This window comes from Streptomyces sp. NPDC101152, from assembly GCF_044768275.1.
GTDB lineage: Bacteria > Actinomycetota > Actinomycetes > Streptomycetales > Streptomycetaceae > Streptomyces.
This window is the reverse complement of the sequence record NZ_JBIWPO010000003.1, coordinates 293,662-399,336: the sequence shown is the minus strand read 5'-3', so window position 1 is coordinate 399,336 and position 105,675 is coordinate 293,662. Positions and strand designations below refer to the sequence as shown.

Sequence of the window (105,675 nt, the reverse complement as noted above, 5' to 3'; positions counted from 1 at the left end):
CAGGCCAGCGCGATCAGCCTCGCCTCGACCTCGCCGGTCACCAAGGAGGGCACCGGCGGCAGTGCGCGTTGCTTCCGGCCGACCGTGGCCCACACATCGCCGCCGGTCTCCGCGTACCGCTTCGAGATCAGGCGGACCGAATCACACGAGACCCCGATCCGCTCCGCGATCACCGCCCGCGGAGCGACCTCGCCGGCCGAGGTGTCCAACGCGAGCAGCACCCGCGCCCGCCTGATCATCGACGCGCTGCGCACCCCCGTCGTCGTCACACGCTCCAACGCCCGACGGTCTTCGGCACTCAAGACAACCGGATACTTCTTCTGCGAGGACACGGCACCCCTGCCCGGCCGAACGCAAGCATCATACGAAGCCTGCCCGACCCCAACTCCACCAACCAGAAAGACACTTAGTCGCGACAGTCTACTAGTGCCGCGGCAGGCAGCGTTTGCCCGGTCAGGAGCGGCGTCGTGGGGGCCCCTCCCGCTCGAGCGAAGTCGAGAGTGGGGGAGCGTCCTCTCGGCGTGCCGGACGGAATGCCCCGTTGATGGACCGGACGTACTGGGGGTTTCGGCCGGTGCGGCGATGGGGGTGCCCCCTCTGGGGGAGCGTGCCGGGCGTCGCGACGGGGCGAACGTCGCCTGCCGCGGCACTAGAACCTCAGGAGGCGTCCCGCTCCCCGGTGTCGCGGCCGGTCGTCTGCAGGTCCGCGTCGAGCGCCGAGAGGTCCGCGTTCAGCGCCGCCATCAGCTCCTCCATCCGCTGCAGCAGCCCTTTGGGCTGACCGATGGAGCCCCCTGGCACCACGGATTCTTCGGACATGACGGCCTCCTCGGGCGCGGGTGCCGGGCGGTCCGGCTCCGCAGCGGCCAACGATCACCCGGGGCCCCGGTCACTGGCCCGAAGGGATTGACCGCGTCGGGGCGTGCAGGATGGATGCATGGATCTCCGTATCTTCACCGAGCCCCAGCAAGGGGCCACCTACGACACCCTGCTCACCGTGGCGAAGGCCACCGAGGACCTCGGTTTTGACGCCTTCTTCCGCTCCGACCACTATCTCCGCATGGGCGACGTGGACGGCCTCCCCGGCCCTACCGACGCCTGGATCACCCTCGCCGGGCTCGCCCGCGAGACCAGCCGGATCCGCCTGGGCACCCTGATGACGGCCGGTACCTTCCGCCTGCCCGGCGTCCTCGCCATCCAGGTCGCCCAGGTGGACCAGATGTCCGGCGGCCGTGTCGAACTCGGTCTCGGCGCGGGCTGGTTCGAGGAGGAGCACAAGGCGTACGGCATCCCCTTCCCGCAGGAGAAGTTCGCCCGCCTGGAGGAGCAGCTCGAGATCGTCACCGGCCTGTGGCAGACGAAGCTCGGCGACACCTATGACTTCCACGGCACGTACTACGACCTCACCGACTCGCCCGCTCTGCCCAAGCCGGCCCAGGACAGGATCCCCGTCCTGATCGGCGGCCACGGCCCTACCCGCACCCCACGCCTCGCCGCCCGCTTCGCCGACGAGTTCAACCTGCCCTTCGGCTCCGTCGAGGACAGCGAGCGCCAGTTCGCCCGCGTCCGCGCCGCCGCCGAGGAGGCCGGTCGTGAGGCCGGTTCCATCATCCTGTCCAACGCCCTGGTGGTCTGCGTCGGCAAGGACGACCAGGAGGTCGCCCGCCGCGCCGCCGCCATCGGCCGCGAGGCCGACGAGCTCAGGGCGAACGGCCTGGCGGGCACCCCCGCCGAGGTCGTCGAGAAGATCGGCCGCTACACCGAGGCCGGCTCCCAGCGCCTCTACCTCCAGATCCTCGACCTCCACGACCTGGACCACCTGGAGCTGATCGCCGCCCAGGTGCAGTCCCAGCTGTCGTAAGGACATCGACCCGCCCGGATGAACCGACAACCCGAGCCCCCGGGGTCACCGACCCTGGGGGCTCGGTAATCCAGTACCGGAGTCGGCCCGCCCCCACCCATACTCGGTCACGTGTTCCTGACGATCTCGACCACTGGCGACGAGCAGAACCCGGCCACCGACCTGGGTTTTCTCCTCCACAAGCATCCTGACAACCCGTTCTCGACCCGGCTGTCCCACGGCACGGCGCACGTCGTCTACCCCGAGGCGGACCTCCGGCGCTGCACGGCGGCGCTGCTGCTGGAGGTCGATGCCGTGGCCCTGGTCAGGAAGGGCAAGGGGAAGGGGCGCGGCGGCGCCCCCGACGCGGCGCTCGCGCAGTACGTCAACGACCGCCCCTACGCGGCCTCGTCGCTGCTCGCGGTGGCGCTGAGCGGTGTGTTCTCCACCGCGATGAAGGGCGTGTGCAAGGCCCGGCCGGAACGTGCCGGCCGACGGCTGCCGCTGCGCGTCGAGGTGCCCGCGCTGCCCGCTCGCGGCGGCCCGGCCCTCGTACGACGGCTCTTCGAGCCGCTGGGGTGGGCGGTGACCGCCGAACCGGTGGCGCTGGACGCCGAGTTCCCGCAGTGGGGCGACTCCCGGTACGTGCGGCTCGTCCTGGAGTCCGACGCGCTGACCCTCGCCGAGGCGCTGCGCCACCTCTATGTTCTGCTGCCCGTGCTCGACGACGCAAAGCACTACTGGGTGTCGTCGGACGAGGTGGACAAGCTGCTGCGGGCCGGTGAGGGCTGGCTGCCCGAGCACCCCGAGCAGAAGCTGATCACCAGCCGTTACCTCTCCCGCCGCTGGTCGCTGACCCGGCAGGCGATGGAGCGACTGGAGCTGGTGCGGCTCGCCGAGGCGGACGACAGCGAGGTCGAGGACATCGACAACGCCGTCGCGGCGGAGACCGAGACGGAGGAGAAGCCGACCCCGCTCGCCGTGCAGCGACGGGACGCGATCATCGCCGCGCTGCACGCGTCCGGCGCCGCCCGCGTGCTCGACCTCGGGTGCGGACAGGGCCAGTTGGTGCAGGCCCTCCTCAAGGACGCGCGGTTCACGGAGATCGTCGGTGTCGACGTCTCGATGCGCGCCCTGACCATCGCCTCCCGGCGGCTGAAGCTGGACCGGATGGGCGAGCGGCAGGCCGCGCGCGTCAGGCTCGTCCAGGGCTCCCTCGCCTACACCGACAAGCGGCTCAAGGGGTACGACGCCGCCGTGCTCAGCGAGGTCGTCGAGCACCTCGACCCGCCCCGGCTGCCGGCCCTCGAGTACGCGGTGTTCGGCTCGGCCCGCCCCCGCACGGTCCTGGTGACCACCCCGAACGTCGAGTACAACGTCCGCTGGGAGTCCCTCCCGGCCGGCCACGTCCGGCACGGCGACCACCGGTTCGAGTGGACCCGTCAGGAGTTCCGCGCCTGGGCGGCCACGGTGGCCGAACGGCACGGCTACGACGTGGAGTTCGTGCCCGTGGGACCGGACGACCCGGAGGTCGGGCCGCCCACCCAGATGGCCGTGTTCAGGATGATGACCCAGAAGGAGGCGAAGGCGGCATGAGCGGGACAGCACAGCACCAGGGTCGGGTCCTGCCCGTCACCGACCTCTCCCTCGTCGTGCTCGTCGGCGCCTCCGGCTCCGGCAAGTCGACCTTCGCCCGCCGGCACTTCAAGCCGACCGAGGTGATCTCCTCCGACTTCTGCCGAGGCCTGGTCGGCGACGACGAGAACGACCAGAGCGCGACCCGCGACGCCTTCGACGTCCTGCACTACGTCGCGGGCAAGCGCCTGGCGGCCGGCCGCCGTACGGTCGTCGACGCCACCAGCGTGCAGCAGGACGCACGGCGGCAGCTGATCGACCTGGCCAGGCAGCACGACGTGCTGCCCATCGCCATCGTCCTCGACGTCCCGGAGGAGGTGTGCGCCGAGCGCAACGCGGCCCGCACCGACCGGGCCGACATGCCGCGCCGGGTCATCCAGCGGCACATCCGCGAACTGCGCCGTTCGGTACGGCACTTGGAGCGTGAGGGCTTCCGCAAGGTGCACGTTCTGCGGGGCGTGGAGGACGTCGAGCACGCCACCGTCGTCACCGAGAAGCGGTTCAACGACCTGACCCACCTCGCCGGCCCCTTCGACATCATCGGCGACATTCACGGCTGCTCCTTCGAACTGGAGGGGCTGCTGGGCAAGTTGGGCTACACCGACGGCGTCCACCCGGACGGCCGTACGGCCGTCTTCGTCGGCGACCTCGTCGACCGCGGTCCCGACAGCCCGGGAGTGCTGCGCCGGGTGATGGCGATGGTGAAGTCGGGCAACGCCCTGTGCGTGCCGGGCAACCACGAGAACAAGTACGGCCGTCACCTCAAGGGCCGCCAGGTCCAGCACACCCACGGACTGGCCGAGACCGTCGAGCAGATGGCGGCCCAGAGCGAGGAGTTCGTCGCCGAGGTACGGGAGTTCATCGACGGGCTGGTCAGCCACTACGTCCTCGACGGCGGCCGGCTGGTGGTCTGCCACGCCGGTCTGCCGGAGAAGTACCACGGCCGCACCTCAGGGCGGGTCCGCTCGCACGCCCTGTACGGCGAGACGACCGGCGAGACCGACGAGTTCGGGCTGCCGGTGCGCTACCCGTGGGCGGAGGACTACCGGGGCCGTGCGGCCGTGGTCTACGGCCACACCCCGGTCCCGGAGGCCACCTGGCTCAACAACACCATCTGCCTGGACACCGGCGCCGTCTTCGGCGGCAAGCTGACCGCGCTGCGCTGGCCGGAGCGGGAACTGGTCGACGTACCGGCCGAGCGGGTCTGGTACGAGCCGACGCGGCCGCTGCGGCCCGAGGCGCCCGGCGGGCAGGACGGCCGGCCGCTCGACCTGAACGACGTGCACGGCCGGCGGGTGGTGGAGACCCGGCACGCGGGCCGGGTGTCGGTCCGTGAGGAGAACGCGGCCGCGGCCCTGGAGGTCATGAGCCGGTTCGCCGTCGACCCGCGTCTGCTGCCGTACCTGCCGCCGACCATGGCACCCACGGCGACCTCGCACGTCGAGGGGTACTTGGAGCATCCGGCCGAGGCGTTCGCGCAGTACGCGGCGGACGGGGTGGAGCGGGTAGTGTGCGAGGAGAAGCACATGGGCTCGCGGGCGGTGGCGCTGGTGTGCCGGGACGCCGAGGCCGCGAGCAGGCGGTTCGGTGTCGACGGGCCCACGGGGTCGCTGTACACCCGTACCGGACGGCCCTTCTTCGACGACGAGTCGGTGACCGAGGAGATTCTCGGCCGTGTCCGCGCGGCGGTCACCGAGGCCGGTCTGTGGAGCGAACTCGACACGGACTGGCTCCTGTTGGACGCCGAGCTGCTGCCCTGGTCGCTGAAGGCCGCCGGGCTGCTGCGCTCGCAGTACGCGGCCGTCGGCGCCGCCTCCGGCGCGGTGTTCCCGGCGGTGCTCGCCGCGCTGGAGGGTGCCGCCGCGCGGGGCTGTGACGTGGCCGACCTGCTGGCCCGCCAGCGTGAGCGCGCCTCGGACGCGGCGGCGTTCACGGCGGCGTACCGGCGGTACTGCTGGACCACGGACGGCCTGGACGGCGTACGCCTGGCGCCGTTCCAGATCCTGGCCGTGCAGGGCCGCAGCCTCGCCGCGCTCGCGCACGACGAGCAACTGGCGCTGCTGGACCGGCTGGTGGAGCACGACGGCAGCGGCCTGCTGCAGACCACCCGACGGCTGTACGTCGACACCGGTGACCCGGAGTCGGTGCAGGCGGGTGTCGACTGGTGGCTGGAGATGACCGGCCGCGGCGGTGAGGGCATGGTCGTCAAGCCGCTGGGCGCGCTGGTGCGCGGCAGTGAGGGCCGGCTGATGCAGCCCGGGATCAAGTGCCGGGGCCGCGAGTACCTGCGGATCATCTACGGTCCGGAGTACACGCGCCCCGACAACCTGGCCCGGCTGCAGAGCCGGTTCCTCAACCACAAGCGGTCACTGGCGATCCGCGAGTACGCCCTGGGTCTGGAGGCCCTGGACCGGCTGGCGGAGGGCGAGCCGCTGTGGCGGGTGCACGAGGCCGTGTTCGGGGTGCTGGCCCTGGAGTCGGAGCCGGTGGACCCACGGCTGTGAGCCCCGCCTGAGCCCTGCTCAGCCGAGCAGCCGCAGTGAGGTGTCCGCAATCCCGATCCGTACGGACTGCCCCCACGTCAGCTCCAGCGCGTCCGCCTCCATGCCGTCCCCGAAGGCGACCAGCCGTTCGGACTCGACGGTTACGTGGAGGCGGGCCGTGGTGGAGAGCGCGCCGGCCACCAGGGACGTGCCGGTGGCGGGGGAGGGCCAGGCCTCGCGGACGAACCACAGCAGGCGGCCCTCGGTGGGGCGGGGAAGTTCCAGCGTGGCGCCCCGCTCCTGCCACACCGACCGGAGCCAGCCCGTCGCCCCGGTTCCCGTCCCCACCAGCACCCCGGACGAGGCCTGGGCCTCGACGACACCCCCGTCGTCCTCGAGGCCCAGGCGGTACCTGGCCGTCTGGTGTCCCACGGCGCCCAGGTAGATCTCGTTCAGCGCGACCAGGCGCTGCGTGTCGTCGGCGACGGCCTCGACCATCGTCAGCTCCTCCGCGCCGGTGCCTGCCGCCTGTGCCGCGGGCAGCAGGGTCGCCGCGTCGGTGGGCCGGTGCCGTACCAGCACGCCCGGGTTGCGCCCGGGGTCCGTGTCGATGCCGATCACCGGCTGCCCGGCGAGGTACTTGGCGACGTTCGCGACCAGTCCGTCCTGTCCGACGACCACCACGACGTCCTCGGGTGCGAACAGGAAACGGTCCAGGTCCGCTCGCTCCACCCGGCTCTGCCGCCAGGTCAGCGGGATCGCCGCGGTCACCTCGGCCAGCGCCCGCCGGGTCAGCCGGTGCCGCTCGGCGACCTCCGCGATGTCCCGGCCCCGGGAGGAGAGGAAGAAGGCGGCCTGTCCGTGCGTACCGTGGTGGGCGACCAACTCCTCGTACTCCGTGGTGCGGTGGACGAGGACGACCCGGGGCGCGAGGCTCACGCCGGGTCCCCGTGGCCCAGCTTCGCCAGCAGCCCGTTCAGCACGTCCGGCGAGATCGTCACGCTGTCGATGCGGGGCAGGTTCTCGGCGAGCCGGCTCCCGGTGAGGGCGTGCAGGGTCGCCACGTCGACGTTCGCGTGCACCTGGAGCCAGGCGGCCTGCGCCTGCGCCCGGGCCTCACCCACCTCGCGTGCCCCGTCGGCCTCCGCGCGCGCCAGCCGTACCGACCGCTGCGCCTCGGCCTCGGCCAGCTTCACCGTCCGCGCCGCCTCCGCGTCCGCCCGCACGGCGTCCGCCGCCGCGTGCTCCTGTGCCTCGCGGCGCGCGTTCGTGCCCCGCTGCTCCACCAACTGCTCCTCGCGGCGGGCCAGTTCGATCTGGCTGGCCAGTTCGTTCTCGGCGATGGCGCGCTCCCGCTCGACGGCCACGGCCCGCCGTTCGTAGGTGGCCCGGTCGGCCTCCTGCTGGATCTGCTCGCGGGCGGGGGTGCGCAGGGCCCGCTCCACCTCCGGCTCCGGGCGCAGCGCGACCACGCGCACCGCGACCACCTCGATGCCGGTCGCCGGCAGGCGCGGCTCCTCGGCGAGCCCGGCCGCGACCCGCTCCCGTACCGCCGCCACCCCGTCCACGAGGGCCGAGGCCAACGACGTGCGGGCCAGGACGTCCAGTGCGTGCTGCTGGGCCGTCTCGGTCAGCAGGGTGCCGAGCTGCTCCAGCGGGGCGCCCCGCCACACGCCCGTGTCCGGGTCGATCGAGAAGTCCAGCCGGGCCGCGGCGAGCGCCGGGTCGCTGATCCGGTAGGTCACCGTCGCCTGCACCGCCACGTCCTGGAAGTCGGACGTACGGGCGTGGAAGGTCATCGCCAGCTCCCGGTCGTCGACCGGTACTTCGGACAGTGCCGCGGTCAGCGCGCGGAACCAGAAGCTGAGCCCCGGCCCGTCGTGCAGCAGCCTGCCGCCCCGGTGGTGCCGGATGTGCGCCGTGGGCGCGCCCCGCAGGTGGCGCCAGCCCAGGCGCCGGGTGATGTCGGCCATCGGACCCCCTCGTTCTCGTCTGTCAGACGATAAACGCCGTGGCCGGTTATCGTCAAGGGGACGAGAACAAGAAGTCGAAGAAACCGCCGAGCCGAGGGTCAAGGCGCCACCCGATGGTCAGGATGGAGGCATGGGATTCCACGTCGACTCCGAGGCCGGGCGGCTGCGCCGCGTCATCCTGCACCGGCCGGATCTCGAGCTCAAAAGGCTCACCCCCAGCAACAAGGACACCCTCCTCTTCGACGACGTGCTGTGGGTGCGCCGGGCGCGCGCCGAGCACGACGGCTTCGCCGACGTCCTGCGCGACCGCGGGGTCACCGTCCACCTCTTCGGCGATCTGCTCACCGAGGCCCTGGACATCCCGGCGGCCCGCACCCTCGTCCTGGACCGGGTCTTCGACGAGAAGGAGTACGGCGTCCTCGCCACCGACCACCTCAGAGCCGCCTTCGAGACCCTCCCCGCACCCGAACTCGCGGAGGCGCTGGTCGGTGGCATGACCAAACGCGAGTTCCTGGACGCGCACCCGGAGCCGACCTCGGTCCGCTTCCATGTCATGGACCTCGACGAGTTCCTGCTGGCACCGCTGCCCAACCACCTCTTCACCCGCGACACCTCCGCCTGGATCTACGACGGCGTCGCCGTCAACGCCATGCGCTGGCCGGCCCGGCAGCGCGAGACGGTCCACTTCGAGGCGATCTACCGCCACCACCCCCTCTTCCGCGACGAGACCTTCCGGGTCTGGTCCGAGGGGCAGGCCGACTACCCGTCCACCATCGAGGGCGGGGACGTGCTGGTCATCGGCAACGGCGCCGTCCTCATCGGCATGAGCGAACGGACCACCCCGCAGGCCGTGGAGATGCTCGCGCACAAGCTGTTCGCGGCCGGCTCCGCGCAGACGATCGTCGCGCTCGACATGCCGAAACGGCGCGCCTTCATGCACCTCGACACCGTGATGACCATGGTCGACGGCGACACCTTCACCCAGTACGCGGGCCTCGGCATGCTCCGCTCATACACCATCGAACCGGGCGTCGGGGACAAGGAACTCAAGGTCACCGACCATCCGCCGGAGCACATGCACCGGGCGATCGCCGCCGCCCTCGGCCTCAGCGAGATCCGCGTCCTGACCGCCACCCAGGACGTGCACGCCGCCGAGCGCGAGCAGTGGGACGACGGCTGCAACGTGCTCGCCGTCGAGCCCGGTGTCGTCGTCGCCTACGAGCGCAACGCCACCACCAACACCCACCTGCGCAAACAGGGCATCGAAGTGATCGAGATCCCGGGCAGCGAACTCGGCCGGGGCCGGGGCGGACCGCGCTGCATGAGCTGTCCGGTCGAACGGGCCGCCGTATAGTCGTACCCGCGTGTGCATATAAATGCTAAAGTTCGTATAGACTTCCAGGGTCCCGCTGTTCTTCGCATCTCTGGAGCGCCCCATGGCGACAGTCCCGACCGCCCTCGCCGGCCGCCCCTTCCTCAAGGAGCTCGACTTCACCGGGGAGGAGTTCCTCGGCCTGATCGAGCTGGCCGCCGAGCTGAAGGCCGCGAAGAAGGCCGGGACCGAGACCCCTTACCTGCGCGGGAAGAACATCGCCCTGATCTTCGAGAAGACCTCGACGCGCACCCGCTGCGCGTTCGAGGTCGCCGCCGCCGACCAGGGCGCCTCGACGACCTACCTCGACCCGTCGGGCTCGCAGATCGGCCACAAGGAGTCGGTCAAGGACACCGCGCGCGTGCTCGGCCGGATGTACGACGGGATCGAGTACCGCGGCGACAGCCAGCAGAAGGTCGAGGAGCTCGCCGTCCACGCCGGCGTCCCCGTCTACAACGGTCTGACCGACGACTGGCACCCCACCCAGATGCTCGCCGACGTGCTGACGATGACCGAGCACACCGCCAAGCCGGTGCCGGAGATCGCCTTCGCCTACCTCGGCGACGCCCGCTTCAACATGGGCAACTCCTACCTGGTCACCGGTGCCCTGCTCGGCATGGACGTCCGCATCGTCGCCCCGAAGTCGTACTGGCCCGCGCAGGAGATCGTCGACCGCGCCGGGGAGCTCGCCGAGACCAGTGGCGCCCGCATCACGCTCACCGAGACGGTCTCCGAGGGCGTGCTGGGCGCCGACTTCGTCGCCACCGACGTCTGGGTCTCCATGGGCGAGCCCAAGGACGTCTGGGACGAGCGGATCACCGCCCTCGCCCCCTACGCGGTGACCATGGACGTCCTGCGCGCCACCGGCAACCCGGACGTCCGGTTCCTGCACTGCCTGCCGGCCTTCCACGACCTCGGCACCCAGGTCGGCCGGGACATCCACGCCAGCCACGGCCTGGACTCGCTCGAGGTGACCGACGAGGTCTTCGAGTCCTCCTACTCGGTCGTCTTCGACGAGGCGGAGAACCGTCTGCACACGATCAAGGCGATCCTGGTGGCGACGCTGGCCTGACAGCGCTCACAAGGGACGCCGCTGCGGCGGCACCGACGGCAGCCGGAACCAGACGGCCTTCCCGCCGTCCGTCGGCCGGTGCCCGCAGGACGAGCTGAGCGCGCGGATCAGCAGGAGCCCGCGCCCGTGCTCCTGCCAGGGGTCGGGCACGAGGGTGGCCGGTGTCGTCAGATCACCCGGCGGCGCGGGGTCCGGGTCGTGCACCTCGACCTGGCAGCCGCCGGGCAGCAACTCGACCACGAGCTCTATGGGAGAGTCCCCGGCGGTGTGCTCCACCGCGTTCGCCACCAGCTCCGCCGTGAGCAGCTCCGCGGTGTCGCTGTCGGCCCCGTGTTCCAGCTCGGCCAGCGCCGTGCGCACCAGGGCGCGGGCCACGGGCACGGCCGCGGCGGAGTGCGGCAGCGCGATGCGCCAGGAGGCGGCGGAGGCCGAGGGGGGTTCGTACAAGGCGGGTCCGTTCATGAGCAGGCTGTCCTGCTTTCAACCTGATGAATGGTACGGCGCCGCCGTCCGGGACGACCGTCGGCTCCGTGCGGGACCCTCGGCCCCACTGACGGGCGGCTTACCCGTAGCAACGGCTTGCCTCGCGCGCCCGATCGCGCTGTTACCGATCTATCGAGGAGCGGTGACAGGACTATATTGCGTCCGTGACGACAGTCACGGATCGGTGATAACTTCGAGTTGTGTCCGCGCCACCGTCCGAGGAGGCCGCACCTCATGAGTCCCTTCACCGGCTCCGCCGCCCGCACCTCCGACTGGCGGCACCTGCGCCTGGAGCTCAGCGACGGCGTCGCCACCGTCACCCTGGCCCGCCCCGAGAAACTCAACGCGCTCACCTTCGGCGCCTACGCCGACCTGCGCGACCTGCTCGCCGAGCTGTCCCGCGAGCGGTCCGTGCGCGCCCTGGTCCTGGCCGGCGAGGGCCACGGCTTCTGCTCGGGCGGCGACGTCGACGACATCATCGGCGCCACCCTGTCCATGGACACCGCCCGGCTCCTGGACTTCAACCGCATGACGGGCCAGGTCGTCAGGGCGGTACGGGAATGCCCCTTCCCGGTGATCGCGGCGCTGCACGGGGTCGCGGCCGGTGCGGGCGCGGTCCTGGCCCTGGCGGCGGACTTCCGGGTGGCCGACCCGACGACGCGCTTCGCCTTCCTCTTCACCCGAGTGGGCCTGTCCGGCGGCGACATGGGCGCGGCGTACCTGCTCCCGAGGGTGGTCGGCCTGGGCCACGCCACCCGCCTGCTGATGCTCGGCGACCAGGTAAGGGCCCCGGAGGCCGAGCGCATCGGCCTGATCAGCGAACTGACCGAGGAGGGCGCGGCCGACGAGGCGGCCGAGGCCCTGGCACGCCGCCTGGCCGACGGCCCGGCCCTGGCGTACGCCCAGACGAAAGCGTTGCTGACAGCCGAACTGGACATGCCCCTGGCGGCCTCGGTCGAACTGGACGCCTCGACCCAGGCCCTCCTGATGAACGGCGAGGACTACGCGGAGTTCCACCGGGCTTTCACGGAGAAGCGGCCGCCGAAATGGCAGGGGAGGTGAGGTCGCGATGCGCGTCGCGATCATCGGTGGCGGCCCCGGCGGGCTCTACGCCGCCGCCCTGCTGAAACGGCTCGACCCGTCCCGCCAGGTGACCGTCTGGGAACGCAACGCCCCCGACGACACCTTCGGCTTCGGAGTCGTCCTCTCCGACGAGACCCTCGGTGGCATCGAGCACGCCGACCTCCAGGTCTACGAGGCACTCCGACAACACTTCATCCGCTGGGACGACATAGACATCGTCCACGGCGACACCCGCCACACCTCCTCAGGACACGGGTTCGCCGCCCTCGGCCGGAAACGTCTCCTGGAGATCCTTCACACCCGCTGCCGGAACCTCGGCGTGGACCTCCGCTTCCGCTCCGAGGCCCCCTACCCCGACTGGCTGGCCGGTACCCACGACCTGGTCATCGCCGCCGACGGAGTGGGCAGCGCCACCCGTGAGGCCTACGCCCATGTGTTCCGCCCCCATGTGACCGCCCACCACTGCCGCTACATCTGGCTGGCCACCGACTTCCCCTTCGGCGCCTTCCGCTTCGAGATCGCCGAGACCGAACACGGCGTGATGCAACTGCACGGCTACCCCTTTGCGCCGGACGCCTCCACCGTGATCGTGGAGATGCAAGAGAACGTCTGGCGCGCGGCCGGCTTCGACGAACTCGACACCGGGGAGTCCATCGACCGCTGCGCCAAGATCTTCACCGACGCCCTCCGCGGACGCCCCCTGCGCTCCAACAAGTCGGCCTGGACGACCTTCCGCACGGTCACCAACGAACGCTGGTCCCACGGCAACGTGGTCCTGCTCGGCGACGCCGCCCACACCGCCCACTTCTCCATCGGCTCCGGCACCAAACTCGCCGTCGAGGACGCCCTCGTCCTCGCCGCCTGCGTGGCGGAACAGCCGTCCCTGGACAAGGCGCTCACGGCCTACGAGGAAGAGCGCAAGCCCGTCGTGGCCTCCACCCAGCGCGCGGCCCGCGCCAGCCTGGAGTGGTTCGAGAACCTCGGGCTCTACCTCCACCAGCCGCCCCGCCAGTTCGCCTTCAACCTCCTCACCCGCAGCCGCCGCGTCACCCACGACAACCTCCGGCTGCGCGACGCGCGCTTCACCGGCGCCGTCGAGCGCGAGTTCGGCTGCGCGCCCGGCACCCCGCCGATGTTCACCCCGTTCCGCCTGCGCGGCCTGACCCTGCGCAACCGCGTCGTCGTCTCGCCCATGGACATGTACTCGGCGGTCGACGGCGTCCCCGGCGACTTCCACCTCGTCCACCTCGGCGCCCGCGCCCTCGGCGGCGCCGGACTGGTCATGACCGAGATGGTGTGCGTCAGCGCGGACGGCAGGATCACCCCCGGCTGCACCGGCCTGTACACCGGCAGGCAGGCCGAGTCCTGGCGGCGGATCACCGACTTCGTGCACACGCGGTCGCCGGGCACGGCGATCGGCGTGCAGCTCGGCCACTCCGGCCGCAAGGGCTCGACCAGGCTGATGTGGGAGGGCATGGACGAACCGCTGCCCGACGGCAACTGGCCCCTCGTGGCCGCCTCCCCGCTGCCGTACCGGCCGGGCAGCCAGACGCCGCGCGAGCTGACCCGCGCCCAACTCACCGACATCCGCGAGCAGTTCACGTCCGCCGCCGGGCGGGCCGCACGGGCCGGCTTCGACCTCCTCGAACTGCACTGCGCGCACGGCTACCTGCTCTCCGGCTTCCTCTCCCCCCTCACCAACCACCGCACCGACGCCTACGGCGGCTCACTGGAGAAACGACTCCGCTTCCCGCTGGAGGTCTTCGACGCGATCCGCGCCGTCTGGCCGGAGGAGAGGCCCATGACGGTCCGCATCTCCGCCACCGACTGGGCCGAGGGCGGCAACACCGCCGAGGACGCCGTGGCCGTCGCCCGCGCCTTCGCCGCGCACGGTGCCGATGCCATCGACGTGTCGACCGGGCAGGTCGTGGCCGACGAACACCCGGAGTTCGGGCGCTCGTACCAGACGCCGTACGCCGACCGCATCCGCAACAGCGTCGGCGTCCCGGTGATCGCGGTCGGCGCGATCTCCTCCTGGGACGACGTCAACTCCCTGATCCTGGCCGGCCGTACGGACCTCTGCGCCCTCGCCCGCCCCCACCTCTACGACCCGCACTGGACCCTGCACGCGGCGGCGGAACAGGGGTACGACGGCCCGGGCGTGGTGTGGCCGGCACCGTACCGCGCGGGCAGCCGCCCGCCGCGGACCGGACGCACCGACGGCCCCAAGCCCCGCCTGACCCTGGGGACTTGAGGACGCCCGGTGCCAGAGGTACCTCTGCCGGCCGCTATGTCGACGGTGTCGCGAACGCGGCGCCCGCGTCCCTGAGCCGTGCGTGCAGCTCCCGGAACACCGCGGCCGAGCGGACACCGGGCCAGTCCCCGGGCAGGAGGCGGGCGGGCAGACCCGGGTCGGTGTAGGGGAGGTGGCGCCAGGAGTCGAGGGCGAGGAGATAGTCGCGGTAGGCGGCCTCGGGCGGGGTGTCCCGACGCTCCCGCCACTCGTGCAGCACGGGTGCGTGGCGGTCCAGGAACGCCTCGTGCTCCTTGGCGATGGCGGCCAGGTCCCACCAGCGGGCGACCGCCTCGACGGTCGCGGCGAAGCCGAGGTGCTCACCACGGAACAGGTCGACGTACGGGTCCAGGTGCAGCCGGCGCAGGGTGTGCCGCGTCTCCTCGTACAGCCGGGCCGGGGCGATCCACACGCCCGGCGCCGCCGTGCCGAAGCCGAGCCCGGCCAGCCGTGAGCGCAGCACGTGCCGCTTCTGCCGCTCCGACTCCGGCACCGAGAACACGGCGAGCACCCAGCCCTCGTCCTCGGGCGGCGCGGTCAGGTAGATGCGCCGGTCACCGTCGTCGAGCAACTGCCGCGCGTCCGGCGACAGTTCGTACCCGGCCGCGCCCTCGGAGGTGCGGGCGGGCAGCAGCAGCCCGCGGCGTTTGAGGCGGGACACCGACGAGCGTACGGAGGGGGCGTCCACGCCGACCGCGGCCAGCAGCCGGATCAGCTCCGCGACGGGCACCGGGCCCGGGACGAAGCGGCCGTAGGCGCCGTAGAGCGTGACGATGAGAGACCGTGGTGCATGCTGGTCGGACACGTTGATCATCTTAGGTCTTCGTGATCACTGCTGGTCACCATCGGTGCGCAGCCGGAACCGCTGGAGCTTTCCGGTCGCCGTGCGCGGCAGCGCCTCCAGGAAGACGATCTCGCGCGGGCACTTGTACGGCGCGAGTTCCGCCTTGACGAAGGCGCGCAGGGCCTCGGCGTCCCGTACGGCGCCCTCCTTGAGGACCACATGGGCCACGACCACCTGCCCGCGGGCCTCGTCGGGGCGTCCCACGACCGCCGCCTCCACCACGTCCGGGTGACGCAGCAACGCGTCCTCGACCTCCGGGCCCGCGATGTTGTAACCGGCCGAGATGATCATGTCGTCGGCGCGGGCGACATAGCGGAAGTAGCCGTCCGGGTCCCGGACATAGGTGTCGCCGGTGATGTTCCAGCCGTCGCGGACGTAGTCGTGCTGGCGTGGATCGGCGAGGTAGCGGCAGCCGACCGGTCCCCGCACGGCGAGCAGGCCCGGCTCCCCGTCGGGCACGGGCCGTCCGTTGTCGTCCTGCACGCGCGCGTACCAGCCCGGTACGGGCAGTCCGGTCGTGCCGGGACGGATCGCGTCGTCGGCGGCGGAGATGAAGATGTGCAGCAGCTCGGTCGCGCCTATGCCATTGATGATGCGCAGCCCGGTCCGCTCGTACCAGGCCTGCCAGGTGGCGGCGGGGAGGTTCTCGCCGGCGGAGACACAGCGGCGCAGGGACGAGACGTCGTACGCGTCCAGGTCGCGCAGCATCGCTCGGTAGGCCGTCGGGGCGGTGAACAGGACCGAGACGCGGTGCTCGGCGACGGCGGGCAGCAGCTGCCGGGGGTGGGCCTCTTCCAGCAGCAGCGCGCTCGCGCCGGCCCGCAGCGGGAAGACCACCAGGCCGCCGAGGCCGAAGGTGAAGCCGAGGGGCGGGCTGCCCGTGAAGACGTCGTCCACATAGGGCTTGAGCACATACCTGGAGAAAGTGTCCGCTATCGCTAGCACATCCCGGTGGAAGTGCATGCACCCTTTCGGGCGACCCGTGGTGCCCGAGGTGAACGCGATCAGCGCGACGTCGTCGGCCGCGGTGTCCACGGCGGGGCAGGGCGTGTCGGGCGCCGGACGGCGCAGGAGGTCGTCGGGGGCGTCGCCGCCGTAGGTGGTGATGTGCAGGCCGGGTATCTCGGCCTTGGCGAGGTCGTCGACGGAACGGATGTCGCAGAGCGCGTGCCGGACCCGTGCCATGTCGCATATCACTGACAGCTCGGACGGCCGCTGCTGTGCCAGCACCGTCACCGCCACCGCCCCCACCTTCAGCACCGCCAGCCAGCACGCCGCCAGCCACGGCGTGCTCGGGCCGCGCAGCAGCACCCGATGGCCCGGTACGACGCCGAGCTCGCCGCTGAGCAGATGCGCCAGCCGGTCGACCTGCGCGCGAAGCTCGCCGTAGGTCCATGTGGAGCCGTCCGGCGTGTGGAAGGCCGCACGGCCGTCCGGCGGACCGGCGAGCAGCTCGGCGGCACAGTTCAGCCGATCGGGGTAACGCAGTTCGGGCAGGTCGAAGCGCAGCTCGGGCCACTGGTCGGGGGGCGGGAGGTGGTCGCGCGCGAAGGTGTCGACATGGGCCGAGTCGATCATGGCGGTTCGCCCCCTTGCCTTGTGGGCCGCCGATCTTGGGCGTCGTGGTGGGCTCGCCGAACGAGCGTATCGCGTTGGTGACGACAGTCAACAGAGCGCGATACCGTCGGGGGAGACGCGGCGGAGAGGAGACCGGCGATGCCCGCATTCTCGCTCGAACCGGAGCAGATCGCCTGGTGCGGACAGCTGCGCGCGCTCGCGGCGGAACGCCTGCGCCCGCTCGCCGAGAAGGGGGAGCCCGGGCACGTCAACCGCCCGCTCATCGCCGAACTGGGCCGACTCGGCCTGCTCGCCCGGCTGTTCACCTCCGGCGCCCTCGACCTCTGCCTGATGCGGGAGTCCCTGGCCTACTCCTGCACGGAGGCGGAGACGGCACTCGCCCTCCAGGGCCTGGGCGCGTATCCCGTCCACGCCCACGGCACCCCGGCCCAGCGCGAGCACTGGCTGCCCCGCGTCTCGGACGGCACCGCGGTCGCCGCCTTCGCCCTGAGCGAGCCGGGCGCCGGCTCGGACGCGGCCGCGCTGACCCTACGGGCGGACCCTGAGCCCCAGCCGCTCTCCGCCACCGCCGACGGCACCTCCCGTTGGCGGCTCACCGGGGAGAAGTGCTGGATCTCCAACGCGCCCGAGGCCGACTTCTACACCGTCTTCGCGCGGACCACCCCCGGCGCCGGCGCCCGGGGCGTGACCGCCTTCCTCGTTCCCGCCGACCGTCCCGGTCTCACCGGCAGCGCGCTCGACATGCTCTCGCCGCACCCCATCGGCGCCCTCGACTTCGGCGCCGTGCCCGTGTCGGCGGACGACGTGCTCGGGGAGGTCGATCGGGGCTTCCGGGTGGCGATGGGGACCCTCGACCTCTTCCGGCCCAGTGTCGGTGCCTTCGCCGTCGGCATGGCGCAGGCCGCGCTGGACGCGACCCTGGCACACACCGCCCGACGGGACGCGTTCGGCGGCAAGTTGAGGGATCTGCAGACCGTCGCGCACCAGGTCGCCGAGCTGGCCCTGCGCACCGACGCGGCCCGCCTCATGGTGTACGCGGCGGCGACGGCGTACGACGAAGGCGCCACCGACGTCCCCAAGCGCGCGGCGATGGCGAAGCTGCTCGCCACCGAGACCGCGCAGCAGGTCGTCGACACGGCGGTCCAGTTGCACGGTGCCCGGGCGCTGCGCCGCGGGCACCTGCTGGAGCACCTGTACCGCGAGGTGCGCGCCCCGCGTATCTACGAGGGCGCGAGTGAGGTACAACGCGGCATCATCGCCAGGGAGTTGTACAAGGAGGCGGATGTGCAGGAGCAGTCCCCGGAGGTGGGCCGGTGAGCACCGAACGCGTCAATCCGACCGAACTCTCCCCGCCCGCGGGCTTCTCCCACGCGGTGGTCGCCACCGGCACCCGCGTGGTCTTCCTGGCCGGCCAGACCGCCCTCGACACCGCGGGCAAGGTCACCGGCGACACGCTCCCGGCCCAGTTCGAGAAGGCGCTCACCAATCTGCTGACCGCCCTCGCGGCCACTGGCGGCACCCCCGCCGACCTGGCCCGCGTCACCGTCTACGCCACCGACGTCGCCGCCTACCGTGTGCACGCGGCCGAACTCGGGCGCGTGTGGCGGCGGTTGGCGGGCCGGGACTACCCGGCGATGGCGGTCGTGGAGGTCGTACGCCTGTGGGACGACCAGGCGCTGGTCGAGCTCGACGGTTTCGCCGTACTGCCCTGAGGGCCGCCGGTCAGGCGGCGACGGCGAGGCGGTCTGCCGGTACCCGGTGTGGTGCCACGATCCGGCCGTCGGCGGTCAGCTCACCGCTGTCGTCGAACACGATCGCGCCGTCGCACAGCAGGGCCCAGCCCTGCTCCGGGTGGGCGGCGACGACGTGCGGGGCGTGGTTGTCGGAGGCAGGGCATGAAGGCTGGTGTGAACACACGGCGCACCTCCAGGTCGATCGGACCACCCGGTCGGGGGTCCCTGTGTCCTTGACGATGCTCCCGTCGCGAACACACCGGAACGGGCGGACGAGAAGCGTGACAACACGCGGACAACACCCGGACGGTTCCACGACCGTCGATGTGGACTCGCCACCGAAGGAGTGACGATCACGGCCACGGACGCCCGCGCCCGGTACCAGTGGAAGCCCCACCTTCAGGAGGTTTCCGATGCCCAAGCTCCCCCCGCGCCCCGCCGTGGCCCTCGCGACCCTGGCGGCCGGGCTGCTCCCGCTCGCCGCCACCGCCGTACCGGCGAGCGCGGACCCGTCCGAGACCCTGACGGTCGACCCGACCGGCACCATCGCCCCCGACGGCACCGTCACGCTCTCCGGCACCTACAGCTGTGTCGGCAACACCGGCCCGGTCTTCGTCAGCTCGTCCCTGAGCCAGGGCTCCTCCACCGTCCGTCACGGAATCGGCGGCAGCCGTGCCCTGTGCGACGGCGTCGAGCACCGCTGGGCGAACACCGGCAAGCCCTCCCCGGAGCCGGCCCAGCCGGGTGCTGCCGACATCGAGGCCACGGTCATGGAACTGCACCCCCTGGGCGGCCTGCCCCTGCCCCGCTTCCACGCCGTGCAGCGCCAGACCATCGTCCTGACGCAGAGATGACCGACGCGGAGCCGCCCCGCCACGACCGCACACCCCCAGGACGACCTGCGGGTGCGCGGCGACGGTGCGCGTGACGGCGGTCACCTCCAGGGCAAGCTCGTCCTCACCCTCTGATCCCGCCATGGGCGGGTGGGCATCAGGCGGTGGTGAAGTAGTGGCCGTCCTCGAGGTCGGCGATCAGACCGGGGTGGACCGGCTCCCAGTCCAGCAACCGCCTGGTGTCCGCGTTGGGTATCGTGATGTCCAGCGTCATGAACGGGAAGGACCTGAAGTGGTCCGCGGCCCGCTCGGCCGGGATGCTCACGGCCGGCACGCCGAGACGGCGGCCGATGGTCTCCGCGATCTCCCGCACCGTGATGCCCTCCTCGGTCGCGCCGTACAGCTGCGATCCGGCCGGAGCCTTCTCCAGCGCCAGACGGTAGAGGCGGCCGACGTCCAGGACGTGACCGGCCGGCCAGTGGTTGGCGCCGTCGCCCACGTAGCCTGAGACGCCCGTGTCGCGCGCGATCCTGATCAGCCTCGGGATGAAGCCGGTCCTGTCCCGCGTGCTGTGGGTGACCGGCGGGATCGCGACGAGCACGGTCCGTACGCCGCGCTCGGTGCACGCGGCGATCTCGTGAGCGACGGCGGAGCGCGGGTTGGCGGCGATGGCCGCGTCGCGCGCGGGGTCGCCGGTGGGGGTCAGGCCGATGCCGACGAGGGCCTTGCCCGTGCCGGCCAGCGCCTCGCCGAGAGTCCTGACCACGGCCAGATCGGCGGCCACTGCGGCGGCGAAGGTGCCGGCGGCTATGGCGCTGTGGTCGAACGCGAGGTGGACGGTCGCATCCGTGTCGTCCGCGGCCCTGCGCAGGCCGTCCAGGTCGTCGAGGTCACCGCGGCGCACCTCGGCGCCCAGGGCCTTGACGGCGGCGGCCGAGGCGTCCGACCGGGCGAGACCCAGGACCTCGTGTCCGGCCTGGATCAGTTCGGGCACCACGGCCGACGCGACGTGACCGCTTGCACCGGTGACGAATACACGCATGAGGGGTCTCCAGGAACGGGGGAGCCGCACTCGGGCGACTCCAAGTGATGTGACTAAGTAACATCACCCTAGCCGATGTGACGGTACCAAGTCACATCACTTAGGCTGTGCGCATGGCCCGATGGGAACCCAACGCGCGGGAGCGGCTGGTGCGCGCCGCAGTCGACCTGTTCACCGAACAGGGCTACGACGCGACCACCGTCAACGAGATCGCCGATCGAGCGGGTCTGACCAAGACCACCTTCTTCCGGCACTTCCCCGACAAACGGGAAGTGCTCTTCGCCGGCCAGGACCTGCACGCCCGGCTGCTCGCCGACGCGATCACCGAGGCACCCGAGCCGGCCACGCCCCTCGCGGCGGTCGGTGCGGCCCTCGACGCCCTCGCGGCCACCTTCACGGAGGACCGCCGTGCGTTCGGCGCCAGGCTCCGCCCGGTCATCGCCGGCCACAGCGAGCTGCGGGAGCGCGCCGCCTTCAAGCGCGCCGGGCTCGCGCAGGCCATGGCGGACGCGCTCCACGGGCGCGGTGTGCCGGAGCCGACCGCGAGCCTCGCCGCCGACCTCGGCATCCGCGCCTTCCACCACGCCTTCGAACAGTGGGCCGATCCGACCTGCCGGCAGCCGCTCACCGAACTGGCGCGCCACGCACTCGACGAACTGCGAACCGCGGCAGCCGCACTCGGCTAGTGCCGCGGCAGGCGACGTTCGCCCCGTCGCGGCGTCCGGGGCGCCCTCTCGCCGCACCGGCCGAAACCCCAAGTACGTCCGGTCCATCAACGGGGCATTCCGTCCGGCACGCCGATGGAGGACGCCCCGGACGCCGCTCCTTACCGGGCAGACGTTGCCTGCCGCGGCACTAGGAAACAGCCGGCCGGCGACCTCACCGTCCGCCCGCCACCTCCTTCCGCACCCGCTCCACCACCCATGCCGCGAACACCTTCGCCGCCGGCGGGTCGGGCAGCGGGGCCGGGGTCGCCGCCTTCTTGCCCTTCGCCGGGTGTTCCGCGAACAGGGCCATCGTGACGGAGAGCCGGCTGTCCGCCTCGGTGTGCCAGAGAGTTCGGGTGGTGGCGGGGCCGGAGCCCGCGCCGCCGGTGTAGGTGGTCACGCCGGTGGCCACCGGATGGGCGGTGCCCGCGTGCAGGAGGTCGCGGGTGTCGGGGCGGGCCGTGTACAGGGTGCGGCCCCCGCGGGTGATCTTCGCGACCGTGTACGGCTTCGCGTACTTTCCCTGAGCCGACGCCGTCGCGTACGCCGAGGCCAGCTTGAGCGGGGTCGGGGTCGCCGTCCTGACCAGGGAGGCGGCGACCACGCCCGGTTTGGTGGCCTGGAGCGGAGTGAGGGCGGTGCCCGCCTCCACCGCCCCGGCGAGGGCGTCGTTGAAGGGCTGCCTGGCGTAGTCCGCGCCGCCGTAGAGGACGCGGATCGCGCCGTCGCCGGGGACCATGGCGACGACGACCGTGTGCAGGCGTGTCCCCTTGGCGGCCGGCGGAGCCTGGCCCACCTCCTGCGCGATGGCGTCCTGCGCCTCGATGTCGAACGTCGTACGGACCGTGTACCCGCCCCGCGCCAACTGGTCCTGGGTGATGCCCAGCCGGTCGGCCGCCTCGGCCGCCGCCGCGTCGATGAGGTACTCGCGCTGCCCGTCCGTGCCGCCCGGCGGATAGAAACGGAACGCCGGGAAGAGGGCCGACGCCCGCTCCGCGGCCGTGATCGTGCCCGCGCCGCGCATGCCGTCGAGGACCCACGCCCACCGCTTCTGCAGCGTCGCCGTCACCTTCGGGTCCGCGCCCACCCGTTCGTAGTACGACGGCAGGTTGATGATCGCCGCCAGGGCCGCGCCCTGCGAGAGGCTGAGGTTCTTCGCGTCGACGCCGAAGTAGTTGCGGGCCGCGGACTCGATGCCGGCGGCGCCCCGGCCGAAGTACACGGTGTTCAGGTACCCCTCCAGGATGGTGTCCTTGGAGCGGGTCCGGTCCAGCTTTACGGCGATCAAAGCCTCGCGCGCCTTGCGGGACAGCGACTGCTGGGGGCTGAGCAGCGCGTTCTTCACGTACTGCTGGGTGATCGTCGAACCGCCCTGCCGTTCGGCGCCGCTCAGCGTGGACCAGGCGGCCCGCAGGATCGCGCTCGGCGAGACGCCCGAGTCCGTGCGGAAGGAGCGGTTCTCCGCCGCGATCACCGCGTCCTGCACCTCGCGCGGCACCTGGGACAGGGGCACGTCCTGCCGGTCCACCGGGCCGCGCCGGCCCAGGTACTGGCCGCTCGCGTCCAGGAACACCGCGCTCTGGACGACCGTCTCCGGGTGCGGGGCGGGGATGACGGTCAGCCGGTAGGCGACGAAGACCGCGGTGCACAGGCCCAGGAGGAGGATCAGTACGGCGATGAGCGCGCGGCGTATCCAGCGGGCGCGGCGGCGCCGGGTGCGGACCCGGAAGGGGACCCGGCGACGACGGCGTGCGGGCTTCTCGTCGGTGGCGCGGGGTACCCCGGTCGTACTGCTGCTCACCAGCTCACCCCGCCCTGCGCCAGGACCCCGCCCCGTGCGTCCTGGATCGTGACCCGTGAATCCAGCAACCGCCGGCTGTCCTTGGGGATTTCACCTGTCGCGTACCACGCGCTCCACCCGGTGCTGCCCGCGAGGGCGAGCAGGGTGCCGGTGGTCGTGCCGGACGGCGTGCGCAGGGTCACGCGCGCCGCGGGCACCGGCCCCCGGTAGGTGCCGGTCATCAGATAGCGGTCGCCCATCCCCAGGAACTCCATGTTCACCACGGCCCGGTGGCCGGCCGGCCCCGCGGGCGCCATGACCAGCCCCGGCAGCGCGGAGGAGTGCTCCCCCTCCTTCGTCAGCCACAACTCCACGCCGGGCACAGGGCGTACGTGCTCGCCCGCCGCGACGACCCGTACGGTCGAATCCGAACCGGCGGAGGGCGTCGACGCTCCCGAGGCCGTCCTCGCGGTCACGCGCGGCACGACGACGTAGGCGATCGCCCCGAGCAGCACAGCGACCGCCGCCAGCCGCCGCACCCGCCGCCGCCTTCTCCACGCCCGCCCCTCGCGCTCGATCTCCGCCAGCGGTACCGGCGGTGACACCAGATCACGCACCTCCGCCGCGAACGCCTCGCGCAACTCGTCCCGGCCCAGGTCCACTTGGCGTACCTCGACGCGGTTCACGGGCCGACCTCCGGGAGGGACCCGGTCCTCAGGGCGGCGAGCCCCCGCCGCGCGTACGACGTCACCGCGCCCTGCGAGCAGCCCAGCACGTCGGCGATCTCCGACTCGTCGAGTCCGTCGCCGTGGCGCAGCACGAGCACCACCCGCTGCCGGACCGGCAGCTCCGCGAGCGCCCGCCCGAACGCGGTGAGCCGGCGCGGCCGCCGGGTCGAACGGCGGCGGCCGTGCAGCCGTACCAATGTCCGCCGCACATGGAAGTCGGCGTCGTTGCGCGGCACGCGCCGTCGGCGCGCGTAGGTCTCCGCCAGCGCCGCCCGCGCCAGGTCGGCCGCCGCGTCCGCGTCGCCGGTGAGCAGGCGGGCGGTGCGCAGGAGACGGGGCCAGACTTCGGTGGCGTAGGCCGCGAAGTCCCCACGAGGAGTGGGGGAGTGGGAGGACTTGGCTCTGGTGCTGGTCATCGTGATTCCCCTGCCGTGTGTTTCGATGTGCGACGTACGGGACCTGTACGCATGGCAGGGACCACCGGGTTGCAAGGGACGCAAGAGGAAATGACGGAGGACGAGTTCGACGCGTTCTACGCCGCCGCGTTCCCCCGGCTGACCGGCCAGCTCTACGCGTTCACCGGGGACCACGGGGAGGCGCAGGACGTCGTCCAGGAGGCGTTCGTACGGGCCTGGGACCGGCGCCGGGACTTCCTCGCCGACGGGGCTCCGGAGGCGTGGGTCAGGACCGCGGCGATGCGGCTCGCGGTGAGCCGGTGGCGGCGGGCGCGACGGTGGCTGGAGCTGGTGCGCCGCACGCCGCCGCCCGAGAGCACTCCCGGCCCCGAGTCGCGGCACGCCCATCTCGCCGATCTGGTGGCGGCGTTGCGGCGGTTGCCGGAGGCGCAGCGGAGGGCGGTGGTCCTGCACCACCTGTGCGACCTGAGTGTCGAGCAGGTAGCCTCCGAGACCGGTGCGCCCGTGGGGACGGTCAAGGCCCGGCTGTCCCGTGGCCGGGCCGCGCTGGCGCGGGAGCTGGGCACCGGGGACGGGGAGTTCGGGGAGAGGGAGGACGACCGTGTCCGATGACCTCGACACCGGCCTGCGGGAACTCGCCCGGTCCGCCGAGCGGTTGCCCCCGGTCCCGGGCGCCGGCATCCGCCACCTCGCCGAGCGGCGCAGGCGCAGGCGTCGGCGCGGTGCGATCGCGGCCCTCGGCGGGACGGCCGCGGTGGCGGCCGTGGCTCTGGCGCTGGTGCTGAGCCCCGGCGGGGCGGGCCCCGAACGGCAGCAGGAGGCGCCGGCGGCCCGCCCGACGAGCGCCCGCAGCGCTCAGCCGGCGCCCGACGTCAGGGTGGATCTCTCGACACGGGAGCTGGTGGTCGTGGCCGACGGCCGGGGCATGCCCGTCTCGTCCGGCGGCGCGAACACTCCGACCCCGACCGGACGGTTGACCGTCGTCTCCAGGACTCCCGCCGCCCTGGTGTCCGGGGCGGAGGTCGGCCGGCCGCGCGACCACCGCTACAAGGTGCTCTGGGTGATCCGGCTCCGCGCGGGCGACGGCAGGACGACGGCCCTCTTCGGCATGACCACCGACGAGACGGCGCCCGGCGCCTTCGACGTCACGTCCGGCTGGATCGGCCTGCGGACGGCCGACGCCAAGTGGCTGTACGACCGGTTGCGGACCGGCTCGGTGATCACCGTCCAGGGTCACGCCCCGGCGGCGGCCGTCGGGGGCGGACCCTTCGCCTGAGGACTACCGGGGAGTCATGAGTGCCCCGCCGGGTCAGCGCCGTCCGGCCAGGGCATGGACGAGTCTCGTCGCGTCCACCGTCCCCAGTCCCGTCGCCTGGTCGTACCCCGGCCCCGCCGTGAAGCCGCCCGCGCCCGTGTTGCCGGTCGTGACGTCCACCAGACCGGTGTTCCGGTGGCCGTAGAGGCGGTACAGGAGACGGTCGACCTGGCCCAGCCGGTGGCCGGCGAGCTGGTCGGCGAGGGCCACGACGCCGGCGAAGAGGGGCGACGACTCACTGGTGCCGTTGCCGCCCGCCGTCCAGCCGGTGCGGGTCGGGTCGTAGGACGAGTAGAGCCACAGGGCGCCGTCCGGGGACGCCGCCATGCTGATGTCCGGCGTGCCGCGGTGCGGGCCCACCACCGAGGCGACCGGGTTCTGGTAGGAGGGGCGGGAGAAGACCTTGGAGAGGTCGCCGCCGCTTCCCGACCAGGCCGCGTCCGGCTTCAGGCGGTTGCCCGCGTCGTCCAGGTACAGCTCGGTGCCGCCGATCGCGGTGACGAGGGGGTCGCCGGCCGGCCAGGCCGCGTCCAGCCGGTTGGCGTGGCCGCCGCTGTCGCCGGAGCTGGCGGTGAGGGTGACGCCGTGCCGGGCGGCCGCCTGGAAGCCGTAGCGCAGGGTCGTGAGGCTGGTGTAGTCGCCGAGGTCGAAGCCGGGGAAGCGGGCCTCGCTGGTGGCCCAGCTCATGGAGACGACGTCGCCCTTGCCCTCCTTCGCCAGGTGGTTGATGGCGCTCTGCATCTCGGGGATGCCCACCGGGCCCTCGGTCTCCGACACGCCGGTCTCGACGAGGACGATGCGCGCGCCGGGCGCCACCGCGTGGGCGGCCTCGACGTCGAGGGTGGTCTCGTCGGCCCAGCCGTTCATGTCGGCGTTGGTGTAGTCGAAGGCCGGGACGTCGCCCCACTTCAGCACGTCGACCTGGGTGTCGGGCAGCCCCCACTGCTTGTCGAAGACCTCCAGGTCGTGCTGGATGGTGGGCGAGCCGTAGGAGTCGGTGATGACGATCGTGCGGCCCTTGCCGGTGATGCCTTCGGCGTAAAGGGGCGAGAGGTCGTACGCCTTGTCGTACTGGAGCGGGGAGTAGCAGCCGCGGTTGATCTGCTTGCGGCACGCGCTGGTGCTCACCGGGCTGCTGAACACCGGGTTCAGCGCCTGCTGCCCGAGGACGTCCTGCGGCGACCGTACGGTGCGGGTCGAGGCCGCCGACGCCGCCGGGGTCGTGGCGCCGGGTGCGCCCGAGCCCGGGAGGACCGCGAGGGTCAGGGCCGACAGGGCGGCCGCGGTCGTGGTGAGCAGGGCACGGCGCCGTAACGAGGTGACCATGACAGATCTCATGACGAACCTTTCGACTGGAGGGGCTTGGTCACGCGGCCGACGGGACCGTCCACCGCTGGCCGGCGCTGCCCGCGCAGGCCGCGATCGTCAACTGTGTCTTGTTGGTGGCGCCGTTGCTCGCATCCGTGAGGCAGAGGCCGGAGGCCGGGTTGACGATCTCGCCCGACGCGTCCTTCTGCCACTGCTGGGCCTGGGTGCCGTTGCAGGTGTGCAGCTGGACCTTCGTGCCGGCGGTGGTCGCGCCGTTCGTCACGTCCATGCAGTCGTTCAGCACCTGCAGGGTGCCGTCGGGGACGACCTTCCAGGTCTGCGCGGAGGTGCCGTTGCAGGTGTAGATCTGGATGGCGGTGCCGTTCGAGGTGCCCGCACCTGCGTCGTCCACGCACTTGCCGGTGGCGGTCTCGGTGAGCGGGCCGCTGGGCTGGGCGATCCCCGTGCCCGGGGTGCCGTCGTAGGAGGGAGGCGGACTCGTCGTGGCCCAGGCGGTGTTCGGCGACGAGGAGAGCGTGAAGTCCAGCTCCGCGGAGCCCGTCAGGTATGACGCCGGGACGTACGCCTTGTTCCAGGTGCCGCCGTTGAGGGTGAGCGACTGGACGTAGGGCGAACCGTCGGCCGCCGCGGGGGCGTTGACGGTGAGCGTGTGTCCGCTGCCCGTCGTGACGACCGCCGAGGTGAACATGGGGCTGCCGATGGCCAGGTCGGCGGTGCCCGGGATCTCCGGGTACAGGCCGAGGGCCGACCACACATACCAGGCGCTCATCTCGCCGAGGTCGTCGTTGCCGGGCAGCCCGCCGGCGGCGTTCGTCCAGAGCTGGTCCTGGACGGCCCGTACCGTCGACTGCGTCTTGTACGGCTCGCCGACCCAGTCGTACTCCCAGGGCAGGCCGATGCTCGGCTCGTTGCCCATGTTGGACTGGGTGCCGATGACACTGCCCAGGCCCTGGAACCCGCCGAGCACGCTGTCCAGGTACGACGCCATCGACGCGTTGCCGCCTTCCAGGGACGCCAGCTTGGCGAGGTTGAAGGGGATCATCGGGGTGTAGGTGAACGCGTCGCCCTCGGCGAAGTCGTTGGACGAGGTGCCGGTGATCAGCTTGGCGTTGAAGCCGTCCATCCAGCGGCCGTTGGAGTGCTGGGGCTGGATGTAGCCGGAGGACGCGTTGTAGATGTTCTCCCAGTCCTGCGCCCGGTCCTGGAACCGCTTCTGGGTGGCGCTGTCGCCGAGCGCGCCCGCGAACGCCGACAGCGCGAAGTCGTCGGTGTCGTACTCCAGTTGGGTGGAGACCGTGGCGTATTCGTGGCAGCAGCCGTAGAGCGAGTTGGTGGGCAGGTAGCCGAACGAGTCGAGATACGTCACACCGGGGGTGACGTCGGTGTTCGTGGTCTGTTCCTTGACCATCGCGGACAGGGCGGTCGCCGTGTCGAAGTTCCGGGCGCCGAAGGCGTGGTAGCCGGCGAGCAGCGGTACGGCGGAGTCGCCGACCATGATGTGAGTCTCGGCGGTCTCCATGCCCCACTTGGTGAGGGTGCCGCCCTGCTGGTAGTCGTCGACGACGGACTGCGCCATGTCGGAGGCGGCCGACGGGTCGAGCAGCGCGGTGAGCTGGGCCTGGGAGCGGTAGGTGTCCCAGGTGGAGAAGTCGGCGTACTTCGCCGCGTGGCCGCTGCCGACCGTGTGGACAGCGTTGTCGAAGCCCCGGTAGGAGCCGTCGACGTCACTGATGACGGACGGGAACAGCGAGGCGTGGTAGAGCGCGGTGTAGAAGACGGTGCGCTGGTCCGAGGTACCGCCGGTGACGGCGATCTTCGACAGCGCGGTGCTCCACGCGGACGCCGCCGCGGACTTGACGGCCGCGAAGGTCTTCCCCGTCACTTCGGCGTCCCGGTTGGCCGCGGCCTCGGTGACCGAGGTGTAGGAGATGCCGACCCGGGCCTCGATGGTCCTGCTGTTCGTGGTGTCGAAGGTCAGGTACTCACCGCCGCTGAAGGTGCCGGAGGCGGAGAAGGGATGGTCGAAGGTGATCGCGTAATAGAGCGTGACCGGGGTGGTGTCCTCGCAGAAGCCGGTGCTGGTGATCGACCCGGCCACCGTGTCGCCGCCGCTCAGGGCGAGCGTCGAGGAGGTGTACGGGGTCTGCGTGTTCTGCACCTTGAGGAGCAGGTTCGCCTGGGTGGAGGACGGGAAGGTGAACTGGCCGATCCCGGCGTGCGTGGTGGTCGTCAGCGCCGTGCTCGTGTCGTTGCCCAGGCTGACGGAGTAACTGCCGGGCGAGGCCTGCTCGTCGGAGTGCGAGAAGGACTCCGTCGTGGAGGCGGGGTCCGAGCCGAGCGCGCCGACGACGGGCAGGATCGGCAGGTCCCCGGCCGCATCGCAGCCGACGCCGGAGACATGGGTGAGGCTGAAGCCGGAGATCGCCGAGTCGGCGTAGTCGTAGCCGCCGCCCTTGGGGCGTGACGTGGTGTCGGGGGACCACTGGAGCATGCCGTGCGGCACGTCGGCGCCGGGGAAGGTGTTGCCGGCGCTGAAGTCGCTGTTGGAGCCGGTGCCGATGTAGGGGTCGACCGAGGACGCGGGGTCGGCCGTGGCGGCCACCGACCCTGCCGCGCCGGCCAGTTGGCCGGACACGGCGAGGGCGAGCGCCGCGGCACCCGTGGTCAGGGTCCGCAGGAGCGCGCGGGGGCGCCTGGTCTCAGCCACGGGTCAGCACGTCGCTGAGGACGGCGTTGGCCGGGGCGGTGATCCAGTCGGTGGAGATGTACGAGGCTCCGTCGGCGGCGAGTTGGGCCACCCGGGCCTGGGCGTCGGCGAGCGACGGAGCGGAGGAACTGAGAGCGGGGGAGACGTCGTAGGCGTCGGTGACGACCGTCAGGTAGTGGTTGGTGTTGTACCACTCGGTGTTGCCGTCACCGACCCAGGCGCCGGCGTCCGCGTCGAACACGACGAACCAGGGGCGCAGGGTGGTGTCGCTGTAGCGGGTGCGCGGGTCGACGGCCTGGGCGCCGAGGACGCTCGGGAAGACCGCCGCCTGGCTGATGTTCCCGGCGGCGGCGAGGTCCTTCAGGTGCTGGGCGTAGACCACGTCCGACCACGAGGAGGCGGGGCTGACGGACTGCTCGAAGGTGCCGGGGATGATCTCCACGATCGCACGGCCCGCGAGTGAGCCGTAATCGGCCCAGTTGTCGGCGCGGGCGGCGGTGTCGAGGTCCGCGTACTTCGTGCCGTCGCTCTTGGTGAGCAGGTCGGCGGGGGTGTAGAGGACGCTGCCGAGGTGCGCCTTGACGTAGGAGTCGAACTCGGTCGGGTTCATGCCGAGGGTGTCGTAGAACCCGTTCTTCATCTCGATCTTCACCATGAGCGGGTGGCTCGTGGGGTGGGCCTGGAGCCAGATCCGGATGTCGTCGAGGCAGCTGTCGAGGTTCTGGTTGCGGTCGCCGGTGTAGAGATCGGCGGCCGTGGACGCCTGGACGCAGTTGTTGTTGCTGCCCAGCGGGTTGCTGTGGCTCACGTCCCACTTGCCGTTGAACACGTTGTGCCAGGTGTCGAGTTCGACCAGCGAGGTGCCGGTGTCCAGCGCGTTCGCCAGGTAGGTGTACGTGGATTTGTCGTCGTACGTGTTGTGGATGCCGGTCCCGGACACGCCGGCCAGCGTCCGGCCGCCGACGTCGGCGGCGTGCGCGGTGGGTGACGCCACCGCACCGAGCAGCAGGGCCACGGCCGTCAGGAGCGCGGCGCGGATTCTTCGGCGAATCATGAGCATGCCAGACCCTTTCGTGGTGCCCGGGGGACGGCCGGAGCCTAGAGGTACCGGATGGACATCCGCTACGCCTCGGTAACAATTTGCCGTCCCGAGCCTGAATCCCTAGGGAGAAAAGGGAGTTGGGCGGTTGACATGCCGGCGCCGCTGGTCGTACACGCCGCGTCCGCGAGGTGGCCGCTCACTGAAGTGAGCGGCCACCCAAGGGAGTTGGCGCGGCTACGGAATCGTCGCGCCCTCCGCGCTGAGCGCCGCCGTCACCGGCTGGAAGAACGTCTCGCCGCCCGAGCTGCAGTCGCCGCTGCCGCCCGAGGTGAGGCCGATCGCGGAGGAGCCGTCGAAGAGGGCGCCGCCGCTGTCGCCGGGCTCGGCGCAGACGTTCGTGTCGATCAGGCCGGAGACGGAGCCCTCCGAGTAGTTCACGGTGGCGTCGAGGCCGGTGACCGAGCCGCCGTGCAGACCGCTGGTGCTGCCGCTGCGCTGGACCGACTCGCCGACGTAGGCGTCCGCGGCGCCGGTGATCTGCTGGGTGCTGCCGTTGTACAGGTCGACCTCGCTGGCGGGCGACGAACTGGAGTCGTCGTACTGCACGAGGGCGTAGTCGGTGCCGGGGAACTGGGAGTCGACGGTCTGGCCGACCTCGCTGCCGCCCTGGGAGTCCGACCAGCTCGAGGAGGCGTTGCCGCAGTGTCCTGCGGTGAGGAAGTAGGGGGCACCGTTCACGGTGACGTTGAAGCCGAGGGAGCAGCGCACCGAGCTGCCCCAGATGGCGTCACCGCCGGCCACGAGCGGCTTGAAGGGGGTGGCCGCGTGGCGCAGGACGGCTTTGCCGCCGAGCGCCTTGAGCGCCGCGTTCAGCCGGGTGCGCTTCGCCCCGGTGACGGTGGGGTCGGCGGTGACCACGACCTTGTCCTGCCGGGGATCGATCGACCAGGCGGTGCCGGCGATCCGGGCCTGCTTGGCCAACGTGGCGACAGCGGAGTGCAGTTGGGCCGTGGAGTAGGGCACGAGTCTGGGGACGGCACCGGCGGCCAGCACCTGCCGGGTCGCCGACCGGTCGGTGATGTCGACGACGATCCGCCGGGAGGCGGCGTCGTAGTAGGAGCCGGCGGCGCGGTCGCCGAGCCGGGCGGCGAGGGCGGCCGCGGCCCTCGCCTGGTGGGCCGGTGCGGCGGGTGCGGCGGTGGCCGCGCCGGCGCCCGGCAGCAGTACGGCGGTGGCGGCGAGGGCCGCCGCGGCGGTGCCCGCGAGGGTGATGCGGGCGGTGGGAGTCGGACGGTTCGTCACGAGGGAGCCTCCTGAGGGGGGCGTCCCGCCCGCTGGGCAGGCGGGACCGGAGGGATCGAGGGGGAAGGCATGAAGCCAATTGCTTTGCTGGCGTGACCATGCCAAGAGAAGCGTCGCCGAGTATCGCCATGCACCGCCCACCCCCACAAGGCACCTTTCCAGCCGCACCCTTGAGGCGCCCGGGCGCTCCACCTCCGGAGGGAGACAGGACGGGTCGGCCCACCTGACCAGGCACGGGACACCGCACGACGGCCGTCCCGCACACCAATCCGCCCCCTCGACCCGCGCGCCAGGCTGGCCGGTGGGCAGCGGTCCCGTTCGGTTTCCGGACCGCCTGTTCTGGCACCGGACGCCCCGAGCGCGCAGGTCAGGGCCACTTCGGTCAAACACGCTTCGCGGAAGTGAAAAAACGTGGCAATGCCGGTTCCGGCCCCCCTGCCAGGGGACGACATCACGGCCGATCCGGACGGTCGCCGGGTTTCGTACCCTGGCGCTATGCGCATGCGCCCCACTCTGAGCTGGACCCCCACCGAGGACCTGCCGCCGAGCACGACGGACCTGCGGTCGGTCGTCGACACGCTGGCGGCCGGCCGGGTACTGGTCCTCAGCGGTGCGGGCCTCTCCACCGAGTCCGGCATCCCCGACTACCGGGGCGAGGGCGGCAGCCTGAGCCGGCACACCCCGATGCTCTACCAGGACTTCACCGACAGCGCGCACGCACGGCGGCGGTACTGGGCACGCAGTCACCTCGGCTGGCGGGCCTTCGGCCGGGCGCGGCCGAACGCCGGGCACCGGGCGGTGGCCGCGTTCGGGCGGCGGGGGCTGCTCTCCGGCGTGATCACCCAGAACGTGGACGGGCTGCACCAGGCCGCCGGCAGCGAGGGCGTCGTCGAACTCCACGGCAGCCTCGACCGGGTGGTCTGCCTCGGGTGCGGCGTCCTCGTCGCGCGCAAGGAGCTCGCCCGGCGACTGGAGGAGGCCAACCCCGCCTTCGCGCCGGTCGCCGCCGGTATGAACCCGGACGGTGACGCCGACCTCACCGACGACCAGGTCGGGGACTTCCGGGTCGTGCCCTGCACCCTCTGTGGCGGCGTCCTCAAGCCGGACGTGGTGTTCTTCGGCGAGACGGTGTCGCGCCACCGGGTCGCACAGTGCCGCGACCTCGTGCAGGCGGCGGACTCACTGCTCGTCCTCGGCTCCTCGCTGACGGTGATGTCCGGACTGCGGTTCGTCCGCCAGGCCGCCCAGGCGGGGAAACCCGTACTGATCATCAACCGGGACGTGACCCGGGGCGACCGGCACGCGGTCACCCGGGTCGGCCTGCCGCTCGGGGCGGCCCTCACCACGGTGGCAGGCCGACTGGGCATCGCCGTCGACGACGAGGTGGCGCTCGGGGCCTGAGCCCGCGCCGGGGCCTACAGGCCGGGGAAGGCCGGGAAGGAGCAGGACGGTACGGAGCCGCTGCCGCTCACCGGGCTGGTGGTCACGCCGGTGCCGGACGGGGTGATGTCGCTGTTGTACAGGCCGATGTTCGCGTAGGAGGCCGTGTACGCCGTGGCGTCCAGGCTGACGTTCTCCAGCGTCAGGCCCAGCGGGTAGGTGGAGTTCAGGCCGACGAAGGTCGACGTGGCGCCGGAGACGGAACCGGTGGACCTGACCCCGTTCACCAGGATGTCCGTGAAGTACGGGGTGGAGGAGCCGGTGCCGCTCGAGTAGTGGGTGTCGAAGACCAGCGGGTACTTCACCTTGGTGAGGCAGGTGTTGTCGTAGGTGACCTGCCTGACGGTCCCGCCGTTGGCCGGCGAGGACTTGATGCGGATGCCGTTGCTGCTGCCGCCGGCGTTGCCCGAGCTGTCGGTGCCGGTGAGCGTGTTGTTCTCGAACAGGACGTTGCTGACACCGCTGTTGGTCTCCGAGCCGATGGAGATGCCGTGGGTGCCGTAGAAGTGGCTGTCCTTGACGGTGATGTTCTTGGAGGCCGCGGAGCCGCCCTTGACGGCGATGCCGTCGTCGCCGTCCTGGATGTAGGAGTCGGCGATGGTGACGTTGGTGGCGCCGGCCGGGTCGATGCCGTCGGTGTTGCGGGCGGTCGCCGGGGTCTTGATGCGGACGCCCCAGGCGGTGAAGCCGTTGCCGCTGTAGTAGACGTGGAAGTTGGGCGAGTTGACCAGGTCGATGTCGTACAGCGTGAAGTTGTCGGAGCTGTTGGCCTGGATCATGCGCGGGTTGTTCTGTTTCTCGCCCTTGTTCTTCGCGTCCGTGGCGAGGCTCCACCAGGTGGTCGAGGTGCCGAGGAGGTCGAGATCGCCCCGGCCGTCGATGCGGCCCTGGCCGCCACTGCTCGAACGGACCGCCTCCACACCGGCGTTGGCACCGGCGATGGTGATCAGCGGCTTGCAGCCGCCGGAGTCCGTGGCCACCGTGCCGCACGTCGGCTTGCCGCTGACCTGGTAGGTGGCCGGGTTCAGCGAGCCGTAGAGCGTCACGCCGCTGTCCAGCAGCAGCACCTCGCCCTGGTGCACGGTGAGCGGGCCGGTGAGGAACGCGGTGTGGCCGGCGTCCGCGGCCGACAGCTTGACGGCGACCTGGCCCGAGCCGCTCTGCGCGCACTTGTCCAGGGCGGCCTGGATGCGGGCGGTGTCCGGCGGGTTGGTCTCGTCGGCCGTGCCGGCGGTGCGGCCGGACATCGCCAGCCCGCTGGTGAGCGGCGCGCAGACGGTGGTCGGCACGCTCGGCTGGGAGACCGTGCGGGTGTCGCCGGTGGCCGGCGCCGGTGTCGGGGCGGCGGAGGCGGTGGTGGCGTTCAGGGCCAGCAGGGCCGCGGTCGTGAGGCCGGCGGTGGCGGCGGCCAGCGCGGCCGCGGTGAGCCTGCGCCGGGTGCGCGGCGCGGGAAGGTGCTCCGTTCTGGTCGAGCGGCTCATGTGCGGGTTCCTTCCGGGTGCGACGAGCTGCCCGCCGGTGTGGCGGGCAGACGCTGGGGGAGGTCGTTCCGGTGAGGGTTCCTCAGGACTGGGGCACGTGGTCGACGAGGACGTTCGTCAGCTCCAGGTCCGTCACGTCGGTGGCGATGTTCGCCTTGGTCAGCGCGCTGTCGATGGTGATGTCGCTGAGCCGTACCGTGCCGACGCAGTCGTTCGCGTAGCCCTGGATGTTCCAGCCCTGGATGGCCGAAGTGACGTTCCAGTGGCTGAGGTTGATGTCGGTGACGGTGGGCGGGTAGGTGCCGGTGTCTCCCTCGCCGTAGTGGTAGTCGATCAGCAGGAGGGGGCCGCCGATGGCGGTCACGTTCACCCGGTGGACGTGGGTGCCCTTGATGTAGCCCCCGCGTACCGAGTTGGTCTTGAGGCGGTGCCCGGACTGCAGGCCGGCCGAGGTCATCGTCAGGTCGCGGGCGTAGACGTCGCGTACCCCGCCGGTCATCTCGCTGCCGATGGTGACGCCGCCGTGGCCGGCCGCGAAGGTCGAGTTCTGGATGACGATGTTCTGGCTGGGGGTGTTGACGCGTCGTCCGTCGGCGTTGCGTCCGGCTTTGACGGCGATGCAGTCGTCGCCGGTGTCGAAGGACACCGAGTCGATGAGGACGCCGTCGCAGGACTCGGGGTCGCAGCCGTCGGTGTTGGGGCCGGTCGCGGTCACGGTGACACCGTGCACGGTGACGTCCTGGCACAGCGTGGGGTGCAGGAACCAGAACGGCGAGTTCTTCAGGGTGACGCCCTCGACGAGCACCCGCCGGCAGTTGTACGGCTCCACGAAGGCGGGCCGGAAGTGGTACCGGGTGCCGTCGCGCCGCTCGACCGGCAGTCCCGCGTTGACGGTGGCCTCGAAGGCGCTGAAGTCGGCGTCGCCCAGCGGTTTCCAGGCGTACCAGTCGGCGGTCGACGCCCGGCCGTCGAGGACGCCGCCGCCGGTGACGGCGATGTCGTGCCGGCCGTAGGCGTAGATCAGCGGGGAGTAGTTCATCAGCTCGATGCCCTGCCAGCGGCTGTACACGGTGGGCAGGTAGACGGCCGGGTCGGTGGTGAAGAGCAGGGTGGCGCCCGCCTCGACGTGCAGTTCCACGCGGGAGAGCAGGTGGATCGGGCCAGTGGCCCAGTCGCCGGGCGGTACGACGACCCGGCCACCGCCGGCCCGGTGCGCGGCCCTGACGGCGGCGGCCAGGGCGGCGGTGTTGTCGGTGGTGCCGTCGGCGACCGCGCCGAAGCGGGTCACCGGGAAGTCACGGCGCGGGATCGCGGGGCGCCGTATCCCGGCGACGACGCGGTCGGCCGCACGGTCGGCGTCGGCCGCCCCGCAGGGCGGCGAGGGGGCGCCGAAGGCGGGGCCTGCGAGGACGGGGGAGACGGCGACCGTACCGCCGAGCGCGATGGCGGAACGCAGCAGCTGTCTACGGGTGGGCTCGGTCATCGTTGACGGCCTCTCGGACAGGAAATGAGGAAGGGACTCAGTCGCTGGAACGGGCGACCAGCTGGGTCGGGTTGACGAAGCGCAGGGCGACGAGCAGCAGGACGGCCATGGAGGCGGTGTAGAGCACGGCCATGGCGTCGATCGACTGCGTGGAGCGGATGCCCGCCGAGTTCACGGCCGAGAACAGCGCCACGATCAGCGTCTGGCTGGTGGGTCCCGCGGTGAGGAAGGTCAGCTCGAACATGCCGAAGGTGCGCACCAGCACCAGGATCGCGGCGGCGAGCATGCCGGGCAGCAGCAGCGGCGACAGGATCCGGGTCAGCACGGTCCAGGTCGAGGCGCCGCACATCCGCGCCGCGTGCTCGATCTTGGGGTCGATCTGCTCGATGAACGGCGTCATGGTGAAGACGACGAACGGGATGGACGGCACCAGGTTCGCCAGGATCACGCCGGTCACCGAGCCGGCCAGGTGGAACTTGTAGAGCACGGTCGCCAGCGGGATGCCGTAGGCGATCGGCGGTACCAGGATCGGCAGCACGAACAGGACCGTGACCAGCTTCTTGCCGGGGAAGTTCCGGCGGGCCAGCGCGTAGGAGACCGGCACCGCGAGCACCAGGGAGACCAGCACCACGGCGAGCGAGACCTCGACCGTGGTCCACAGCACCTGGCCGAGCTGGAACTCCTTCCACGCGTCGCTGTACCAGTGGCTGGTCCAGCCGCTGGGCAGCCATGTGTCGAACCAGCGCCCGCCGAAGGAGTTCAGCAGCACGGTGGTGATGACGCCGAGCAGGTTGAGGAAGAAGAAGGCCAACGCCGCCCAGGTGAGCCAGGCCCCGGGCCGCATCACGATGCGGCGCCGCGCGGGGGGCTCCTCGGGCCGTAGGCCGGAGGCGGGGGCCGAGTCGAGTACGGCGATCATCCCTTGCCTCCCGTGGATCCCGTGTACAGCCGGGAGCGCAGCAGCGTGACCGCGCCGATGACGGCGAGCATCAGCACCGTCATGATCATCGCGTCGGCGCAGCCCTGGGCGTAGTCGAAGCGCTGCAGGGCGGACTCGTACGCCTCGATGGAGATGACGTGGGTTTTGCCGTTCGGGTCGCCGACCATCATCGCGGACGGGAAGACGGCGAAGGCCATCACGAAGGTCAGGCAGAACGTGGTCATCAGACCGGGCATCAGCAGCGGGAAGGTGATGTGCCGAAAGCGCTGCCACCAGCCGGCGCCCAGGGTGGAGGCGGCCTTCTCCAGGCTCGGGTGGATGCCCGAGAGGTAGGAGTGGGTGAGCAGGTAGGCGAAGGGGAAGCCGCTGATGACCAGGGAGAGCAGCACTCCGGTGTAGTTCATGGTCAGCTTGACCGGCGAGTCGGCCAGCCCCAGCAGGTGCAGGGTCCGGTTGAACCAGCCGGAGGGGCCGTAGAACTCCAGGATGCCCTCGGCGGTGAGCACCGTGCCCAGCGTGATCGGGACCACCAGCAGGGCCAGCAGCAGCCGCTTGCCCCGGAAGTCGCGGCGCATCCGATAGGCGATGGGAACCGACGCGCCGACGTTGACCAGCGCGGCGGGCACGGCCAACGAGAAGGTGGCCCACACCGACTTGCGGGAGAACGGCTCGGCGAAGAACTGGTGGTACGCGCCGAGCGCGCCGCCCTTGGCGGGCTGGAAGGAGAGCTGGAGGCCGTAGAGGAAGGGGTACAGGAACAGGGCGATCACGGCGAGCGCACCGGGCAGCAGCAGGAGCAGCATGCGGTCCACGCCGCGCTCGGCGAGCCGGTGCCGCAGTGCGGTCCTCGGCGCCGGCGGGGTGGAGGCCACCATGGTGGTCATGGCGTGGCCTCCTCGTCGGGCAGGTCCGGGAGGTCCGCCTCGGGGAAGACCAGGGCGCGTTCCGGGTCGACGGCCACCGGCAGCGTGTCACCCGGGTGGACCTGCCGGTGGGACTTCAGGTGGAGGCGGTCACCGTGCCGGGTGACCGCCTCCACGTGCAGGACGCGGCCGTGGTACTCGACGATCTCGGCCACCGCCTCGGCGACGGTCTGCTCGCCCTCCTCGGCGGGCCGCAGGTCCTCGGGGCGGATCGCGACGATCACGTTCTGCCCCGCCCGCGGCGGCTGTTCACCGACGGGAGTGCCCCGCACGGTGAGCCCCCGGCCCGCGGCGACGACGCCCCCGGTGTCCGCGGAGGCGACCTCCAGCGGCAGCAGGTTGCGGTAGCCCATGAACCCGGCGACATAGGGGTCGGCGGGGTGTTCGTACAGTTCGGCCGGGGTGCCGATCTGGCTGACTGTGCCGTCGTGCAGCACCACCAGGCGGTCGGCGAGCGAGAGCGCCTCCTCCTGGTCGTGGGTGACGTAGAGGGTGGTGAGCCCGAACTCCTGGTGGATACGGCGGATCTCGCTGCGCATCTGCAGCCGCAGGGCGGCGTCCAGGTTGGACAGCGGCTCGTCCATCAGCACCAGCGGCGGCTCCATCACGATCGCGCGGGCGATGGCGACGCGCTGCTGCTGCCCGCCGGAGAGCTGCCCGGGGTGCTTGTGCGCGTGTTCGGTCAGCCGGACCAGGCTCAGCACCTGGTCGACCCTGCGGCGGGTCTCCTCCTTGCCGACGCCGCGCATCTTCAGGCCGAAGGCGACGTTGGCGCGCACGGTCAGGTGCGGGAAGAGGGCGTAGTTCTGGAACACCATGCCGAAGCCCCGCTTCTCCGGCGGCAGGGTGTCCACCCGCTTCCCGTCGAGGACGATCTCCCCGGCGGTCAGCGGGAGCAGACCGGCGAGGCAGTTGAGGGCCGTGGTCTTGCCGCAGCCGGACGGACCGAGGAGGGCGATGAACTCGCCGCCCCTGATGGTCAGGTCGAGCGGCTTGAGCGCGGTGTGCGCGCCGTAGGCCCGGCTGATGCCTCGCAGGTGGAGCTCGCCCAGCTGGGAGCCGGGGCGTTCGGCCGCGGGCGGGGCGGGGGACGCCTTCGTCGTGGTCATCCGGGTCACCGTGCTCACTTGGTCGAGCCGATCTTCTTGTCCCACAGGTCGAAGGCCGTGACCTGGGCGGTGGCGGGCAGTGAGTTCCTGGCCGGACTGGCCGAGATCCAGCTGTCGAAGTCGGGGTCGCCATACTTCTTGATCACGCTCTGCGAGGAGGCCGGCGCCTGGCCGAGGCTCACGCCCGCGACCGCCGGGCCCGGGTAGAAGTAGCCCTTGTCGTAGGTGACCGCCTGCTGCTCCGGGGTCAGGGCGAAGGCCAGCAACTGCATGGCGGCGATGAGCTCGTCGTCGGAGACGCCCTTCGGGACGACGCCGAACTGGGCGTCGGTGACCCAGGTCATGTTGTCGTACTTGGTCACCTTCATTCCCTGGGGCACGGTGCCGAGGGCCCGCGGGTTGATGTACCAGCCCATGGTGCTGGCGATGACGTGGACGCTGCCCTGGGCCAGGTTGGTCATGGTCGCCGATGTCTTGGCCGGGTAGTCCGCGGTGTACTTGTTGAGCTCGGTCAGGAACGCCCACGTCTTGGCCCAGCCGTTGGTCGGGTCGGTCGGGTCCTTGTCGCCGAGCAGGTACGGCAGCCCCATCAGGAAGGTGCGGCCTGGGCCGGAGTTGCGCGGCTGCGCGTACTGGAACTTCCCCTTGTTGGCCTTCGCCCACTCCAGCAGCGTGTCCGGGGTGGTGGGGACGTTGCTCACCTTGGCGGGGTCGTACTCCAGCAACGGGCCGCCCGGGGTGGTGACCAGCTCTATGCCCTGGTCCTGGGCGAGCGTGGCCATGGACGCGGCCGTCTTGCTGTACTGGGACGTCAGGTTCGGGAAGAAGCGCGCGTAGTACGGCTTGAGGTCGTACCACAGGCCTTTCTGGATGCCGGCCGCCAGACCGTCGGTACCGGTCAGCACGAGCTGGATCTGCACGTTCTGGGCCTGCTGCTGGGCCTGCACCTTCGGTGCCAGCTCGGGAGCGGTGCCCGTGGTCGTGGTGACCTTCGAGACGATCTCGGGGTGCTTCGCCCTGAAGGCGTCGATGATCGGCTGGGTGAGCGCCAGGTTGCCCGCGACGTCGAGGATGTTGAGGGTGACCGGCTTGGCCGGCTTGGTGGCCAGGGCGCTGGGCGCCGCCGCCTTGCTGGAGGTGCCGCTGCTGGGGGCGCCGCACGCGGCGAGCACCGGAGCCGCGGCGGCCGAGGCGGCGAGGGTGCCGAGGAGGCGGCGGCGGGAGAGGTTTCTGTCGAATTCGGGCGTGGCGGATGACATGGCGTGTGGCATGGCGGGTTGCGGCCCTTCGTCAGTGACGGTTCGCGAGCTGGGGCTCCGTAGCGGTACCGGCGGTCCTGCGGGTCGTACGTCGAACAAGTGGCACTAGGCGCGGGCGGGCCGGCCGGGCGGGAGTCGGCCCCTCGATGGCGAGGCACTGGCGTCGTTCACAGCCAACCCCCCTCCCGCCACCCGGCCATCAGCCCGGTGATCTGCTCCCTGACCTCCGGTGGCAGGACGCGGGACGGCGGCCGGACCTCCCGTCCGCACAACTCCAGTTGGGCGAGGGCCTCCTTGACCACACTGACGTTGTCCGCCGAGCCGTCCGCGGCGCGCAGCTCCTCGAAGAGCCGGGCCTGCGCCCACACCGTCATGGCCTTGGCGAAGTCACCGCCACGCAGGGCCTGCAGCAGGGCGGCCGACAGACGCGGTACGACGTTGACGAGGCCGGAGGTGAAGCCGGTGGCGCCCACGGCCCAGTAGCCGGGGGCGGACAGTTCGGCGAGGCCGGCGATCCAGGTGAAGCGCTCGAGGCCCGCGTCCCGGGCGACGCAGGCGAAGCGCACGGGGTCGGGGACGGCGTACTTGACGCCGATGACGTTCGGGCTGCGGTCGGCCAGGGCGCGGATCTGCTCCCCGCCGACGCGCGGATCACGGACGTAGAGGACGACGCCCAACTCGGGCACGGAGTCGGCGACGGCGCGGTGGTACTGGATCCAGCCCTCGGCGGAGCGGTACGGGTGGACGGGCTGGTGGACCATCACCGAGTCGGCGCCGGCGCCCTGGGCGTGCCGGGCCGTGGCGCGTGCGTTCTCCAGGTCGAGGCCGACCCCGGCCATCACCTGGGCGCGGCCCTCGACGGCGGCCACTGTCGACTCCACGGCACGGCGGGACTCCGCCGGGGTGAGGGTGTAGAACTCGCCGGTGTTGCCGTTGGGGGTGACCACCTCGACGCCGTGCTCCATGAGGCGCCGGACCAGTGTGGCGTGGGCGTCCCAGTCCACGCTGCCGTCCGCCCGGAACGGCGTCACCGGGATGGCCACCACCGTCGACAGCCGGCCGTGTAACGCGTGCAGTGCGTCGAGAACGACGGGGCTGTCCTCTGCTTCCGCGGTCATGCGCGCGCTCACTCCGCTTCACTCTCGGGGAAGTTGCGCGCCACGAAGGCGCTGATGTGACCGCGCATCAGGGCCCGTACCTGGCGCGAGTCCCCCACCTCGGCCGCCGCGAGGATCTCCCGGTGCTCGCGGGCCTCCTGCTCCCAGGACGGCTGCCGGGCCCAGGCGGCGCTGGAGACCAGGGCGGTCTGGTCGCGCAGCTCGTCGAGGGTCTTCACCAGGAGCGGATTGCCGCAGCCGGCGTACAGGGCCCGGTGGAAGGCCCGGTTGGCCAGCGAACGGTCGGCGGCGTCCTCGGCCCGGTCGGCCGCGTCCAGCGCGGCGTGCGCCTCCTGAAGCGCGTGGCTGGAGAGCGTGCTGCGGCCGGCGGCCACCGGCTCGAGGAGCAGGCGCATGTCGTACACGGCGCGCGCCAGTTCCTCGTCCACCGCCCGGACGGTGACGCCCTTGTAGGGCAGCATCACCACCAGGCCCGAACCGGCGAGCGTCTTGAGCGCCTCGCGCACCGGGGTCTTGGAGATCCCCAGCCGTTCGGCGAGCTCGGCCTCCACCAACGCTTGGCCCGGCTTGAACTCGCCGGTCAGGATCGCGTGCTTGATCGCCTCGAGGACCGCCTCCGTACGGGAGGGCGGGAGCGCTCCCGGTCGTGAACTGCCGTGCGAAGCAAGGATGTCGGCCACTGAGCTGGCTCCTGTGGGTGACGTATGTGAGATCTCATATACGATGCGCCACGAAGTTAGGCTCGGCACCAGGGGCCGTCAAGACGGCCGACGGTAACGAATTCCCCTTGCGGACCGGGTGGGTAAAGGAAGCAGCAAATGCCGGTCCGGAGCGTTGACGTCCCGGCCGGGGAGACGGGTCATATATGAGACCCCGAACGCGTCGCGACGGCACCCCTGTTGCGCTCGCGGCTGATCGCCTCAGCCCGTGCGCCGGGCTACGACGTCTCCACCGCCATCGGGGCCGGGTCCCGGTACGCCGGGGCCTGCATGAACGTGAACAGGGCCGTGGCCGCCGTGCGGTGGGCGGAGGCTGCGGTGGGATCACCCAGGGCCTCCGCCGCGGTGGCCATACCGGTCAGGGCGCGGGCCTGTTCCGCGCGGTAGCGGATCGACCTGGCGAGTTCGTGGGCGTGGGTGTGCAGGGCCAGGGCCTGGTCGTACTCGCCGCGGCGCAGGTGGAGTCGGCCGATGAGGTTCTCGACCTGGGCCTGGCGGGTGGGGCTGTCGCCGGCGTGGGCGAGGCGGAGGGCGGGGCCCGCGCAGGCCTCAGCCTCGGCGAGGTGCCCCAGGCACTGGGCGACCTCGGCGGAGAGCGCGAGGACCAGGGCGAAGTCGCCGGGCGGGCTGAAGTCGTCGCAGCGCTGCCGGGCGCGCTCCAGGCAGCCGCGGGCGTCCTCGTACTCGCCGAGACCGACGTGCGCGAAGGCCAGGTCGGTGAGGGCCATGACCTCGTTGTTGCGGTCCTCGACGTCACGGTGGATCGCCAGCGCCTGGCGGGCGGCGGCCGCCGCCTCCTCGTAGCGGCCCTGCTGCTCGTGCAGGGTGCTGAGGATGGTCAGCGTCTCGGCCTCGGCCCGGCGGATGCCCAGTTCGCGGTCGAGGGCGATCGCGCGCTGCAGATGGGGCAGGGCCTCGGCGTACTGGCCGAGCACGGTCAGCAGCAGCCCGATGGTGGACTCGCTGTGCGCCTCGGTCTGTTTGTCACCGAGCCGCCGGGCGATGTCACGGCCCTCGGTGACGACCTCGATGCCCTCGTCGAAGTGGCCGAGCTTCCAGCAGGCGATACCGAGGTTGGAGAGGCTGACGCCGAGCAGCGCGAGATCCTCGATACGGCGGGCGGCGGCCACCGCGACCTGGCTGAGGTCCCGGAAGTCCTCGAACCGTCCACGCGCGTTGAGTTGGAACACGATGTTCCGGGTGAGCCCCACGGTGTGCCGGTCGAAGCCGTGCCGGTCGGCCAGGGTGACCGCGAACAGCAGGCTGCTGTGCTCCCGCTCGAACCACTGGGCGGCGGACTCCTGGTCCCGCAGCGGCGGCAGTTCACCGGTGAACGCGGGGATGCCGGTGACACTGCGCTTGCGGCCGGGAAAGAGCAGCTGGCAGGCCTCCTCGGAGGCGGAGAGGTAGTAGTCGAGGAGGCGTTCGACGGCCTGGGTGTCGTCCCGCTCGGTGGCCGGACCACGCTGGCTCTGCGCGAAGTTCCGTACCAGATCGTGGAATCGGTACAGGCCCATGTCCGGCTGCTGCAGGAGGTGGACGTCCAGGAGGCGTTCCAGTATCGCCTCGGAGCCGTGCGGGTCCAGGCCGAAGAGCGCGGCGGTGGAGTGGGCGTCGAGGTCCGAGCCGGGATGCAGGCTCAACATCCGGAAGGCGGCCCGGTGTTCCGCGTCCATGGCCTGGTACGACAGTCGTAGGGACGCGGCGACGCTGCGCTCGCCGACGCTGAGCTCCTCCAGACGGCGGGTCTCGTCGTGCAGGCGGTCGGCCAGGTAACGGACCGTCCAGCGGGGCCGGTTGCGCAGCCGGGCGGCGACGATGCGCAGGGCGAGCGGGAGCCGGCCGCACAGCTCGACGAGTTCGGCCGTCGCCTCCGGCTCGGCCGCGACCCGGGCCGGGCCGAGCATCTCGGTGAGGAGCTGTTCGCCGTCCTCGTGGGACATGGGGCCGATGGAGATCCACTCGGCGCCGTCCAGGTCGAACAGCCGGGACCGGCTGGTGACCAGGACCAGGCAGCCGTGCGCGGGCGGGAGGAGCGGGAGGATCTGCGCGGCGTCGTGCGCGTTGTCCAGGAGCAGCAGTACGCGGCGGTCGGCGAGCGCGGACCGCCAGAGCGCGGCGCGCCCCTCGGCGTCGTCGGGGATGCGTTCGGCGGGCGTGCCGACCGCGCGCAGCAGGGTGTCGAGGGCGGCGGCCGGGGTCACCGAGCGCCCGCCGGGAGTGAACCCCTGGAGGTCTATGTGGAGTTGGCCGTCGGGGAAGAGGTGCGCGACCTGGCGGGCGGCGCGCACGGCGAGGGAGGTCTTGCCGCTGCCGCCCATGCCGTCGATGGCGACCATGGTGGTCGACGTGTGCGAAGAATCGTTCTTGCGGTGGATGCAGGCCAGAAGTGCGGCGAGGTCCTGCCGGCGACCCGTGAAGTCGGAGAGGTCGTACGGGAGGGTACAGGGGGCCGGGGTGGTGGCGGCCGCCGTGGGCCCGCTGCCCGGTGCCGCGGGTGTCGGAGGGGCCGTGACGGGAGCCGCTGACGGGGAAGCCGCCGCCGCGCTCGTCGGCGGCGCGGCGACGGGGGCCGGGCCGTCGGCGGCTACGGCGGCCTCCGGGGCCCCGCCGCCCAGGGATGGGACCGGGGCGAAGGAGTGGGTCGGCGTGGGCTCGGGCTGCCGGGGCGGCCCGGAGTGCCGTGCGGGGGGCGCGGGGCGTTCGGGGGCGGCGAGTTGCGGGGCCTCACGCAGGATGCCCTCGTAGAGGCGGGTCAGCGGGCGGCCGGGGTCTATGCCCAGCTCCTCGGCGAGGAGTTCGCGGACCTTGCCGTACTCCTCCAGTGCCTCGGCCTGGCGGCCGCTGCGGTAGAGGGCCAGCATCAGATGGCCGCGCAACGTCTCGCGCAGCGGGTGCTCGGAGATCAACCGGCGCAGGTCGGCGACGAGTTCGGCGGCCTCCCCGAGGCCGAGGCGGAGCTCCAGGAGCTGCTCGGCGGCGGCGAGGTGGCGCTCGTTGAGGGTGGTCGCGACGGCCTCGATCACCGGGCCGTCCATGCCGGACAGCACCGGTCCGCGCCACAGCGCCAGGGCATGCCGCAGTTCGGCGACGGCGTCGGCGGCGCGGCCCTCGGCGACCGCGCGGCCCGCGGCGGCCGTGCCGGCGGTGAACTCGAGCAGGTCGAGCTGGGTGCGGTCGACCGACACCCGGTATCCGGGTCCCTCGGTGAGGATCAGTCCGTTGCCGGCGGGCACGCGCCGGCGCAGATGCGCGACGGCCTTGCGGACCTGGTGCGAGGCCGTCGTCGGGGGCGCCTCGCTCCAGACGGCCTCGACCAGCCGGCTGACCGGCACCAGTCTGTCCGGTTCCAGCAGCAAAGTGGCCAGAACGCGTTCCTGGACCGCGCCGCCGAGATGGAGCCGGGACCTGCCGGACCAACCCTCCAGGGGGCCGAGGACGTTGAACCGGACCGGTTGTTGCGGCAGCTTGCCTTCCTCGTTCTCCACATGCCCCCCCTGGCCGGTGGCCGCGATGGATCACACCGCTTCACCGGTTCACGCTTTCCCCTGTCGGTACCCCTACGGTCCGGCGAGATCATAGGCGGTTGTCCCCTGGGGCGACACCCTGTGTCACCGGGTGGGCGCGGAGGGCGCCAGGAACGGCGCAAACCCCGCGTTCCCGCTGCGGCGGGAACGGCGGTATCGGGGGCGGGAACGGGAGGGGACCGGTTCGGGAAGCGACCCTTCGAGTATCGGTGCAGCCGAGCGAGAACACACCGACTCAAGGGGGAGCAAGACATGCGCAACACGCCGAGCGGCTTCAAGGTGATCACCGGTTTCGTCGCGGCCCTGGCCCTGACCCTGGGTGTGGCGGCGGGGGTCGCGGGGGAGACGTCGGCGGCCGCGGGCGGGAGCACCCCCCACACCGTCACCCTCGCGGACAACAAGGGGCCGACGAACGTCACCCCGTGAGGCTGCGGCCGGACCGTACGCGGACGAGTCACTCTCGCCGGTCACCCTCCACCGAACCAGCCTTGGAGTCACCTTGGACATCCGTCAGCTGACGACCTTCCACAAGGTCGCCACACTCCTCAGCTTCACCCGTGCCGCCACCGAGCTCAAATACGCGCAGTCCAGCGTGACCGCGCAGATCAAGAGCCTGGAGGCCTCACTGGGGGTCGAGCTCTTCGAGCGGCTCACGGGCAAGATCCAGCTCACCCCGGCCGGCCGGCGGCTGCTGCCCTACGCCGAGCAGATGATGTCGCTCGCCGGCGAGGCCCGCGGGGTCGCGCTCGGTGAGGGGGAGCCCTCGGGCGTCCTCACCATCGGCACGATGGAGAGCGTCACCTCCTACCGCATGCCGCCGGTGCTGGAGTTCTTCCTGCACCGCTACCCGCTGGTCCACCTGGTACTGCGGCCCAGCCTGTGCGCCGAGACCCTGCACTCGCTGCGCCAGGGCACCTTCGACATGGGCTTCCTCATGGAGGCCGAGACCCGCCACTCGGGCGTGGAGAGCGAGGTGCTGGGCCGGGAACCGCTGGTCCTGGTGGCCTCGCCCGGCCATCCGCTGGCCGGGGAGGAGAAGGTCACCCTGGAGCAGCTGCGCGAGGTGCAGGTGCTCGCCCCGGAGGCCGGCTGCGCCTACCGGGAGCTGTTCGAGGCCGAACTCAACGACGGTACGGGCGAGCCGGTGCCGTTCCTGGAGTTCGGCAACATCGAGTCCATCAAGCGCGGCCTCTCGGTCGGACTGGGCGTCAGCCTGCTGCCCCGGATGACCGTGGCCGACGACCTCGCCTCGGGCTCGCTCAGCGAGCTGGCCTGGGACGCGCCCTTCGAGGTCTACACCCAGCTCGCCTGGCGGCGCGGCCGGCACCTCAGCCGGGAGATGCGGCTGTTCATCGACCGGACGATGGAGTGCATGGCCGGGGAGTACGCCACCACGGCCGACAGCTGAGAACGCGCTGTTGGATCGGACCGGGTGATCCCCCGCATCGCGTATTCCGGGGGATCTTCCCTGGACGCCCTCACTCACGCCCGGACATGATTTTCGCTGTCCGCTGGTCATGCTTCGGAGGGGGAAATTCGTGACGAGCAATACGAGCAGTATCGTACGCCAAGGTCGGAAGTTCGTTGTGTCGAGCGTATCCTCCGACGCGCATATGTGGAACCTGGTGTTTCTCCAACTTCTGCTGGAGGAGCACGGCGGAGAAGTGCGCAATCTGGGCGCCTGCGTGCCCGACGAGCTCATCATCGAGGAGTGCCGCAACGAGCGGCCGGACGTTCTGGTCATCAGTACGGTCAACGGACACGGGCACCTCGACGGGATCCGGCTCATCCGGAAGATACGCCAGGACGCCGAACTCGCGGACCTGCGTGTGGTCATCGGCGGGAAACTCGGCGTCCGGGGTTCGGAGAACATCGCCTTCGTCAAGGAACTCGTGACGGGCGGATTCGACGCGGTATTCGAGTCCGAGGCCGGACTCCAGGATTTCCAGGAATTCCTTTTCGGAGTGGAATCCGCCACCGAGTTGCCCGAGCTCTCGCCGCTGAGCGCCGCCGCATGAGCGCCGCCACCACGCCGGAGCGCCGCGGCCGAACGCTCGCCGAGGGGCGTACGACCGCTCCCGGGCCGAGTCGCAGCCGCTTCTCCGCGTTCGTCCGTACCGCCGCCGAGGCGGGCCGGCTCGTCGTGCAGCCGCGCATGGGCTTCGCCGAACTCCCCGTCATGCGGGAGGGGCTGAGCGGGGTGCGGGCTGCCCGGGCCACCGCCGTCGGCACCATCACCCTGGACAGCTACACCCGCGTCAACGACCACGACTCCGCAAGGCAGGCGCTGCGGACCGGCGCCGAACTCAACGGGTTCCCGCTGGTCGCGCACGGCCCGCGGGCCACCCGGCGGATGCTGGAGGGGCTGGCCGGAGCGGACTTCCCGATCCAGGTCAGGCACGGCTCGGCGCTGCCGTACCCCCTGTTCGAGGCGATGGTGGAGGCCGGGATCGACGCCACCGAGGGCGGTCCGGTCTCCTACTGCCTGCCCTACAGCCGGGTGCCGCTGGCCGAGGCCACCGACGCGTGGGCGCGCTGCTGCGAGCTGCTCGCCGCGCAGGACGAACAGATGCATCTGGAGAGCTTCGGCGGCTGCATGCTCGGGCAGTTGTGCCCGCCCAGTCTGCTGGTGGCGCTCAGTGTGCTGGAGGCGCTGTTCTTCCGGGAGCACGGTCTCGCCAGCATCTCCCTGAGCTACGCCCAGCAGACCAACCAGGCGCAGGACCTGGAGGCGCTGGCCGCGCTGCGCCGGCTGGCGGGGGAGCGGCTGGGGGCCACCGACTGGCACGTCGTCCTCTACACGTACATGGGCGTCTACCCGCGCACCCCGCTGGGCTCCTTCCGGATTCTGGAGGACAGCGCGCGGCTGGCGATGCTGAGCGGGACCGAGCGGCTGATCGTGAAGACCCCGGCGGAAGCGTTCCGCATTCCGACGGTCGCCGAGAACGTCGACGCGCTGGAGTTCGCGGCGGCCGTCGCCGCGGAGCACGCCGAGCCGGTGGCGGCGACCGAGACGGGCCTGTACGAGGAGGCCCGGATGCTGGTCGACAGCACCCTCGAACTGGCCCCGACGGTGGGCGGCGCGCTGGTGCGGGCCTTCGCCCGCGGCCACCTCGACGTGCCGTTCTGCCTGCACCAGGACAACGCCAACCTCTCCCGCGCGTACGTCGACCCGCACGGCCTGCTGCGCTGGGCGCGGCCCGGCTCCATGCCCCTGGCACCCGGGGACACCGAGTCCGCCCGGCCGCTGTCCGCCCAGAGCCTGATCGACATGCTCGCCTACAACGAGCGCCGCTTCGACCGTGAACAACTCGTCCGCGTCCGCCAGGGGAGCCTGACATGAGTACGGCGACCGAAACCAACAGGACGGTCCGCGGCAGGATCGATTCGCCAGTGGACGCGGCCACTTCGCCCGCGACCGCCCCCGCTCCGTTCCCGACCCTCGACGAGGTCCGCGGCCGCGGCGCCCTGCGGGCCGTGGTCAGCCGGGGGATCGTCGGACTGTCGCTGTGCGGGCCGGACGGGCGGTGGGCGGGGCTCGACGTCGACGTGGCCCGGGCCGTGGCGGCCGCGGTGCTCGGGGACGCGGAGGCCGTCGAGTGGGTGGCGTCCGACCCGGCCGAGCGGCTGGAGCGCCTGGTGGCGCGCGAGGCCGAGCTGACCGTGTGCAACCTGACCTGGACGATGGGGCGCGAGGCGGGGTGGCCGGTGCTGTTCGCCGGGGTCACCTGCTACGACGGCGAGGGCTTCCTGGTCCGCGGGGACAGCGGGATCGTCGATCCGGCGCAGCTCGCCGGAGCCCGGCTGGCCGTGCAGGCAGGCACCACCAGCGCCGCCAACCTGGCCGCCTGGTACGGCAGGAGGGGCCTCGCGGCCGTCGAACCCGTCGCCTTCGCCACGCCCGCCGAGACCCTGGCCGCGTACGCGAGCGGCGAGTGCGTCGCCTACGTACTGGACCGCACCGCCCTGGCGGGGGAGCGGGCCGCGCTGCCGGACCCGTGGAACCACCATGTGCTGGACACCTCGATCTCCCGGGAGCCGATGGGCGCCGCCGTTCGTGACGACGACCCGCACTGGTACCGGCTGTGCCGCTGGGTGCTGCAACTGCTGACCGCCGCCGAGCACCAGGTCGACGAGGCCGGCCCCGGCCACCGGGCCGAGGCGCTCGCCGAGGCCGCCCGGCTCGCCGGACCGCACGGCCCCGCGGTGGGCCTGGACGAGCAGTGGGCGGCCCGCGTCCTGGCCGCCGTCGGCACCTACGCCGACGTGTACGAACGCAATCTGGGCGGCGCCTGTGGGCTCGGCGTGCCGCGCGGACTCAACGAGCTGTGGACCCGGGGCGGCCTGCACTACGCCGTTCCCCTGCACTGACCGGCGGTCGGCCGGCAACCCGCCGGCCCGCCCCGCGCCCACCCCCGAAGTCTCCGAGGAGGGACCGTCCATGAGTACGGACCAACGTTCGAACAGCACCGAGCTGAAAGGAACAGTGGAACTGACGATCGCCATGGTGCTCTCGGGCACCATCGGCGTCTTCGTCGTCGAGTCCGGGGCATCCCCGTTCAACGTCGTCTTCTTCCGCTGTGTCTTCGGGGCGATCGCACTGGGCCTCTACTGCCTGGTGCGCGGCTTCTTCACCGACCACAACTTCACCCCGAGGAAGCTGGGCCTGGCCGCGCTCGGCGGCGTCTTCATCGTCTTCAACTGGGTCCTGCTGTTCTCGTCGTACAAGAACACCTCGATCTCGGTGGCCACCGTCGTCTACCACACCCAGCCGTTCTACGTGGCCCTGCTCGGCGTGCTGCTGTTCCGGGACAAGCTGACCCCCGCCAAGTTCGGCTGGCTGGTCGTCGCCTTCGGCGGACTGATCCTGACCGCCGGGGTCTCGCTCTCCGACTTCGAGAGCGGCGGCCACTCGGCCTACCTGGTCGGGCTCGGCCAGGCGCTGCTCGCGGCCCTCTTCTACGCGCTGTCCACCGTCATCACCAAGCGCGTCACCGGCGTCAGGCCGCACCTGGTGGCGCTGGTCCAGGTGACGCTCGGCATCCCGCTGCTGCTGCCCTTCGCCTCCTTCGGCGCCATGAAGGGCATGGGGCCGGCCTGGGGCTGGCTGGTCGGCCTCGGTCTGATCCACACCTGCCTGATGTACGTCCTCATGTACTCCTCCTACCAGAAGCTGCCCACCCCGAAGATCGCCGTCCTCGCCTTCATCTACCCGGCGGTCGCGATGCTCTGCGACTGGGCGGTCTACGGCCACCGCGTCAGCCTGGTCCAGGCACTCGGCATCCCGCTGATCGTCGCCGCCAGCCTCGGCGTGAACCTCGGCTGGACCTTCGGGCCGCGCCGCTCGGCCAGGTCCGAGGACACGTCCGGGGCCGAGAACGGGTCCGGGGCCGAGGCGGAGTCCGCCGCCCCGCGGACCGCCCCCGCCGGCCTTCCCGAGTCCGCGCCGGCCGACGCCGCACGCGCCGAGAAGCTCACGATCGGAGAGTCCCGATGACCACCGCAACGGCCACTGCCGCCTCCGCCCGCGCCGGCGGGCCCGGTCCGTCCCCCGCGCCCCGGGTGGCGATCGTCGGTGCCACCGGCGCCGTGGGCACCACCCTGATCGAGCTGATCGAACAGCGCGGGCTGCCCTACCGCGAGCTGTACCTGGTCGCCTCCTCCCGGTCCGCGGGCCGCGTGCTCACCGTCGGCGGCGAGGAGTACGAGGTCCAGGCGATCGAGGAGTTCGACTTCGCACAGGCCGACGTGGCCTTCTTCTCCGCCGGCACCTCGGTGAGCGAGAAGTGGGTGCCGATCGCCACCGCGGCGGGCACCGTCGTGATCGACAACACCATCGCCTTCCGCATGGACCCGGACTCCCCGCTGGTCGTACCGCAGGTCAACGCGCACGAACTGGACCGCCTCCCGAAGAGCGGCGTGATCGCCAACCCCAACTGCTCCACCATCCCCCTGGTCCGGCTGCTGCGCGGTGTCGAGGACCGCTGGGGCGTGCGGCACGCGGTGGTCAGCACCTACCAGGCCGCCTCCGGGCTCGGCTACTCCGGCATGGACGAGCTGCACGAGTCCAGCCGGGCCGCCCTCCAGGGCGCGGGCGCCGAGTTCGAACCGCGCAACTTCCAGCCCTCGCTCGCCTTCAACGTGATCCCGAAGATCGACCGCTTCCTGGACTCCGGGTTCACCCTGGAGGAGCAGAAGATGCTCCAGGAGTCCCGGAAGATCCTCGGCCTGCCGCACCTGGACGTCACCACGACCTGCGTGCGCGTCCCGGTCGCCAACTGCCACTCCGAGGCCGTCTACATCGAGTGCCACGAGCCGGTGGACCGGGCCGAGCTGATCGAGGTCCTCGGGTCCCTGCCCGAGGTCGTGGTCGACGACGCCCAGGACCCGAAGGCGTTCCCGACGCCGGCCGTCGTGGGCAGCTCGGACCTCGTGCACGTCGGGCGGGTCCGCATCACCCAGAGCAACCCGCGCGCGTTCTGGCTGTGGCTGGTCGCCGACAACCTCCGCATCGGCGCCGCCCTCAACGCCGTGCAGATCGCGGAGGAACTGGTGGAACGGGGCACGTTGTGACTGTCCCCTCCGTACTGAAGTTCGGCGGCTCCAGCTTCCGCACCCTGGCCGCGTACGGCACGCTGGCCGAGGCGCTGGGCCGCCGGGTCGACGAGGACGGCCGCAAGCTGGTCGTGGTGGTCAGTGGGCAGCCGGGCGAGACCGAGCAGTTCCGGGACCGGCTCAGCCGGGTCAACCCGCACCCCGAGGACGAGACGGTGGCCGGCCTGCTCACCCTCGCGGACACCGTCGGCGCCCAGCTGCTGGCCACCGCCCTGCACCGGGCGGGCCGCAGCGCCACCGTGCTCGCCGGGCACCAGCTCGGACTGGTCACCGACTCGGCGTTCATGTGGGCGCGTCTGGAGCACTCCGACCCGGAGCCGATCCGGGCCGCGCTGCGGGAGCACGACGTCGTGGTGGTGCCGGGCGGCCAGGCCGCGGACGCCCAGGGCCGGCCGACCTGGCTCGGCAAGAACAGCTCGGACCTGTCCGCGGTGGCGCTGGCCGCCGCGCTCGGCGCCCCGCAGTGCGAGATCCACTCGGACGTGGACGGCATCTACAGCACCGACCCGCACCTGGTCAGCGGCACCCGCCTGCTGAAGGAGGTGTCGTACGACATCGCCGCGATGATGTCGCTGTACGGGGCGAAGGTGCTGCACCGCCGATCCGTGCGGCTGGCGCAGAAGAGCAAGGTGGAGATCGTCTGCCGGCTCAACCGGGCGCCGTTCCGGGTGGGTTCGGTGATCGGCAGGCGGGGCGCGTCGGCCGCCGCGGTCGTCCTCAACCAGCGCTCCACGGCCCTGCGTTACGCCTCCGACCAGGACGCCGACCGGGCCTACGCCGCCTTCCACAGCGCCAACATCGACACCGTCCGGCTCACCACCGGGCCCCTCGTCGCGGTGATCGGCGGCTTTGTCGACCTGGACGAGTTCCAGCGCCGCAAGGGCCTGACCCCGGGCGCCGTGGCGGGAGTCCCGGTGACCGCGCTGCGCGGCAGCAAGGCGGCCACCCATGTCGCCGCGGACGAGGACGACGCGCTGCACCTGGCGCAGCGCCTGCACGACGTACTGCAGGACGCCGATGCGGAGTTCCCGGAGGCGTCCCCCGAATCCGAACGCGAACTGCTGGGAGTGTGAGAAGAGATGAGCATCCTCGCCGACCACGCGGAGGTGGCGCCGGCCGCCGTGCCGCAGACCTTCGCCCGGATCGCGCTGACAGACCGGGCGCGGGACCGACTGGGCGCGCAGCTCGCCGGGTTGGGCGAACCGGGCCTCGACATCGACCGGTCGATGACCCGCTACCTGCAGATCTTCGCAGGCCTGCCGACCGAGACCCTCCAGCAGATCCTCGACTTCGGCCGGCACGTCGACACGGCGGGCGTCGCACTGGTCGAGAACCTGCCGGTGGACGAACGGCTGCCCGACACCCCCGCGGACGGCGGCCCGAGCCGCGACAAGCCGTCCTTCGTCGCCGAGGGCGTGCTACTCGGGCTGAGCGGGCTGATCGGCGAGCCGATGGGCGTGCGCACCGAGAAGGCGGGACAGCTGGTCCACGACGTGATCCCCGTCCAGGGCGGCGCGCGGACCCAGACCAACGAGGGTTCGGAGGTCTTCCTCAACTTCCACAGCGACATCATGCACGACGAGATCGGCCGCTACGACATCGCCAACCCCGACTTCCTGGTGCTCAGTTGCCTGCGCGCGGACCACGAGGGCGTGGCCGCGACGCACTACGCCGACGCCCGGGACATCTCGGCCGCGCTCGCCCCCGAGACCCTGCAGACCCTGCGCTCCCCGCTGTTCCGGCTCAACGCGCCCGGCAGCTACACCCGCCGGGTGGCGGGCGGCCAGGACGTGCTCTCCGAGCCGGTGCCGCTGATCAGCGGCAGCGACGACTACCCGGAGATCGCCGTCTCGGCCAACGGCGTCCGCCCGCTGACCAGCGGCGCCCAGGCCGCCCTCGAACAGCTCCAGGAGGTCTGCGGGGCGGTGGCGCACGGGGTGCGACTGCGCCCGGGACAGGCGCTGCTCATCAACAACCGCAAGGGAGTTCACGCCCGCACCTCCTTCACCGCCCGCTACGACGGACGCGACCGGTGGCTGCAGCGCACCTATGTGCGGCGCAGCCTGTGGGGCATCCGCTACCGGGTCACGCCGGAGAACCGCCGGGTGCACTACTGACGGACGGCCGGCGCGGAGGGGACCCGCCGGCCGGAACAGATCAACTGCACGGGGAAGTGGTGAGTCGTGTCAGGCAGTCAGGTGCGAGAGGCAGCACAGGCACGGAAGGCGAAGGAGGTACGGGAGCAGGGACCGGGCCCCGGCCTCGCGTCCCTGGCGGCCCTGCTCGGCCAGGACGAGACCTGTGTGGACGTGTACCGGCTGGTGATCGCCGAACCCGGCTGGCCGCCGGACCGGATCGCCGGGCGGCTCGGCCTCACGGAAGGAGAGGTGCGCTCCGCGCTCGACCGGCTCGCCGGACTCTCCATGCTCTACCGGGCGGGCGCCTGCGACATCGCCGCCGTCAGCCCGGAGGTGGGCCTCGCCGCCCACATCCGGCGGCGCGAGTCCGAGATCCTGGCCCAGCAGCGTGAGTTGGCGGCCGTGGAGGCGTGCGCCGCCGAACTCACCGCGGTCTACGCCGCCCAGCGGGCCCGCCACGGCAACCAGGGCATGGAGCTCCTGGAGGGCGTGGGCGAGGTCCGGGCGTATCTGTCGGAGGTGGCCCGGAACGTCGACGGCGACCTCCGGGCGTTCCTGCCCGGCGGCCCACAGAGCCCCGAGGACCTGGAGGCGAGCCGCCCGCTGGACGAGTGGATGCTGCGCGCCGGGGTCCGGCTGCGCACCGTCTACCTGGACAGCGTCCGCAACGACCGCACCAGCACCGAGTACGCCCAGTGGCTCGCCCGGCTCGGCGGCGAGATACGGACGATCCCCTCGCTGCCGCTGCGCATGCTGATCGCCGACCGGTCCACCGCCCTGCTGCCGCTCGACCCGGAGGACAGCCGGGCCGGCGCGGTGGTCCTGCGCGCGCCCGGGGTGATCGACGCCCTGCTCGCCCTTTTCGACTTCGTCTGGGAACAGGCGGTGCCTTTCGAGACGGGCCGCCAGCCGGCCACCGAAGGGCCCTCGCAACAGGAATTGGAGCTGCTGAGACTGCTCGAACGCGGCCTCACCGACGAGGTGGCCGGCCGCAAACTGGGCCTTTCGCTGCGCACCACGCGCCGCATGATGTCCGGAATATGCTCCCGCCTGGGCGCCCGCAGCCGTTTCGAGGTGGGAGTTCTCGCGGAACGGGCGGGATGGCTGTGAACGGAAATGGACACTTGGCGCCATTGCAGCTTCGTGCCAGACGCCGTCCCTTGAAGGGGACCGGACGCCCCTGAGACCGTTTCCGAAAGGCCTTTTGAGAAGGCCGGGCGAAACCGCCTTCCGAACTCTCGTACCCGTGTTGTGAACCATGACCGGAAAGGGTCCATGTCCGTGAATCCTGGCGCGATTTCCAGCGAATCCCAGAATCGGCAGGCACCGCTCGACGAATCGCTCACCCTGCACGAGAACTTCGAGCGCGTCGCCCGGGCGTATCCGGAATCGGTCGCCGTCACCGACGCCCGCGGCGACCTCACCTACCGCGAGCTCGACGCCCGGGCCGACCGGCTCGCCGCCGTCCTGCGCGCGGCCGGTGCCGGCCGGGACCAGCGGGTGGGCCTGTGCGTGGAGCGGGGCCGCGACCTGATCGTGGGCCTGCTCGGCATCCTCAAGGCCGGCGCGGGCTATGTCCCCGTCGACCCGGCCTACCCGGCCGAGCGCCGGGACTTCGTCTTCGCCCGGTGCGACTCCGGCCTCGTCGTGACCGGCACGGACACCGCGGAGCTGGTCACCGGCGCGCGGGCCGTCCCCGTCGACGCCGAACCGGCCGAGGGCGTCGAGGCGTTGACCTCGGACACCGACTCCGAGGACCTCGCGTACGTGATCTTCACGTCCGGTTCCTCCGGCACCCCCAAGGGCGTGCAGATCGAACACCGCAACGTGGTGCGGCTGTTCACCGCCACCGCCGGGGTCTTCGGCTTCGACGAGAACGACGTGTGGGCCGGCTTCCACTCGGCCGCCTTCGACTTCTCCGTGTGGGAGATCTGGGGCGCCCTGCTGCACGGCGGCCGGCTCGTCGTCGTGCCCCGGGACACCGCCCGCGACCCGCGCGCCTTCCACGAGCTGCTGCGCCGCGAGCGGGTCACCGTCCTCAACCAGACGCCGTCCGCCTTCCGTAACTTCTCCAACGCCGACGCCCAGGCCGGTCCCGCCGCAGCCGGACTCGCCCTGCGCTACGTCGTGTTCGGCGGCGAGAAGCTGGACCACCGGATGCTCGCGCCCTGGGCCGAGCGGCACGGACTGGACAGCCCGGCCCTGATCAACATGTACGGCATCACCGAGACCACCGTCCATGTCACCTGGCGCCGCGTCCGGGAGGCCGACCTCGCCGCCGAGGGCCCGAGCCCGATCGGCGTGCCCATCTCCGACCTGCGCATCGACATCGTCGGCCCGGACGGGCGGTCCCTGCCGCCCGGCGAGGAGGGCGTCCTGCACGTCGCCGGCGCCGGACTCGCCCGCGGCTACCTCGACCACCCCGAGCTCACCGCCGAGCGCTTCTTCGAGCGCACCGCCGCCGACGGCACCACCGAGCGCTGGTACGACTCCGGCGACCTGGGTGTGCAGACCGGCCCCGGGGAGTACGCCTACGTCGGCCGCGCCGACCGCCAGCTGAAGATCCGCGGTTACCGCATCGAACCCGGCGAGATCGAGGCCCGCCTCAGGCAGCACCCGGCGGTCCGCGACGCCGTCGTCACCGCGGCCGACTTCGGCAGCGGCGACCCCCGCCTGGTCGCCTACCCGGTCACCGACGCCGAACCGGAGGCCCTGGTCGCCGAGTTGCGCGCCGAGGTCGCCCGCTCGCTGCCGTTCTACATGGCCCCGTCGACGTACCTGTGCATCGAGGAGATCCCGGTCACCGTCAACGGCAAGCTCGACCAGGCCGTCCTCGCCAAGCTGCTGGACGCCCGGCTCGCCGAGACCCGCGAGGCCACCGGCGACCCCGCGGCCGGCGCCGGGGACCCGGCCTCGCAGACGCTGCGGGCCATCTGGTCCGAGGTCCTCGGCGTGGAGGCGGTCAAGGACACCGACGAGTTCTTCGACCTCGGCGGGACCTCCTTCTCGCTGATCCACATGCTGCAGCTCGTCAACAACAGGTTCGGGCTCTCGCTGAACGTCTCGACCCTCAGCAAGGGCGCCAACATCGGCGTCCTCAGCGCCGCAGTCAACCGCCAGCTCACCACCGCTTCCCGCTAGGAGCACCGAGGATGACCTCCACCCTGCCCGAGACAGGCCAGCAGTTCGCGCTCTCCGAGGAGGAGCTCCGCCGCTTCCACCAGCAGGGCTTCATCGGCCCGTTCACCCTCTACGAGCCCGACGAGATGCGGGAGATCTGGCGCCGTACCCGCCTGGAGCTGCTCGACCGCTCCGACGCCGTCTACCCCACCGAGGACGCGGTCTCCGGCGCCACCAACATCGCCAACTACGACCGCCATCTGGACCACGACTTCCTCGCCTCGCACATCGGCCGGCGCGAGATCGTCGACCGGGTGGCGAGCATCCTCGGCCCGGACGTCATCTGCTGGCGCACCGAGTTCTTCCCCAAGCACCCGGGCGACGAGGGCACCGACTGGCACCAGGCCGACACCTTCGCCAACGCCTCCGGCAAGCCGCAGATCCTGTGGCCCGAGGACTCCGACTTCGGCGGCACCATCACCGTCTGGTCCGCCTTCACTGAGGCCACCCCGGACAACGGCTGCCTCCAGTTCATCCCCGGCACCCACCGGACGATGTTCTACGACGAGACGAAGAAGATGCACTACGACCCCGAGAAGATCAACTCGGTGGACAAGGACGGCGTCCGCCGCGGCTTCTTCGGCTACGACTACCGGGAACTGCAGAAGGACCCCGACTGGACGCCGGACGAGGACGCGGCCGTCGCGCAGATCATGGAGCCGGGCCAGTTCATCATCTTCTGGTCGACCCTGATGCACGCCTCCTACCCGCACCTCGGCAGGACCAACGACATGCGGATGGGCTTCGCCACCCGCTACGTCCCCTCCAGCGTGCACGTCTACCCGGACAGCGACCACATCGAGGAGTACGGCGGCCGGATCAGCCTGGAGAAGTACGGCTCCGTCCTGGTCAGCGGCGAGAACCACCGGCCCGACAACCGCATGGTCACCGAGACCACGCGCGGGAAGAAGTTCTGACGTGGCCGGCGCCGAGCACCCCGGCGGCACCAGCGGGCCGCAGGCACTGGCCGGGCTGCTGACCGTCCTCGACCAGGCCCAGCCGCTGCTGCGCGCGGCCGACACCGTGCTGCGGGTCTTCCCCGCCGACGAGGCGGAGGCCGCCGCCCTCGACGCGGGGGCGGTGGACCGCTGCAACGAGGCGCTGGCCCACCTCGGCGCCGCCCACGGGCTCACCGTGCCCCGCTTCACGGCGCCCGTCCCGGACGGCCCGTCCAGCCTGGAGGTCGCCCTCAGCAACCTCTGCGAGCTGGAGTTCGGCTCCTGGCGGCCGCTCGCGGAGAGCGCCGGGCCGTGGCCGGACGAGCCGGCGGGACACGTGCGCTCCGGCAGCGCGGCCCTGCCGGCCGCCCGCCGGGTGACGGCCGACGGGCTGCCCCCGTTCGAGACCTTCGCGGCCGGGGAGCCGGGCGCCGAGACCGTAGTCCTGGTGCCGCCCTGCGGGGTGCCGGCCGCCCTCTTCGCCCCCTGGCTGAACCGCCTCTCCGCGCGCCACCGGGTCGTCACCTACGAGAACCCGTACCTGTTCGGCGACTGGGCCGCCCAGCCCACCCCGAGCGGCGCGTTCTCCGAGGAGACCGCCCAGGCCACCGCCGTGGCGCAGGCGTACGGGGCGGAGCGCGTGCACCTGATCGGGGTCTGCGGCGGAGCCCCCGTCGCCCTGGCGGCGGCGGCCCGACTGGGCGCCCGTACCGCCTCGTTGACGATGCTCCACCCGGACCTCAACTTCGGCCCCGGCGTCACCCGCACCCCCTTCCAGACCCAGTTCCAGGGCCTGCTCGCGGGCGCGGGAAAGAGCCAGGACCGGGCCGGCGAGGTGCTCTCCATGTTCCTCGACCCCAACATGCTCTTCGGCGTACCGCCCCGCCTGGCCCCCTTCGTGCTCTACCCGTACGGCGACCTCGAACTGTTCCACCGCTACGCCAGGCTGAACGACGCGCTCATGGCCTACGACGCCCGGCAGGCCGCCTCGGCCGCCCCGTCCCGCACGCTGATCGTCACCAGCCGCACCGACCGCATGACCCACCCGGACACCGCCCGCCATCTGCACGAACTGGTGCCGGGCAGCACCCTGGAGGAGCGGCCCACCGGCAGCCACCACGACATCCTCGTCCCGGACGAGGAGATGTTCGCCACGATCCAGGGCTTCATCGACACGGCGACCGGCCTGCCCGGCACCGCGGCCCGCGAGCCCATGGCCGCCGGGAGTCCGCCGTGAGCCCCCCGACGGCGGACCCGCCGCCCGCCGAACGCGTCGTCGTGGTCACCCACGCCACCCTCTACGCCGGCCCCGGCGCGGTCCCCGCGCTGGGCGCCGCCGGGTTCACCGTGGTCTGCCACGACGAGAGCTTCACCGACGACGAGGCACGGGCCAAGTTCGAGGCCGGCCACGAGTCCGCGGTGGTGGCCTGCCCGGCCAGGACCCCCTCCGGCGCGGTGACCTGGGCGATCCGCCGCTACGGCCGGCTGGACGCGGTGATCAGCAACGACGTCTACCCCGGCAAGTACCTCCCGGTGGAACAGGCGGACGTGACCGAGCTGCGGGCCGCCGCCGAGGCGCTCCTGGTCGCCCCGGTCGCCGTGGTCGCCAAGGCGGCCGCCCAGATGAAACGGCAGGGCCACGGCCGTATCGTCCTGGTCACCTCCGCCGCCCCGGTCCGGCCCGAGCACGGCTTCTCCTACTACAGCTCGCTGCGCGCCGCGGCCTCCGCCTTCGCGCGCGCCGCGGCCCGTGAACTCGCCGCGCAGCACGTCACGGTGAACGCCGTCGCCCCCAACTTCCTGGAGAGCGAGACCTACTACCCCGAGGAGGCCTGGGGCACCGAGGACGGGCAGGAGCGGCTGCGCGGCCTGCTGCCCATCGGCCGCCTCGGCACCGCCCGCGAGATCGGCAACCTGATCGTCTTCCTCACCTCCGGCCGCGCCGACTTCGTGACCGGCGAGGTCGTCGGGTTCACCGGCGGCTGGGCCTGACCGCGCCGGCACCCCCGTATCCGTACCGCTTCCGTACCGCTCCTGTCGCCGAGCTCATCGGCGCCCGACCAGACACGAAAGGAAGTCGCGCTGTGAGTACGCGGCAGACGCCCCTCCTGGAGCCGGTGACCACCTCGGAGCCCAGCCTGGTGCAGCAGATCCTGCTGGACATCTGGCGCACCACGCTGGACCGAGATGTCACCGTCACCGACGACTTCTTCGAGACCGGCGGCGACTCGCTGCTCGCCCTGGTCACCATCGAGCAGATCAACCAGCGGCTGGGCTGGACCCTCAACATGGGCGACCTGCTGCGCTTCCGCAGCATCGCGGGGCTGACCTCCCACAAGGCGCAACCCCAGGCCGCCAACGGCGAACGCGCCGTCATCCGGATGAGCAACCAGGGCTCGCGCATTCCCATCGTCTTCCTGCACGCCGGCATCGGCATGGTCGACGGCTACGCGCCCCTGGTCCGCCTGCTGGGCGCCGACCGCGGCTGCTACGGCCTCCAGTCGCCGCTGCTGATGTCCACCGGCAACCGTGCCGTGCCCGACACCATGGAGGGCGTCGCCGAGCTCTACGCCGACCTGCTGGAGGACGAGTTCGGCGAGGACGAGTTCCACCTGGTCGGCGCCTGCGCCGGCGGGGCGATCGCCCTCGAACTGACCCGGCTGGCCGAGGAGCGCGGGCTCGGACTGCGCCGTACCGTCGCCATCGACGGCTACCTCGACGTGCACTCCACCGGCGAACCCGACGCGCAGGAACTCCTCTTCCAGTTCCGCGACGACATCATCCGCCTCTCCGGGGCCTCCGACGCCTTCCCCGACATCGCGCCGGCCGACCTCGACGAGGACACCGCGATCCGCGACGCCTCGGCGGCGATCTTCGGCGCGGCCAAGGCCGACGACCCGGCCGCCAACGCCTTCGCCCGCCGCATCCACGCGGCGCACTGCCTCCACGCCCGTGCCCTGACCGCGTACCGCCCCGAGCCCGTCGACACCGACCTGCTGCTCCTGCTGGCCAAGGACAACTTCACGGTGGACGACTGGCGTGCCGCGGTGCGCGGCGAACTGACCGCCGAGGTCATGGAGTCCGACTCCTACGGCATCAAGCTGTGCCAGACCGACGCCGGGACCCTCGCGGCCCGGATCGAAGACTTCGTGGGCGAGGAGTGACGTCATGAGCCACAGCAGCACCAATCCGTTCGAGGACGAGTCGGCCCAGTACCGCGTCCTGCTCAACGCCCGGGGCCAGTACTCGCTGTGGCCCGCCCGCACCGCCGTGCCCGCCGGCTGGGACACCGTGCACGGCCCCGCCGCGCGGGCCGCCTGCGTGGCCCACATCGACGCGCACTGGACCGACCTGGCGCCGGCGGGTCCGGCCCGACCGGCACCGGAGAGGGAATCCGTCTCATGACCGTCCAGCTGGAACACACCGGCAACGACACGGGCGACGAGGCCGAGCCGGCGGTGCCCTGGCCGGGCGGCCTCGTCGCGCGGTTCGAGGAGCAGGCCGCCGCCACCCCCGACGCCCCCGCCCTGGTGGCGGGCGAGGTCACGCTCACCTACCGGGAGGTCAACGAGCGGGCCAACCGGATCGCGCACCGGCTCATCGACCTGGGAATCGGCCCCGGGGACACCGTCGCCGTCGCCCTGCCCTCCTCGCCCGCGCTGGTGTGCGGGCTGCTCGGCACGCTCAAGTCCGGTGCCGCGTACCTGCCGTTGGACACCGGCTACCCGGCCGACCGGCTCGCCTACATGGTCGCCGACGCGGGCCCCCGCGCCCTGGTCGCCACCGCCGAGAGCGACGCGGGGCTGGAGGGCGTCGACGCCTCCCTGACCCGGCTCCACCTGTCGGACGCGGGAGCCGTCCAACCGCACGGCCAGGAGCCGTCCGTGCCGTCCGAAGGACCCGCGCCCGCCGACCCGGTGGGCCGTCTCACCGGGCTCGACCAGGCCGCGTACACGATCTACACCTCCGGCTCGACCGGCCGCCCCAAGGGCGTGGTCGTCACCCACCGCTCGCTCGCGAACTTCCTTGCCTTCATGGCCTCGCTGTGCGAAGTCGGCCCCGGCGACGTGGTGTTGTCCACCACCCCGGTCTCCTTCGACATCGCGGGTCTTGAGCTGCACCTGCCGCTGGCGGGCGGGGCCCTGCTGCACCTGGTGGAGCGGGACGTCACCCAGGACGGGCTCGCGCTGCGCGCCCGGCTCGCCTCCGCCCGGCCCACCCTGATCCAAGGGACCCCGGCCCTGTGGCAGTTGCTGCGCGAGGCCGGCTGGGATCCGCGGGAGGCGCCGGCCGGGACCCGGCTGCTGTGCGGCGGCGAGGCGCTGCCGCAGGACCTGGCCGACTTCCTGGCCGTGGACGGACACGCCGAGGTGTGGAACCTCTACGGGCCCACCGAGACCACCATCTGGTCGCTGCTCTCCCCGGTGCGCCCCGGCGAACCCGTCTCCATCGGAACCCCCCTGTGGAACACGGGCGTTCACGTCCTCGACGAGCTGCTCGCGCCCGCCGCCCCGGGCGAGACCGGCGAGCTGTACCTGTCCGGCGCCGGCCTGGCCCGCGGCTACCACCGCCGGCCCGCCCTGACCGCCGAGCGGTTCGTCGCCTGCCCGTTCGGCACCCCGGGCGAGCGCATGTACCGCACCGGCGATCTCGTACGCCAACGCGCGGACGGGACACTGGAGTTCGTCGGGCGGGTCGACGAGCAGGTCAAGATCCGCGGCTACCGCGTCGAACTCGGCGAGATCGAGGAGGCCCTGCGCCGGCTCCCCGACGTGGCCCAGGCCCGCGTGGTGGCCCGGGAGGAGACACCCGGAGTGCCGTACCTCGCGGGATACGTCGTCCCGGCCGCCGGCCGCACGCCCGAACCGGCCGCGCTGCGGGGCGCGTTGGGGGAGTGGCTGCCCGCGTACATGGTCCCCGCCGGGGTCATGGTGCTCGACCGCTTCCCGCTCACCCCCGCCGGCAAGGTCGACCGCAAGGCTCTGCCGCCCCTCGACTTCTCCCGCTCCCCGTCCTTCGGGCGCGCCCCGGAGACCGAACGGGAACGGGCCGTGGCCGCGCTTTTCTGCGAGGTGCTGGGCCTCGACGGCGTGGACGTCGACAGCGGCTTCTTCGACCTCGGCGGCAACTCCCTGCTCGCCACCCGCCTGGTGGCCCGCATCCGCGCCGGACTCGCCGCCGAACTCCCCATCCGCGCGGTCTTCGAGGACCGTACGGTCGCCGCCCTCGCCCGCCGCCTCGACGGCGCCGGCACGGCACGGCCCGCCCCGCGCCGGATGGACCGACCCGAGCACATCCCGCTCTCCTACGCCCAGCAGCGCCTGTGGTTCCTGCACCGCCTGGAGGGCCCCAGCGCCACCTACAACCTGCCCATAGCCGTCCGCCTGACCGGCGAACCGGACCTTCCCGCTCTGCGCTCGGCCGTACGGCACCTGGTCGCCCGGCACGAGAGCCTGCGCACGTACTTCGCCGACGGGCCGCACGGCGCCGAGCAGATCGTGGTGCCCGCCGAGCAGGCGGCCGTCGACCTCACCGTCCACGAGGTGAGCCCCGAGGAACTGCCCGCCGCCCTGGACCGGGCCGCCGGCCACCTCTTCGACCTGGCCGCCGAGATCCCGGCCCGCTTCGACCTGTTCCGCACCGGCGAGGACACCCACGTCCTGCTCCTGTGCATCCACCACATCGCCAGCGACGGCTGGTCCCTGGCCCCCCTGGTCCGAGACCTCTGCGACGCGTACACCACCCACCTCACCCTCGCGGGCGAGGAGTCCGACTGCCCCGCTCCGGACGTGGGTTACGTCGACTACACGCTCTGGCAGCGGGAGGTGCTCGGCTCGCCGGACGATCCGGGCAGTGCCATGTCGCGGCAGCTCGGCTACTGGCGGGAGCGGCTTGCGGGGGCGCCCGAGTTGCTCGACCTGCCCGTCGACCGGCCCCGGCCCGCCGAGGCCGGTTACCGGGGTGACGTCGTCCCCTTCGAGGTGCCGGCCGAGCTGACCGACCGGCTGCTCGACCTCGCCCGGCAGGAGCGGGTCAGCCTCTTCATGGTCCTCCAGGCCGCTCTCGCCACCCTGCTGACCAAGCTCGGCACGGGCACCGACATCCCGCTCGGCAGCCCGCTGGCCGGCCGCGCCGACAGTGCCCTCGACGACCTCGTCGGCTTCTTCGTCAACACCCTGGTGCTGCGCACCGACACCTCCGGCAACCCTTCCTTCACCGGTCTCCTGGACCGCGTCAAGGCCTCCAACCTCGCCGCCTACGACCACCAGGACCTGCCCTTCGAGTACCTGGTGGAGGTCCTGAACCCGGCCCGTACGACCAGCCACCACCCGCTCTTCCAGGTGATGCTGGTGCTGCAGAACAACGTGGCCCCCGACTGGCGTCTGCCCGGCCTCACCGCCGAGCACGAGACGGTGCCCACCCACACCTCCAAGTTCGACCTGACCTTCGAACTCACCGAGCGTTTCGACGCGGCGGGCCGACCGGACGGCCTGCGCGGCGAGGTCGAGTACGCCACCGACCTGTTCGACCGGGCCACCGCCGCCGTGTTCGCCGAACGGCTGCTGCGCGTCCTGGAGGCCGTCGCCGACGACCCGCGCCGGACCCTGGACTCCGTGGACGTCCTCGGCGAGCACGAGCGCGCCATGATCCTCGGCGACTGGAACGACACCGCCGTCGACCTCCCCGGCGCCACCTACCCCGACCTGCTCGCCGCGCAGGTCGCCCGCACCCCGGACGCCGTGGCCCTGGTCCACGAGGACACCGAGCTCACCTTCGCCGAACTCGACCGCCGCTCCAGCCGCATCGCCCACTGGCTGATCGCCCAGGGCGTGGGCCGGGACGACGTGGTCGGGCTCTCGCTGCGCCGCTCCCCGGAGCTGCTCTGCGCCCTCCTCGGCATCCTCAAGGCCGGCGGCGTCTACCTCCCGCTCGACCCGGACTACCCGCCCGAGCGGCTCGGCTTCATGGTCGAGGACACCCGCCCCGCCCTCCTGCTCACCACGGGCGAGGTCGCCGCCCGGCTGCCCGAGGCCGCTCGCGCAGTCCCCCGCCTGGAGTGCGACGACCCGGCCGCCCGCGCCGCCCTCGCCCGGATGCCCGCCACCGCCCCCACGGACGCCGACCGCCGCGCCCCGCTGCGCCTCGACGACCTCGCCTACGTCATCTACACCTCCGGCTCGACCGGCCGCCCCAAGGGCGTCGCCGTCACCCACCGGGGCATCCCCAACCTGGCCCGCGGCTACCTGGACCGCTTCCGCCTCGACGGCTCCTCGCGCTTCCTGCAGTTCTCCTCGATCAACTTCGACCCCACGTTCTGCGAGATGTGCTGCACCCTGCTCGCCGGCGCGACGGTGATCCTCACCTCGCCCGACGAACTGCTCTCCCCGGACAGGCAGCGCGCGCTCGTCGCCCGCCACCGCCCCACCCACATCACCTTCTCGCCGACCATCCTCGGCGGCATGGCCGAGGACGCCCTCGCCTCCGTGGACAACCTGATGGTCGCCGGCGAGGCCTGCCCGCCCGCGCTCGCCGCCAAGTGGTCCCGCGGCCGCCGCATGATCAACGCGTACGGGCCCACCGAGGCCACCGTCGACGCCCTGTACTGGGAGTGCGGCAGCGCCGGCGAGGGCTACGAGGACGACTCCGTCCCGGTGGGCCGCCCGCTGCCCAACACCCGCGTGCACATCCTGGACGCGGCCCTGCGCCCCGTCGCCCCCGGCGTCGTGGGCGAGCTCTACATCAGCGGTGCCGGACTCGCGCGCGGCTACCTCAACCGGCCGGGACTGACCGCGGAACGCTTCGTGGCCTGCCCGTTCGGCCCCGAGGGCGCCCGGATGTACCGCACCGGCGACCTCGCCCGCTGGCGACCCGGCGGAGTCGTCGACTTCGTGGGCCGCGCCGACGACCAGGTCAAGATCCGCGGCATGCGCGTGGAGCCCGGCGAGATCGAGGCGGTCCTCGATGCCCACGCGGGCGTCGCCCAGTCCGTGGTCGTCGTCCGCGAGGACACCCCCGGACACCAGCAGCTCATCGGCTACGTCGTGCCCGACACCACCGCCGGCGGGCCCGACGGCGCCGACGACATCGAGCACGTCGACAAGTGGCAGGAGATCCACGAACAGGGCTACAGCGAACAGGAGGACCTGGGCGGGGAGGGCGACTTCACCGGCTGGAACAGCAGCTACGACAACGAGCCCATCCCCCTCGACCACATGCGGGAGTGGCAGGCCGCCACGGTCGACCGCATCCTGGAACCGGCCCCGCGCCGGGTCCTGGAGATCGGCGTCGGCTCCGGGCTGATCCTCTACCAGGTCGCCCCGCACGTTGACGCGTACACCGGCATCGACTTCTCGCCCTCGCTGATCCAGACCCTCGGCGCGGGCGTCGACCGCACCGAACTGCGCGACCGGGTGACCCTGCACAGCCTCGCCGCCCACGAGGTCGGCGAACTCGCCGGGACCTCCTACGACACGATCGTCGTCAACTCGGTGGCGCAGTACTTCCCCAGCGTCCGTTACCTGATCGACGTACTGCGCGCGGCCATGGAGCTGCTGGAGCCCGGCGGCCGGATCTTCCTCGGCGACATCCGCAACCTGCGGCTGCTGCGCACCTTCCTCACCGCGATCACCCTGCACGGCGGCGCGCACGCCGGTGAAACCCTCGCCGCGGTCCGGGACATGGTGGCCCACCAGGGGGACCTGGAGAGCGAACTCCTCCTCGACCCGGCCTTCTTCGCCCGTGTCGGCGAGGCGGTCCCCGGCGTCGCGGGCGTCGACATCCGCCTCAAACGCGGTCTGCTGAGCAACGAACTCACCGACTACCGTTACGAGGTGGTGTTGCACAAGCAGGGGGCCCGGCCGCTGTCGCTGGCCGGGGCGCGCAGGACCGCGTGGTCCGAGGCCGCGGGCCTCGACGCCGTGCGCGCCGAACTCGCCGACGGACGGCCGGGGTTGCTGCGTGTCACCGGCATCCCCAACCGCCGGGTGGCCGCCGAGGTGGCCATCGCCCGGCGCGTGGCCTCCGGCGCGGCGACGCTCGTACGGGACGCCGACGCCCACCCCCGCAACCGTCCCGGCGTCTGCCCCGAGGAACTCGCCGAGTTCGCCGCCGAGCTGGGCTACACGGTGCACGCCACGTGGACCGGCGCACCGGGGGAGTCCGAGGACCGCTTCGACGCGGTGTTCCTGGCCCCGGAGGAGGCGGCGCGGGCGGCACGGTCGGGCCTCGCGGACGTCTACGCGGCCGCGGACGCCGACGCCGCCGGTCTTCCGCTCCACCAGCTCGGCAACGACCCCCAGGCCGTGGACCACGCCCGCCGGCTGGGGCAGGAGCTGCGGCGGCACGCGGCCCGGCGCCTGCCCGACCACATGGTCCCCGCGGCCGTCGTCGTCCTCGACCGGCTGCCGCTCACCCCCAACGGCAAGCTCGACACCCGCAACCTGCCCGCGCCGGACTTCACCTCCCGCGCGGTACGCCCGCCCCGGACCCCTCAGGAGGTCACCCTGGCGCGGCTGTTCGCGGAGGTGCTCGGTCTGGACGCGGTCGGTGTGGACGACCGCTTCTTCGACCTCGGCGGCGACAGCATCCGCTCCATCCAACTGGTCAGCCGGGCGCGCGCGGAGGGCTTCCTGATCAGCCCCCGTGACGTCTTCCGCGACCAGACGGTCGAGGCGCTCGTCGCCCGCGCCGCCGAGGCCGCCGAGGCCCACGACCCGACGGCGGTGGCCGCCGGTGAACTGGACGACTGGCTCAGGATCCTTCAGACCCCGGACCCGGCGTACCCGCGGCTCACGGACGCCGAGGGTCCGGACACCGAGGGCCGGGGTCTGCTGGAGCGCACGGTCACCGGCGTTCTCGCCGAGGCCCTGACCGGCGGCCTCCCGGCGATGTTCCGCTGCGGTCCCGAGCACATCGCGCTCGCCGCGCTCGCGCCCGCGCTCATCGAGTGGCGCCTCACCCGCGTCGCCGACGTCCGCTCGGCGCTGCGCATCGACATCGCCACCGGCGTGAGCGGGGCCGTGCACCCGGTGCGGCTCACCCCGGGCCTCGCGGACCTCGGCAAGGCCCTGGCCGATCCGAGGTCGCTGGCCCGAGCGGTCAAGCGGGTCAAGGAGCAGATCCGTTCGGTGCCGTCCGGCGGCGCCAACTACCCGATCCTGCGGGCCGGTTCGGAGACCGGCCCGCACCTCGCCCCGTACGACGACGCGCAGGTCCTGTTCCGTTTCCTGCCGGCGGAGTCCGCCGACGAGCGTGAGGACGCGGCCGGCGGTCACGTCCTCGCCGTGGACGTCCGCCCCGCCGCCGACGGCACGTCCGTCACCGTCCGCTGGCACTGGGACCGCACCCGGTTCGACGTGGCTGCGGTCGGTGCGCTCGCCGACCGCTGGGCCGAACTGCTGTCCGGCCTCGGCGGCCTCACCGCGCACCCGGAACTCGGCGGCCTGACCCCCTCCGACGTCGGCCTGGTCGCCCTCAAGCAGTCCGCGCTGGGCGCCCTCGAATCCGCCCACCCCGGCCTCGCGGACGTACTGCCGGTCACCCCGCTCCAGCAGGGCCTCGTCCTGCACGCGGACGGCCTCCCCGAGGGGCCGGACCCGTACCAGGGCCAGAGCCTCTTCGACCTGGACGGGCCGCTGGACGCCGAACGCCTGCGGGAGGCCGTGCGCGCCCTGCTGATGCGGCACGACAACCTCCGCGCCGGCTTCGTCCACCGCGGCCTGGAGACACCCGTGCAGGTGGTCACGGACCGGGTGGAGGTGCCGTGGAGCGAGCACGACCTGTCCGGGCTGACGCCCGCCGTGCAGGAGGAGCGGGAGGCGGCCGTCCTCGCCGAGGACAAGGCGCTCCGCTTCGACCTCACCGCCCCGCCGCTGCTGCGCTTCACCCTGCTGCGGTACTCCGCCACCCGGCACCGGCTGCTCGTCGCCGATCACCACATCCTCCTCGACGGCTGGTCCACCCCCCTGGTCTGGGACGAGCTGTTCGCCCTCTACCGGGGTGAGGACCCCGGGCCGGTCACCCCCTTCCGGGAGTACCTGGCCTGGCTGGCGCGGCAGGACCGGACGGCGGCCGCCGAGGCCTGGCGCGGCTTCCTCGCCGGGGCGCCGGTCCCGACCAGGGCCGGTGACGCCGAACCCGAGCCCGGTGTGCTGCCGTCCACCACGGACCTGCTGCTCTCCGAGGAGCTAACCGCCTCTCTGGTACGCGCCGCGGCCCGCGCCTCGGTCACCCTCAACACCGCGCTGCAGACCGCCTGGGGCCTGCTCCTCGGCCGCCTCACCGGCCGCGACGACGTGCTGTTCGGCACGACCGTCTCGGAGCGCCCGGCGGAGATCGCCGGCATCGAGAACATGGTCGGCCTGCTGATCAACACCGTGCCCGCGCGGGTGCGCCGCGTCCCCGGCGAGCCGGCCACGGCGACCCTGGCACGGGTGCAGGAGGAGCAGCTGGAGATGTACCCGCACCGGCACCTGGGCCTGAGCGAGGTGCAGCGGCTGATCGGCTCCGGCGAACTCTTCGACACGTACTACGTGTTCCAGAACTACCCGGACTCGCCGGACCGGGACGGCGGGGCCGAAGGGCCGGACACGCTGCGCGTCACCGAGCGCACGCAGAGCGCCAAGGGCGTCTCGCACTACCCGTTGGGCATCACCGTGATGCCGGGCGAGCGGATCGAGATCATCTTCGGCCACCACCCCGGGCTCTTCGACGAGGCCCGGATCGAGGAGATCAAGAAGTCCTTCGTGGACGTCCTGGAGACGCTCGCGGCAGACCGCTCCGACGGCACCACCACTGACACACCCCCACGGGAAGGCCTCTCATGAAAGACCTGCTGACGATGGTGCGAGGCCTGCCGCCCGCCGTTCGCATCCTGCTGCTGTGCGCCACGGCCCGCTCACTGAGCTTCTTCGCCGTCCTCGCCTACATGCCGATCTTCCTGCACGACCCGGTCGGCATGAACGGCGCGACCATCGGCTACGTCCTGGGCGCCTGCCTCCTGGTGGGGACCGTCGCCAGCGTCTACGGCGGCTATCTCGCCGACCGGTTCACCAAGGTCGACCTGATGATCGGCCTGGACGGCGTGCTCGTCCTCGTCTACCTCGCGCTGCCCGCCATCCACCAGCCGCTCGCGGTGCTCGCCGTGCTCCTGGTGGCGAACACCGCCTCCTCCTCCATGGGTGTCACCGCCAACGCACTGCTCGCCGAACTGGTGCCCTCGGAGCAACGGGCGAAGGTGTTCTCGCTGCGGTACTCGCTGCAGAACATCGGCGCCGCCGTGGGCCCGTTCCTGGGCGTCGCGTCCGTCGCCGCGAGCAGCGGCGGGCCGTTCCTGCTGGCGGCGGCCATCATCGTCGCCGCGCTCCTCCCGCTGATCGTCTTCCGCCGCCACTTCGTGGTCTTCGCGGCGAACGGGCCCGCGGAGCCGGAGGGTTCCGCGGAATCCTCGGCCGCGTCGGACTCGGACAAGTCCGCGGAGTCCTTCCGCGCGGTGCTGAAGGTGATGCGGGGCGACCGCGCGCTGACCTGGTTCACCCTGGGCGGCATCTTCAGCATCGTGGTCTACGGCCCGCTGCTGACCTTCATGTCCCAGTACCTGGTCCTGGTGGAGAGCCGCGACACCGCCTACCGGCTGGTCGCCTACATCTCCGCGGCCAACGCGATCGTGGTGATCTCCACCCAGTACCTGGTGGGCAGCCGACTCAAGGACAACACCCTGATGCGCTGGCTGACCTGGGGCACCGGCGCCTTCGTGGTCGGCCTGGTCGCCATGTCGCTGTCGACCCAGGCCGCGCTGCTGGTCGCCGCCGTCGCCCTGTTCACCCTCGGCGAGGTGATCGTGGTGCCCGCCGAGTACATGTTCATCGACTCCATCGCACCGGACGGGCTGCGCGGCAGCTACTTCGGCGCCCAGAACCTCGTCCACATCGGGGTGGCGGTCGGCCCGGTCGTCTGCGGTTTCCTGCTCCAGCACTTCGCCCCGGCGATCATGTTCTACGCGCTCGTCGCCATCGTGATCGCCGGCTGGTGGTTCTACGTCATCGGCTGCCGGGCGGCGGCCTCGGCCGTGCCCGCCATCGGGAAGGTCGGGAAGGCGGTGAGTGAGGTATGAGTTTCTCCGAGATCGCCGAGCGTACCTACTGCCCGTTCGCACGGGCATCGAAAATGGGGCCGCCCGTCACCATCAGGACCAAAGAATTCGAAAAGGAACTGCACGAGCACGGGGACGTCATCGCGGAATTCTTCCGCACCGCCCGGGAGAACGCGTACGACGGTATGGTCATCACCTTCGAGGACCCCTCGGCCGGAAACACCCTGGACGCCCTGGTCGACCTCACCCGCCGTTTCTACACGACACTCGACGAGCTCTACCCGGGCGTCTATCTCCAGGACGACCCGCACCCCGACGAGACCTGGTACGCGATGATCGAGGGGGAGCAGTTCTTCGTGGTCTCCTTCGCTCCCTGCTACCCGGAGCACTCGCCCCGCCACACCCACGGCGACCCGCGCACCTACGTCCTGCTCCAGCCCGCCAGCACCTTCGAACGGAACGCGGCGGCCATCGACCGGCGCCGGGAACGCATCCACCGCGCCTTCACCGCGGTCGGCAAGCCGTACGACGCCGCCCTGGCCAACGTACGCAACGACATGTTCAAGGCGGTCATGCCCATCGACCCGATCGACCGGCACATCCCCTGGTGGGACGAGTCCTGGCGGGACCCGCGGCAGCGGGGCGAGGGCGCCGTGACGGCCGTAAAGGACAGGCGGCGGGGCACCGACAGGGCGCAGGATGGAGGGGACGGGGCCCAAGTGCCGCGCCCGGCCGCCTGAGGCCCGTAGAACCGCCCTAGGGAGCAACGCAGTTGACCAGTGACACCCCGGCGCCGGACCGCACCCCGCAGCCGGCCCCCGATCCGCTCACGGCCTACGGCTGGGACGCGGAGTGGGCCGCCGTGTTCGCCCCGTACGCCGCCCAGGGACTGGCGCCGGGACGGGTCGCGCGCGTGGACCGCGGCCGGTGCGAGGTGGTGCTGGCGGCGGGCCCGGCCGACGCCGGCCCGGACGGCACGGTCACCGTGCACGCCGACACCCGGCCCACCCGCACCGGCGGGGACCCGGGTGCCGTCCTGTGTACCGGCGACTGGGCCGCGGTGGAACCGGACACGCCCACCGGGCCCGTGGTGCGGGCGCTGCTGCCGCGCCGTACCCGGTTCCTGCGCTCCACCTCCTCGGCGCGGTCCGAGGGGCAGGTGCTCGCGGCCAACATCGACCACGCCGTCGTGGTCGTCTCGCTCGCCGTCGAGCTCGACCTCGGCCGTCTGGAGCGGTTCCTGTCGCTCGCCTGGTCCAGCGGCTCCCGGCCGCTGGTCGCGCTCACCAAGACCGACCTGGTGCCCGACAGCACCTATCTGGTGGCCGACGTCGAGGCGGCCGCGCCCGGCGCCCCCGTGGTGCCCGTCAGCGCCGTCACCGGCGAGGGGGTGGCGGCGCTCGCCGCCGAACTCGCCGGTGGCACCGCCGCGTTGCTCGGCCAGTCCGGTGTCGGCAAGTCGACGCTGGTCAACGCGCTGCTCGGCGCGGAGGTGCGGACCAGCGGCGCAGTGCGCGGCAACGACGGCAAGGGCCGGCACACCACCACCGCCCGCGAACTGCTGCCGCTGCCCGGCGGCGGACTCGTCGTCGACACCCCCGGCCTGCGCGGCGTCGGCCTGTGGGAGGCGGACGAGGGCCTGTCCCAGGTGTTCGCCGAGATCGAGGAGCTGGCGGCCCACTGCCGCTTCCACGACTGCGAGCACCACGCCGAACCGGGCTGCGCGGTCCTCGCCGCGGTGGACGACGGCACCCTCTCGCACCGCCGCTTCGAGAGCTACCGCAAGCTGCTGCGGGAGAGCGCCTGGATCGCCTCCCGCACCGACGCCCGGCTGCGCGCCGAGCGGGCCCGGGAATGGCGGCGCCGCGAGGCGGCGGGCCGGGAGATGTACGAGCGAAAGCGCGGCAAAGGCCACCGCAAGGCATTCTGAATTGGCCACTTGAAGCCACGGCACTTTGCTGCCGGACGCACTGTCTTGAGACGGGTTCCGGGCACTGGCACATTGTTTCGGTGTTCGCTTGCGTTTCCCTTCTTCGGAGAGGCGTCTTTCGTGTCCGAATACCCTGGCGTACTGACCTATGACCTGTCCCTCGAAGAGACGGTTCGCCTGGAGATGGTGATCGTCGAACTGCAGGAGGCCGGCTGTGATCCCGGGGAATCCGAGTTCCACGACCGGGCCTGGGAATTCATCCCGCGCGTCCCGATCGGGCTCAGGCGTTTCCTCGAGGACTTCCGGCGTGAGGACCCGGCCGCCGCCTTCCTGATCCGCGGCTTCCCCGTCGACGACGACGCGGTGGGCCCGACCCCCGGCACCTGGGCCGCCGCCGCGGCCTCCGGCAGCTCGCACCGGGAGCAGCTGTTCCTAGCGCTGATCGCCAAGTGCCTGGGGGAGGTGTTCAGCTGGCCCACCCTGCAGGCCGGCCGGATGATCCACCACGTGCTGCCGATCGCCGGCGACGAGAACGAACAGAGCGGCCACGGCAGCGACGTCCTGCTGGAATGGCACACCGAGGACGGCTTCCACCCCTCCCGCTGCGACTACCTGGCCCTGTTCGGGGTGCGCAACCACGACCGGGTGCCGACGACGCTCTCCTCCGTGCGGGACGTGCGGATATCGGAGGAGACCCGCAGGACGCTGTTCGAGCCGCGCTTCCACATCCTCCCCGACGACGAGCACCTGCGGCAGCTCGCCGCCCAGCAGCCCGACCACCCGGGCCTCGCCCGGATGCGCGCCATGCGCGAGACGCCCGAGCCGGTCGCCGTGCTCTTCGGCGCCGCCGACTCGCCCTATCTGCGCATCGACCCGTTCTTCATGCGCTGCGTCGAGGGCGACACCGGTGCCGAACAGGCCCTGAAGGAACTGGTGGTGGAGCTGGAGCGGGTCCAGCAGGACGTCGTCGTCGAGGCGGGCACCTTGCTCGTCGTCGACAACTACCTCGCCGTGCACGGCCGTAGGGCCTTCACCGCCCGCTACGACGGCACGGACCGCTGGCTGCAGAAGGCCATCGTCACCCGTGACCTGCGCAAGTCGCGCGCCACCCGTGACTCGGCCGCCGCCCGCGTCGTGATCTGAGGAGCCCGATGTCCGCGCACAACTCCCTGCCGCCGGAGGCGGTCGTCCTCGCCGACCTGGCGATCATCCTGACGGTGGGTGCCACCCTCGTCCATCTCGTACGACGCCTGCGGCAGCCCCCCGTGGTGGTGGAGATCGCCGCCGGACTGATGCTCGGCCCCAGTCTGCTCGGCCTGCTGCCGGGGAACCTGCCCGCCCGTCTCTTCCCCCCCGAAGCCCGGCCGGCCCTCTCCGTCCTGGCCCAACTCGGGCTCGCCCTCTTCATGTTCCTGGCGGGCTGGGAGCTCGACCCGCGCAGACTGCGCGGCCGGGGCCGGGCGGTGGGCACCATCGCCGTCCTCGCCATGGCGGTGCCGTTCGTCCTCGGCGGTGGGGCGGCCGCGCTCCTGCACGACTCACAGGCCCCCAAGGGCGTCGGCACCGGCATGTTCGCGCTCTTCATGGCCACCGCGTTCTCGATCACGGCGTTCCCGGTCCTCGCCCGCATCATCCGGGACCGCGGCCTGACCCGGACCCATGTCGGGGTGCTGGCCATGGCCTGCGCGGCGGCCGGCGACGTGGTCGCCTGGTGCGTGCTGGTCCTGGTGGTGGCCCTCGCGGGCGCCCGCGGCCCCGGCGGTTTCGCCGCCGTCATCGCCTGCACCGTGGCCTACGGCGCCGCGATGATCCTCGTCGTACGGCCCCTCCTGCGCCGGCTGCTGCGAAACTCCGCCGCCTGGAGGAGCGGGGGCACGCCCCTCGCCCTGATCGTCTCCGGCGTACTCCTGTCCTCCTACGCGACGTCCTGGATCGGCGTGCACGCCATCTTCGGGGCGTTCGCCTTCGGCCTGGTCATGCCGCGCGGCGAGAGCGCCCTGGAGGAGCGGATCGCGCAGCCGCTGGAGCGGGCCTCCGCCCTGCTCCTGCCCGCGTTCTTCACCCTCACCGGCCTGTCCACGGACATCAACGGCCTCGGCCGTTCCGGCTTCGAGGTCCTCGCTCTCGTCCTCGTCGTGGCCGTGGCCGGCAAGTTCGCGGGGGCGGCCGTACCGGCCCGGCTGACCGGGATCGGCTGGCGGGAGGCCGCGGTGTTCGGCACGCTGATGAACACCCGGGGCCTCACGGAGATAGTCATCCTCGGCATGGGCCTCCAACTCGGCCTGATCGGCGCCCAGTTGTTCACCGTCATGGTGCTGATGGCGCTGGTCACCACCGCCATGGCGGGTCCGTTGCTCACCTGTTTCGGCCGCGGCACCGAAGCGGCGCACGTACCGTCCCCCGCACCCGCGGTCCCCGAACTCACCCCGTCGAAAGGACAGTGACGATGGCTCGCATCCCCAGTCTCGGCTACCACAGGCGCCGTGACGGTTCCGTGATGATCACCCGCGGTTGCAGCCCCGTACGCATCGTCCCCGGCACGGACGCCCCCGCCCTCCTCGCCGAACTGACTCAGGAGGACCCCCAGGAAACCCTGGCCCGCTGGGCGACGCCCCCCTCCCGCACGGCTGCCTGACGCCTCCGAACCCCCGGATGCCGCCGCACCCCCGCCAGGCCCGTTTCGTGCGGGTCAGGTGGGGTGCGGCGGCATCCGCCACTCAGATGTCCCGGAAGAGACCAGTGAACGTTGTGACCTGCGGTGATGGGTAGTCGCGGGTCGCTGACCTGCACGGATGACCTTTCAGCTGTTTCACGCTCGTACCCGTTGATGCAGCCGGAAGTCCCAGAAAAGTCCCAGGGGCTCCCACTGCCCGCAGTCACTCTTTCGGCTCTCTGCAGAGTGCGGCGGGGGAGGATCCCGCCGTCGCTCCTGATTCTCGAGGCGCTGGCTGCCGGAGGTGCTTCTCGGGGAGACCGAGGCACGAGCTGGAGGATGCTCGGGGCGAATCCTGTTTCGCTCCTACTGTGGCAGGCGACGTCAACGCGGCCGCCTTTAGTTTCAAATGAGAACGTATCGAATGAAGTAGTCTGGTGTCATGGCCGCCGATGTACCTCGCCGCTCCACCGCTGCGCGTGCGACCGACCGTCCCGGGGATCCCTCCCCTTTCGCTCTCGGTCTGCTGCTGCGCCGGGCACACTGGCGTGCAGCCGCAGTGATGGGGGAGGCGCTTCGGCCGCTCGGCATCGAGCTGAGGCATTTCGCGGTGCTGATCGAGCTGGTCAATCACGGTCCCACGGTGCAGCGGGATCTGGCGGCGGCGACGGGCTCGGACAAGGCTGGCATCATGCGCATCGTGGACGACCTGGAGCGCAAGGGGCTGGCCGTACGGAAGGCCGTTCCCGGGGACCGGAGGGTCCGGGCAGTGGCGATCACCCCTCAGGGACTGGAGCTCTTCGATTCCGCCCACGTGGCGGCGGAGCCACTGGCTGAGCGTCTGGTTGCCGAACTGGAGCACGGCGAGCCCGAGCAGCTGACGGATCTCTTGACCCGGCTTGCCCACCCTTCAGACGACGAGGCGTAGCCGTGCCCGCGTGCCGGTTGCTGGCCCCCGTCGGCGCGTTTGGGTGCATGCAGCTTCCGTAGCGAATTCCTGTCTTGAGTACTGGGGCTTTCGTCGCTGCGCGCCGGTCCGGCGATTGTTGGCCGGTCAGGGCTCTGTTGCCGGTGAGGCGTGTTACCGGCGCGGGTGCCGCGCCGTGAACCAGACCGGCTGCTCTTCACCGTCGTCGGCATCACCGCCATCGCGATGAGAGCCCTACCCCGGAATGGCGAGCCTCGGCCGTCCACATTGCCGGACCGCTCGCCGCCAGAGCCACGGCGTCAGTGGCGCCGTCGCAGAGGGCATGGGTCCCGAGTTCGCCGTGTGACGTCTCTGGGGTGAGGACGTCACACGGCGTCTGCCGGCCCGGAGAGTTACGCGGCGAGACGCTCCGCGAGTCCCTTGGCCTTGGAGGCCGCCTCCTCAAAGGCGTGTCGGCGGGACGCCTCGTAGAGAGGGACCAGTTCGGACATGGCCGGGTTGCGAGGGGCCATGGTGAGTTCCGGAACGATGAAGTCGAGGTCCAGGCCGAGGGTGCCATGGAGGACGGCCTGCAGGTAGTTCTGTACGAAGTCGTAGCCCTCGCGCGGGGTGCCCGGCGCGTAGGAGCCGCCGCGGCTGGCGACGACTATGACCGGGGTGCCCTGGGCGGAGGGGTTCTCGCCGGCGGTGCGGCCGAGCAGGAGCACGCTGTCCAGCCACGCCTTGAGGGTCGACGGAATCGAGAAGTTGTACATGGGGGCACCGATCAGGACGGCGTCCGCCTGCTCCAACTCCTCGATGAGCTTCACCCGTTCGGCGAACGCGGCGGACTGCTCCGGGGTGCGCCCGGACGGAGCGGTGTAACCGGCGGACCAAGCGTCGGCGGTGATGTGCGGGACAGGGTCGGCGGCGAGGTCGCGGTAGATCACTGCACCCTCCGGGTGCTGCTCCTCCCATGTCCTGCGGAAGGCGGCCGTGACCGAACGGGACGTGGACGCCTCGCCGGAGAACACGGACGAGTCGATGTGCAGCAGCGTGGCCATGGGCTTTCTCCAAGATCCAGTGCCCGAGGCCGGGGCCCAGGACTGAGGTTTTCGATCTGAATAGTTTCACACGATACCGTCTTGACTGCTACTGTCGCGAGTGTGATGAAGGCCCTGTTGAGTGGAACGGAGACGGGCGGCCATGGACACCTATGAGGCGGTGACGAGCCGACGGGCGGTGCGCGCCTTCACCGAGCGCCTTGTTCCGAGGGAGGTGCTGGAGCGCGTTCTGTCCGCGGCGGCCTGGGCGCCGTCCGGATCGAACATCCAGCCGTGGCGCACCTATGTGGTGACCGGCGCGCCACTGGCCGAGATCAAGAAGCGTGCCGGCGAGCGCCTGGCCTCAGGTGATCCCTGGGACGAGCCGGAGTATGAGATGTACCCGCCCACGCTGAAGTCGCCCTACCGTGAGCGGCGATCCGCCTTCGGCGAGCAGCGCTACGGCGCTCTCGGTATTCCGCGTGAGGACCTGGAGGCGCGTCAGAGGGCCGCTGCCGCGAACTGGGATTGTTTCGGCGCGCCCGCTGCCCTGTTCTGCTACATCGACCGCGACATGGGCCCGGCCCAGTGGGCTGACGTCGGCATGTATCTGCAGACCGTCATGCTGCTGCTGCGCACCGAAGGGCTGCACAGCTGTCCGCAGATGGCCTGGGCGAAGTTCCACAGGACCGTGGCGGAGATCCTGTCACCCCCGGACGAGCTCGTCCTCTTCTGTGGCATGTCCATCGGATACGAGAACATCACCGCAGTTGACGCCCGTACAGGCCGGGCACCGCTCGACGAGACGGCCACGTTCGTCGACAGCCTGCGGCACCGCCCGGCGCTGGATGCCCTGCCCACGTAAGCGCTTCGTGTGCCGTACACCGCGCATAACCCCCATGAGAGGCATGACATGAAGTTCGCAGTCATCGGTGGTACCGGACTGATCGGGTCACAGGTCGTCAAGAACCTGACCGGCGCCGGACACGAGGCCATACCGCACTCGAAGTCCACCGGCGTCGACGTCATCAGCGGCCAGGGACTGGCCGAGGCAGTGGCGGGCGCCGACGTCGTCGTCAACCTCACGAACTCCCCGACCTTCGACGAAGCCTCGCCGGCCTTCTTCCAGACCTCGATGGACAACCTGCTGGCTGCGGCCCGCAAGGGTGGCGTCGGCCACGTCGTCATCCTCTCCAGCCCCGGCACCGACCAGGTGCCGGGGCTGGACTACTACCGGGCCAAGACGCTCCAGGAGAACATCCTCGAGGCCGGGTCGATCCCCTACTCGATCGTCCGGGCGACGCAGTTCATGGAGTTCATGGACGCCGTCCTGTCCTGGACCGCCGACGGCGACACCGTCCGGCTGCCCGCCACGCCCATCCAGCCGATCGCCGCCAAGGACGTGGCCGCCGCGGTGACGGAGGTCGCCGCGGGTACTCCTCTGAACGGCATCCGCAACATTGCCGGCCCCGACATCTTCACCCTGGACGAACTGGGCCGGATCACCCTGTCCCGCAAGGACGACAGCCGGACCGTCGTCACCGACCCCGCCGCCGGCATGTTCGCCGTCGTCAAGGGCGACGTTCTCACCGACAAGGACGCCCACCTCGCGCCCACGCGCTACGTCGACTGGCTGTCCTGACATCACCGACTCCCGCGTGTCCCGTCCTCGCTCGGCAGTCTCTTCGTTCCGCCCACCGGCGGCGGCTCGGAGCGGGCGGGGATCCGGCCCGGTCCATCGGACCCCAGGGCAGGCGGAGGGGGACTCGCGGGCAGCCGGACGGCGTGCTGATGTACGCGGAGACGGCTGTGCGACCGATCGTGCCGGATCCCGCGCTGCGCGCCCTCATTGAGGCTCTCATGACGACGGGTCGCCTTGCGTGACGGTCGTGCTCTGGTAGGCGCGGATCACCGCGATCACCGTGTCGGCGGTGCGGTCAAGGTGGCTGCGGCCATCGGGTAGTTGGGCCGTTGGGCTGATGTAGCTCTGGGGACCGAAGTGAGTGGCCGGGTCGAGCCGGTGCACGGTGATCTTCCCAGCGCGAACGGCCCGATTCCATCCGCTACGGCGGAACAGCCGCCAGCGCTGGGGGAAGATCCAGGTGGCCATCTGCTCAATCCGGTCGTTCGCGCTGGTGAGCTGATGCAGGTGCACGGCATGGGTGAGGTCGTTTGCTCCGTTGTGGAAGCCGCCGAGTGTGATCAGCAGGAGCGGGCAGCGCAGCCGGGTGTGCAGCTCGCCAACGGCGCCGGTGGCGACCTGGGCGCCGCCGCTGTAGCTGAGCAGCACCACGGGCATGCCGCTGTCGGGCTGGTAGCCGGCGAGTCGGAGCTGAGTGGCGATCTGGGAACCGACGGCCCGGTTGTACAGGGGTCGGTAGCGGTGGTCGGCGGCGACGAAGGTCTGCACGACGTTGTGCAGGAACAGCAGCAGCCCGATGTGGCGGCGCAGCCACGCCCACACCGGCCTGTCGGCAAGTGGGTCGGCCAGTGGTGAATAGGGCTGCACCTGTCCCAGTACCCGCAGCTCCGGTGCTCCCGCGATCAGGGCCTCGACCAGCTGGCCGCCGTCCCGGCTGTCACGGACGCGACGCTTGCCGATGCCGTCGAGGTAGACCAGGTAGGCGCTTGGGGGACCGTCAGGGGCCGCACCCCGGGCGTAGGGAACGCCTTCCGGGAGCTTGGTGGCGGGGACCCGCCAGCCGGCGCCGTACGCCAGAACCTCGTAGCGGGCCAGGAGCGCTTCGGCCGGCAGAACAGGCCCCAACAGGCAGGCCCAGAGCAAGAAGCCGTTCATGGGGTCGACTCCTGTGCTTCGGTCGCGCTGATCCTCACGACAAGACGCCGAACCGTCTCCACGGTGAGACCGAGCCCGATCCCGGCGACGGCGATGCAACCGGCGGCGGTCCACCAGCCCAGCCCGCTCCCTGCCGCCAGCGGGCCGACCAGACCGGCCCCCACCCCGACAAAGAGCAAGAAGTGGAGCAGAGGTCCGAGCAACGGGAACGCGAGGACGGCGGCGAGCGCCAGCGGGGCCACCAAGCTCGGTGTCCACACCAAGCCGACTCCTGGCGGGGAGGACCGCACCAACTCGGCCAGGTTCCACGCGGTCAGCGGCCACAGTCCGAACACCACACCCTCGACCAGACCGGCGGGCAGCAGCAACCCCGCCACGAGAGTCCTCGACATACCAGGTCGGTTCGCCACCAGCGGCAGGATGCGCCCGGCGGCCTCCGACAGCCCTGCGAACAGAAGCAGGCCGGCGACGGCGGGAGACATCACTCGGCCTCGATGTGCCGGACCGACGCAGACGGCTTACCGGCCGAGCCGTCCGCGTGCAGATACCGCTCGAGTTCGTCGGCGGCACGCCGATATCCCCCCGCCTCGCGTTGGACGATCTGAAGGGTGCGCGCGGCTGCTCGGAACCGCGGGTCGTGGAGCAGGTGCCGGGCGAGGAGGCGCACCGAGCCCCTCACGACGTCCTGGGTACGGATCGACAGGCCGGCGCCGAGCTCGACGACGCGCCGGGCCACCATCGGCTGATCGGCTCCCTGCGGGATCACCAGCAGCGGAACCCCGGCATACATGGCCTCGTTGACGCTGTTCATCCCGCCGTGGGTGAGGAACAGCGCCGCGCGGGCCAGCACCTCCGGTTGGGGCACGAAGCGGCGGGCGAGCACGTTGGCCGGCAACGGGCCCAGCGCCTCGGGATCGGTCCGACCGGTGGAGATGATCACGGTGCCGCCCAGCGGGGCGAGCGCGGTGGCCAGGCTGCGCAGCAACTGAGGGTCGGCGTTGAACACCGTGCCCAGTGAGGCGAACAGCACCGGATCCCGCAGCCGATCGGCCGGGAAGGACGGGTCGACTGGCCGGGAGCCGATGCTCGGGCCGACGAACCGGTAGGACTGGTCGAAGTCGTCGACAGCGGGCTGGAATGCCCGTGAGGTGTAGACCAGATTGAGCGGCTGTCGGATGTTCGCGAGATCGAGCAGGGGCAACCCGCCCGCGTCGAAGCGCCGGTGCAGGGCCCAGCGGGACCACAAGTAGCCCTGGACACTGCGGGGTTGAGCCGCCGCCGCGGTCAGCAGGTCCCAGGAGCCACGGGTAGGGCTGGGGACATGCCGGTTGAGGGCGAACGTGGTGAACGAGGAGGCTGCCGGCACCCCGAGTTCGCGTGCGGCCACCGCACCCCACAAACAGGCACTGTCGTGGACGATCAGGTCGGGTCGGTCGCGGCGCAGGTCGGTGAGTACAGCGGGCAACAAGTGGACGGCGGTGCTCGCGAGTGACTCCATCCACGTGACCGGCGTAGGTGGATCGGGGAACGGCTGGTCGCCCCCGGGGTACAGGTACACGGTCGCGCCGGTCGCCTCGATCTCCTCACGGAACGCGGGCGACGTGTGATAGGTGACGGCGTGGCCACGCCGGACGAGTTCGGCCACGACCGGCAGCGTCGGATTGACGTGCCCGTGCATGCCGATGCTGAGGAACGCGATAGTGCTCACAGGCCGGCCTCCGCTATGGAAGAAATGGATGTCTCGTCCGGGCTTCCCGATGGAGTCGAGGAGTCGTCGACCCGGTACAGCCCCGGCCCGCTGATGCGCAGCCCCTCCAGAAAGCGCTCCGCAGTGCGGCACGCGGTGCTGATCAGCCGCTGGGACTGGCCGAAGTCCCACGGTGCGGGCCAGGCTTCGATGCCGGTCGGCAGTACGACGGTCGGGATGTGCCGGGACACCTCGTGCAGGTCACGCTCGATCTGATGGTGCAGCAGAAGCAGCCCGGCTCTGGCGGCGATCGCACCGGCACGTGGGCGCGGAATGGCGGGGGGCAACCGCGAGCTCTCCGGCCCGGCTGCCACTACCACCACGCCGGCCGCCCCGGCCTGCTGGGCCGCCAGCACCGGGACGTAGGCGATCAGCCCGCCGTCGACGAGCGTTCGGCCGCCGCGTTCCACCGGGGGCAGCATCCCGGGAATGGCGGCGCCGGCCAGCAGCGCGGACTCGAGGTCTCCCCGGTCGAGCAGCACCGGAGCACCGGTGACCAGGTCCGTGGCCACCGCGGTGAACGGGACCGCCAACTCCTCGATGCGCGACGGCAGTCCAGCCCGGGCGATCAGCCGATGTAGACCGTGATCGGTGAAGACGCTGGCCCGTGAGGACAGGTAGCCGAGCGGATACACGTCACGGCGACGCAACCGGGTCCACAGCTGGTCCAGCCACGGAGCGGCCCTGTGGGGGTGGGCGGCCGCTATGGCCCCGTTGAGAGCACCCACCGAGGTTCCGATGATCATGTCCGGGACGAATCCGTGGCGCTCCAGCGCGTACCCGACGCCGATGTGCGCCGCCCCGAGCACGCCACCGGCGCGCATCACCACGGCCACGGGACGGGGAAGGGCGCGCAGGCCCGCCGTTGTGGGATTCCCTCTCATGATCCACCTTTCTCGGCATGGGCACGGGACCGGACTGGTTCTCCCGGTGGACCGGGCTGTCACACGGTGTGTGACACCGTTGGGCACCGACGTTCCGGGACAACAGGGCTGCCCGGGTGCCGGAGGTCAGTGGTGCATGAGCAGCATGATGGCCGTGCCCATGGCCATCGATCCTTGCCAGAAGCGGTCGCAGGGCCCGGCGAGGTCGGTGGAGATGCCCACGCTGCCCGGAGCTCCGCGCAGCGTGGGCATGTCCCGGGTCAGCGACCGGAGGGCATGGGCCAGCAGACAGAGCGTCAGTACGCCGGTGACCGTGTCGCCGGTCTGTGCGTCCGTGATGCCGCCGTGCCGCACCGGCATCCACGCCATGGCCGCCATGCCGACCGAGTGGGGCGACCTGCGCACGAGGCCGGCCCATCCGGGACCACGGGGGCCGAGAACCGCGGTCAAGGGGAACCACAGGGCCGCGGCGAAGAAGAAGGTCGTCTGCCCTGGCTGTGGCACCTCGTCGATCCCGTGCCAGGGCATCACCGCCATGGCCGACGCCATGACGGTGTGCAGCAGACTGTCGCCTCGGTCGCGCCATCCGGAGTCCTGTGGCAGCACGGCCTGCCGCAGTGCGTACACGGCCGCGGCCGCGAACAGTGCCGTCAGCATGCCGTGCACGACATCAGTGGCGCTCATGCCCCACCATGCCCTCCCACGGAGCGGACGGGTCCCTTCGCGACCGCCTTGTGCGGGGCGGGCAGTGGGCCGTCAGTCAGTGGGCCGTGGGGCGCGGAGATGTGCCCGCTGGGCCAGTTCCCCCTCCTCGACCAGTTCGAGCATGGGCTTGCCCGGCGCGCACAGCATCGTCACGACGAACCGGGTACGCGCGTCGGGCAGCGCATTGCCGTCCTGGTAGTGGATCGGGTCGCCGCCGGGCTCCCAGAACGTCCCGCCCGCCCCGATCACGCGCTCGGGTTCGCCTTCGAGCTCGAAACGGACGGCGCCCTCGACGACGTAGCCGAACGCCGGTCCCGAGTGGCGGTGCGGCGGGGTCCCCGGGTCTCCGGGCTCCCACTCGACGAAGATGGTCATCGCCGACGCGCCCTCGGGGACGGTGAGCGGAGCGGTGTCCTGCAGCAGGTTCGCCGCCGTCATCCATCCTTCCGACCGGGTCTGCACTCCGGTCCCCTGCGCTGAGTCCTTGTCCGACATGTGTCGGCCTCCCTTGGATTCACCCGGCCATGGCCGCCATGGCCCTCTCCAGTGATGACCGGGCTCCCGACTGATCTGTGACACCCGCGACCACATCAGTGTCACAACGTTGGCGCGAGTCCTGTCCTAGGTGTAGTGAGGGGCCGACATCCCCGCCACCTCACGAAGCCATCAGCGGGGTCACCGACCCCTCGACGGGAAGGGGGGCCTGCAATGCGAGTCGTTGTAGCTGGAGCCACCGGTCTGATCGGTTCCAGGACGGTCGCCAGACTTCGGGACCACGGTGTGGAGGTCGTGCGCCTGTCACGCGGTCAGGGCGTCGACGTCACGACCGGGGAGGGACTCGACGGGGCCGTGCAGGGCGCCGATGTGGTGGTGGACGTCACCGACACGCTCTCCCGGGGGAAGTCGGAGAGCCTGGAGTTCTTCGGCACGGCGACCAACAACCTGCTGGAGGCCGCGGCGAAGGCGGGCGCCGAACATCACGTGATCCTTTCTATCGTGGGGGCCGAACGTCTGCGGGCGGGCTACTTCCGCGCGAAGGCGCTGCAGGAGGAGCAGGTGCGGCGCTCACCGATGCCCTACTCCATCGTGCGGAGTACGCCGTTCTTCGAGTCCTTGGAGTACATGTCGCGCGCGGCGACTTACGGAGACGTCGTCCATGTCGCGCCCGTCCTGATCCGCCCCATGTCGACGGACGACGTCGCCGCCGCGGTCGCCCATGTCGCCGTGGGCGTACCGCTGTTCGGTGTTCTGGAGGTCGCCGGCCCTGAGGAGCACCGTCTCGACGACCTCACCGCGAAGCTGCTGGCCGCGCGCGGCTACATGCGGGACGTGGTCTCCGATGCCCACACCCCGTTCTTCGGGGCGACGCTCGGGCAGCGGGCACTGCTGCCCGGGGCGGACGCCCGCCTGGGGCACGAAACCTTCTCCGAGTGGCTCGCGCGGCGATGACGTCGTCGGCACCCAACCGCCTCCCCGCACCGCGTCCCGACAGGAAGCAGCCATGAGTGAACTCGACCAGCTACCCGACCGGGACAACGAGGAGACCGCCGAATGGCAGGCGTCGTTCGACGCCGTCGTGCGGAACGCGGGGCCGGACCGGGCCGTGTACCTGCTGCGACGGGTGCACGAGTTCGCGGCCCGGTCCGGTGTGTCCCTGCCCGGGCTTCTGACCTCCGACTACATCAACACGATCCCGGCGTCGGCACAGCCTGCCTTTCCCGGTGATGTCGCCATGGAGTCCGGGATCACCGCCCTGAACCGGTGGAACGCGGCTGCGATGGTGACCCGCGGCTCCCGCTTCGGACTCGGCGGCCACATCTCCACCTACGCGTCGGCGGCCTGGTTGTACGAGATCGGGTTCAACCACTTCTTCCAGGGCAAGGACAGGGACGGCTCCGGTGATCAGCTCTACTTCCAGGGTCATGCCTCGCCGGGCATCTACGCCCGTGTGTTCCTCGAAGGGCGCCTGACCGAGGCGCAGTTGGACGGTTTCCGGCGGGAGGTCGACGGCCATGGACTGCCGTCCTACCCGCACCCCCGACGGCTGCCGTGGCTGTGGGAGTTCCCGACCGTGTCCATGGGCCTCGGCCCGCTGGCCGCCGTGTACCAGGCCCGGTTCAACCGGTACCTGCACGCCCGGGGCATCAAGGACACGTCCGCGTCGCGCGTGTGGGCCTTCCTCGGGGACGGCGAGACGGACGAGCCGGAATCGACGGCGGCGCTGGCGCTCGCCGCCCGCGAGCGTCTCGACAACCTCACCTTCGTCGTCAACTGCAACCTGCAGCGCCTGGACGGACCCGTGCGCCCGAACTCCAAGATCGTGCAGGAACTCGAGGCCAGGTTCCGCGGCGCGGGCTGGAACGTGGTCAAGTCCCTCTGGGGCGAGGCTTGGGACCCCGTCCTGAGTCAGGACACCACGGGCGCCCTGGTCCACCGCCTCGGCGAGGTGCCCGACGCCCAGCTGCAGACGTACGCCGCTCGGGACGCCACGTACATCCGTAAGCACTTCTTCACGGGCGACGGGCTCTCCGCGCTCGCCGCCAGGCTGAGCGACAGCCGGCTCACCGAGTTGTTCGAGAACTCCCGGGGCGGGCACGAACCGCTCAAGGTCTACGCCGCTTATGAGGCCGCCGTCGAGCACCGGGGCGCGCCGACCGTCGTCCTCGCCCAGACGGTGAAGGGGCACACGCTCGGCTCGGCTTTCGAGTCGCGCAACGCCAACCACCAGATGAAGAAGCTGACCATGGCGCAGTTCCGCGAGATGCGCGATCTGCTCGAACTCCCCATCCCCGACAGCGCGTTGAGCGGCGACGTGGTGCCGTACTGGCATCCCGGAGAGAACTCCGAGGAGGTGCGGTACCTGCGCGAGCGGCGGGCGGCGTTGGGCGGCGCCGTTCCCGTCCGCAGGGTCGTGGCCAAGCCGATGAAGCAGCCGCCGGCCCGCCCCTTCGAAGCCCTGGAGAAGGGCTTCGGCAGGCAGGAGGTTGCCACCACCATGGCACTGGTCCGCCTGGTCAAGGAACTGATGCGCGACCAGGAGACGGGACCGCGCTGGGTGCCGATCATCCCGGACGAGGCCCGCACGTTCGGCATGGAGTCCCTGTTCCCGACGGCCGGGATCTACTCGCCCGACGGCCAGACCTATGAACCGGTGGACGCGGACCAGCTGCTCTACTACCGGGAGGCCAGGAACGGGCAGTTGATCGACGAAGGCATCACCGAAGCCGGCTCCATGGCCGAGTTCACCGCCGCGGCGACCTCGTACGCCACCCACGGCGAACCCATGATCCCGTTCTACATCTTCTACGCCATGTTCGGTTTCCAGCGGACCGGCGACCAGTTCTGGGCGCTCGCCGACCAGATGGGCCGCGGGTTCGTCATCGGCGCGACGGCGGGGCGGACGACCATGACGGGGGAAGGACTCCAGCACGCCGACGGGCACTCCCACTTGCTGGCCTCCACGAACCCCGCCGCCGTGTCCTACGACCCGGCGTTCGCGTACGAGATCGCCGTGATCGTGCGGGAGGGGCTGCGCCGCATGTACGGCGACCGTCCCGAGGACGTCTTCTACTACCTGACGGTCTACAACGAACCCAAGGAGCAGCCGGCGATGCCCGCCGGGCCCGGCGTCGAGGAAGGCATCCTGCGGGGCATCTACCGGTTCCGGCAGGCAGCCGGGCTCGCCGGAACGGAACCAAGGATTCAGCTGCTCGCCTCCGGCACGGCCATCCACTGGGCGCTGTACGCCCAGGAGTTGCTGCTGTCCCAGTGGGGCGTGAATGCAGACGTCTGGTCGGTGACCTCCTGGACGGAACTGCGCCGCGACGCGCTGGACGCCGACCGGGCGATGCTGCGGGGCGAGGAACGCGTCCCCTATGTGATGGCGGCGCTCGCGGACGCGCCCGGACCGGTGCTGGCGGTCAGCGACTGGATGCGGCAGGTACCCGACCAGATCAGCCAGTGGGTCGGTCACGACTACTCGTCCCTGGGCACGGACGGTTTCGGGCTGTCGGACACGCGGGATGCCGTACGGCGTTATTTTCGCGTGGACGCCGAGTCGATCGTCGTCGCCGCACTGGACCGGCTGGCGCGCACAGGCGCGGTCAGCTCGGAGGCGGTCGGGCAGGCGCGCGAGTGGTACGGATGGCGCGGGTGAGCATCGTGAACCCGCCGTCGGTCGATTCTCCCGGCCTGGATCCTCAGAACGCCTACGCGATCAGTGCGGAGTTCTACGACGTTCTGCAGGCGGAGCGGGACGGGATCCGGGTGCGCTCGCTCTACCGCGACGACGTCCGCAGGGCCCGGGTCGGTGTGCTGGACGTCGGCGCGGGCACAGGGCGCGTCACGCTGATGAGCCTCCTGGAGTCGCGCGTGCCCGTGCACGCGGTGGAGCCCGCCCGGTCCATGCGGTCCTCGATGATGACGCGTCTGGCGTCCCTGGGCGCGGAGCTCACGACACGGGTGACCGTGCACCCGCAGGCGCTCGACGAGACGGGTCTGCGCTCGGTTGCGGACCTGGCCGTGTGCCACAACACCGTTGCCTGTCTGCACCCGGCGTCGCGCCGGGCGCTGTGGCCGGCCGTCGCCGAGGCACTTGTGCCCACCGGGGTGCTGCTCGTCCAGCTCCCACCGGCTCGCCTGCCGCGTCACACGACCACCCATCTGCTGCCGACCCGGACGGTCGGCCGGCACGAGTACGGGGGCCGCATGGTCACGTCGGCCGACGTGGACCGGATCCGGGCACGGTTCGAGTACTGGGTGCGCGGTGACGGTCGTGTGCTGCGCCGGTACGACGAGACATTCTGGATGTGGCCTGCCTCCCGTGCGGAGATGATCGCGGAACTGGAGGAGGAAGGTTTCGTCGCGCTGCCCGAACGGCCGGACCCCTCCGTTCTGGCCGTCCGAATGGCGCGACCATGAAGTGCGCCGCCCGGTCGTGACCCGCCCCCGTAACATGGGCAAGCGCTTGCGCGAACGGTGCGGAACTGAAGGCGGCACGCATGGGTATGAGGGATGGCACGGACTCCCTCGACGGCACGGACCCCCTCGACGGTACGGCCCCTCTGGGCGGTCTGGACTCCCTCGACGAGGCGGCGAAGGGGTTCATGGCGGTGCGGCCCCGGCTCTTCGGCATCGCCTACCGCGTGCTCGGCAGCACCGCCGAGGCCGAGGACGTCCTCCAGGAGGCATGGCTGCGCTGGCAGCACACCGACCGTGGCGCGGTCCGCGACCCGAAGGCGTTCCTCGCCACCGTCACCGCCCGGCTTGCGATCAACCTCGCCCAGTCCGCGAGGGTGCGGCGCGAGTCGTACACCGGTCCCTGGCTGCCGGAGCCGATCGACACACGCGCCGATCCGCAGTTGGGTGCCGAACGGGCCGAGGCCCTCGACCTGGCGGTCCTCTTCCTCCTCGAGAAACTCAACCCCGTCGAACGGGCCGCCTATGTGCTGCGGGAAGCCTTCGACTACCCCTACCAGCAGATCGCGGACATGCTGGAGACCAGCGAGACCAACACGCGTCAGCTGGTCAGCCGCGCGCGCAAGCGCATCTCCTCGGAGCGCCGCAAGCCTGTCGACGCCACCGAGCACCGACGGCTGATGGAGGTGTTCCTCACCGCGGCACAGACCGGAGATCTGGCCGTGCTGGAGGCCATCCTCACCGAGGACGTGGTCAGCTACACCGACGGGAACGGGCTACGGGGGGCGTCGCGTATTCCGGTCGTCGGCCCGGTGCACGTGTCCAGGTATCTGGCCGCCTTCGGCCCGCGCTTCTGGCCGCAGAAGGAGATCGAGTGGGTCCAGGCCAATGGCGGGTCGGCCGCCCTCGTCTCGGCCGTCGGGACGCCCGTGGTCCTGCTGGCCCTCGACATCTCCGACCGCGGCATCGAGCGGGCCCTGTGGGTCATGAATCCGGAGAAACTGGCACGTTACGTGGCATCGCTCGGCAACTGAACAGGCGGGTCGTCACACCACCGGGCGCTCGCCGGTCAACCATAGGTCCGAGACCCCACACACAGAGGTGCGCTCGATGACCGAGCCGATCCAGCCGCCCGACCTGTCCACCGAGAAGGACTTCGACGGGGACACCTTCGCTCCCCTCTACACCACGACCGTGACCGTGACCGGCGGGACGGCGGCCCACGGGAGAGCCTCGGGGAGGGCACGCTCGGACGACGGAATCCTCGACCTCGACCTGCGCCTGCCCGCCGAACTGGGCGGAGACGGCGGGGGAACCAACCCCGAGCAGCTGTTCGCCGCCGGGTTCGCGGCCTGTTTCCACGGCGCGCTGAGCCTCGTCGCACGACAGGCCGCGCTCGATCCCGCCGCGATATCCGTCGAGGCGACCGTGGCGTTCGGCCGCAGTCCGCAGGACGGTGGATACGTCCTGCACATCGACCTGGTCGTCGGCTGGCCGGGCGTCACCCCTGAGGTCGCCACCCCGCTCCTGGAGCGGGCCGACGCACTGTGCCCCTACGCGAGGATGGCCTGGCACGGCACGCCGACCACCATCAAGCCGGCCTCCTGAAGCCACGGCCGTGGTGTCACAGATCGCGGGACTGCCCGGTCGTACTGGATGGAGACCCAAGCGATCGGAGTGGGACCGTGGCTGTCACCGAACAACGTCTTGCCACCATGGTGCTGGTGATCGGCACCGGAGGTGCCGGCCTGCGAGCGGCGATCGAACTGGCCGAGGCCGGCATCGACGTCCTCGCCGTCGGCAAGCGCCCCAAGGAGGACGCCCATACGTCACTGGCGGCCGGCGGCATCAACGCGGCGCTGGCCACCATGGACCCCGAGGACAGCTGGCAGCAGCACGCCGCCGACACCCTCAAGGAGAGCTACCTCCTCGCCGATCCCCGCACCGTGGAGATCGTCACCCAGGGCGCCGCCCGGGGCATCGACGACCTGGAACGCTACGGTATGGCCTTCGCCCGTGAGGAGGACGGCCGGATCTCCCAGCGCTTCTTCGGCGCGCACAAGTTCCGCAGGACCGCCTTCGCCGGTGACTACACCGGCCTGGAGATCCAGCGCACGCTGATCAGGCGCGCGGAGCAACTGGACATCCCCGTGCTGGAAGGGGTGTACATCACCCGGCTGCTGGTGCACGAGGGCGCCGTCTTCGGCGCGTACGGCTTCGACCTCACCAGCGGCAGGCACTACCTGATCCACGCCGACGCCGTCGTCCTGGCCGCCGGTGGCCACACCCGCATCTGGCGGCGCACCTCCTCGCGGCGCGACGAGAACACGGGCGACTCCTTCCGGCTGGCCGTGGAGGCCGGGGCCAGGCTGCGCGACGCCGAGCTGGTGCAGTTCCATCCGTCCGGGATCATCGAGCCGGAGAACGCGGCCGGCACGCTGGTCAGCGAGGCCGCCCGGGGTGAGGGCGGGATCCTGCGCAACGCGCTCGGGGAGCGCTTCATGACCCGCTACGACCCCGACCGCATGGAGCTGTCCACCCGCGACCGTGTGGCCCTGGCCGCTTACACGGAGATCAAGGAAGGCCGCGGCACACCCAAGGGAGGTGTGTGGCTCGACGTGTCGCACCTGCCCCGGCAGACGATCATGACGCGGCTGCCCCGCGTCTACCAGACCCTGCTGGACCTGCAGATGCTGGACATCACCCGGGAACCGATCGAGATCGCGCCCACGGCGCACTACTCGATGGGCGGGGTATGGGTGCGCCCGGAGGACCACAGCACGGACGTGCGCGGCCTGTACGCCATCGGAGAGGCGTCGAGCGGGCTGCACGGCGCCAACCGACTCGGCGGCAACAGCCTCATCGAGCTGCTGGTGTTCGGCCGCCTCACGGGGCAGGCCGCCGCCGCGTATTCGCAATCCCTGAGGGCACAGCCGCGGTCGGCGTCGGCCGTCGCGGAGGCCCGAGCGGAGATCGACGGACTCCTGGCCGCCGACGGGCCGGAGAACGTGCGTGCCCTGCAACGCGCCATCCGCAACACCATGACCGAGCACGCGGGTGTCGTACGCGACGAAGACGGTCTGCGTGCGGGACTGGCGGAGCTCGCGGTGATCGAGAAGAGGATGCAGGACGTCGGCATCCACCCGGACATCGCCGGCTACCAGGATCTCGCGCACGCTTTCGACCTCAAGTCCGCGGCGCTCGCGGCCCGGGCCACCCTCGAATCGGCGCTGGAGCGTCGCGAGACGCGTGGCTGCCACAACCGCAGTGACCACCCCGGCCTGGATGCCGCTCTGCAGGTGAATCTCGTGTGGTCCCCGACGACGGGCGTCACCCGGGAAAGCATTCCGGCCGTACCCGACGAGATTTCCTCCCTGATGGAGGAAGTCTCGACCACGGGAAAACTCGTCGAATAGAAGGTGTCACAGACAGAGCCGGTTTCCGGTCTCTACTGATACTGGCATCAGGGAAAACTGAAAGGAATTTCGTCATGAAGGTCGTAGTGATCGGTGGAACCGGGCTCATCGGCTCGAAGGTGGTCGCCGGGCTCGGCGCCCACGGGCACGAGGCGGTCGCGGCGTCGCCCAACACCGGCGTCAACACGCTGACGGGCGAGGGGCTGGCCGAGGTCCTGCGGGGTGCGTCGGTGGTGGTCGACGTGTCGAACTCGCCCTCGTTCGAGGACGAGGCGGTCATGGAGTTCTTCCGCACCTCGACGACCAATCTGCTGAAGGCGGAGACGCAGGCCGGCGTCCCGCATCACGTGGCGCTGTCCGTGGTCGGCACCGACCGCCTCCAGGGCAGCGGCTACTTCCGCGCCAAGCAGGTCCAGGAAGACCTGATCAAGGCGTCCGGCAACCCCTACACCATCGTCCACGCCACCCAGTTCTTCGAGTTCGCGAAGGGACTCGCCGACGGGGTCACCGAGGGCGACACCGTGCACCTGCCCGACGCCAGGATCCAGCCCATCGTCTCCGACGACGTGGCCGCGGCCGTCGCCCGCGCCGCGGTCGGCGTCCCCGTGGGCGGCGTGGTGGAGGTGGCCGGCCCCGAGGCGTTCCAACTGGAGGAGTTCATCCGCATGGGCCTGACCGCCCAGAACGACCCCCGCAAGATCGTCACGGATCCGCAGGCGACGTACTGGGGCGCCCCACTGCAGGAGAACACGCTCCTGCCCGGCCCGGACGCGAACATCGCGGAGACCCGGTTCGCCGACTGGCTCACGCAGCAGAAGTAAATTCCCGAGGTGGTCCTCACCGAAAGGTGAGGACCACCTCGTGCCTTTTGCCAACGGGCCGCGTTCATTCCGGCGGGGAAATGACTCGCGCTGCTCAAACGTAAAGTCATGGAGACACGATGTCCCTGATCGATGAGGACCGCGTCGACCTCGCTGCCACATTCGTATCGCTGACCGCCGAAGCCGCCGAGCTTCGTAGCCGGGTAACGGAACTGCGCCAGGAACTCGCAGATGTCGACGAGCGCATGAGCGTCATCTCAACCGCACTGAACCGGCGTGCTGCCTGCCGTTGATTTCCTCGCCCGGGCCACCGCCGCCGCCTCGTCGAAGGCGGGCGTCCGGGTCGCTCAGCGAGAACTCTGATCCCGCCCGGCCGGCCCGGCACCTGCCGCAGCCGTCACCGCCGGCCGCTTGCATCGGTCGACAGCACCCTTTCCAGGTGTCCGAGGTCACCGGTCTGGGCCGCCGAGAAGAACGCCTGAACGAGACGCCGGTGCGCGACGCAGTCGACCGGCTGCCCGCGGTGGTGCTCGGTGAGACGCCGCTGGGCGCGTGCAACCTGCTGCCTCGTGTTGACGACACTGAGGTGCAGGATCTCGGCGATCCGGTCGTACGGGTAACCAAATCCCTCCCTCAGGATGTAAGCGGCACGTTGCCTTGGAGTCAGGGTCTCCATCAGCAGGAGAACCGCTCGCTCGACGGTGTCCTGACGCTCGGCCACCGCTTCGGGGCCCGCGTGGTGGTCCATCGGCTCCGGGAGCGAGGGGCCGGTACAGGACTCCCGGCGCCTCCAGGCGGACCGGACCACGTTGATGGCCAGCCGGACGGTGGTCGTCCTGAGCAGTGCCGACGGGTTGGAGACAGCCGTGCGGTCGGTGTCCTGCCACCGCAGCCATGTCTCCTGGATGACGTCCTCGGCCTCGTGCGCGTTCCCGACGATCTGCCTGGCGAGCGTGAGTAGTCCGGGCCTGGCCCGCACGAACACCCAGGTCGCGTCCTCCAGCGCCATGAGGGACGTGTCCACCGTCTCCCGACTCTGCTTGGTTTCGGTCAGTTGTGTGTCCACGTCCGGCTCCTCTGCCTCGTGGGTCAGCAGCTGGGAAGGCAGCCGGCACCAATGTCACGCCCGAGGGCAGCCCGGCGCGCCCTTGGAAGCACGTAGGGGAGTGCGTGGTCATGCCGTGGGCGGTCCATGGGCGGCCCCGTCAGGACCGTCGGCCCGGGCGGCGCTCGATCCACCAAAGTCGGAGGTTTTCCGTCTTCGCAGCCGTTTACGATGGATCCGGCTCGCCTCGGTCGCACCACGGCCGCAGTGATCCGGCAAAGCACCGGCCGACGCGCCGCGAGGGTCTGACGTGGGAGGCTGCCATGACGAGCCGCGGTTCCGGAGCCGGACTCCTCGGCAGGCAGAGCGAGCGTCGAGCCCTCGACGAGCTGCTGGCGGGTGCCAGGGACGGGCGCAGCGGAGTCCTGGTCCTGCGCGGTGAGGCGGGGATCGGGAAGACCGAGCTGCTGAAGTACCTGACGGGGCGCGCCTCCGGATGCCGTACCGTCAGCGCTGTCGGCGTCCAGTCCGAGATGGAGCTCTCCTACGCCGGCCTGCACCAGCTCTGCGCGCCGCTGCTGTCGGGACTCGACAACCTGCCGGAGCCGCAGCGCGACGCACTGCGCACGGCGTTCGGGCTGCACGGCGGAGCCACGCCCGACCGCTTCCTGGTGGGACTGGCCACGCTGAGTCTTTTGTCGGACGCCGCCGGTAGCGAGCCGCTGGTCTGCGTCGTCGACGACGCGCAGTGGCTGGACCGCGTCTCGGCACAGACCCTGGAGTTCGTCGCCCGCAGGCTGCTCGCGGAATCGGTCGTGCTCGCCGTCGCCGTGCGCGAGCCGACCACCGGTGAGATGTTCACCGGCCTCCCCGAGCTGCCCGTGACCGGGCTGCTGGAGGAGCACTCCCGAAAGCTTCTCGCCTCGGTCGTCACCGGCCCGCTCGACCACAGGGTGCGTGACCGCATCGTCGCGGAGACCCGGGGCAATCCACTCGCCCTGCTCGAACTGCCGCACACACTCACGGCGTTGGACCTGACCGGCGACCTCGGGCGGCCTGGCGCGGGGCCTGTGTCGAACCGGCTGGAGCAGGACTTCCTCCGCCGCATCCAGGCGCTGCCGGCCGAGACGCAACGCCTGCTGTTCCTCGCAGCCGCCGAGCCGGTCGGCGACGTGACGCTGCTCAGACGGGCAGCCGAGCGGCTGGGAATCGCTGTGGACGCGGCCGCGGCGGACGCCGAGGCGTCGGGATTGATCACCCTCGGCGCCTGGGCGCGCTTCCGGCACCCGCTGGTGCGTTCGGCGGCCTATCGCGCAGCAGGCCCGGAGGACCTGCGTGAGGTGCACAGAGCCCTGGCGGACGTGACCGACGCCCGGCTCGATCCGGACCGTCGGGCGTGGCATCTGGCGCGTGCGACCTCCGGACCCGACGAGGCGGTGGCCGCCGAACTGGAGCGTTCGGCGGACCGGGCGCAGGCGCGCGGCGGCGTCGCCGCGGCGGCGGCCTTCCTCGACCGGGCCGCCCAGCTGACGCCCGATCCCGCGCGTCGGGGAGTCAGGGCGCTGGCGGCGGCAGAGGCCAAGTACCAGGCCGGCGCCTTCGACGCCGCGCGGGAACTGGCGGCGGCGGCCGAGCTGGGTCCCCTAGACGACCTCGGAGCCGCACGGTCGACCCTGCTGCGCGGTCGGATCATGACGGCGTCCCAGAGCGCCGGCGCAGGTCTGCCGCTGCTGCTCGAAGCGGCCGGGCGACTGGAGCCGCTCGACGCCGCTCTCGCCCGTGAGACGTACCGGGACGCGATCTACGCTGCTCTCACCGCCGGCCGACTGCCGCAGGGCAAGGGGATCCTCGAAGTCGCCCAGGCCATTCGTGCGACGCCCACGCCCGCCGCACCCACACGCGACGATCTGCTTCTGGACGGTCAGGCACGGCTGATCACAGAGGGCTACGCCGCGGGCACGCCGATGCTGCTCCAGGCGCTGGCCGCGTTCCGCGCCGGTGGAGTCTCTCCGAAAGAAGGGCTCGGCTGGCTCCCGCTCGCATGCCGCTTGGCACACAGCACCTGGGATTTCGAGAGCTGGTCCGTGCTCTCGGCACGGCTGGTCGACCTCGCCCGCGAGACGGGAGCCCTGTCGGTGCTGCCGTCCGCGCTCCTGCTCCGTCTGTCGAACCGGGTCTTCGCCGGCGATCTCGCCGGTGCCGGCTCTCTGGTCGCGGAGGCGACGGCAATCGGTGAGGCCACCGGCAGCAGTTTCTTCGCGCACTACAGCGCGCTGGTCGTCGAGCCCTGGAAGGGCAGGGAGGCCACGACCCAACAGGCGATCGACGCGGTCACTCAGGACCTCCTCCTGCGCGGGGAAGGCAAGGTGGAGACCGCCACGCAATGGGCCGCGGCGGTGCTCTACAACGGACTCGGCAGATATGCGGAGGCGTATGCGGCCGCCGTGCGTGGCTGCGAGAACCCGCAGGAACACGGTCTCTCCCTCCAGTCCACGGTCGAGCTGGTCGAGGCCGCCGTACGGCTGGACAGGCCCGCGGACGCCGCCGCGGCGGTGCGCAGAATCAGCGGCATGGGGCAGGCCGCCGGTACCGAGTGGGCTCTCGGCACCGCGGCCGGAGTCCGTGCTCTGGTGAGCGAGGGGCAGGTCGCCGATGCCCTGTACCGTGAGGCGATCGAGCGGCTCGGCGGCACGGAAGTGCGGATGGACCTTGCCCGGACCCGCCTGCTGTACGGGGAATGGCTGCGCCGCGAGAATCGCCGAACCGACGCCCGCGCCCAACTGGGCATCGCACACGACATGCTCAGCCACATCGGAGCCGCGGCATTCGCCGAACGGGCGCGCCGCGAACTTCAGGCGACGGGAGCGAGAGTCCGCAGACCTTCCGCCGCGACGCAGGTGACCCTCACCCCCCAGGAGGAGCAGATCGCCCGCCTGGCCCGGGACGGTCTCACGAATCCCGAGATCGGCGCCCAGTTGTTCATCAGCCCCCACACGGTGGAATGGCATCTGCGCAAGGTGTTCTCGAAGCTCGGCATCACCTCCCGCAAGGAGATTCGCGCCGTACAGCTGGCGGGTGAGGCGGCGTCGGCCTAGGCATGGTCGTCGGTGCGCCCCTTGTGCAGCGCCCGGTATTCCTGCGCGGTCGGCTTGGCGATCTGCGCGCCTTCTCCGTAAAGGGTCTCGCTGATCAGGGAACGCAGCTGCTGGGTGAGGCGGACACCGAGAACGAGGGGCTTGTACTGCTCGTGCTGGGTGAGGACATGGAGTTGTTCCTGGCTGAGCGGCTCGTGCACCTCGACGAATTCGCCGTTGGGCATGCGCTTGATGACACCGGTCTCGCGTCCGTGCAGGACTTTGTCGCGGTCGCTGCGCTGCAGACCGAGCGCCAGTCGTTTGGTCAGCGCATAAGCCACGACGGGAACCACGAAGAGCCCGATGCGGACCGTCCACGTCACCGATTCGACCGGGACATGGAAACGGACGGCGATGATGTCGTTCGCGGCGCCGATCAAGGAAACCACGTAGAGACTGAGCCATGCGACGCCAAGTGCCGTTCGCACGGAACGGTTACGTGGCCGGTCCAGAAGGTTCTGCTCGCGCGTGTCACCGGTCGCCCAGGACTCGATGAACGGATATGCGCCCAGGGCGAGGAAGAGACCGACACCCACGGACAACGGAATCAGGTTGTCGAGCGCGAGAGTATGGCCCCAGAAGGTGACTTCCCAGCCCGGCATCACCCGAAGCAGTCCGTCCGCCACGCCCATGTACCAGTCGGGCTGCGACCCGGCCGAAACCTGGTCGGCGCGGTAAGGCCCGTACTGCCATACGGGGTTGATCTGCGCGACCGAGGCCATGACGAAGATGGCACCGGTCACCAGCAGGAAATAGCCGGAGGACTTGACGAGGCGCACCTTGGCCGGCACTCCCACGACATTGCTGCTGGTACGTCCACGGCCCGGGTACTGGGTGTGCCCGTGATAGAGCATCAGGGCCAGGTGCGCGGTCAGCAGTCCCACCATGAGACCGGGGATGACCAGCACATGCATGGTGTTGAAGCGCGCCACCAGCTCGTTGCCGGGGAACGCGCCTCCGAAGAGGAACATCGACAGGTACGTTCCGACGACGGGAATGGACAGGATCGTTCCGTTCACCACAGCCAGGCCGGTCCCGGAAAGCAGGTCGTCCGGGAGGTCGTACCCCGTCAGACCGGCGAACATGGCAAGGACCAACAGCACAAATCCGGTCAGCCAGTTGAGTTGGCGCGGCTTGCGGAAGGCACCCGTGAAGAACACCCGCATCATGTGGGCGAGCAGGGCGGCGACGAAGACCAGCGCCGCCCAGTGATGGGCCTGCCGGATCAGCAGGCCACCGCGGACGTCGAAGGACAGGTGCATGGTCGAGTCGAAAGCCTCCGACACCATCTGGCCGCGCAGCGGTGCGTAACTTCCGTTGTACTGCACCTCCTTCATCGAAGGATGGAAGTAGAACGTCAGATACACGCCCGTGACGACGAGAACGACGAAGCTGTAGAGACAGGTTTCCCCCAGCATGAAGGACCAGTGGTCCGGAAAGGCCCGTCGTGCTCTTTCTCTGACCAGTCGGCGGACGCCCAAGCGTCCGTCAGCCCAGTCGGCGACCCTTTCGCCCCTGCTCATGGCATTGCCATCCGCATCGCTCGGCGTTCGCTTTCCGTCGTGCCGCCCCAGATGCCGTCCACGCTTCCCGCCCCCACGGCCCAGTCGAGGCACTGCTCTGCGACGGGACAACGGCCGCAAACGGCCTTCGCCTCGTCGATCTGCCGAAGTGTGGGACCGCTGTCGGATATGGGGAAGAAAAGCTCGGGATCTACGCGCAGGCAAGCTGCCCGTTCTCGCCATTGCACGGCATGGTCACCTCGTTCGGCGGTCAGGGAGAAGAACTGTGTCGCTGTCTGTTAGACCGGGCAGCCGCCGCATGTGTGACATCCGGCCGCGACGAGCGTGTGTCACACGATGCGGGAGTTCCCGGTCTTACGGGTTGAGCCGACACCCCTGCCGCGTGCGGGGCCCCGCGAGCGAGAGCGAGGACGCCCTATGGACCAGAGCGAAGCGGTGCCGATCGACGAGCTGTGGGAGGAGCGTCGGTTCCTGCTGGATGTCGCGCACTGGCTGCTGGGCGACCCGGGCGCGGCGGAAAGCATCGTCGACGAGGCGTATCACCGGTGGTACGACCTGTCCGACACGGGGCGTCGGCAGGTGACCGTCCCTCGGTCCTGGCTGGCGAAGACCGTGGGCGGGATCTGCCTGGACTGCCTCGAACGGCCCGGCCGGTGCGAGGCCGGCCGCGAGGAACGGCGCGGGGCACGGCCGTCGGAGGTGGAGGAGGAGGCCGGGCGGGTCGTACTGAACGTGCTGGAGTCGCTGTCGACTGCCGAGCGCGCCGCGTTCGTGTTCGGTGCCTTCGGGATGGCCCCCCGCGCGGTCGCCGACCTCGTGGGCCGCTCCGAGCCGAAGCTCGCCGAACGCGCCAGGCAATGGCTGCAGTTGCAGCGCACCCGCTCCACCACCCCGCGGCAGCATGACGACGTCGCCCGCGCCGTGCGCCGGGCGTGCGTCACCGAGGACAGCGAGCTGCTCACATCGTTGCTGTGCCCGGACGCGACGGCGTTCTTCGACGGTGGCGGCAAGGTGCGGGCGTTGACCGGACCGGTCCGCGGCTGCCGGCCGGTCGCCGAAAGCCTCTTGACGCTCCTGACCCGAAGCCCGCACACCACCCTGACCACCCATTCCGTCAACGGCCGGACCGGCCTGGTCGCCCGCTACGGCCGCCGGGTCGCCGCTGTCATCAGCCTCGACGTCACCGACGACCGTGTCGCCCAGGTCTGGGTCACGCTCAACCCCGACAAGCTGCGGTCCTGGAACGACCGCCCTACGTGAGACCAGGTGTGGCCGCGACGCGGGAACGTGAGTCGAGGAAGGAGGCGATCTTGCTCGGCGTGAACACCCACTGCACCTGGTGAATGCCGTGCTTCGAGGCGGCCGCGGTCATGAAAGCGACCGTCCGGCCGTCCCGGTGGATCAGCACGCCCGTAGCGCCGTTGGCATCGACCAGCTCGGGTTGCGCCTCCCGCCACAACTGCCGATAGGTCGCGAGCCTGGCCACCCGGGCGGGGCCTCGCACAGGTACCCGGGCACAGCCCCGCATGCCGTTGCCGTCGGAGAGGCTGACGACATCGGGCGCGAGCAGGATTTCCAGTGACGCCACGTCTCCCGTTCTGGCCGCCGAGACGAAGGCGCTGAGGAGGCGTCGGTGTTCAGCCGCGTCCACGGACTCGCGCCGCTCGTCCAGCAGGTGCCGACGAGCGCGGCTGACGATCTTCCGCACATTGGCGAGGCTGACTTCGAGCATGTCGGCGATCTCGGCGTAGGCATAGTCGAACGCCTCGCGCAGTACATAGGCGGCGCGCTCGACGGGAGTCAGTTTCTGCAGCACCAGCAGTAGCGCCATCTCCAAGGCCTCCGCGCGCTCGGCACCGACCGCGGGGTCCGCGCCGGTGTCGACGGGTTCCGGCAGCCACGGTCCGATGTACGTCTCACGACGCACGCGCGCCGACTGCGCGACGTTGATGGCCAGGCGGGTCGTGGCGCTCGACAGGAAAGCAACCGGATTCAGCACCACCGAGCGGTCCGTCTTCTGCCAGCGCAGCCACACCTCCTGGACCACGTCCTCGGCCTCGACGGTGCTGCCGAGTATGCGGTAGGCGATCCCGAAGAGCCGCTTGCGATGGTGTACGAAGACGGTGACAGCGTCCTCAAGATCGTCGGGTGTGGTGAGGGACGGTTCGACATACATGATCCACTGGCCTCCGTTGCTACGGTTCGTCCGCTGCATGGACCGCGACCCACGGGCGCTTGTGACAGAAAGGGACGATGCTCTTCACGGACCTGCGAAATCCCACTGTTCGACACTGAGATGCTCTGTCTGACACTCGAAGCCCTGCATAAGATGTCGACAAGGGTTGAGGACGGGAGAAGTCATGGTCTCCGCGAGCCGTACGGCACACAGCATCGAGGTCACCGCCGAGGGACTTCAGGAGGAACTGGCCCGGCTGCAGTTCCAGAAGCAGGCGCTGGAAAGGGAGTTGGCGGCTGTCGTGGCACATCTCGGCTCGGTACAGCGGGCCCTCGGCGCCCTTGAGAGCGCGCTGACCACTCAGCCCGCCGCCGCCCAGGTGGACGAGCACACCGTGCCCGCCGCCTCACGGACGGACGCCGACACGGATGCGGACAAGCAGTACGGAAAGCTGACCGAGCAGATCATGGCGTACTTCGCCAAGGTCGGTGACGTCGAGGTGCGCGCCCGTGACGTCGCGGCGGCGCTCGGCCGTGACGCCGACAGCGGAAGCATCAACGCGGTCCGCAGCACACTCGATCGCCTCGTCGCCTCCTCCCGCATCCAGCGCGCCGGCAGGGGCCTTTACCGCTCCGGGCGTTCCTAGACGGCGCACGGTTACCGCGACGACTCCAGGATCACCACCAGGCACGCGATCATCGCCAGGGTGATCAGCGCCATCCCTGTGAGTGTTCCCCGCAGCCACTGCCGGATCCTGACGTGGTGTTGCGCTTCCACCGCGCCGACGCGCTCGGCGATGTGATCGGTCACCATGCGGGCGACGTGTTCCTGCTCGTCGACGTACCACTGCTCGATGTCCCGCTTCTGCTCGGGGGTGAGTCCCTCCACGCGCGCGGTGAATGCCGTCACCCGGCGGTATGTCGTTCCTCTGTGGGCTTCCCGGTACAGGAAATCCTCGATGTCCGGCAGCCCGCGGGCGGCCTCCTCGCGTGCGGCCATGGCGTACCCCCTATGGAAACGAGAACCCCACATGGTCATGCTGTGCTGCCTTCCTTCGCCCGGTCGGCACTCGGGTTCTGCATCCGCCCACCCGTGACGAAGGCGTCCCGCGGGTGCTGGACGGAGGCGAGAGACACGAGATCCCGGCCTGTCAGGGCCGCGGTGAGCCAGACCGCCAGAACGCGGATCTTGCGTTCCCAACTCGGCACCGCGAGCACGTGATAGCCCCGGTGCATCAGCCACGCCGGGAACCCCTTGATGACGATTCCCTTGTACTGGAAGACGCCCCGGCCCAGCCCCAGTGTCGCCACCACGCCCAGGCTGCCGTGCCGGTAGTTGCGGACGCGCCTGCCGCGCAGGTCGGCCACGAGGTTCCTGGCGAGACGTCTGCCCTGTCGCACGGCGTGCTGGGCGTTCGGCACCGTGCGCGCGCCCGGCACCGGCGAGGCAAGGTCGGGGACGGACGCGTCGTCGCCGGCGGCCCACACGCCCGGCACGGGTTCGGCGTCGGTGCCCACGCGCAGATCGGCGCGGGCCAGCAGGAGGCCGCGTTCATCGAGCGGCAGGTCCGTGTGGTTGTGCACGACCGGGTTCGCGGCGTTGCCTGCGGCCCAGACGATCAGCTCGGAGTCGTACTCCGCTCCGTCGGAGAGGACGACATGGCCGTCCTCCGCGGACAGCAGTTGCGTGTTCAGATGCACACGTGCGCCGCGGCGTTCCAGGTGGCGCACCACCCAGGCACCCGGCTTGTCGCTCACCTCGGGCAGGATGCGCCCGCGCGCCTCGACCAGATGGAAGGACAGGTCCTCGATGCTCAGTTCCGGATACGACCGGAGCATCGCGGTGGCCAGCGACAGCAGTTCACCGAAGCCCTCGACGCCTGAGAAGCCGCCTCCCACGAACGTGACGGTGAGCAGCTTTTGCCGCTCGGAGCCGGCCGGCAGCGACGCGGCCTGGTCGAACGCGGTCATCAGCCGGTCCCGGATCGCCACGGCCTCCTCCACGTGCTTGAGCCCGATGGCCCGCTGCGCGAGTCCGGGTATGGGGAAGGTGCGGGTCACCGCGCCGGCGGTGACCACAAGGATGTCGTAGCGGAGCTCGTAGGCGTCGCCGTGCACCGGGCGGACGGTCACCGCACGGTCCGCGTTGCTGATCCTGGTCACGGTCCCCGAGACCAGCCGGGTGCCGCGCAGGTGCCGCCTCAGGGACACCACGGCGTGACGTGCCTCCACCGAGCCGGCCGCCACCTCGGGCAGGAAGGGCTGGTAGGTCATGTACGGGCGCGGGTCGACCACCGTGACCTGCGCCTCGCCCGGCCGCAGCTTCTTCTGCAGACCCCACGCGGTGTAGAAGCCCGCATAGCCGCCGCCGACGATCAGGATCTCTCGCATGACTTCCTCTGCTTGTTGTCCGTCACCTTGTAGACCGCACAGGCCGGGCCGGTGTGACATGCAAGGGCGACTCGGGCCGTGACGGTGGGGGCACCTGCTCGGCGTTCTCGCCGGTGTCCGTTTCACCCGCGGCCGCCGCGTTCACCGCTCTGTGGATCTCGACCGTGAGCGTGTGGACGAGTTCCGTGAGTTGCGTGTTGTGACGCAGTTCGAGTTCCTGCGCCTCGTAGTCGTGGTCGGCCTTCTTGCGGGTGAACTCGGCCTGTCGGTTCTGGCCGATCATCACGAACGTGGACAGGAAGATGGCCTCGAGCGAGACGATCAGTGTGAGCGTCGGCCACGGACTCTTCTCCATCCAGAGCATCCATACCGCGAACAGGAGCACGTGGATGTAGACGAACCACATCGATCCGGCGAACCGTGTGATCCAGTCGGCGATCCGCAGCTGGATGTCCTCGGTGCGCTCCTTCTGCACCGCGAGGTAGGCAGGGTGCCGACTCGGGCGGCCCCTATCGAAGCGACTCACCGGGGCCGCTCAGGAGTTGGTGGACGGCTCCGTCCATGTCCAGGTGGCACTGCTCGGTACCGGTGGGCACCACCGCGAGGGTTCGTCGCAGAAAGGCCTCGAGGGCTCGCGCCGAGGTGGTCACCACGACCGCCTCCTCCTTCGGACACGGGCACAGCGCGATGTGCACCTGGTCCGCCCCCGGGCGGCGGCAGGGCCAGACCTGGACGTCGCCGACGCCGGAGAGCCTTTCCAGCCCGTCCAGGAGGAGATCGCGGCCTACCACCCAACGCACGGTCGTGTCAGTGCACATGTGGAACATCAGGGACACCGCGAAGGGATCGGCTCTGTCGTAGGACAGATCGAGCATCACGTGCCGGTCCGCGCCTTCGGCGACGACCAGGCGGACAAGCATCCGGCATACCACCGGCGTACAACTGGCGGGTTCTCTCATCACATCACCGCTCGGAAAGTCTGGGGGATCGAGGAGGTTCGGAGGGCACACGGTGTGATGCGTCCTGTGCCGCTCGTGTGATTCAGGCACATCACGATTCTGCGAGGCCCCCGAGGGCTCGCACCATCAGTCAAATGACCCGCAAGTCGCCGCGCAGTCACGTGACTGATGTTTGTCCTCACCGGTCGGTGCACGGTGAGCCCAAGCCTTGCCGCCATACAGAGGGAAGGGCGGCGCCAACGTACGGAGTCCCCATGTCACTCGCTTCGCGCGCCGAACGGTTGCCCCGGACTGCTTCAGCGGACGCCGGTCAGCCCCCTGAGGTGGTGGGGCGTGCGCGGCAACTCCGGGAGATCACGACGCTGCTCGGGCAGGGCTCGGCCGGGGGCCGTGCCCTGCTGCTCTCCGGGGAGCCGGGCGTGGGCAAGAGCGTGCTGCTCGGGGAGGTCGCCAGGGTCATGTCCGAGGCGGGTTCCCGGGTGCTGTCGGCCGTCGGCGTCCCGTTCGAGGCCGAGCTCGCCTACGCCGGACTTCACCAGTTGCTGTTGCCGTTGAACGACCGGATCGAGCGCTTGGACGGCACCCATCGGGAGGTTCTGCGCAGTGCGCTGGGCTACGGGGGCGATCCGGTGCCCGACGCTCGTCACGTCTTCGACTCGGTGATCTTCCTGCTGCGCCAAGTGGCGACCGACCGGCCTGTGTTCATCGTCGTGGACGACCTCGGCTGCTTCGACCGGGCCAGTTCGGCGGTGCTGGGCTTCATCGCCCGTCGGCCGGCGGGCAGCCGTATCGGATTCCTCGCCGCCTGCAGATCGGGAGCCGAGACCTTCTTCGCCCGAGCCGGCCTCACCGAGTACGAGGTGCCACCGCTGGACCGCGACGCGGCCGTGCAACTGCTCGAAGTCCGCTTTCCGGGGCTGGCCGGTCCGGCGCGGGACCGCGTCCTGGCGCAGGCGCAGGGCAACCCGCTGGCGCTCGTGGAGCTGCCCGCCGCGCTGAGCGGCCCGCAGCGCGACGCCCTGGCCGATCTGCACGACGTACTGCCCCTCTCCTCACGTCTTCGGAGCCGCCACGCTTC

Annotated in this window: 92 protein-coding genes (1 of these 92 only partly in view); 52 read left to right on the top strand and 40 right to left on the bottom strand. The window is 71.2% G+C overall.

Going from position 1 to position 105,675, the window contains the following annotated elements; translation table 11 throughout:
- Together ACIRVK_RS06335 and ACIRVK_RS06330 are read right to left on the bottom strand one after the other, a co-directional pair.
- Positions 1-332 (bottom strand): helix-turn-helix domain-containing protein (locus ACIRVK_RS06335; RefSeq protein ID WP_404244252.1); only part of this gene is annotated, 332 nt, incomplete at its 3' end.
- Positions 333-657: 325 nt separating this feature from the next.
- Positions 658-819, bottom strand: coding sequence for a hypothetical protein (locus tag ACIRVK_RS06330; RefSeq protein ID WP_404244251.1), 162 nt, complete (start codon positions 817-819; stop codon positions 658-660).
- A 118-nt stretch (positions 820-937) separates the two neighbouring features.
- Between ACIRVK_RS06330 and ACIRVK_RS06325 the strand changes: the two genes are divergently transcribed.
- The 3 genes from ACIRVK_RS06325 (at position 938) to ACIRVK_RS06315 (ending at position 5,979) form a co-directional block, all read left to right on the top strand.
- On the top strand, positions 938-1,861 hold the full coding sequence (locus ACIRVK_RS06325) for an LLM class F420-dependent oxidoreductase (RefSeq protein ID WP_404244250.1): 924 nt from the start codon (positions 938-940) through the stop codon (positions 1,859-1,861).
- A 111-nt stretch (positions 1,862-1,972) separates the two neighbouring features.
- A complete protein-coding gene (locus ACIRVK_RS06320) occupies positions 1,973-3,436 on the top strand; it encodes a 3' terminal RNA ribose 2'-O-methyltransferase Hen1 (RefSeq protein WP_404244249.1) in 1,464 nt (487 codons plus the stop codon).
- On the top strand, positions 3,433-5,979 hold the full coding sequence (locus ACIRVK_RS06315; protein WP_404244248.1) for a polynucleotide kinase-phosphatase: 2,547 nt from the start codon (positions 3,433-3,435) through the stop codon (positions 5,977-5,979). Before ACIRVK_RS06320 ends, ACIRVK_RS06315 begins: the two co-directional genes overlap by 4 nt.
- Positions 5,980-5,997: 18 nt before the next feature.
- On the opposite strand, the gene ACIRVK_RS06310 is transcribed toward ACIRVK_RS06315, so the two are convergent.
- Positions 5,998-6,897, bottom strand: a complete 900-nt coding sequence (locus ACIRVK_RS06310) for a hypothetical protein (RefSeq protein ID WP_404244247.1) — start codon at positions 6,895-6,897, stop codon at positions 5,998-6,000.
- Positions 6,894-7,931 (bottom strand): SPFH domain-containing protein, encoded by a 1,038-nt coding sequence (locus ACIRVK_RS06305; protein WP_404244246.1) that lies wholly within the window; start codon positions 7,929-7,931, stop codon positions 6,894-6,896. Before ACIRVK_RS06305 ends, ACIRVK_RS06310 begins: the two co-directional genes overlap by 4 nt.
- 130 nt (positions 7,932-8,061) lie before the next feature.
- Here ACIRVK_RS06305 and ACIRVK_RS06300 point away from each other — a divergent pair, with 130 nt between their 5' ends.
- Positions 8,062-9,285 carry an arginine deiminase gene (locus ACIRVK_RS06300; protein ID WP_404244245.1) on the top strand — a complete coding sequence of 408 codons (1,224 nt, stop codon included), beginning with the start codon at positions 8,062-8,064 and terminating at the stop codon, positions 9,283-9,285.
- 82 nt (positions 9,286-9,367) lie between these two features.
- On the top strand, positions 9,368-10,375 hold the full coding sequence (gene argF, locus ACIRVK_RS06295) for an ornithine carbamoyltransferase (protein ID WP_404244244.1): 1,008 nt from the start codon (positions 9,368-9,370) through the stop codon (positions 10,373-10,375).
- A 6-nt stretch (positions 10,376-10,381) separates the two neighbouring features.
- Here the strand turns inward: argF and ACIRVK_RS06290 are convergent, their stop codons facing one another.
- Positions 10,382-10,837, bottom strand: coding sequence for an ATP-binding protein (locus ACIRVK_RS06290; protein ID WP_404244243.1), 456 nt, complete (start codon positions 10,835-10,837; stop codon positions 10,382-10,384).
- A 255-nt stretch (positions 10,838-11,092) separates the two neighbouring features.
- Here ACIRVK_RS06290 and ACIRVK_RS06285 point away from each other — a divergent pair, with 255 nt between their 5' ends.
- Together ACIRVK_RS06285 and ACIRVK_RS06280 are read left to right on the top strand one after the other, a co-directional pair.
- Positions 11,093-11,920 carry an enoyl-CoA hydratase family protein gene (locus ACIRVK_RS06285; RefSeq protein WP_404244242.1) on the top strand — a complete coding sequence of 276 codons (828 nt, stop codon included), beginning with the start codon at positions 11,093-11,095 and terminating at the stop codon, positions 11,918-11,920.
- 7 nt (positions 11,921-11,927) lie between these two features.
- Positions 11,928-14,195, top strand: coding sequence for a bifunctional salicylyl-CoA 5-hydroxylase/oxidoreductase (locus tag ACIRVK_RS06280; RefSeq protein WP_404244241.1), 2,268 nt, complete (start codon positions 11,928-11,930; stop codon positions 14,193-14,195).
- A gap of 34 nt (positions 14,196-14,229) precedes the next feature.
- Here the strand turns inward: ACIRVK_RS06280 and ACIRVK_RS06275 are convergent, their stop codons facing one another.
- Together ACIRVK_RS06275 and ACIRVK_RS06270 are read right to left on the bottom strand one after the other, a co-directional pair.
- Positions 14,230-15,048 carry a PaaX family transcriptional regulator C-terminal domain-containing protein gene (locus ACIRVK_RS06275; RefSeq protein WP_404244240.1) on the bottom strand — a complete coding sequence of 273 codons (819 nt, stop codon included), beginning with the start codon at positions 15,046-15,048 and terminating at the stop codon, positions 14,230-14,232.
- 15 nt (positions 15,049-15,063) lie between these two features.
- Complete coding sequence (locus ACIRVK_RS06270; RefSeq protein ID WP_404244239.1) at positions 15,064-16,656, bottom strand: AMP-binding protein; 1,593 nt, start codon at positions 16,654-16,656, stop codon at positions 15,064-15,066.
- Between the two features lie 138 nt (positions 16,657-16,794).
- On the opposite strand from ACIRVK_RS06270, the gene ACIRVK_RS06265 reads away from it, so the two are divergent.
- Both ACIRVK_RS06265 and ACIRVK_RS06260 read left to right on the top strand, forming a co-directional pair.
- Entirely contained in the window at positions 16,795-17,973 is a 1,179-nt protein-coding gene (locus ACIRVK_RS06265; RefSeq protein WP_404244238.1) for an acyl-CoA dehydrogenase family protein, read from the top strand.
- Positions 17,970-18,368, top strand: coding sequence for a RidA family protein (locus ACIRVK_RS06260; protein WP_404244237.1), 399 nt, complete (start codon positions 17,970-17,972; stop codon positions 18,366-18,368). The genes ACIRVK_RS06265 and ACIRVK_RS06260 overlap by 4 nt, the downstream gene beginning before the upstream one ends.
- 10 nt (positions 18,369-18,378) lie before the next feature.
- Here ACIRVK_RS06260 and ACIRVK_RS06255 read toward each other — a convergent pair whose 3' ends face one another.
- On the bottom strand, positions 18,379-18,573 hold the full coding sequence (locus ACIRVK_RS06255; protein ID WP_404244236.1) for a DUF5999 family protein: 195 nt from the start codon (positions 18,571-18,573) through the stop codon (positions 18,379-18,381).
- A 229-nt stretch (positions 18,574-18,802) separates the two neighbouring features.
- On the opposite strand from ACIRVK_RS06255, the gene ACIRVK_RS06250 reads away from it, so the two are divergent.
- A complete protein-coding gene (locus ACIRVK_RS06250) occupies positions 18,803-19,243 on the top strand; it encodes a DUF6299 family protein (RefSeq protein WP_404244235.1) in 441 nt (146 codons plus the stop codon).
- Positions 19,244-19,379: 136 nt separating this feature from the next.
- Here ACIRVK_RS06250 and ACIRVK_RS06245 read toward each other — a convergent pair whose 3' ends face one another.
- Complete coding sequence (locus ACIRVK_RS06245) at positions 19,380-20,264, bottom strand: SDR family oxidoreductase (RefSeq protein ID WP_404244234.1); 885 nt, start codon at positions 20,262-20,264, stop codon at positions 19,380-19,382.
- Between the two features lie 113 nt (positions 20,265-20,377).
- On the opposite strand from ACIRVK_RS06245, the gene ACIRVK_RS06240 reads away from it, so the two are divergent.
- The gene (locus tag ACIRVK_RS06240) at positions 20,378-20,950 is read left to right on the top strand and encodes a TetR/AcrR family transcriptional regulator (RefSeq protein WP_404244233.1); all 573 of its coding nucleotides are present in this window, start codon (positions 20,378-20,380) and stop codon (positions 20,948-20,950) included.
- Positions 20,951-21,143: 193 nt separating this feature from the next.
- Here ACIRVK_RS06240 and ACIRVK_RS06235 read toward each other — a convergent pair whose 3' ends face one another.
- From ACIRVK_RS06235 to ACIRVK_RS06225, 3 genes are read right to left on the bottom strand one after another with little or no spacing between them, the layout of a single operon-like run.
- Positions 21,144-22,772: a transglycosylase domain-containing protein gene (locus tag ACIRVK_RS06235; RefSeq protein ID WP_404244232.1), complete on the bottom strand. Its 1,629-nt coding sequence runs from the start codon at positions 22,770-22,772 to the stop codon at positions 21,144-21,146.
- A complete protein-coding gene (locus tag ACIRVK_RS06230; RefSeq protein ID WP_404244231.1) occupies positions 22,769-23,437 on the bottom strand; it encodes a hypothetical protein in 669 nt (222 codons plus the stop codon). The genes ACIRVK_RS06235 and ACIRVK_RS06230 overlap by 4 nt, the downstream gene beginning before the upstream one ends.
- A complete protein-coding gene (locus ACIRVK_RS06225; protein WP_404244230.1) occupies positions 23,434-23,895 on the bottom strand; it encodes a sigma-70 family RNA polymerase sigma factor in 462 nt (153 codons plus the stop codon). Before ACIRVK_RS06225 ends, ACIRVK_RS06230 begins: the two co-directional genes overlap by 4 nt.
- Before the next feature lie 90 nt (positions 23,896-23,985).
- On the opposite strand from ACIRVK_RS06225, the gene ACIRVK_RS06220 reads away from it, so the two are divergent.
- Together ACIRVK_RS06220 and ACIRVK_RS06215 are read left to right on the top strand one after the other, a co-directional pair.
- The gene (locus tag ACIRVK_RS06220) at positions 23,986-24,507 is read left to right on the top strand and encodes a SigE family RNA polymerase sigma factor (RefSeq protein ID WP_404244229.1); all 522 of its coding nucleotides are present in this window, start codon (positions 23,986-23,988) and stop codon (positions 24,505-24,507) included.
- Positions 24,497-25,171 carry a L,D-transpeptidase gene (locus ACIRVK_RS06215; RefSeq protein WP_404244228.1) on the top strand — a complete coding sequence of 225 codons (675 nt, stop codon included), beginning with the start codon at positions 24,497-24,499 and terminating at the stop codon, positions 25,169-25,171. The genes ACIRVK_RS06220 and ACIRVK_RS06215 overlap by 11 nt, the downstream gene beginning before the upstream one ends.
- A gap of 33 nt (positions 25,172-25,204) precedes the next feature.
- Here the strand turns inward: ACIRVK_RS06215 and ACIRVK_RS06210 are convergent, their stop codons facing one another.
- The 4 genes from ACIRVK_RS06210 to ACIRVK_RS06195 all read right to left on the bottom strand — a co-directional run bounded on the left by ACIRVK_RS06210 (position 25,205) and on the right by ACIRVK_RS06195 (position 31,590).
- Positions 25,205-26,548, bottom strand: coding sequence for a S8 family serine peptidase (locus tag ACIRVK_RS06210; protein WP_404244227.1), 1,344 nt, complete (start codon positions 26,546-26,548; stop codon positions 25,205-25,207).
- A 28-nt stretch (positions 26,549-26,576) separates the two neighbouring features.
- A complete protein-coding gene (locus ACIRVK_RS06205; protein WP_404244226.1) occupies positions 26,577-29,246 on the bottom strand; it encodes a lectin in 2,670 nt (889 codons plus the stop codon).
- Positions 29,239-30,300 carry a hypothetical protein gene (locus ACIRVK_RS06200; protein WP_404244225.1) on the bottom strand — a complete coding sequence of 354 codons (1,062 nt, stop codon included), beginning with the start codon at positions 30,298-30,300 and terminating at the stop codon, positions 29,239-29,241. Before ACIRVK_RS06200 ends, ACIRVK_RS06205 begins: the two co-directional genes overlap by 8 nt.
- Positions 30,301-30,522: 222 nt before the next feature.
- Positions 30,523-31,590, bottom strand: a complete 1,068-nt coding sequence (locus ACIRVK_RS06195; RefSeq protein WP_404244224.1) for a S1 family peptidase — start codon at positions 31,588-31,590, stop codon at positions 30,523-30,525.
- Positions 31,591-32,085: 495 nt separating this feature from the next.
- Between ACIRVK_RS06195 and ACIRVK_RS06190 the strand changes: the two genes are divergently transcribed.
- Positions 32,086-32,991, top strand: a complete 906-nt coding sequence (locus ACIRVK_RS06190; RefSeq protein ID WP_404244223.1) for an NAD-dependent protein deacetylase — start codon at positions 32,086-32,088, stop codon at positions 32,989-32,991.
- 14 nt (positions 32,992-33,005) lie between these two features.
- Here the strand turns inward: ACIRVK_RS06190 and ACIRVK_RS06185 are convergent, their stop codons facing one another.
- The 9 genes from ACIRVK_RS06185 to ACIRVK_RS06145 all read right to left on the bottom strand — a co-directional run bounded on the left by ACIRVK_RS06185 (position 33,006) and on the right by ACIRVK_RS06145 (position 45,550).
- Positions 33,006-34,511: a glycoside hydrolase family 28 protein gene (locus tag ACIRVK_RS06185; protein WP_404244222.1), complete on the bottom strand. Its 1,506-nt coding sequence runs from the start codon at positions 34,509-34,511 to the stop codon at positions 33,006-33,008.
- Positions 34,512-34,593: 82 nt separating this feature from the next.
- On the bottom strand, positions 34,594-35,994 hold the full coding sequence (locus ACIRVK_RS06180; RefSeq protein WP_404244221.1) for a glycoside hydrolase family 28 protein: 1,401 nt from the start codon (positions 35,992-35,994) through the stop codon (positions 34,594-34,596).
- A gap of 37 nt (positions 35,995-36,031) precedes the next feature.
- A complete protein-coding gene (locus ACIRVK_RS06175; RefSeq protein ID WP_404244220.1) occupies positions 36,032-36,913 on the bottom strand; it encodes an ABC transporter permease in 882 nt (293 codons plus the stop codon).
- Positions 36,910-37,818: an ABC transporter permease gene (locus tag ACIRVK_RS06170; protein WP_404244219.1), complete on the bottom strand. Its 909-nt coding sequence runs from the start codon at positions 37,816-37,818 to the stop codon at positions 36,910-36,912. The genes ACIRVK_RS06175 and ACIRVK_RS06170 overlap by 4 nt, the downstream gene beginning before the upstream one ends.
- Complete coding sequence (locus ACIRVK_RS06165) at positions 37,815-38,966, bottom strand: ABC transporter ATP-binding protein (RefSeq protein ID WP_404244218.1); 1,152 nt, start codon at positions 38,964-38,966, stop codon at positions 37,815-37,817. Before ACIRVK_RS06165 ends, ACIRVK_RS06170 begins: the two co-directional genes overlap by 4 nt.
- A 14-nt stretch (positions 38,967-38,980) precedes the next feature.
- Complete coding sequence (locus ACIRVK_RS06160; protein ID WP_404244217.1) at positions 38,981-40,225, bottom strand: extracellular solute-binding protein; 1,245 nt, start codon at positions 40,223-40,225, stop codon at positions 38,981-38,983.
- 167 nt (positions 40,226-40,392) lie between these two features.
- Entirely contained in the window at positions 40,393-41,343 is a 951-nt protein-coding gene (locus ACIRVK_RS06155) for a dihydrodipicolinate synthase family protein (protein WP_404244216.1), read from the bottom strand.
- 8 nt (positions 41,344-41,351) lie between these two features.
- On the bottom strand, positions 41,352-42,023 hold the full coding sequence (locus ACIRVK_RS06150) for a GntR family transcriptional regulator (protein ID WP_404244215.1): 672 nt from the start codon (positions 42,021-42,023) through the stop codon (positions 41,352-41,354).
- 257 nt (positions 42,024-42,280) lie between these two features.
- The gene (locus ACIRVK_RS06145) at positions 42,281-45,550 is read right to left on the bottom strand and encodes an AfsR/SARP family transcriptional regulator (protein WP_404244214.1); all 3,270 of its coding nucleotides are present in this window, start codon (positions 45,548-45,550) and stop codon (positions 42,281-42,283) included.
- Between the two features lie 291 nt (positions 45,551-45,841).
- Here ACIRVK_RS06145 and ACIRVK_RS06140 point away from each other — a divergent pair, with 291 nt between their 5' ends.
- The 24 genes from ACIRVK_RS06140 to ACIRVK_RS06025 all read left to right on the top strand — a co-directional run bounded on the left by ACIRVK_RS06140 (position 45,842) and on the right by ACIRVK_RS06025 (position 77,061).
- Positions 45,842-46,015 carry a hypothetical protein gene (locus ACIRVK_RS06140; protein WP_404244213.1) on the top strand — a complete coding sequence of 58 codons (174 nt, stop codon included), beginning with the start codon at positions 45,842-45,844 and terminating at the stop codon, positions 46,013-46,015.
- Between the two features lie 73 nt (positions 46,016-46,088).
- On the top strand, positions 46,089-46,997 hold the full coding sequence (locus tag ACIRVK_RS06135) for a LysR family transcriptional regulator (protein ID WP_404244212.1): 909 nt from the start codon (positions 46,089-46,091) through the stop codon (positions 46,995-46,997).
- 130 nt (positions 46,998-47,127) lie between these two features.
- Complete coding sequence (locus ACIRVK_RS06130; RefSeq protein ID WP_404244211.1) at positions 47,128-47,607, top strand: cobalamin B12-binding domain-containing protein; 480 nt, start codon at positions 47,128-47,130, stop codon at positions 47,605-47,607.
- The gene (locus ACIRVK_RS06125; RefSeq protein WP_404244210.1) at positions 47,604-48,932 is read left to right on the top strand and encodes a methylaspartate mutase; all 1,329 of its coding nucleotides are present in this window, start codon (positions 47,604-47,606) and stop codon (positions 48,930-48,932) included. Before ACIRVK_RS06130 ends, ACIRVK_RS06125 begins: the two co-directional genes overlap by 4 nt.
- A complete protein-coding gene (locus ACIRVK_RS06120; RefSeq protein WP_404244209.1) occupies positions 48,929-49,960 on the top strand; it encodes a transporter substrate-binding domain-containing protein in 1,032 nt (343 codons plus the stop codon). The genes ACIRVK_RS06125 and ACIRVK_RS06120 overlap by 4 nt, the downstream gene beginning before the upstream one ends.
- Positions 49,961-50,030: 70 nt before the next feature.
- The gene (locus tag ACIRVK_RS06115; protein ID WP_404244208.1) at positions 50,031-51,086 is read left to right on the top strand and encodes a DMT family transporter; all 1,056 of its coding nucleotides are present in this window, start codon (positions 50,031-50,033) and stop codon (positions 51,084-51,086) included.
- Positions 51,083-52,162: an aspartate-semialdehyde dehydrogenase gene (locus ACIRVK_RS06110; RefSeq protein ID WP_404244207.1), complete on the top strand. Its 1,080-nt coding sequence runs from the start codon at positions 51,083-51,085 to the stop codon at positions 52,160-52,162. The genes ACIRVK_RS06115 and ACIRVK_RS06110 overlap by 4 nt, the downstream gene beginning before the upstream one ends.
- A complete protein-coding gene (locus ACIRVK_RS06105; protein ID WP_404244205.1) occupies positions 52,159-53,277 on the top strand; it encodes an aspartate kinase in 1,119 nt (372 codons plus the stop codon). The genes ACIRVK_RS06110 and ACIRVK_RS06105 overlap by 4 nt, the downstream gene beginning before the upstream one ends.
- Before the next feature lie 6 nt (positions 53,278-53,283).
- Entirely contained in the window at positions 53,284-54,321 is a 1,038-nt protein-coding gene (locus ACIRVK_RS06100) for a TauD/TfdA family dioxygenase (RefSeq protein ID WP_404244204.1), read from the top strand.
- 81 nt (positions 54,322-54,402) lie between these two features.
- Positions 54,403-55,452: a TrmB family transcriptional regulator gene (locus ACIRVK_RS06095; protein ID WP_404244203.1), complete on the top strand. Its 1,050-nt coding sequence runs from the start codon at positions 54,403-54,405 to the stop codon at positions 55,450-55,452.
- A 165-nt stretch (positions 55,453-55,617) separates the two neighbouring features.
- A complete protein-coding gene (locus ACIRVK_RS06090; protein ID WP_404244202.1) occupies positions 55,618-57,483 on the top strand; it encodes an amino acid adenylation domain-containing protein in 1,866 nt (621 codons plus the stop codon).
- Positions 57,484-57,494: 11 nt separating this feature from the next.
- Positions 57,495-58,439, top strand: coding sequence for a chlorinating enzyme (locus ACIRVK_RS06085; protein ID WP_404244201.1), 945 nt, complete (start codon positions 57,495-57,497; stop codon positions 58,437-58,439).
- Position 58,440: 1 nt separating this feature from the next.
- Positions 58,441-59,697 carry an alpha/beta fold hydrolase gene (locus tag ACIRVK_RS06080; RefSeq protein WP_404244200.1) on the top strand — a complete coding sequence of 419 codons (1,257 nt, stop codon included), beginning with the start codon at positions 58,441-58,443 and terminating at the stop codon, positions 59,695-59,697.
- Positions 59,694-60,452, top strand: coding sequence for an SDR family oxidoreductase (locus ACIRVK_RS06075; RefSeq protein WP_404244199.1), 759 nt, complete (start codon positions 59,694-59,696; stop codon positions 60,450-60,452). Before ACIRVK_RS06080 ends, ACIRVK_RS06075 begins: the two co-directional genes overlap by 4 nt.
- A 92-nt stretch (positions 60,453-60,544) precedes the next feature.
- Positions 60,545-61,624 carry an alpha/beta fold hydrolase gene (locus tag ACIRVK_RS06070; RefSeq protein ID WP_404244198.1) on the top strand — a complete coding sequence of 360 codons (1,080 nt, stop codon included), beginning with the start codon at positions 60,545-60,547 and terminating at the stop codon, positions 61,622-61,624.
- A 4-nt stretch (positions 61,625-61,628) separates the two neighbouring features.
- Positions 61,629-61,865 (top strand): MbtH family protein, encoded by a 237-nt coding sequence (locus ACIRVK_RS06065; RefSeq protein ID WP_404244197.1) that lies wholly within the window; start codon positions 61,629-61,631, stop codon positions 61,863-61,865.
- The gene (locus ACIRVK_RS06060) at positions 61,862-70,285 is read left to right on the top strand and encodes an amino acid adenylation domain-containing protein (RefSeq protein WP_404244196.1); all 8,424 of its coding nucleotides are present in this window, start codon (positions 61,862-61,864) and stop codon (positions 70,283-70,285) included. Before ACIRVK_RS06065 ends, ACIRVK_RS06060 begins: the two co-directional genes overlap by 4 nt.
- On the top strand, positions 70,282-71,571 hold the full coding sequence (locus tag ACIRVK_RS06055; protein WP_404244195.1) for an MFS transporter: 1,290 nt from the start codon (positions 70,282-70,284) through the stop codon (positions 71,569-71,571). Before ACIRVK_RS06060 ends, ACIRVK_RS06055 begins: the two co-directional genes overlap by 4 nt.
- A complete protein-coding gene (locus tag ACIRVK_RS06050; protein ID WP_404244194.1) occupies positions 71,568-72,290 on the top strand; it encodes a hypothetical protein in 723 nt (240 codons plus the stop codon). The genes ACIRVK_RS06055 and ACIRVK_RS06050 overlap by 4 nt, the downstream gene beginning before the upstream one ends.
- Before the next feature lie 32 nt (positions 72,291-72,322).
- On the top strand, positions 72,323-73,480 hold the full coding sequence (rsgA, locus tag ACIRVK_RS06045) for a ribosome small subunit-dependent GTPase A (RefSeq protein WP_404244193.1): 1,158 nt from the start codon (positions 72,323-72,325) through the stop codon (positions 73,478-73,480).
- Between the two features lie 120 nt (positions 73,481-73,600).
- Complete coding sequence (gene gntD / locus ACIRVK_RS06040; RefSeq protein WP_404244192.1) at positions 73,601-74,623, top strand: guanitoxin biosynthesis L-enduracididine beta-hydroxylase GntD; 1,023 nt, start codon at positions 73,601-73,603, stop codon at positions 74,621-74,623.
- A gap of 8 nt (positions 74,624-74,631) precedes the next feature.
- Positions 74,632-75,924: a cation:proton antiporter gene (locus ACIRVK_RS06035; RefSeq protein ID WP_404244191.1), complete on the top strand. Its 1,293-nt coding sequence runs from the start codon at positions 74,632-74,634 to the stop codon at positions 75,922-75,924.
- A gap of 2 nt (positions 75,925-75,926) precedes the next feature.
- Positions 75,927-76,115 carry a hypothetical protein gene (locus ACIRVK_RS06030; protein WP_404244190.1) on the top strand — a complete coding sequence of 63 codons (189 nt, stop codon included), beginning with the start codon at positions 75,927-75,929 and terminating at the stop codon, positions 76,113-76,115.
- A gap of 460 nt (positions 76,116-76,575) precedes the next feature.
- Positions 76,576-77,061, top strand: coding sequence for a MarR family winged helix-turn-helix transcriptional regulator (locus ACIRVK_RS06025; protein ID WP_404244188.1), 486 nt, complete (start codon positions 76,576-76,578; stop codon positions 77,059-77,061).
- A 392-nt stretch (positions 77,062-77,453) separates the two neighbouring features.
- On the opposite strand, the gene ACIRVK_RS06020 is transcribed toward ACIRVK_RS06025, so the two are convergent.
- Positions 77,454-78,104, bottom strand: a complete 651-nt coding sequence (locus ACIRVK_RS06020; protein ID WP_404244187.1) for an FMN-dependent NADH-azoreductase — start codon at positions 78,102-78,104, stop codon at positions 77,454-77,456.
- A 142-nt stretch (positions 78,105-78,246) separates the two neighbouring features.
- On the opposite strand from ACIRVK_RS06020, the gene ACIRVK_RS06015 reads away from it, so the two are divergent.
- Both ACIRVK_RS06015 and ACIRVK_RS06010 read left to right on the top strand, forming a co-directional pair.
- A complete protein-coding gene (locus tag ACIRVK_RS06015) occupies positions 78,247-78,948 on the top strand; it encodes a nitroreductase (protein WP_404244186.1) in 702 nt (233 codons plus the stop codon).
- Between the two features lie 48 nt (positions 78,949-78,996).
- Positions 78,997-79,725 carry an SDR family oxidoreductase gene (locus tag ACIRVK_RS06010; protein ID WP_404244185.1) on the top strand — a complete coding sequence of 243 codons (729 nt, stop codon included), beginning with the start codon at positions 78,997-78,999 and terminating at the stop codon, positions 79,723-79,725.
- Between the two features lie 216 nt (positions 79,726-79,941).
- Here ACIRVK_RS06010 and ACIRVK_RS06005 read toward each other — a convergent pair whose 3' ends face one another.
- The 6 genes from ACIRVK_RS06005 to ACIRVK_RS05980 all read right to left on the bottom strand — a co-directional run bounded on the left by ACIRVK_RS06005 (position 79,942) and on the right by ACIRVK_RS05980 (position 84,711).
- The gene (locus ACIRVK_RS06005; RefSeq protein ID WP_404244184.1) at positions 79,942-80,880 is read right to left on the bottom strand and encodes a hypothetical protein; all 939 of its coding nucleotides are present in this window, start codon (positions 80,878-80,880) and stop codon (positions 79,942-79,944) included.
- Positions 80,877-81,272: a hypothetical protein gene (locus ACIRVK_RS06000; protein WP_404244183.1), complete on the bottom strand. Its 396-nt coding sequence runs from the start codon at positions 81,270-81,272 to the stop codon at positions 80,877-80,879. Before ACIRVK_RS06000 ends, ACIRVK_RS06005 begins: the two co-directional genes overlap by 4 nt.
- Positions 81,273-81,361: 89 nt before the next feature.
- Positions 81,362-82,588, bottom strand: a complete 1,227-nt coding sequence (locus ACIRVK_RS05995) for a macrolide family glycosyltransferase (RefSeq protein WP_404244182.1) — start codon at positions 82,586-82,588, stop codon at positions 81,362-81,364.
- Complete coding sequence (locus ACIRVK_RS05990) at positions 82,585-83,511, bottom strand: patatin-like phospholipase family protein (protein WP_404244181.1); 927 nt, start codon at positions 83,509-83,511, stop codon at positions 82,585-82,587. Before ACIRVK_RS05990 ends, ACIRVK_RS05995 begins: the two co-directional genes overlap by 4 nt.
- 126 nt (positions 83,512-83,637) lie before the next feature.
- Complete coding sequence (locus tag ACIRVK_RS05985) at positions 83,638-84,195, bottom strand: DUF5134 domain-containing protein (RefSeq protein ID WP_404244180.1); 558 nt, start codon at positions 84,193-84,195, stop codon at positions 83,638-83,640.
- Positions 84,196-84,267: 72 nt separating this feature from the next.
- Positions 84,268-84,711, bottom strand: a complete 444-nt coding sequence (locus ACIRVK_RS05980) for a cupin domain-containing protein (protein WP_404244179.1) — start codon at positions 84,709-84,711, stop codon at positions 84,268-84,270.
- Positions 84,712-84,924: 213 nt separating this feature from the next.
- Between ACIRVK_RS05980 and ACIRVK_RS05975 the strand changes: the two genes are divergently transcribed.
- The 8 genes from ACIRVK_RS05975 (at position 84,925) to ACIRVK_RS05940 (ending at position 93,663) form a co-directional block, all read left to right on the top strand.
- On the top strand, positions 84,925-85,665 hold the full coding sequence (locus ACIRVK_RS05975) for an SDR family oxidoreductase (RefSeq protein ID WP_404244178.1): 741 nt from the start codon (positions 84,925-84,927) through the stop codon (positions 85,663-85,665).
- A gap of 52 nt (positions 85,666-85,717) precedes the next feature.
- On the top strand, positions 85,718-88,372 hold the full coding sequence (aceE, locus tag ACIRVK_RS05970; protein ID WP_404244177.1) for a pyruvate dehydrogenase (acetyl-transferring), homodimeric type: 2,655 nt from the start codon (positions 85,718-85,720) through the stop codon (positions 88,370-88,372).
- Positions 88,369-89,136 carry a class I SAM-dependent methyltransferase gene (locus tag ACIRVK_RS05965; protein WP_404244176.1) on the top strand — a complete coding sequence of 256 codons (768 nt, stop codon included), beginning with the start codon at positions 88,369-88,371 and terminating at the stop codon, positions 89,134-89,136. Before aceE ends, ACIRVK_RS05965 begins: the two co-directional genes overlap by 4 nt.
- A 185-nt stretch (positions 89,137-89,321) precedes the next feature.
- Entirely contained in the window at positions 89,322-90,167 is an 846-nt protein-coding gene (locus ACIRVK_RS05960; RefSeq protein ID WP_404244261.1) for an RNA polymerase sigma-70 factor, read from the top strand.
- A 76-nt stretch (positions 90,168-90,243) separates the two neighbouring features.
- A complete protein-coding gene (locus ACIRVK_RS05955; RefSeq protein ID WP_404244175.1) occupies positions 90,244-90,741 on the top strand; it encodes an Ohr family peroxiredoxin in 498 nt (165 codons plus the stop codon).
- A 107-nt stretch (positions 90,742-90,848) separates the two neighbouring features.
- A complete protein-coding gene (locus ACIRVK_RS05950; protein WP_404244260.1) occupies positions 90,849-92,549 on the top strand; it encodes an L-aspartate oxidase in 1,701 nt (566 codons plus the stop codon).
- Positions 92,550-92,623: 74 nt separating this feature from the next.
- Entirely contained in the window at positions 92,624-93,370 is a 747-nt protein-coding gene (locus ACIRVK_RS05945) for an SDR family oxidoreductase (protein ID WP_404244174.1), read from the top strand.
- A gap of 119 nt (positions 93,371-93,489) precedes the next feature.
- On the top strand, positions 93,490-93,663 hold the full coding sequence (locus ACIRVK_RS05940; protein ID WP_404244173.1) for a hypothetical protein: 174 nt from the start codon (positions 93,490-93,492) through the stop codon (positions 93,661-93,663).
- Between the two features lie 104 nt (positions 93,664-93,767).
- Here the strand turns inward: ACIRVK_RS05940 and ACIRVK_RS05935 are convergent, their stop codons facing one another.
- On the bottom strand, positions 93,768-94,436 hold the full coding sequence (locus ACIRVK_RS05935; protein WP_404244172.1) for a sigma-70 family RNA polymerase sigma factor: 669 nt from the start codon (positions 94,434-94,436) through the stop codon (positions 93,768-93,770).
- A gap of 302 nt (positions 94,437-94,738) precedes the next feature.
- Here ACIRVK_RS05935 and ACIRVK_RS05930 point away from each other — a divergent pair, with 302 nt between their 5' ends.
- Positions 94,739-97,510 carry an AAA family ATPase gene (locus ACIRVK_RS05930; RefSeq protein ID WP_404244171.1) on the top strand — a complete coding sequence of 924 codons (2,772 nt, stop codon included), beginning with the start codon at positions 94,739-94,741 and terminating at the stop codon, positions 97,508-97,510.
- On the opposite strand, the gene ACIRVK_RS05925 is transcribed toward ACIRVK_RS05930, so the two are convergent.
- Together ACIRVK_RS05925 and ACIRVK_RS05920 are read right to left on the bottom strand one after the other, a co-directional pair.
- On the bottom strand, positions 97,507-99,072 hold the full coding sequence (locus tag ACIRVK_RS05925; protein ID WP_404244169.1) for a cytochrome bc complex cytochrome b subunit: 1,566 nt from the start codon (positions 99,070-99,072) through the stop codon (positions 97,507-97,509). The genes ACIRVK_RS05930 and ACIRVK_RS05925 overlap by 4 nt on opposite strands.
- A complete protein-coding gene (locus tag ACIRVK_RS05920) occupies positions 99,069-99,299 on the bottom strand; it encodes a WhiB family transcriptional regulator (RefSeq protein WP_404244168.1) in 231 nt (76 codons plus the stop codon). The genes ACIRVK_RS05925 and ACIRVK_RS05920 overlap by 4 nt, the downstream gene beginning before the upstream one ends.
- A 190-nt stretch (positions 99,300-99,489) precedes the next feature.
- Here ACIRVK_RS05920 and ACIRVK_RS05915 point away from each other — a divergent pair, with 190 nt between their 5' ends.
- Entirely contained in the window at positions 99,490-100,332 is an 843-nt protein-coding gene (locus tag ACIRVK_RS05915) for an RNA polymerase subunit sigma (protein WP_404244167.1), read from the top strand.
- On the opposite strand, the gene ACIRVK_RS05910 is transcribed toward ACIRVK_RS05915, so the two are convergent.
- Positions 100,325-101,248, bottom strand: a complete 924-nt coding sequence (locus ACIRVK_RS05910) for a sigma-70 family RNA polymerase sigma factor (RefSeq protein WP_404244166.1) — start codon at positions 101,246-101,248, stop codon at positions 100,325-100,327. The genes ACIRVK_RS05915 and ACIRVK_RS05910 overlap by 8 nt on opposite strands.
- Positions 101,249-101,432: 184 nt before the next feature.
- Here ACIRVK_RS05910 and ACIRVK_RS05905 point away from each other — a divergent pair, with 184 nt between their 5' ends.
- Entirely contained in the window at positions 101,433-101,894 is a 462-nt protein-coding gene (locus ACIRVK_RS05905) for a hypothetical protein (RefSeq protein WP_404244165.1), read from the top strand.
- Positions 101,895-101,905: 11 nt separating this feature from the next.
- On the opposite strand, the gene ACIRVK_RS05900 is transcribed toward ACIRVK_RS05905, so the two are convergent.
- Genes ACIRVK_RS05900 through ACIRVK_RS05885 form a run of 4 tightly spaced genes read right to left on the bottom strand, consistent with a single transcriptional unit; the run spans position 101,906 to position 104,558 of the window.
- Positions 101,906-102,247, bottom strand: coding sequence for a hypothetical protein (locus ACIRVK_RS05900; protein ID WP_404244164.1), 342 nt, complete (start codon positions 102,245-102,247; stop codon positions 101,906-101,908).
- A 35-nt stretch (positions 102,248-102,282) separates the two neighbouring features.
- Complete coding sequence (locus ACIRVK_RS05895; protein ID WP_404244163.1) at positions 102,283-103,638, bottom strand: NAD(P)/FAD-dependent oxidoreductase; 1,356 nt, start codon at positions 103,636-103,638, stop codon at positions 102,283-102,285.
- A 22-nt stretch (positions 103,639-103,660) separates the two neighbouring features.
- Positions 103,661-104,113 carry a DUF1003 domain-containing protein gene (locus tag ACIRVK_RS05890; protein WP_404244162.1) on the bottom strand — a complete coding sequence of 151 codons (453 nt, stop codon included), beginning with the start codon at positions 104,111-104,113 and terminating at the stop codon, positions 103,661-103,663.
- A 34-nt stretch (positions 104,114-104,147) separates the two neighbouring features.
- Positions 104,148-104,558, bottom strand: a complete 411-nt coding sequence (locus ACIRVK_RS05885; protein ID WP_404244161.1) for an SsgA family sporulation/cell division regulator — start codon at positions 104,556-104,558, stop codon at positions 104,148-104,150.
- Between the two features lie 293 nt (positions 104,559-104,851).
- Here ACIRVK_RS05885 and ACIRVK_RS05880 point away from each other — a divergent pair, with 293 nt between their 5' ends.
- Positions 104,852-105,675 carry the 5' end (the start) of an ATP-binding protein gene (locus ACIRVK_RS05880; RefSeq protein ID WP_404244160.1) on the top strand. 1,870 nt of this gene lie beyond the right edge of the window, so the window shows 824 of its 2,694 coding nt (coding positions 1-824); it begins with the start codon at positions 104,852-104,854; its stop codon lies off the right edge, out of view.

What these genes read in the sequence shown, in the direction of transcription:
- ACIRVK_RS06330 (WP_404244251.1), bottom strand. Translation starts at nt 819, where the DNA reads ATGTCCGAAGAATCCGTGGTGCCAGGGGGCTCCATCGGTCAGCCCAAA.
- ACIRVK_RS06325 (WP_404244250.1), top strand. Translation starts at nt 938, where the DNA reads ATGGATCTCCGTATCTTCACCGAGCCCCAGCAAGGGGCCACCTACGAC.
- ACIRVK_RS06315 (WP_404244248.1), top strand. Translation starts at nt 3,433, where the DNA reads ATGAGCGGGACAGCACAGCACCAGGGTCGGGTCCTGCCCGTCACCGAC.
- ACIRVK_RS06305 (WP_404244246.1), bottom strand. Translation starts at nt 7,931, where the DNA reads ATGGCCGACATCACCCGGCGCCTGGGCTGGCGCCACCTGCGGGGCGCG.
- ACIRVK_RS06300 (WP_404244245.1), top strand. Translation starts at nt 8,062, where the DNA reads ATGGGATTCCACGTCGACTCCGAGGCCGGGCGGCTGCGCCGCGTCATC.
- argF (WP_404244244.1), top strand. Translation starts at nt 9,368, where the DNA reads ATGGCGACAGTCCCGACCGCCCTCGCCGGCCGCCCCTTCCTCAAGGAG.
- ACIRVK_RS06290 (WP_404244243.1), bottom strand. Translation starts at nt 10,837, where the DNA reads ATGAACGGACCCGCCTTGTACGAACCCCCCTCGGCCTCCGCCGCCTCC.
- ACIRVK_RS06285 (WP_404244242.1), top strand. Translation starts at nt 11,093, where the DNA reads ATGAGTCCCTTCACCGGCTCCGCCGCCCGCACCTCCGACTGGCGGCAC.
- ACIRVK_RS06280 (WP_404244241.1), top strand. Translation starts at nt 11,928, where the DNA reads ATGCGCGTCGCGATCATCGGTGGCGGCCCCGGCGGGCTCTACGCCGCC.
- ACIRVK_RS06275 (WP_404244240.1), bottom strand. Translation starts at nt 15,048, where the DNA reads ATGATCAACGTGTCCGACCAGCATGCACCACGGTCTCTCATCGTCACG.
- ACIRVK_RS06270 (WP_404244239.1), bottom strand. Translation starts at nt 16,656, where the DNA reads ATGATCGACTCGGCCCATGTCGACACCTTCGCGCGCGACCACCTCCCG.
- ACIRVK_RS06265 (WP_404244238.1), top strand. Translation starts at nt 16,795, where the DNA reads ATGCCCGCATTCTCGCTCGAACCGGAGCAGATCGCCTGGTGCGGACAG.
- ACIRVK_RS06250 (WP_404244235.1), top strand. Translation starts at nt 18,803, where the DNA reads ATGCCCAAGCTCCCCCCGCGCCCCGCCGTGGCCCTCGCGACCCTGGCG.
- ACIRVK_RS06245 (WP_404244234.1), bottom strand. Translation starts at nt 20,264, where the DNA reads ATGCGTGTATTCGTCACCGGTGCAAGCGGTCACGTCGCGTCGGCCGTG.
- ACIRVK_RS06240 (WP_404244233.1), top strand. Translation starts at nt 20,378, where the DNA reads ATGGCCCGATGGGAACCCAACGCGCGGGAGCGGCTGGTGCGCGCCGCA.
- ACIRVK_RS06225 (WP_404244230.1), bottom strand. Translation starts at nt 23,895, where the DNA reads ATGACCAGCACCAGAGCCAAGTCCTCCCACTCCCCCACTCCTCGTGGG.
- ACIRVK_RS06220 (WP_404244229.1), top strand. Translation starts at nt 23,986, where the DNA reads ATGACGGAGGACGAGTTCGACGCGTTCTACGCCGCCGCGTTCCCCCGG.
- ACIRVK_RS06210 (WP_404244227.1), bottom strand. Translation starts at nt 26,548, where the DNA reads ATGAGATCTGTCATGGTCACCTCGTTACGGCGCCGTGCCCTGCTCACC.
- ACIRVK_RS06200 (WP_404244225.1), bottom strand. Translation starts at nt 30,300, where the DNA reads ATGATTCGCCGAAGAATCCGCGCCGCGCTCCTGACGGCCGTGGCCCTG.
- ACIRVK_RS06190 (WP_404244223.1), top strand. Translation starts at nt 32,086, where the DNA reads ATGCGCATGCGCCCCACTCTGAGCTGGACCCCCACCGAGGACCTGCCG.
- ACIRVK_RS06185 (WP_404244222.1), bottom strand. Translation starts at nt 34,511, where the DNA reads ATGAGCCGCTCGACCAGAACGGAGCACCTTCCCGCGCCGCGCACCCGG.
- ACIRVK_RS06180 (WP_404244221.1), bottom strand. Translation starts at nt 35,994, where the DNA reads ATGACCGAGCCCACCCGTAGACAGCTGCTGCGTTCCGCCATCGCGCTC.
- ACIRVK_RS06175 (WP_404244220.1), bottom strand. Translation starts at nt 36,913, where the DNA reads ATGATCGCCGTACTCGACTCGGCCCCCGCCTCCGGCCTACGGCCCGAG.
- ACIRVK_RS06170 (WP_404244219.1), bottom strand. Translation starts at nt 37,818, where the DNA reads ATGACCACCATGGTGGCCTCCACCCCGCCGGCGCCGAGGACCGCACTG.
- ACIRVK_RS06165 (WP_404244218.1), bottom strand. Translation starts at nt 38,966, where the DNA reads ATGACCACGACGAAGGCGTCCCCCGCCCCGCCCGCGGCCGAACGCCCC.
- ACIRVK_RS06160 (WP_404244217.1), bottom strand. Translation starts at nt 40,225, where the DNA reads ATGTCATCCGCCACGCCCGAATTCGACAGAAACCTCTCCCGCCGCCGC.
- ACIRVK_RS06155 (WP_404244216.1), bottom strand. Translation starts at nt 41,343, where the DNA reads ATGACCGCGGAAGCAGAGGACAGCCCCGTCGTTCTCGACGCACTGCAC.
- ACIRVK_RS06140 (WP_404244213.1), top strand. Translation starts at nt 45,842, where the DNA reads ATGCGCAACACGCCGAGCGGCTTCAAGGTGATCACCGGTTTCGTCGCG.
- ACIRVK_RS06125 (WP_404244210.1), top strand. Translation starts at nt 47,604, where the DNA reads ATGAGCGCCGCCACCACGCCGGAGCGCCGCGGCCGAACGCTCGCCGAG.
- ACIRVK_RS06120 (WP_404244209.1), top strand. Translation starts at nt 48,929, where the DNA reads ATGAGTACGGCGACCGAAACCAACAGGACGGTCCGCGGCAGGATCGAT.
- ACIRVK_RS06115 (WP_404244208.1), top strand. Translation starts at nt 50,031, where the DNA reads ATGAGTACGGACCAACGTTCGAACAGCACCGAGCTGAAAGGAACAGTG.
- ACIRVK_RS06110 (WP_404244207.1), top strand. Translation starts at nt 51,083, where the DNA reads ATGACCACCGCAACGGCCACTGCCGCCTCCGCCCGCGCCGGCGGGCCC.
- ACIRVK_RS06100 (WP_404244204.1), top strand. Translation starts at nt 53,284, where the DNA reads ATGAGCATCCTCGCCGACCACGCGGAGGTGGCGCCGGCCGCCGTGCCG.
- ACIRVK_RS06090 (WP_404244202.1), top strand. Translation starts at nt 55,618, where the DNA reads ATGTCCGTGAATCCTGGCGCGATTTCCAGCGAATCCCAGAATCGGCAG.
- ACIRVK_RS06085 (WP_404244201.1), top strand. Translation starts at nt 57,495, where the DNA reads ATGACCTCCACCCTGCCCGAGACAGGCCAGCAGTTCGCGCTCTCCGAG.
- ACIRVK_RS06065 (WP_404244197.1), top strand. Translation starts at nt 61,629, where the DNA reads ATGAGCCACAGCAGCACCAATCCGTTCGAGGACGAGTCGGCCCAGTAC.
- ACIRVK_RS06060 (WP_404244196.1), top strand. Translation starts at nt 61,862, where the DNA reads ATGACCGTCCAGCTGGAACACACCGGCAACGACACGGGCGACGAGGCC.
- ACIRVK_RS06055 (WP_404244195.1), top strand. Translation starts at nt 70,282, where the DNA reads ATGAAAGACCTGCTGACGATGGTGCGAGGCCTGCCGCCCGCCGTTCGC.
- ACIRVK_RS06050 (WP_404244194.1), top strand. Translation starts at nt 71,568, where the DNA reads ATGAGTTTCTCCGAGATCGCCGAGCGTACCTACTGCCCGTTCGCACGG.
- ACIRVK_RS06035 (WP_404244191.1), top strand. Translation starts at nt 74,632, where the DNA reads ATGTCCGCGCACAACTCCCTGCCGCCGGAGGCGGTCGTCCTCGCCGAC.
- ACIRVK_RS06030 (WP_404244190.1), top strand. Translation starts at nt 75,927, where the DNA reads ATGGCTCGCATCCCCAGTCTCGGCTACCACAGGCGCCGTGACGGTTCC.
- ACIRVK_RS06025 (WP_404244188.1), top strand. Translation starts at nt 76,576, where the DNA reads ATGGCCGCCGATGTACCTCGCCGCTCCACCGCTGCGCGTGCGACCGAC.
- ACIRVK_RS06020 (WP_404244187.1), bottom strand. Translation starts at nt 78,104, where the DNA reads ATGGCCACGCTGCTGCACATCGACTCGTCCGTGTTCTCCGGCGAGGCG.
- ACIRVK_RS06015 (WP_404244186.1), top strand. Translation starts at nt 78,247, where the DNA reads ATGGACACCTATGAGGCGGTGACGAGCCGACGGGCGGTGCGCGCCTTC.
- ACIRVK_RS06010 (WP_404244185.1), top strand. Translation starts at nt 78,997, where the DNA reads ATGAAGTTCGCAGTCATCGGTGGTACCGGACTGATCGGGTCACAGGTC.
- ACIRVK_RS06005 (WP_404244184.1), bottom strand. Translation starts at nt 80,880, where the DNA reads ATGAACGGCTTCTTGCTCTGGGCCTGCCTGTTGGGGCCTGTTCTGCCG.
- ACIRVK_RS06000 (WP_404244183.1), bottom strand. Translation starts at nt 81,272, where the DNA reads ATGTCGAGGACTCTCGTGGCGGGGTTGCTGCTGCCCGCCGGTCTGGTC.
- ACIRVK_RS05990 (WP_404244181.1), bottom strand. Translation starts at nt 83,511, where the DNA reads ATGAGAGGGAATCCCACAACGGCGGGCCTGCGCGCCCTTCCCCGTCCC.
- ACIRVK_RS05985 (WP_404244180.1), bottom strand. Translation starts at nt 84,195, where the DNA reads ATGAGCGCCACTGATGTCGTGCACGGCATGCTGACGGCACTGTTCGCG.
- ACIRVK_RS05980 (WP_404244179.1), bottom strand. Translation starts at nt 84,711, where the DNA reads ATGTCGGACAAGGACTCAGCGCAGGGGACCGGAGTGCAGACCCGGTCG.
- ACIRVK_RS05975 (WP_404244178.1), top strand. Translation starts at nt 84,925, where the DNA reads ATGCGAGTCGTTGTAGCTGGAGCCACCGGTCTGATCGGTTCCAGGACG.
- aceE (WP_404244177.1), top strand. Translation starts at nt 85,718, where the DNA reads ATGAGTGAACTCGACCAGCTACCCGACCGGGACAACGAGGAGACCGCC.
- ACIRVK_RS05960 (WP_404244261.1), top strand. Translation starts at nt 89,322, where the DNA reads ATGGCGGTGCGGCCCCGGCTCTTCGGCATCGCCTACCGCGTGCTCGGC.
- ACIRVK_RS05955 (WP_404244175.1), top strand. Translation starts at nt 90,244, where the DNA reads ATGACCGAGCCGATCCAGCCGCCCGACCTGTCCACCGAGAAGGACTTC.
- ACIRVK_RS05950 (WP_404244260.1), top strand. Translation starts at nt 90,849, where the DNA reads ATGGTGCTGGTGATCGGCACCGGAGGTGCCGGCCTGCGAGCGGCGATC.
- ACIRVK_RS05945 (WP_404244174.1), top strand. Translation starts at nt 92,624, where the DNA reads ATGAAGGTCGTAGTGATCGGTGGAACCGGGCTCATCGGCTCGAAGGTG.
- ACIRVK_RS05940 (WP_404244173.1), top strand. Translation starts at nt 93,490, where the DNA reads ATGTCCCTGATCGATGAGGACCGCGTCGACCTCGCTGCCACATTCGTA.
- ACIRVK_RS05930 (WP_404244171.1), top strand. Translation starts at nt 94,739, where the DNA reads ATGACGAGCCGCGGTTCCGGAGCCGGACTCCTCGGCAGGCAGAGCGAG.
- ACIRVK_RS05925 (WP_404244169.1), bottom strand. Translation starts at nt 99,072, where the DNA reads ATGAGCAGGGGCGAAAGGGTCGCCGACTGGGCTGACGGACGCTTGGGC.
- ACIRVK_RS05915 (WP_404244167.1), top strand. Translation starts at nt 99,490, where the DNA reads ATGGACCAGAGCGAAGCGGTGCCGATCGACGAGCTGTGGGAGGAGCGT.
- ACIRVK_RS05910 (WP_404244166.1), bottom strand. Translation starts at nt 101,248, where the DNA reads ATGTATGTCGAACCGTCCCTCACCACACCCGACGATCTTGAGGACGCT.
- ACIRVK_RS05905 (WP_404244165.1), top strand. Translation starts at nt 101,433, where the DNA reads ATGGTCTCCGCGAGCCGTACGGCACACAGCATCGAGGTCACCGCCGAG.
- ACIRVK_RS05900 (WP_404244164.1), bottom strand. Translation starts at nt 102,247, where the DNA reads ATGGCCGCACGCGAGGAGGCCGCCCGCGGGCTGCCGGACATCGAGGAT.
- ACIRVK_RS05895 (WP_404244163.1), bottom strand. Translation starts at nt 103,638, where the DNA reads ATGCGAGAGATCCTGATCGTCGGCGGCGGCTATGCGGGCTTCTACACC.
- ACIRVK_RS05885 (WP_404244161.1), bottom strand. Translation starts at nt 104,558, where the DNA reads ATGCTTGTCCGCCTGGTCGTCGCCGAAGGCGCGGACCGGCACGTGATG.